Below are 115,343 nucleotides of genomic sequence, written 5' to 3'. Positions count from 1 at the left end.
AGTGCAGCGCCGATGCCCGAAGTGGAGAGTGAACCGCCTCGCGGCCCTCTGAGCATCGTAAGCGTGCGCGCGTCGCGCTCGTTCGATACGATACGGATGCTCTTCTGCCTGCGATTCCATGCGCGCGTCTCGAAGACGCTGCCCGGCGAGCCGTCGGGCGCCTCGGTCCTGAAGAGAATCTCGTCGTCGCGCCAGATAACCTTGCCGCCAGCGTGCATCGCCATTCGATCGCTGGTTGGACGGGTGATTACCCTGTCGATGCTTCCGTCGGGCGCGCGCAGGAAGAAATCGACTTCGGCTTCAATCGTTGAGCGTCTGCGGCTGCGCAGACCGGTCACCGCCTCGTCAAAGCGGACAAGAGGTTGATCCGGCTTCGCCCTAAGCTGTGAATACCACAGCCATTGCCCGTCGGGAGACCAATCATAGGCCAAAATGCCGATCTCGTGTGGAGGAGTTCCGCCGCCCATAGGTACGGAATGGTCTGCCTTGCCGACCGAGACCAACTTGAGGTTTGAAACTACCGTACTGATCTTGCCATCGATCGAGACTCGGTAAAGCTGCAGTCCCTCACCGATATCGATAAGGGCACTCCAGTCCTCGGTGCCTGGGATATTCCGGAACGACCTCGCGATGGCGGCGCTTGCGATACTGCGCTGCGTGCGCGCACCGATATTGACGATCCGGAGCTGCGCCCGCGTCCGCTTTGTTTCCGCGTCGGCGGCTTCCACTGTGTAAATCGCAAAGCGCCCGTCCGCCGAAAGCGCGAGTTCGTTCACCTCTGGCACCAGCAGGATATCCTCAAACGTCCAGGGCCGGCCCTTTCTCTCCCCCGCCGGGGAGGCAGGGGAGAGGGCCGCGGCGGCAAGGAACGCCGCGGCGAACAGGCCGGTCTTATGGCAGTTCAGCATCGCCTCGACCTCACCAATCGCGGCTGATTGTCAGGGCGAGAAAACGCCCGATGGCGGAATAATTCGTCGAATCGAAGGGCGTGTCGTTTGGCGCCGCCACGAGTATTTGCTCCGGCTTCGCATTGAATATGTTGAGGGCGCTAACCGTGAGGTCGGCGACGCCCGCGACCTTGATGCGGCCGGTCAGATCGAAGGTCGCAACTGAAGAAATCTCGATCGGTACTGCGCGGCGTCGGTCCGTAACGCCACCAGTGAAGCTCGAGAAGGCCGCGATCGTAAACCGGTCTCCGCCATAAGTCGCACCGCCGCGCGCGCGAAAATGCGGCGGGTTGAAGATATTCCCCGCGAGGTCAGTGATCGGCAGATCGGGAAGCAGACGCTGTTGGCTGTCTAGCCAAGTCGCCCCGGCGCTGAGGGTCAGTGACCGGCCCCCGCTCAGGGAAGCGCGGTAGCGGATTGCGAGATCTGCACCGCGATATCTCTGCTCGGCGATATTGCGGTCGCGCCCGTCGAGAAGAGCAACGACGTTGGCAGGGTCATAGGGGCCGGTCGTGCCGTTCGCCAGCGGGCCGGCGGCGCCCGCGATCGCGGCATCGAGTTCGGCCGCGGTCGGGTTGAAGGTCACGAGCTGCGAGTAGAGCGGGTCGGTAAGGGCTCCTAGCACCGATCTTAGCGGCGGTGCGACGCGGTCGCGATAGTCGATATTGAAAAGACTCGTTATAATTTCGAGGCGCGATGACGGCCGGAACGTCGCGCTCAGCGTCATATTCTCCGAGCGCTCAGGACCAACCTCCGGATTGGGGCCGCCGATATAAACGAAGGTCGAACCGACCGGAAACTGTGTGCCATAGCCGGTGATCGGCACGAGACTTGCCGAGTATCCGGTATATTGCTGGATGAGCGTCGGCATTTTGAAGGACCGGCCCCAAGAGATACCAAGACTGAACTCCGGCACGGGTGAATAGACCAGCCCCAGCTTTGGCGTCACAATGCTGCCCGAATCCGAATAATCCTCCCAGCGCAAAGCCGCGGTGAAGGAGGCGCGATGGGCGAAGCCGAGGTTCTGATCCGGACTAGCCAGTGGAATGAATAATTCGGCGTAAGCAAATTTATTTTCTCGCGCCGGCGTGATGTTGCGCCCGGAGAATTCGCCGTGAATGCGATTCTGACGCCAACCTCCGCCCGCTGCCAGCCGGACATCGCCCGCGGGCAGGGCGAACAGCGGGCCCTCCGCGCCTGCCTCCATCGCGATATTGCGATTGTCGAAGATCCGGATCAGCTTGGCGGCAACGCCATTGGTGAAATTGTCGGTGACGCCGTACGTCTTGTCAGTGCCGTAGAATCCCGTCAGGCGCGTGTGCCAGTCACTGCCGATGTCGATCTCGATCGTCGGGGCGATCCCGAAGGTCTCGAACTCATTTACAACTCGGGTGCCGCGGGTTTCAACCGGCCGATCGACGAACAGGCCGCGAACCGATGTCATCTCGCCGCGCTTGTATATGAGATCTGCTTTAAGGCGCACGCCCGGGGCGACCCGCTGGTGGGCGCTCAGAAGCACGCTATGGCGCCTCAGAGCGGGATAGAAAGTAGAGGCGGGATTGCTGCTTGACGAAAAACTGCGATCGTTGGCGCGGATCGCGCTGTTGTCGAAATAGTCATAGACAGCGATGAATCCGCCGCTCGACCATTTTGTTCCGCCAAGTAGGCTATGCTGTTGCTGGAAATTGCCACCATCGGTCGAGCCGCCGATCCGCGCGGTCGTCGTGAACCCCTCATAGTCCTTGCGCAGCAGGATATTCACCACACCAGCGACGGCGTCGGCACCGTATATCGCCGACGCGCCGTCGGTGACGATCTCGATGCGCTCGACTGCGGCAACCGGAATCGCGCTCACGTCGATCACACTGTTCGTCCCGCTATAGGCGAAGCGGTTGCCGTTCAGCAGAGTGAGAGTAGCGTTAGGACCGATGCCGCGAAGGTTGAAAGTAGACGCGCCGTTGACGTTCACATTTTCGTTTTGCGTGCCTTGGGCCGAGCCAATCCCCGGGTTCTGGCCACCTCCGAAATTCTGAGGAAGGCTACGCGCTACTTCGCCAAGATCAGCCAGACCGGCGTTCTTGATGTCTTGGTTCGTGATCGTGATGACGGGGGCGGCCGGAGGCGCGCCCTCAATGCGCGTACCCGTTACCACTATGGCTTCCTCGGACCCTTGGCCGGCGGCCGCGCCGGATCCGGATCGCCACCTGATCACCACCGACCCGTTGTCGAACCGGGCTACCAGCGTCGTCCCTTGCAGCAGCCTTTCAATTGCCTCTTTGGCCGTAAAGTTCCCCTGAAGCGGGGGGGCGGAAACACCGTTTATTTCATCCGCCGCGGCATAAAGTTCCCAGTCGGCCGTTGCCGCGACCGTTCTCAACGCATCGCCCAAGTCCTGTGCCGGAATGTCGAATGTGTAATGTTCGGTTTCCTGAGCGGCTAACTCCAGTGGTGACAACACCATGATTGTACCAGCCAGAAGCGCCTGTGCCGTGCGTGATTTCCAAATCTTCATAAAGCCTCCCCGAATTGCCCGCGCCGCGCGCAGTGCCATCGGGAATGCTTCGACAAGCAGGGGGAGACCGACCTTAGGCGGCCGGTAACTTTTTATTGGCTGCGGAGGTAGATGCCGTCCGGACGCCGGTGTATCGTAAGATCAAACAAGTCCGCGATCCGCGTCAGGAACATCTCCGTGTCGCTGATCTTGAAGCGCCCTGCTGCATCTCGCTTGGCAAGCTTTCGATCTGCCACAATAATTGGCACAGATGCGTATCTGTTGGCTTCCGAAATTAGCTGATCCAGCGGGATTGAACGATGCTCGACCCAACCCGACGGCCACTCTGCGGAAGAATTGACGCTGGGTCGCGCGGTGAAATGAACCTGTGGATCGTCAGCCCGATATTGGAGCGCCGTGCGGGTTCGGAGCGATTGCAGCGCTGCGGCGGCGGAGGTCGCGCGCGACGCCGACGCAAGGTCAGCTTTTCCGCTAATCAACTCCACTAGGACTTGGTGATCGTCGCTTAGCGTCACGTCGACGACGCCTTCGTTCGTCGTCACGATGCCTTGGCCAGCCGCGAGGCGGAAAGGGCGCATGTCATTGGCAACTCTTACACGAGCCCGTCCATGCGCTACGCGCACATACCGCGTGTCCGGGGATATCGATACCTCAATCTTGGTGTTGGAATCGAGCGTTGCCGTTGAGCCATCCTCGAGTGCGAAACTGCGAATTTCACCGCGCTGCGTCACCAGTGGTTCCGCAGCATGGGCAGATAGGACGACCTCTGAACCCGGGATTGGAGTTCCACCGGCGCTAATTGTGATCGCGAACACGATAACCGCCGCAACGCCCGCGCCCACCATCATCCAGCGTTTCGAAGAGCGCGTGACGAGTTTTGCGGTGGTTGCCTCGTCCGCTTGCCCCGAAGATTTGAGTATCTCGGCTTGCGAAATCACGCGAGAATAGCGGTCATACGCCTGCTTATGTTGGGGTGATGCCGCCAGCCACCGCTCGAATTGCTCCTGAAGCTGTTTGGTCATTTCGCCGCGCATCTTGATGGCCCATGAAAGAGCATCATCTTTGCTGGGGGTGTCGCCGCCTGATTTCGCGCTCTCGTTGTCATTCATCGATCGGGTCCACCACTTGTGCGATATGTGCCAACGCTTTCATCATATGATATTCAACCGTTGCGATGCTGATTCCCAATCGCTGATGGATCTCGCGATAACTAAGGTCCTCGACGCGGTGCATCAGGAAAACTCGCCTCGTCTTTTCGCTGAGGCCCATAACGGCGCGGTTGTAAAGCCGGAACAGGTCGGCGGCTTCCATGCCGAGCTCTTGCTCCGGCGGACTGGCAAGATCATGTTCTTCCAAAAGCGGAAGAAGGACGATTTTGTTGCGCCGGCTACTGACTGCGCGATTGATCAGCAGGTTTCGAGCAATGCGCTGGAGAAAGGCAGCCGGGTTTGCGAGGCGATTCCGCTGTTCGCTGCCGACGGCACGCAAGAACACTTCCTGCATAAGATCGGGGGCTGCCTCTGGACCGACGTGTCGCCCGAGGTAGCGAAGCAATACGGCGCCATCATCGCGAAAGGCTCGGTCCAATGCGGCGTTCCCCTCGTTGGGGACCCGAGCGGCCGTTGAAATGTTAACCGGCCTGTCCGGTTCTCCAGCCCGATCGGACGTTGAAGGCAGCAGTGCTCGCGTAGAACGGTCGCGACTAAATGAAGAAAATGCCACAGGACTGATCTGAAATGGCAATGCGAGCAGGTGGGTTGCCACCCGCCTACAAGTCGTTTCCCGCTTCGCCGCCGTCAAATCGCCCCGCGGCAATTTTAAGGTCAGGTCACCCATCCGGTGAGGACAAGCGTTCATAATGCGTGACGGAACTTCCACGCGGTTGCTGCCAATCTGCTCGCCGCGCTGTGCCGTAATGCCGATGGCTGATAAAATTGGCAAGCAAAACACCGTAGAAATATGTCTTTCGATACGATCCATCTCTCTCAACGTGAAAATTTCGGCAGCCGCAACAAATCAGGGCGCGTTTGGTTCGCCCAAATCCGATATCATCCTCAAACGGGCTGCGAGGCATGGCTTCATATATTCATGGCACGTAGAATCCTCGTCCATCCATGTGCGCGACCATTCCCTCACCGTACAGCCGATAAAGAGCCTCGCGGACCGCCGTGCTGCTCTTCGTGATAGATAGCATTTTTGCTATTTTTCCTGGATGCAGATGTGTGCCCCGAGGCCAATACCCTTCCATAAGAAGCCTTTTAATTTCACGATAAATGCGTTCGGAAGCGGACGCGGGGCCCGTTGGTTCGGGTGTCTTGTCGTCGGCCATTTGGATCAGCTCCTTCGTGGTGTCATTCCTACTTCCCAAGCCAGTGTTAGTAAAAATCAATCAGTCTATACCGATTCGGGAGCTTGGAGCGCCAATGCATAGCAGATTTGGCGATGGGGGCATAGGATATGACACTTCTATGTTTAGAAAGGTGAGGTAAATTGTGTTCTGGATGCTTCACATAACTTCTACATCGGATTTTCCGGTGATACTGGATTAGATAGATATTATGGAATACGTGTGGATCTTTGTGGATCTTTTGGGAAGTTGCATTGGCAGGGGGATCAGGATCTTTCTGGAAGATTCTTCATGACTTTCGCGCCGCGCTGCTAGACTGGGACGGCGTCGAAAATCCATGTTGAACGACGCAAAGGATGCAAGGAACACAACACCATGCTCTCGCCGCAGCTAGCAGTGCTGCTCCAGATGTGGTGAAGCGAGGGCGAGCGTCGCAAACTGATGCTACCAGCGCCCGACGCCCCGAGATCGGGCCGTTATTGCGGTTTCGTCGCCGATACAGCCAGAATTGTGGTCTCAACGCGGAGCCTCAAGCTCGTGACCGTCGCGCCAAACCGACCCGGCTGGTGGCATCCACCAAATGAGCGACCACGGGCGACAAGTGAAGGGGAAGGGGAAAATAGATATCGCGGCAGCAGATTTGCAAATGTGAAAGAGGAAGCAGCGACCGGACGCCGTCCGCCGATGCCTTCGGATGTCGGCCGCTTCATGACTTCGGGCCGCGACATTGACCCGTAACGGGCCTCTCGGGCAACTGCCGGAACTTGAAAATGATCTACTTCGCTCTGAAAAACCGCCGGCTCATACGTAAGTTGGCGCAGGCGATGCGGCTGATGACGCCGCACGACCGTAAGATATTTCTGGGACATTTCGTTGAAGAGGCGACCTTCATAGAACTTGCGTATCTGCATTCCATCAGCGTTGCTGAAGTGGAAGCGGCGCTGAGTCGTGGACTTGAGATAGTCGCCGATGTCCTGGAGCCCAAGCCGCCATGGTGGCGGCGGTTTTGGTGCCGCTAAGCGAGTTTGCTGCTTGCCAAGCGGCGGCCAGCCGGACAGGGTGAGCCGGATCATGCGTACCGACCTGGACCATCTCCCCGCGAATAAGCAACGTGAATTGGAGCGCGTTGTCCAGATCATTTTCGAGGAATTCGAGGATGCGCTAGCGCTCGCCCAAAAGCAGTGGAAGAAAAAAGGGCGGATCGAAAAAATTATCCTGTATGGCAGCTACGCCCGGGGCGGCTGGGTTGATGAGCCCCATACTGCCAAGGGGTATTTGTCCGACTTTGATTTGCTCATCATCGTCAACGACAAGCGCCTGACGCAACGCGTCGATTATTGGCTCAAGCTTGATGATCGGCTCATTCGCGAACTTGCGATCGACAAGAGTCTGCACACGCCGGTGAATTTCATCGTGCATACGCTGCAAGAGGTGAACGACGGACTCGCGCACGGTCGGTATTTTTTCATGGACGTCGCGAAGGACGGCATCGCGCTCTACAGTTACGACGGCAAGGAACTCCATACTCCAAAGCCCAAGACGCCCGAAGAGGCGCTGGCAATGGCGAAGGAGTATTTTGGGGAATGGATGCCTGCCGCATCGGGCATGCTGGAAACTGCAACCTTTAGTCGCCAGAAAGGGAGGCTAAAAGACGCCGCGTTCCTTACTCATCAAGCTGCCGAACGTCTCTATCATTGCGTGCTTTTGGTCAATACGTTCTACACGCCGCACGTGCACAACCTCGCTTTTCTTCGCACGCAGGCCGAACGGATTGATATGCGGCTGATTGACGCGTGGCCTCGAGAGCGGCGGGAAGATCGGGCGCTGTTTGAAAAGCTAAAAGAAGCCTACGTGAAGGCCCGCTATTCGAAGCACTACCGTATCAGCCAAGAGGAATTGTTTCGACTTAACGAAAATGTCTCTGCCCTGGGGCAGGCCGTGCATGCGGTTTGCCTCGACCGAATTTCGGCGCTGGAAGCGAGGGTGTCCACGTCGAAGTAGCGGGTTGAGTGCTCTCTCGCCATGAGTTGGCCAGCGGCCTTTTAGTCGAAGGTTCCGCAATGCGTGGGCGTCCCCCCTACGAGCGAGCGCGCGAACTCGGACCGTCGACGTCCCGAATGGCGGCCGGCGTGCAGTCGTCTGATCGGCCCGATGGGATGATCGACGCGAGGAATACGCTCACAGCTGTCATGCTACGTCTTTTGCAAGCCTGCCACCTGCAAAAGCGGTGTGTCGTCGCGACCGATCGATCGTCGACCCAGGCATGGTGAGGACTTGGACAATAGTGCGGCGCGTTCTCGCGCCGAAGCTCAAACGGAAGAGAGGGTGCAGGTTGGCCCTGCGAGAAGGATGAAAAACATCTGACGCCGGGGCTGCCGCGAGCTCCGGCATACGGGCTCGTTCAAAATGAGTAAGCCCAATGACGAATTTCTATCCACCGAACGGCGCCATCGATATTGTGATCGAGCCGCGTCCTACCATGCTCGACCCTGTGATCAAAGGCAGCGTCCCGCTGCCGACGGTGACGCGCACCGACATGAGGTTGATGCATTATCTGGCGTCGCTGATGCACAGTTGCACCAGCCGGAATGCGCTGAACATGGCGGGCCTTCTAGCTGACAGCCTGTTTATAGAGACACCCGCCGTCATCGTGCGGGCAACGGCCTGCGCTACGCCGCTGTTCCTCGGCGAGATGGAAGCCGAGGCGATCGCAACCCGGCATCCGGTCGTTCTGCTGCGACATTCGCAGGCGCAGGCCGCGACCGATGTGACGATCGATCTCGTCTTGCCCGACGACGGCGATCTCCGTTGGCTTCAAGGCTATCAGCTGTTCCGCGGCCTCGCAGGCGACAGCTGGCTGGTGCCCTCTGGCGATGGCCCCTCGGTCCGATTGCTGCCCCACAGGCTCTTCCTGACGGAACATGCGACTTACGCAGACGACTGGGATCGGAGGGCCGGCATTGAGCGAGCCAGCGCGCATCTCGATGACCATTTGCATGGAGGCTGGTCATGGAGATGAAAAAACGACCTGCGCCCGATGGCCTCGACTTTGTACCCGTAGAAGGCGGCAGCGATCCAAATCTGGTTTTCGGGGTCGTCCGTCGCCGGATCGGAAAGGGAGCCCTCCAGACCGCTCCGGCTTCCGTGCTCCGGCGTCTCTCGCCGGGGCGCAAGGCCGATGTCGCCGCGCCATGGGAGCCTTCCTGTTACCGCTGGGACGTCCTGCTTCCGCCGATGGCGCACGACGATTGCCTCGATCCCAAACGCCTGTGCGAGAAGTACGAGGAGCAAGCCTGTGAAGGTTTGAAGGATCTGCTCGTCATGATGACGCTCCGCTTTCCCGACGCTGACCGGCTCCATGCCATCTGGGAAGACGTACGATCTTTCGCTCGCGAGCGCCTCTGCCGTGAACGCAATCTTTGCGTCATCGCCGCCTTCCATCTTCCGGTCCAGATCGGCTCGACCAATCCGCCCCACATCCATCTGATGGCGCTCGCCAGAGAGCTCAAAGCATACGGTTTTGCGGACTTCGTCCGGCCGTTTGCAGCCGATGCGGGCAAAGCGATGTTCGCCGCCGAATGGGCCGAGTGGCAAGGACGCAGCGCCCGACCCCGACTGCACGCCGCCGCGCGACCACCGTCGCGGAGGACAAACCTGAAATGAAAAAGGTCCAGCTGTGGCTGGAGCGAATGAAGGAAAGCAGCCGCTGCCCAGCCAGCGCTGCCAACGAATGGATTATATATGTCAAAATACCCCACCGCGACCGAGCGGGCCGAAGAAATGGAAACGCTGATGGCGGCGCTCGCCATCATCCAGGTCGCCGAACTCGATCTCGACGAGAAGCCGCCGATTCTGCCCGTGCAATGCGCGCATTATCTGATTGCTGCCGACGCCGATCTGCTCATCGTTCCCACCAAACCCTCGGCCGCTGGCGATCATCACATTGTCGAGGACATCATGTGCTTGTCGCGCTGCGACGCCCTGCTGGTCCACGTCGCACGCCCGAGCGCGGGCGAGAAGCGAGTGCTCGTAGACATCGGGATCGACGGTCTCGTTCCCGTCTGGTTCCGTGAGTATCGGCCCTGCCTGATCCAACGCGCACTCCACTTCGTGCCCGATCAGGATGCAAGCAAACCCGCATTCAAACTGACAAAGCACGGCCTGGAGCGGGCGGCCGACTTCGACGCCCTGAGCTTTGAGTGGCTCTGACCCGTGCTGAGCTGTGTCGCACTGACGAATATGAAAAGGAAGAAGCTATGCTGGTGGTGAATGTCGAGATCTGGCCTTGGGGCCGTGAAACGCGGAAGCACAAGATTGGGGAGATCACGGCGGGGAATATCGCGGGCGGCCGCATCTCCAGCTATAGCGTTCGCGTTCGACAGACCGGCTACGAGTTGGAAGGCGTACCCGCTATCGACGAAGAATTCCTGCTGCGAGATCACGACCGTGGCGCCGGCGCACTGGCGCTCATTCGTGACGCGCTGCTGATTGCCGTGCCACTTCCCGAAAAATGTTCCGACAGGCCTGATACAGGGGCCGGGTCGATGTCGCCGGAGGGGTAAGGCGATGGACGAGCCCCCCGGTTCCCCGCGCTCTGGTTCCGCCGCCAGTACTGATATCATACGGTTCGCGACAGCTAACCGGCGCCGATTAAGCGGGCCTGGCCTGCGCGCCTTCGTTGCCATCGCCGATCTCTGGGTACTAACCGAGGAGCAGCGCCGGGTGATCCTCGGTTATCCAGCTCGATCGACTTATCAGGGTTGGATCAAGAAGGTTCGCGAGCACCGCGACATCACGCTGCGCGTCGATGTCCTGATGCGGATTTCGGCGGTCCTCGGCGTTTACAAAGGGCTTAGAATTCTCTTCGCCGACGACGATAGAGCTGTCGAATGGCTTCAGAGGCCTCATAAAGCGCGCGTTTTCGGTGGCGCACCGCCGATCGAACTCGTCACCAGCGGTAAGCAGGACGCTGTCCTTGCTGTACGTCGCTTCTTGGATGCCGCCTGTGGTGGCCTCTACATGGCGCCGACGTCGGACGAGCGCGATAGGCCGCCTTATGACGACAGCGAGATCATATTCGACGGCACGAACGATTAAGGGTGCATCCGCTATATTGACCCTCTTCCCCTGACCACATCATACTGAATCGAGACGAAGTTTTCGTATCCGTCCATGCCTGATTGCCGCATTGAGAAGCCGGACCGCCAGAAACGGATCGTCAGTCGCGCCCGCTTTAAGGCGGGCGACACGGGCCAGCTGTTCACAATAGATGGCGTCGGGTTCAGGCTCCATATCCAGCCTGATATCATGGTCAAATCAACAATTGGCTAGTGGATCGAGAATCCTCCTCATCTAAGAAGCGTGAAGATTCAAATGGCAAAAATCCCGCCGAACCGCCGAAAGACAGCATATAAATCTCTTCGCAAGATCGCCGAGAAGCTGGGTGTTCCGTTTATCATTCATCCACCGGTACCGCCGACGAAGGATAGGGAGCAAGGTGAACCTGCCGATCCGAAACGCTGATCGATTTGGACCGTTGTAAGCGCGTGCCGGTGATACGCTCAAAGGTGCGCCGGGAGCACTTCGGACAAGATCTGATTTTCACCTGATGCTCATTGCTTCGCTGTAATTATCGATCGACCCCGTTGCGCTAGCGACCCAGCGCAGCGGCGAAAACTTACACGAGTGCGGCCATCTGGCTGGGTCGATTTTCGTTTGAACCAGAGATCATCCATTCGACCGCCAACGAGCTGGTCAGCCGGAGTTGGCCACACGAACGCGAAGTTCTCGTCTGCCGGGGCTTCTAAGCTTCAAGCGCCCCAGCGACACCCGGATGATCAAAGCACATATTTGCTGAGGTCCGTGTCGCCGACGATCTCGGCAAGCTGGCGTTCGACATAGGCGGCATCGATCTCGAGCGTCGTGCCGCCGACGTCCTCGGCAGTGAAGCTGATTTCCTCGACTAGCCGCTCCATAATCGTTTGCAGCCGGCGCGCACCGATATTCTCGACCTTCTCGTTGACCTCGGCCGCGAGCTTCGCGACGCGCGCGATGGCATCATCCGTGAAGTTCAGCGTCACGCCCTCGGTGCCGAGCAGCGCGACATATTGTTCGGGCAGCCCGGCCTTGGTCTCGCTCAGGATGCGCACGAAATCCTCCTCGGTCAGCGCGCCGAGCTCGACGCGGATCGGCAGGCGCCCCTGGAGTTCGGGCAGCAGGTCGCTCGGCTTGGCGACATGAAAGGCGCCCGAGGCGATGAAAAGGATATGGTCGGTCTTCATCGGACCATATTTGGTCGCGACGGTCGTGCCCTCGATCAGCGGCAGCAGGTCGCGCTGAACGCCCTCGCGGCTCACCGAGCCGCCGCGCACGTCGCTGACCGCGATCTTGTCGATCTCGTCAAGGAAGACGATGCCATTCGCCTCGGCATCGGCGAGCGCGATTCGCGCGACGTCGTCCTGATCGAGACGCTTGTCCTGCTCTTCCTCGATCAGCCGAGTCGCGGCCTCGATCACCTTGAGCTTGCGGCGCTTCTTGGGTGGGCCGCCCATCGCCTTGCCGAGCATGTCGGACAGGTTGATCATGCTCATCTGCCCGGGCTGGCCGGGTAGTTCGAACGGCATGCTCGGGGCGTCCGAAACCTCGATCTCGACTTCGCTGTCGTCGAGATGGCCTTCGCGGATGCGTTGGCGGAAGCTCTGGCGCGTCGCCTCGCTCGCGCCTTTGCCGGTCAGTGCATCGAGCAGGCGCTCCATCGCGGCTTCTTCGGCGGCGGCGCGCACGGCTTCGCGGCGGCGGTCCTTTTCGAGGCGCACGGCTTCCTCGACCAAGTCGCGGGCGATCTGCTCGACGTCGCGGCCGACATAGCCGACCTCGGTGAACTTGGTCGCCTCGACCTTGATGAAGGGCGCGTCGGCGAGTTTGGCCAAGCGGCGCGAAATCTCGGTCTTGCCGCAGCCGGTGGGGCCGATCATCAGGATATTTTTGGGGCTCACCTCGTCGCGGAGGTCGGCCGAAAGCTGCTGGCGGCGCCAGCGATTGCGCAGCGCCACCGCGACCGCGCGCTTGGCGGCGTCCTGACCGATGATATGCGTGTCGAGAGCGGCAACGATCGCCTTGGGAGTCAGATCCTTGTTCATGTGATTATGCCTGAATTTCGATGATTTCTTGGGTGAACTGGTCATTGGTATAGACGCAGATGTCGGCGGCGACCTCCATCGCCTTGCGAACGAGCACCGCGGGGTCCTTCTCATAGTCGACGAGCGCGCGCGCCGCCGAGAGCGCGAAGTTGCCGCCCGATCCGATCGCGGCGATGCCGCCCTTCGGTTCGAGGACGTCGCCGTTGCCGGTGATGACGAGCGTCACCTCCTTGTCGGCGACGATCATCATCGCTTCGAGGTTGCGGAGATATTTGTCGGTGCGCCAGTCCTTGGCGAGCTCGACCGCAGCGCGGAGCAACTGCCCGTTGTGGCGCTCAAGCTTGGCTTCGAGCCGTTCGAACAGGGTGAAGGCGTCGGCGGTCGCGCCGGCGAAGCCGCCGATGACGCCGCCGTCGTGGAGGCGGCGGACCTTGCGGGCGTTGGGCTTCATCACCGTCTGTCCCATCGACACCTGACCGTCGCCGATGATGACGACCTTATCGGCGCTGCGGGCGGAAAGGATGGTGGTTCCGTGCCAGGGCGCGGCACTTTGCGCATGGGGATTGCTCATGCGGTGGGATATGGGCGATGGGTCCGCGCCCCGCAAGGGGACGGGACGGCCGCTCCCGTTAGTGCGAGGGGTTGGCCGCCAGATATTCGACGATCGCCTTGACCTCCTGCGCGCGGTCGTGCGGGATGATCAAGATATCGTGGCCGTGCGTGACGACGATGATGTCGGAAACGCCGACAACGGCCACCCGCTTTCCTTCACAGGCGCGAAGATAGTTATTCGCGGCATCGATCGCGATGACGTCGCCGATGCGTACATTGCCGTTTTCGTCCTTGTCGCCGAGTTCGTGCAGCGCCGCCCAGCCGCCGACGTCGGACCAGCCGGGATCGACCGGCGCGACGACCACCTGTTCGGCGCCCTCCATCACCGCATAGTCGATCGAATCCGACGGGCTGGAAAGAAAGGCGTCGGTTTCGGGATGGATCCGGGGGCCGTCCTCTCGCCCCTTCGCCATCGCGGCCGCGCAGGACGCCGCGATCGCCGGCTGCTGTCTTCCGAGTTCGGCCAGGAACCGATCGGCTCGCATCAGAAAGATACCGGCATTCCAATAATGGCCGCCTTCGGCAAGCATGGCCTCCGCTCTGTCGCGCGGCGGCTTTTCGACAAAGCGACGGACTTCGAAGATGCCCGGAGTCGCGGCGAGCGGCGCACCCGCGGCGATGTAGCCATAGCCGGTTTCAGGATGCGACGGCGCAATGCCAAAGGTTGCGAGCGAGCCGGCTTCGACCGCCGGCATCGCGGCCTCAATGGCGCTCAGGAACGCGGGAACGTCGGTCATGACATGATCCGCGGGCATGACGAGGATCGTCGAGTCGGGATCGTCGGCAAGCGCCGCGCATGCGGCAAGCGCGATCGCAGGGGCGGTGTTGCGCGCGGCGGGCTCGACGACGATGCGGGCGTCGGCGACACCCGCCGCCAGCAGATCGGCCTCGACATGCGCGACGTGCGCCGGGCCGCAGACGATCATCGGCGCGGCGAAGCGGCTCCGGTCGGTCGCGCGGTCGAGCGTTTGCAGGAACATGCTGTCCTTGCCCGTCAGCGGCTGGAACTGTTTCGGCGTGCTACTGGTCGAAACGGGCCAGAGCCGCGTGCCCGAACCCCCCGATAATATGATTGGGATGATCATTTATGGTCTCGATTTTCAGGGGAGGTCAGGCGGGCCAGCACAGCAGCGCGCGCGCCCCCGGGGCGAGCGCAATGCCGTCGGCGCGGTCGGTCGCGACGCATTCGCCGAGTTTCACCTCTTCACCCGATATGCTGCATCCCGGTGACAAGGGGGTGAAGGTGAAGTCGGCGCCATGTTGCGGCAGCAACCCCGCGGCGTCGGATCCCGATAGATGGAGAAGGCGGAAATGCGGCCCGTCGACGAGCAGGCGGTTGTCGTTCGCCGCGACACGCCCGTCGCGCGGATCGGGGCGCGGGGACGTTTCCGATACGGCGAGCCCCGCTTCGAGATGCAGTTCGCGCGGGCGGCCATAATCATAGAGACGATAGGTGCAATCGACATTCTGCTGCACTTCGACGACGGTCAGCCCGGCGCCAATCGCATGAATGGTGCCCGCCTGGTTGTAAACGAAATCGTCGGCGCGTGCGCGGCGCCAGTCGATCATGTCGACGATCGTGCCGTCGAGCGCCGCATCGTGAAGCGCTTCGCGCGTCGTTTCGGTGACTAGCCCGACCCCAAGCTCGGCGTCCGGTTTGGCGTCGAGGACGAGCCAGCACTCCTCCTTGCCGCGCGGATAGCCTGCCGCTTGCGCGGCCACATCGTCGGGGTGAACCTGGATCGACAGGCGTTCGGAAGTGAAGAGGAATTTCACCATGATCTGCGCGTCATCCCCATCGGGATGGACGAACCATATCTCGCCGATGCGGCGGTCATCGAAGTCACCGAAATCGCTGGGAAGATCCGTTCGCCCCCAGGGTTTTTCCACGACAAGCGTTTGAAGGCGTGTGAACATCCGCGGTTCATGTGGCCCCGCGGTTCGATCGTCAAGTCGCCGGAATCAAGCGGCGCGATTAAAGGAGCTGCCTTCTCCTGCCTTTGGCTGGTCGAGCCAGAGGCCTCGGGTGTCATAAACGATTTTGTCGCCACGCTCTTCGAGCGGGATCGATTTGAACAGGTCGTGATCGACCAGGACGATGAGCAGATCGCACGCCGCAAGCGCGGTATCGAGGTCGGTCAACAAAGCGCACGTTCCGGCAAACTCCGTCGGCAGGCTGCGGGCATAGGGCTCGACGATCGCGATCTGCTTGCCGAAGCGGCGCGCGAGCGCGGCGGCGATTTCAACCGCCGGGCTTTCGCGGAAATCGTCGATATTCGGTTTGAAGGCGAGGCCGAGGCACGCGACGCGGGCCTGCGGATGTTGCGAGACGAGCATTTCGGCGGCACCGATGACATGCGCGGTCTTGGCCAGATTGACCTCGCGTGCAGTTCGGATCAGGCGGCTGTGATCGGGGGCGCCATGGACGAGGAACCAGGGATCGACCGCGATGCAATGACCGCCTACGCCGGGCCCCGGCTGGAGAATGTTAACGCGCGGGTGGAGGTTGGCGAGGCGTATCACCTCCCACACGTCGACGCCCATATGTTCGGCCATCATAGACAGCTCGTTGGCAAAGGCGATGTTGACGTCGCGGTAGCTGTTCTCGACGAGCTTCACCATTTCGGCGGCGCGCGCCGAGGTGGTGACACAGGCGCCGCGGACGAACTCGCGATAGAAGGTCATTGCCCGGCGGGCGCAGCGCGGCGTGATACCGCCGATGCAGCGGTCGTTGTCGACGAGCTCGACGAGGATGCGGCCGGGCAGCACGCGCTCGGGGCAATAGGCGACGAAGATGTCAGCGGCGCCGGTGCAGGCGCCCGGAACCTTGAGGTCGGGGCGGAGCTCGGCGAGCAGCGCGGCGACCTTTTCGGTCGTGCCGACGGGCGAGGTCGATTCGAGGATAACGAGGTTGCCCGCCTGAAGCTTCGGCGCGATGGCCCGCGCGGCCGATAGGACATAGGCGATGTCGGGGCGATGCTCGTCGTCATGCGGGGTCGGCACCGCGATGACAAAGACGTCGGCAGGCGCGACCTCGGTCGAGGCAACAAGGTTGCCGCGCGCAACGACGCCCTGGACGAGACCGTCGAGATCGACTTCCTCGATATGGACCTTGCCGTTGTTGACGGTGTCGACGACATGCTGACTGACGTCGACGCCGGTCACGCGGTTGCCCGAACGCGCGATCAGCGCGGCAGTCGGCAGGCCGATATAGCCGAGCCCGAGGACCGTGACCTTCTGTTCGCTATCAATGCGCACGCGCAACAATCTCCGCAATCTGTTTTGCCGCCGTGCCGTCACCAAAGGGATTATGGGCACGGGCCATGGCCGAATAGGCGTCTTTGTCGTCCAAAAGCTTGAGAATTGCGGAAACAATACGCGTTTTGTCGGTTCCGACAAGCCGCGCGGTGCCGGCTTCGATGCCTTCGGGCCGCTCGGTCGTCTCACGCATCACCAGCACCGGCTTGCCGAGCGAGGGCGCTTCCTCCTGCACGCCGCCGCTGTCGGTGAGGACGAGCGTCGAGGCGCCGAGCAGGCGGACGAAATGCAAATAATCGAGCGGATCGATCAGTGCGACATTGGCGAGGCCGCCGAGGATCGGTTCCATCGCGCTGCGCACATGCGGGTTGGGGTGAACCGGGAAGATGACGGCGACATCGGGTCGCGCGGCGATGCCGGCGATGGCGCCGGCGATCGCCTTCATCCCGTCGCCGAAATTTTCGCGCCGATGCGAGGTGACTGCGATAATGCGCTTCCCTGCGAAGCGAGCAAGGAGCGGATCCAGCCCGGCCGCGAGCGACGGTTCTTCGTCGATCCGCGCCGTAGTCGCGAGCAGCGCATCGATCACCGTGTTGCCGGTGACATGAATCTGATTCGCAGGAACATTTTCGGCACGAAGCGCCGCCGCGGCGGTCTCCGTCGGAGCAAAGTGCAGGTCGGCGACGACGCCCGCGACCTTGCGGTTCACCTCTTCGGGCCATGGGTGATAGATATTGCCGCTACGCAAGCCCGCTTCAACATGGCCGACGGGTATCTTGCGGAAATAGGCAGCGAGCGTCGCCGCCATCGTCGTCAGCGTATCGCCATGGACGAGGATACGGTCGGGTTTTTCGCGGTCAAAGGTTTCGCCAAGCCCGATGACGAGCCGGGCCAGCAGCGCATCGAGCGTTTGATTTGGGGTCATGACGTCCAGATCGACGTTGGGAACGATTTGTGCGATCTCAAGTACTTGGTCCAGCATTTCGCGGTGCTGCGCGGTCACGCACACACGCGCGTCGATGCCGGGCGCGGCGCGGAGAGCCTGGACGACCGGGAACATCTTGATCGCTTCCGGCCGGGTGCCGAACACAGTGATGATCCGGGCTGACATTCGCGGCGATGCTCCTTGTCTCTCGAATATTGTAGATCTCGGGATGCGCCATAACCGGCGGTGGGTTGCTTTTCCTTTAATCATTCGACACAGCAGCCTCCATATCGCTGGTGTCACGGCAACCAGAAAGCTAAAGGGGCGTTCCTCGCTTGCAGCGATTTCGATCCGCAGATTTTAGCAGGTTTCAAAGACGGCCATGGGCATTTTTTCCCGATTTCGGAAAAGGGAAGCATCTCCAAAAATTGAGCCCGCGGTGCCGCCCGGACTTCTCGTATATGCCATTGGAGATATCCATGGCCGGGATGACCTGTTTGCCGCTCTGCTCGATCGCGTTGAAGCCGACCGCGAACGGCGGGCGTATGACACATGCATCCTCATCCTGCTCGGCGATCTGGTCGACCGCGGACCGTCATCCGACCAGGTAGTCGAACGGGCCATCACCCTGCCTTCCCGGTTCGACCGCGTTCACCACCTGATCGGCAACCACGAAGAATGCATGCTCGCCGCGCTGACGGGCGACGTTCGCGCGCTGCGTTATTTCTATCGGATTGGCGGCGAGTCGACGATCAGAAGCTATTTGAAAGATGACGAAATGCTCGCACAGTTGCCGTTCGAGGAACTGGCCAAGGCGTTTCCTTCCGCAGTCCCGCAATCCCACGTCGACTATCTGGGGCGCGGCGAGGACATGGTCCAGTATGGCGATTATGTCTTCGTCCATGCCGGCGTCCGGCCGGGAATGCCCCTAGATCGTCAGAAGACTAGCGACCTTCGCTGGATAAGGGACGAATTTCTGAGCGATACCAGCGATCATGGTGTGATGGTGGTTCACGGACATACGATCAGCGACGATGTCGACCGGAGTTGCAACCGCATCGGGATCGATACGGGCGCCTATGCATCAGGGTGTCTCACTGCCATCGTGCTGCAAGGACAGACCCAGAGCTTTCTTTCCACGCGCGACGAGTAGCGGCCGGTTCTTGCGACTTATGCTTGATCTGCGAGGCCCGTCAGGCGGCGGGAACTAGGTGCCTGTTTGCAACTGTAACCGAACTTGAACTCTCGGCTGCGCGTGCCGCGTAGAGCCGTCTTGCGATCACCATCCCATAGATGACCCCGAAACCCGGTGTCGAAATCATATATTGCGAGAAGAAAACGAAGACCATCGTACAAAGCAGGAAGGTCTCATAATGTGAGCGCAGGCCACTGAGCATCCGGTAAAGGATGAAGATCAGCGGGATAAGGCCGAAGAGGCCGAGCTGGAATCCGACGATGAGGATTCCCGACGGAACACCGGCCTCGCTCAGCATGATTAGCCACGGGTTGGCGGCCATGATCGGGCCAATGAGGTCCAGCCACGTCTCTTCAGACATCCCTGCGGGCATGAACCCCTGCATGACAATTTGTTTTGCGCCCACGTAGATGCCGCCAAGTCGCTGGTTGGCGCTGGCATCACTGAGCACGGGATATAGCGGAGCCTGGTAGAAATCCGTCATCAACTGCACAATTCGCAGGTTCTGCGGAAGCAAGTGGGCTTCGACAATAAGCCCGATCATGAAGTAGACAGGAACGACAAGCACGAGGAGCCAGCGCGCCCTGCCGCCAAAGATGACGAGATAGATGAGCGCCCCGAGGCCCAGCGCCAGCGCGGCGCTGGATGAGCGGGCGATGATCAGCGCCGTTACAAGGCAAGCCAGGGAAAGCCAGTTCCGACCGCCCATAAGGACAAGCGCCGCGGCAAGAATGATCATGTGAAAGCCGAAATGTGTCGGTTCCGGCGCAAGCCCCAATGTTCCGCGGCCGGACTCGACGACGACTTCGGCCGCTGCCGAGAATCGGCCGACGAATTGCGACGCAAAGCCTGGGTCGATTACCGTCTGGATGATACCCACCGCCATCCATGTGAGGGTTGCGAACACGATGATCCTGTCGGCGGCTTTTGGGTATTCGATCGCAATCCCGAAACTGGCGAATGCGAACACCACCGGCGACACATAGATCAGGAGATAGCGAAGCTCAGAGAAAGTGGGATTCGTGCCGCTGCTGATGAGAAATCCCATCAACCCTGCGAACGCGAGGGCAATCAATGCGATTGCGTCCCGGGCAGGAAAATAGGCGCGCAGGCGTGCAAATGCGGCGCCCGAGGCAATGATGCTCAACAGAAAGGCGTAGGGCTGCGTATAGGAATCGAGATCAAGGATCTGCGTGTAGGGGAACAGGCAGAACAATAGGGCAAGGCTGTATATGATCAGTCGCATCGTCTAAACTTGTGTCGATCCGTGGTAGAGGGTTTCAGAGACGAATGCGCTTCATCCGGGAAGGGTCGTCAAGCCCGAGAGCCGGTTCCGGCTTTCGTAGCGGCGTCCCTGCCTGTTGGCAACGCAGCTACGAGCAGTGCCAGATAAATGACGCGGCACGCCACAAGCGCCCACATGAATTCCACGAGACCCCATCGGCAAACTGCCACGGCGCATGCAGCAACGAAAACTGCGGTGGCGAAGCAGATAGCGGCGCGCAACATCTGTCGTTCGCGGTCGAGCGCGAGCAGGAGAAACTCGACGAGCCCGTTATTGAGCAGAACACCCGTTACGGCGAGCGGGACGAGAAGATGCGGCGCAATCGCATAGCGCTCGAGACTCTCGGGGAGGAAGCCGGAAGCGATGATCGCCGCAACGGTTCCTATGGCCGCCAGCCAGATCATGATGGAGATACCGACCCACGTCGCAATCAGCCTCGTTGCAGCGCGATGGTCGCCATCCCGCTGAACCAACCGTATCGCCTCGGGACCGCTCCGCTGGGCAAGTGTATTCACGATGAGCGAGGCTCCCGTCAGAAAGAGCGCGAGTATCGCATAGCGAGCGCCTTCCTCGCGCCCCATCGTCGAGGTGACGAACAGCCGGTCGAGGTAGAAGGGAGCCGAAATAAGCGAATAGGTGAGGAAAAGTCGTACGCCGTCGCCGGTCGACCCGGACACCGGCGGCACGGGCACCGGCGGCACGGGCAACCGGGCCGGCGCCGGGGCGCGACCGCGCCGAAAATACAGCCATTCCGAAAGAAGGCAGGCCACAATGGTTGTCGCGATTTCGGTGATCAAAAGAATGGTGAGATCGCCAAAATAGGCTGCCGCCGCCACCGCGACGAACACGCTGCCGCTGCGCAAAATGGTGCCCGCTGCCAAGGTCGCCGAGGTGCCGGACGCCCGCTGCATCGATGCGAGCACCAGGGTGTAGGCGGTGCTGAGTGCAAAGAAGAAGCCAAGTCCCGACAGACGCAGCCAGTCGAGGTCGAGAAGGAGTCCGGCGGCGTAAACTGGAATACCTACCGCGGCGGCGCGCAGCAGCAGGCGGCGCATGATATGGTGCGATTCGCGGAGCAGTTCGCCGCCCTGGCCGGCGCCGACCATTCGCGGAAAATTTTTGATGGTCCCCTCGATGGTGCCAAAACTCAGGATCGAGGAGAGGAATGCGCCAGTCGCCGCAATCGTTGCGTACGTACCGAAATCCTGAACGGGAAGGAATGATGCCGCTACCACCATGCGGAGCATCGTGATGCCTGCCGCACCCAGCATGACGACAAGGAACAGGGCGCTACCCAACCCGGGGCGGAAGGAGGCGGGGACAGCCGATCGGCTCATATGTCAGTCCCCTGGTGCCGGCGTGTCGAGGCGCTTGGCTGGAATACCGACATAAACCCCCGGTTCCGTAATATCGCGGGTCACCAGGGTCAGGGCGCCGATGATGACGGGCCCCTTGATCTTCAAAGGTCCGAGCAGGACGGAATTGGATCCGATCGTCAAATCGCCATCGATGTCGAAAAAATGTTCGGGCTCGGGGCGTCCATCAGAGTAGCGACGGCCGAACACGACGCCGGAACTGAGATGCACCGTGCCGTTGCAACGAATCCCGTTGCCACCAAGGACAACGCCCGTGGAATGCCCGACGATCAGCTGTTTGATGCGCAATGAGGTCGATGTAAGTTCGATGCCATAGAGCGCCAGCATGAGATTGTCGGTCCATACCGACAAGAGTTTCCCAAGTAGCGGCACGCGCGCAACAAATTTCGAAATCCGGATCCAGGCGTCGATTTGCGAGGTCGTCGAATAAAACAGGCGGAGAACGCGCTTCATCAGGTCAGCTGAACACCAAATGTGAGAGCGGGCCGTCGGGGTGCGCTGTGCGGTAAGCGGCACCGATGCGTTCGCGAACCTCCGGCTTCATCACCAGGCGCCCGCCCTTAGTCATGGGCGTGCGCGAGGTGAAGGACAGGAACATCACCAGCCGGGTGGTCGAACACCGGGCGCCCTGATGCATCAGGCGGCCGGGATCATTGAAATAGACGTCTCCTCGCTTGCCGGTCAGCCGGACGCGTTTTTCATCAACGTCGATCGCGAATCGTTCTGCGAGATCCTGATCGGTCATGCGCTCGATTATGAAGGGGTGCCGTTTCACCCGATCGGATTCGGCGAGCTTGAGGAAGGTGAACGGACCGCTTGTGTCGCCGACGTCCGAAAAATACACCATGAAATGTAACTGCCGGCTGTCGCCATAGTCGAAGTGCCATAGCTGGCTGTCCGTCAGGACGTCGCGCGGCTCCGAATAATTGAGCGCGACGTTCCAGAGCCAGGGACGCCCATCAAAATAACCGTTGATCATGGCGGCTGTCTCGGCGTCACCGAGTATCTCGGCAACCACGCCTTCTACAAGCTCGGGGTGGTCCGGCGAAATGTCGACGAACGCCGCACCCTGAGCCTTGCCCGCATATGGGGAAAGGTCGATCTCGGGAATAGTCAGCTGACGGGAAAGCTTCCCGTAGGCATCGATCATGAGCGCGTCGAGCTGCGCATTGGGCTGCGTCGGGGCGATAGACTCCGACAGCCGGCGGGGCAGATCGCGAACGGTATTGAGACCCTTTACAGCGTAGCGCTTCTGCTTGACTCTCCAGCGGAGAAAGCTCGCGACTTCGTGAAGCATGTCGAACTACCTTTAAATCGTCTGACGAGAGCAAAGTTCAGTCGTGCGGTCGGTCGTCATCGGCAAATCGTGCCGCCAGAACCATCGCAACCTCTTCACCCTCACAAATAAAGGCGCGCGGCCTCATGCATTCGATGGTCATACCGCCATTTTCCATCAGGGCAATCATGGCGCTGTTTTTTGCCATCGTACCCGCGGTCACTCGCCGCAGGCCGCCGTCCGTCAGAAGCCAGTCGAGGATTCCTCTCCACGCCGCGCTGCCAAGACCCGTGCCTCGCGCCGCCGTTTCGCCCACCATGATCGAGACGTCGGCGCTCCGGTTCGGATCGTCGAAGCTGACCGAGATATTGCCGATATGGCCGAGCGCCGGATCGACCGCTTCGATCGCCAGGAACAGATCGCGCGATGGCAGCATCGCTTGCAGATAGGCCGTGCAGCTTGCAAGATCATGATGGCGATGCCGCTGTTCGGAATAGCGAACGACAGCGGGATCGTTGAGCCAGCCGACATAGCGATCGGAAAGGTGACCCTCGGTGAAGGGAACCAGGCGGCAGCGGCCGAGATCAAGCGCCGGAAAATCCCTCATGTCCCTACCTCTGACAGTCCGAAAGAATGCGCCCAACCATGTTGGCCGTTGCATTTCCGAGGCCGGCGGGCGTCGCCGCCACCGGCCATCCTTGCCGCTCGTCTCCCCCGGTGAGAAACGCATCGATAGCGTCGCGCGTCGAAACGCTCGGAATCGCTTTGCGTGCGTCGCCGAGCCACTGACGTTCTTCGCTGCGTGGGACGATGGAAAGAACCGGCCGGCCGAGACAGGCAGCTTCGATCAGCAGGATGCTCGTCATGCCGACCACAAGGTCGGCGGCGTTGACGAGCTCCAGGCCAGGTTCGGACTGGCTCACCTGGTCGAAAAGTGCGCTAAAGTCCGCCTCTTCGGCGTCATCCTGTTTCGGGTGCAGCCGAAGTACGCGGTGCACGGGGTAGGGCAGGTGCGACAGGGCCAGGAGAAGCTCTTCTCCCACGATCCGGCTTCGCGCGTCGGAGCCGCTGGTCCCGGCAAGGCTATAGTCATCGTCGCGGCGGAAGGGATTGTCGCCGAGGCCCACCGATAGCTCGGAGACGAACACGACGATCTTCTCATCGTCCGGCACGCCGGGAAAGTGACGTCGACGCTGCTGCGCGCGCTGATCCTCGGACCACCGCTCGCGAATGGCAGCGATTTCGTCGAATCTGGGGTGGCCGCAAATGGCGATCTGGTCGCTTTCGATGCCGAGTGCGCGATAGGCATCCGCGGACGCGCTGTCCGCGACCAACAGCGTATCGGGAGCGTAGCGCAGCGGATCCGTGCCGTGCCCCCTGAACCGGTGTTCGGCATTGGGCGCGGAATCTACGGCAGCGATGGTAGGCACCCCGTTTCGTCGCGATGCGGCAACGAGGTTGAACGCGAAGCTGTCGGGATTTTCGGACGTGCCGAATATGACGGCGGCAGGATTGAAACGGGCAAGCAAGGCTTCGGCGGCAGCATCGTCGAGGGCGTCCGGCGCGGCGATGAGCTTTTCTGTAGGGAAATAGGGCGCGGCAAAGGGCAGGGCGAGCGTAACCGGAATGGCTCCCGCATCGCGTAAGGCCGCCGGCAGCTCGCGCATGAAGAGCGCCGCACCCGGATCTTCGGCAAACAGGAGATAGGTGAGGGTCATGTCGCCTGAGGAGGCGTTTGCCGCGCCTGATCGGCGAGCCGGATCTGGTCGATGACGGCGGTTGATTTCATCGCCGACACGCCGTCGCTCCAGAGATCGGCCGACTGCCCGGAATCGAGGCAATCAGCCAGATTGTCATACATGCGATAGAGTGCCCGGCCGCAGGTGGGTGCGATGCGCGTGGGGCGGTCGACCGCGAGTTCGTTTTCGCCAGTTGCAGCGCGATGTGCTGTCTTGGCAGAAAGGGCAATATCCAGACCTTCCGCCATGATATCGAGTTTGCCGTGCGTCCCGAGCAAGCTCAGCCCGCACTCGCGATAATGGCGGAAACGGAGGGGCTGGAATGCCACTTCGACATCATCTCCGAACCGGAGCTGGAAATGGGGGTTGGAATCGCCCGGGATCGGCCCCTCGATGAAGCCGGGCGACGCCCCGGACAATTGCCAGCCGGTTACCTCGCCAAGTAGCATGCGGGCAAAGTCGACCATATGGGTGCCATTGTTGACGAGGCCGTTGCCATAATAGCAGGTTCCCACCTGTATCTCGCCGATCAATCGATCCAGATCGCCGTCCGCCAGCGCGCGAAAACGTTCGTCCGCGCGGCGCCAAAGATTGACCTGAACGATGATATTGCGAGTGCGGCACTCATCGAGAAAAGCCTCGGCATCGTCCGCCGTCCGGCCCAGTGGTTTCTCGACAATTACCGCCTTGAGGTTGGGGAAGCGATCGATGAGGCCGCGGCGGGCGTCGGGGCCCGTCGCAAGGATGGCGACTTCGATATTGTCGTGCGCGCGATCCAGCTCTCCCGCTTGAGCCGCGATATGCCGCACGCCCCACTCGTCCCTTGCCAGCGCGCGGGCGTCCGGTGCCGGATCGATGACCGCCAGCCAGTCGAAGCGCGGATGGTCGCGAAGCACCTGCGCATGCGACGCATAGGGAAAATGCTGCGCCATTGCGGTGTCGGCCGCATAGCCTTGGGCCATTTTTCCGAACCCGACGAGCACAGTCGGATAGCCTGTGCTCATCGCGCCGTTTTCTCGATGCAATGGGCATTGATTGCGGCAAGATCCGGAGCTTGGGCGACCAAATCGAGGATCGCTCCCGTGCCAAAAAACGGCCCGTGTACTGGCTCGAGCTGCTCGTAGACCCGGCGAATGAATTCGATATCCTCGGGATAATCGAGCTGCAGCCGGAGATCGGGAGCCTGGCCGCTCCTCGGCGCGAGCATATGCAGTATTCGGTAGAGCGAAGGGTTCTCGTAAAAATATAGCGACACATGTTCGCGTACCGCGAGGTCGTCAATCGTCGCGGCGACCTTCTCCAGATCCTTTGTGCGGAAGACCTGGACATCGGTGCCTTGTGGATAGGAGGGTATGCGGACATTGGCCGCGACGTCGCAATCATTCGCAAGGAAGGTCTCGATGGCGAGGTCGACCGTTTCTGGGTCGAGCAGCGGGCAGTCGCCGGTGATTTCCACCACGATGTCCGACCCCATGTATCGGTGCGCATCGACCACCCGCTGGAGCACATCGTCTTCGCTGCCGCGGTAGACGGGGACATTGTAGCTTTGGGCCCAGTCCTGGATGAGGTCGTCGCCCTTTCCGGTGGAGGTGGCAACGACAATATCGTCGATCCGGCGGCATTGTCGAAGCCGGTCGACAAGCCGCGCAAGCGCGGGCTTGCCGTGGATGTCCATCAGCACTTTGCCCGGCAGGCGTGACGAGCCCATCCGGGCTTCGATGCTGGCGACGATCCTCATCCGGCGCGCGACGCAGCGGCGGCGGCAATTTCGTGACGGCGTGCGTGCACCTTGCGTACCGCCATCACCAGCTTGTCCGCCAGGGCGTCGTCCACCCGGTACGCGCACGGTTCGAACAGTATCAGCTCGTGGCGATACATTTGCTCGGCAACGGGGCAGAGCCCCTCATGATAGTGGCGATCGGTCAGCGTAAACGGCCATCCGTCGCGGCCGATGGCTTTGCGCTGCTGGAATGCCGGCAACATATAGAGCGGACGGAGATATCCCGTGCTGTGGGGAAAGCCTTCGGCGGTGAGCGCAGCACTGAAATCCGCGCGGCTCACTCCCAGCACCTCTTCGTCGACACGCATGGCCCAGACATAATATACGTGACGGCACCCCTCGCGCACCATGGGGACGGTCAGGCCTTCAAGATCCCGCAATCCATCGGAAAGATGCTCGGCGAGCCGCTGGCGGCGACCGACTTCATTTTCGACCTTGTCCAGCTGGCAGCGCCCCACGGCCGCCGACAATTCGGTCATGCGATAGTTCTGGCCGATCATGTTCGTCAGGTCGGTGATGCCGGCGGGATCGACTATATTTTCCGCATGGTTACGGATCGCCTGCATGCGCAATGCCAGCGTTCCGTCATGTGTGACGCACATGCCGCCTTCCCCCGTGTGAATATGCTTGTGATAATTCAGGCTGAATATGCCGATGTCCCCGAATGTCCCGGCATATTGCCCATTTTCGGTTGCGAGCGGTCCCTGTGCATTGTCCTCGATCAGGAATATGCCGCGTGCCTTTGCGAGCGCCGCCAGTTCCGAAAGCTGCGCCGCGTGCCCGAACAAATTGACGACGATGATGGCCTTCGTCTTGTCAGTGATCGCCGCTGCGACACTTTCGGGGTCGAGGCAGAAGGTCTCCGGCTCGATGTCTGCGAAGACCGGGATGCCGCCATAAAATAGCGGAGCCATGGCGGTTGCGGACATGGTGTAGGGCGGGACGATCACTTCATCGCCGGGCGAAAGACCGATCGCGCCCATCGCGGCGATGAGGCCGGATGTCGCGGAATTGACCGAGACAACATGCGGCACGTTGAACCTCACGGCCCATTCCTGCTCGAAGGCCTTCACTTCGTCGCCGCCCAGAAATTCGGGGCCCCAGCTTCCGAAAAAGGCCGACAGCGATCCACGGTCGAACGCGCGCATGGCGGCGTCAGCCTCCGCCTTGCCAATCGTTAAATCCGCCGGAAGGGGCTCCGCGATTACGGGTTCGCCGCCTGCGAGGGCAAGCTTCTCATTGAACTGAATATTCGTCATAACATCCTCGGTACCGAAATTCGGAGGGTTTAGCCAAACAGATCCCAGCCCGCGGGCGTTCCCCGGGCGACATCTCGCGTCACATGTTTGCCAAGCAGCTTATCGATGTATTTGGTCGGCAAGCCAAGACCCGGCCGGATCGCGCGAAGGTTTCGGGTCGTGATGACGTCGCCGGCTTTCATGTCCTCCACGATGTAGAGCGAACGGCGAAATACGAGCGATCCCAGCTCTGCTTCGGTGGGGCCATAGCTCACGCGGCCCAGCGCCTGCGATGCCGTTCTTGTCTCCCGAACTAGCGCCGCCAGTTCGTCGGGTTCCATCGAGAATGCGGAATCGACCCCGCCATCCGATCGGTTCAGGGTGATATGCTTCTCGATAGCGACACCGCCAAGCGCAACCGAGGCGACACCGGCGCCAATACCCATGGTGTGGTCGGACAAGCCGACATGGCAATTGAACAGGTCGCGCAGGTGCGGAATCGTGTTGAGATTGGAGGCGGCCGGATCGGCGGGGTAGGAACTTGTGCACTTCAGGAGAATGAGATGCTCGCACCCGTTGGCGCGGGCGGTGCGGACACTCTCGTCAATCTCCGCGACCGTTGCCATGCCGGTGGATATGATGATCGGCTTGCCCGTCCGCGCGACCTTCGCGATGAGCGGCAGGTCGGTGTTCTCGAAAGAGGCAACCTTGTGGCATGCGACGCCCAGATCCTCCAGAAAATCGACGGCCGTCGCGTCGAACGGCGTCGAAAAGCCGATCATGCCAAGTTCGCGGCAGCGGTCGAAGATGGGCTTGTGCCATTCCCACGGCGTGTAGGCCTTTTTGTACAGCGAATAGAGCGAATCCCCTTTCCACAGGCTCTTTTCATCGGCGATGAAGAATTCCCGCTCGGCGAAGTCGATCGTCATCGTGTCGGCTGTGTATGTTTGCAGCTTAAGGGCGTGGGCGCCCGCCTTTGCCGCGGCCTCGACAATCTCCATCGCCCGGTCGAGCGAGTGATTGTGATTGCCCGAGAGTTCCGCGATCACAAGCGGTGGGCCGTAGGTTTCGATCGGAAAATCGCCGATTTTGAACGGATTCATGTGCTTCCCTTACTGTTCTTTCTGTCGAACGCAACGCTGGCGTTCGGAACTAGGATGATGACTGCGTGCCGGGCCTGAGAGGGCAACGATAGTGCGAGAGAAAGCGGGAAAAGCCCGCCGCAGCGAAGGCGCCTGCGGACGCCCTGTTGATCTCCAATATTTCTGCGTCGATCGCCGTGACTGTCGGCCAATGGCTCGCCAGCCAGCGCGAGCCGGCGCGGATCAGCCGCGCGCCTTCGCCGCGTCCTTCGCGACCGGGCACCAGATAGACGGAAATGATCGCCGTATCACCCGTTCGATCGTATCGCAGGACGCCGACCGGATCGCCGTCGCATTCGCCGATCAGCAGGATCCGGTCGGGGCTCGACAGCGTCGAGGCGAACCATTCGCGGTGCGCTTCGAGCGCCACCGGAGACGGATCGCGCGAATGACGGCGCGTGCGATCGTCGTTTCGCCATTCCCAAATTCGATCGCAATCATTGGCCGTCGCCGGGTGCAATTCGATGGCATTGTCGAGCATCGCGCGCGCGACACGCTGCGCTCCCTCGCCGTCGACCAGCCGCGCCGCACGATTGGCCACCATCTCCGCCAGGTGCGGCGCGGCGAAGAGAGTTCGCAGCGCTGCAGCGAGGGTAGCGGCCGAGATCTCCGCATGATCGCCGACCCAGATCGCCGCCCCTTCCCGGGCCAGCGCGAGAGCGCCCGCCCGCTGGTTCTCCGCAATCGTCACGAGGATCGTCGGAAGCGCTAGGCAGCAGCGTTCCCAGGTCGTCGTGCCGGCAGCGCCGATCGCGAGCGATGCTTCTGCCATCAAGGCGGGCATATCGGTTCCGCTGCCGTGAAAATGCGCGTGGCCCCGCGGGCGGCACCATTCGATGATCGCCGCCCGGTGGGGGTTTAGATCGCCGACGACGACGTCGATGCGACGATCGCTCAAATCCGCCTCGACGATGGCGTTCAGCGCGGTAAGCGTGGTGCCCTGCGCATCGACGCCGCCGAAATAGACGAGGACGGCGCCCTCGGGCCGCATCGCGCCAGTCTTCGCGCGCAATTCGGCAAAGCGAGGAGCCAAAAGCGCATAACGCGGGCCCAAAAGCGACCGGCAGCCGGCAGGAACCAAACCGGCGTAGCGGTCGCGGTCGCCCTGGAGGTTTTGATCGAGCAACAGATCGCAATCATGCACGCGGTCGGCGATATCGTCCACGACCAGGATATGGCAGGCTATAGCCCGCATCTCGGACTGCCACCGATGGTCGAGAGCATAATGGTCGACGATGAGCCAGTCGACCGGGCCATCGAGCGCCGCGCGCGTTTCCGCCGCATCTCTGGCCTGAGAAGTGCCCAGCCAGCGGGAATGGGCGAGCTCGTCGTATCCTTCGCCATCCGCGTCCGGCAGGATGGCGCAAGAATAACCCCTCGCTTCGATCAACGACGTCGGTGTGCCGCTGTGGGCGCGGACGACGAACTGGCAGGCATGACCATCGCGCGACAACCGGTCAGCCAAAGTCAGGCACCGGACGATGTGTCCGGTTCCGATCGCTTCGGATCCGTCGACGCGAAAGGCAATGCGCATTCTGATCAGCGAACCTTGAACAGCGGTTCCAGCGGCTTGCAGCGAAGCAAGTCGATCAGGTTCCGCTCATCGATCGCGCCGCGGAGGGTCGCAAATACCTCGTCATAGGCTTTCATCAGAAGGGCGATCTCTGCATCGCGATGTGCATAGGACATGTTGTGCGAGCCAAACGCCAGGACGCCCCGCTCGAACAGCTCCTGCATGAAGAGCGTCTTGAGCTCCCACAGCGTGTACGGTTCGGCGTCCTTAAAATTGACAAAGGACCAGGTTGGATCGCCGCTGACCGAAAGGACGTCTTTCAGGCCGTGGCGGTCGACAAGTTCGCGCGTGCCGTCGATGACCTTTTGACCTTGGTTACGCAGCGTCGCGGCAACGGGCTCGCGCTTCAGCTTCTCCATCGTGGCCTTGGCAGCCGCGAGCGAGAGCGTTTCGCCGCCGAAGGTGAAGGAGAAAAATACTTCCTCCATGAGTTTCATGATGTCGGCGCGACCTGCCAGCGCCGAGACCGGGTAGCCGTTCGCGAGGCCTTTTCCGAAGGTGGCGAGGTCCGGCGTTACGCCGAAAAATTCCTGGGCACCGCCGTTGGAGTAGCGAAAGCCCGTGATCGTTTCGTCAAACACGAGAACCGCTCCGTTTGCGCGCGCGATGTCCTGCACCTGATGAAGGAAGTCCGGTGTCGGGGACGCGACGTTCATCGGCTCGAGAATGACCGCCGCGAACTCGCCGGGATGCGCCTTCATCAGGTGCTGAAGGGACTCCGCATCGTTGAAGGCGAAGCTGTGTGTCAGGTCTCGGGTGGCCTGCGGAACGCCAAGGTTGCGCAGCGTCGAGCCGATGTACCAATCCTGCCAGCCATGATAACCGCATACCGCCACGTGGTCGCGGCCGGTAAAGGCACGCGCGATGCGGATCGCGCCCGCCGTCGCGTCCGACCCGTTCTTGCCGAATCGGACCTTCTCGGCGCAGGGCACCATCTCGACGATCAGTTCGGCGACCTCCATCTCGACAGGATGGGGGAGGGAGAAGATGACGCCATCTTCGAGTTGATCGCGCACGGCGCGCGTAACGTCGGGATCGTTGTAACCCAGCGTTACGGCACAGAGGCTGGAAATGAAGTCCACATATTCATTACCATCCACATCCCAGACATTAGCGCCCTTGCCCTTGGCGATAAAATAGGGGGACGCGCCCAAGGGGTATTGCGTGCGACTTTTCGAGAAAGTCTGGCTGCCGAGAGGAATTGTCTTCTCGGCACGCGCAAGCATCGCCTCTGACTGGCTGAATTCACGCATGGTGGTCGGCTTCCTTCGAATGTTTTGTCGGATGTCGAGTGATGCCCGCTCGTGCCTCGGGATACGAGAAGCTATTCGGGAACGCTGCTATCGGCAGCCAAACTGCGGAGCAACCCCTCGTTTCGTTCGTGCCGATTCGCCGGCGCGATTTTTCCATTGCACTGGGTGAGACGAAAAATGTCGAACATGTCAAAGCGATGTCCGGCCTCCGCCTCCGCAGCTACGATACGCCTTATGACTTCCAGGTCGTCGGGATAGTCGACCGTCCATCGGAGAGCGGATGCATCGACGATGCACTCGTGGTTCGCCAGCTTCAGTCCGGCATCGGCAGAGCGCATCCAGAGTGTCACATGTTCCCGTTCCGGCCCGCTCTTAGCTCCCGCGGCTGCACGGTTGAGCGTCGCGCGGGTAAAGCATTCGATATCGAGGCCATCGGGAAATGTCGGCGGGGCGACGTTGCTGCAATAGTCCGCCCCGGTAGCTTCGCGCAGGTCCAAGACGGCATCTATCACTGTCGGATCGATCAAGGGGCAATCTCCGGTTAGACGAACGATTACGTCGCCGCCAAAGGAATCTGCCGCGGTAATGAAGCGCGACAGCACATCGTCGAGGGAACCGCGCGAGACGTCCGCTCCCGCAGCCTCCATAGCTTCTGCGAGGGCATCGTCGCTGGGTTCTGTGCTGGTCACGACGACCACCTTGTCGATGCGCTGCGACAACAGAACCCGCGAGCGCATATATTCGATCATCGGCTGGCCGCCGAGGTCGGCGAGCACCTTTCCGGGAAAGCGGCTGCTCGACATGCGGGCCTGGATGAAGGCGATGGTCCGGGTCAATTCGCGATACTCCATTGACGGGGATCGATGATCGCCGTGTCGGTGATGGCGAGTTCGGGCGCGTCGCGTGGCGTCGTGCCGTTCCAGGTCGCGATGATCTGTTCCAGATGCGCGCTCCCATCGACGCCGACAGCGCAAAAATCGGCGCCGGGCAAGGCTTTGGCAATGGCGAGGGCGGATTCAAGTGGTGTCAGCCCGAAATCCGAGCACTGCCGGTGCCAGCGGTCCAGTGCGGCTGCGGCTGCCGGCAGGCGTTTCGAACCGGCATCCGGGGTCATCAGCAGTAACCCCTGAAGGAAAACCGAGCGCAGGGTAATTTCGACGGCATCGAAACGACCGCCGAAACCGGTGAGCCGCTGATCGAACGCATTGCCGGGCATCTGGCAAATCTGGACGGGAAAAATTTGGCCGAGCGCATCCAGTTGCTCGGGGCCGTAGGTCGATGCGCCGAGGGCGACCCCTTCCCGCGAGCACCATTGCGCAGCTGTTTCCCACAGGTGCGAACCAGCCGGACCGGCAAGGTCGCGGCTTTCGTGAAACAGAATTCCGCAAAGCTTGTCGCCCAGCCGTTCCCGGCTAAGCTGGAGCGACCTTGTGACGAACGCCGCCGCTTGATCGTTTGTGCAGTCAACCGGAAGGGCGGGGATCTTGGACATGATCGCGAAATCGAGACCGGCGCAAAGCCTTCCCAGTCGCGCTTCGATGTCCCCGTAGGCGGGGGCCGTGTCCAGCCGTCGAATGCCGCCGGCATGCGCTACTTCCAATATCGCTCGCGCCTCGGCGTCACCAACCGCTTCGGAGCGTCCGGCAATGCCATAGGCAACACCGAACTGCACCGTTCCCAGGCACAGCCGGGGCTGCGATCCGGTCACGACAGGGCCGACTTCAGGCAGTCAATGACGCGGTCTTGTTCCTCGTCCGTCATGCGCGGGAAAAGGGGAATGGTGACGGCGCGTCTGTAATAGGCCTCGGCGGCCGGAAAATCGCCCGGCGTGAAGCCCAGCCGCCGATAGTGCGGCTGGAGATGAATAGGGATATAGTGCACGTTCGCGCCGATATCTGCCGACGTCAGAGCGTCGAAAAGCTCGCGCCGTGTCAGCGAGCTTCGCGTCTCGTCGATCTCGATCACATAGAGGTGGTGCGCCGATTGCCGGTCGCTTGCGCGCGCCGGTAGGTGCAACGGCAGATCGGCCAAACGGTCGTCATAGCGCCGGGTGCGTTCATCGCGCTTTTGCCACATCGAGGGCAGGCGCTGGAGCTGCGAAAGGCCGAGCGCAGCCTGTAGATCCGTCATGCGGTAGTTGAAGCCGAGCAGAATCTGTTCGTAGTACCAACCGCCCTCGCTCGGATTCTCCATGATCTCCGGATCCCGGGTAATGCCGTGACTTCGCAGCAACGCCATCTTCTGTGCCAGTTCGGCATTCGCTGTGACCGCGACGCCGCCTTCGCCCGTGGTGACGATCTTGACCGGGTGGAAGCTGAAGATCGCGATATCGGCGTAACGACCGACGGGCTTGCCGTCGAGCGAGGCGCCTACCGCATGCGATGCATCCTGTATCAGCGCGAAGCCATATCGGTCGGCGAGTTTGCGCATGGCGGCCATATCGCAAGGCAAGCCGGTAAAATCGACGGGAACGACGATCTTTGGCAGGGTGCCGGCCTCCTCGGCCGCCTCCAGCTTGTTCGCCAGCGCATCGACGCTCATGTTCCGCGTTTTGGGATCGATGTCGACGAAGTCCACCGTCGCGCCGCAATAGAGGCCGCAGTTGGCCGACGCCGCGAAGCTGATCGGGCTCGTCCACAGGCGGTCGCCGGGACCAAGGTCCAGCGCGAGGCAGGCAATGTGCAAGGCCGCGGTCGCATTGCAGACCGCGACCGCATGCGGTGCGTCGTGCATGTCGGCGATCGCCTGCTCGAAGCGGGCGATCTCGGGTCCCTGGGTCAGGAAAGGCGATCGCAGCACGGCAGCAACCGCGGCGATATCCTCTTCCTCGATGGTCTGGCAGCTATAGGGTATGCGATCCATGCGAAAGCGGCCTCTCTCTATTCCGACACATGTTTGCGAAGGGCCGCGCCGAGGCCCGGCAGGTCGTCGAACCAGGTTCCACCCTTCAGGAAATTGCCTTCAAAGCAGTGTCGGGTCAGAAAATCGGCATACCACCTCGTAATCGCCTCGGGCGACCCGCGAGGCTGATCCAGTATTTTTCGCCAGTCGCCAGGGCTGTCGATGCGAACAACCCCCGGGGCATTTTTGAAATGAACGTCGCCGAACACGCCCACAGCGCATCCGGCAAGCGCCGCTTCAAGCGAAAATGTCGACCCGAGACTGACGACAACCGGATCATCCTTCATCAGCGGGGCGACCCGATAGTCTCCGCGAAGGATGACCACCCGTTTGGACGCACGCAGATCGGCCCACTTCGGCAGCAGAAGCGCACCGGGTTGAGACGGATGCTCCTTCAGTATCAGCTTGTAGCCCAATGGCAGGCTATCGAGAATCTCGCTCGCCATTTCTTCCTGCCGATAGAATCGGCTGAAATATTTGAGAAGCGCTTCGGGCTCATAGTGCAGCGGGAAGATCACGTACCGCACGCCGTCTCGCGACTTGGCCGGATCGGGCGAGTAACGTCCGAAAATGGATCTCGCAAGGCATCGCGCATGGAAGATGTGCGGTGACGGATCCCGGTCAATATAGGCTGCGCTGCGCCGGAAAACTGTCCGATAGACGGCCTTGCCCAATGTGAGGACAAGATCGCGAACCCGCGGTAGCAGACGGTCATAAGGCAGCACATAGGCCGGCTTGGCAAGCCCGGCTGCCCTCAGTTCGATATGCTTTCTGACCAGTTCCGTGCTGTCCGGCAGCATGTCGAGCTGGACGGGCTCGTTTTGCGCCTTGTCGCGAACGAAGAAACAATATCCCGGCAGCCAGGATATCTGGAAATGGAGACACAGTGCACCCGCTGCCGTGAAGCGCTGGTTGAAGATCTCGTTCGCATAGCCGCTGACCGGCTCGTCGACATAATAGACCGGCCGATACCGGGCGAGCACCTTGTCAGCTGCGGCTGCGATCGCCCGGCGGGTAGCGCCGACATCCTCATTGTCCATAAGGCGCAGGAAACGGTCTCGGCTGATCGCCTCCGCGTCATCGATCAATGTCGCGTCGGATGGTCCGTCGCGATCGATGACGATGACGTCGCCGTCAGCATCGTTCGCGCGGACATTAGCGGCCTCGCGCTCACTTATGACGAGATAAACGCGCGCGACGTCTGCAAAGGCCGGCCGCATCTTCGGAAATTCTATCGAAGGAAAGTCCCGCGCGAAAAAAACCGCCGCGCGGGGAAGCTCGGCGCCCGGCATTTAGTCGATGACCTTATTCTCAACGTGCTTGGCAATGAGATCCTTCAGCTCGTCGACCGAGAGGAAGTCGGGATTGTCGCCACTATTATAGGAAAAACCGGGGGCCACGAGCGTGGCGCCATGCTTCTCACAATAGGCATCGACAAGGTTTGGATCACCCGGCGGCAGGATGGCAAAGTAGCTGCCGAGATCCACCGTGTTCGGGCTGTCGGAACTTGTGATCATTTCTTCGTGAATCTTCTCGCCAGGCCGCACGCCGACGAGCTCCTGACGCGCATCGGGGGCGATTGCGGTGGCGACATCGCCAATGCGGTAAGACGGGATCTTCGGGACCAGAATCTCTCCGCCCGTCGCGTTATCAATCGCCCACAGCACCATGTTCACGCCCTCGTCGAGCGAGATGTTGAAGCGCGTCATCGCCGCATCGGTGATGGGGAGGACGCCGGAATCGCGCCGTGCGATGAAGAAGGGGATCACCGAACCGCGGCTACCCATAACGTTGCCGTACCGCACGACACTGAAGCGCAGGTCGCGCCCGCCACGAATATTGTTGGCGGCGATGAAGAGCTTGTCAGAACAGAGTTTGGTTGCGCCATAGAGATTGACCGGTGCCGCAGCCTTGTCCGTCGATAGCGCCACGATCTGCTGAACGTCGGTGTCAAGAGCGGCCTCGATCAGGTTCTGTGCGCCGAGCACGTTCGTCTTGATGCACTCAAACGGATTATATTCAGCCGCTGGAACCTGCTTCAGCGCGGCCGCGTGAACGACGATATCGATCCCTTCAAGGGCCCGGCGCAGGCGATCCTGATCGCGCACGTCCCCGATAAAATACCGCAGGGCGGGGTATTTTGACTCGGGAAAGCTCTGGGCCATCTCGAATTGCTTCAGTTCATCTCTGGAGTAGATGACGAGCCGTTCGATGCCGGGCCAGTCCTTCAGCACTTTCGCGACGAAAGCCTTGCCGAAAGATCCGGTGCCGCCGGTCACGAGCACGGCCTTTCCGTTGAGTCCAGCGTTCATGGAGATTGTAATTCCTTTAAAGTCTGTCGGAAGTTTGTTTATTTCATGCTGCGGAATTCGGCCCGCGAACCCGCGGTCATCACGTCGCGGCGGAAACGCGGCGGAGACGAAAATCGTCGATGGTCAGCTCCACGGGCGGTGCCTCGAAATCGACCGCGACGTCGAGTTCGAGCATCTGCTGCGGACACCCGGCCGGGACGGTAAACAGATATTTGATTTTCCGCCTGTCAGCCGAAAGGAAATTATCGGTCGTCCATATCGTTTCGCTCTTGCCGGACGAGATGCACCGAAGCTGCCACTGCGCAGAGGGCGCCCGTGCCATTTCCGCGACTTCAGCTTCCTGAATCAGCTCATAGGAGCCCGGCTTCAATAGCAGGAACTTGCTCGCCGCGATGCCTCGCGCGCCCGACGAGGCGTAGACCGAAAGCCCGCGATTGCCCGCTTCATTCCTGCTCGTGAAACTCGCCGAGGTCGTCGCGTTGCTGACGGCCTGCCAAGCCGCAAGGCCATATTTGCCATCGGTGCTGTCATTGGTCCAGCGGCCCGCCGCCAGGAGATCGTCGGGAGATTTCGTCATCATCGACACGAGCGGGCGAACCTTGGAATATTCGCCCGCTTCGATGGTCCGCGAAATCAGGTGCGGGACGATATAGGCCGCATCGCGCCGGTCGACCGACTTGCCCGACCGGATAACAACATCGGCAATATGCCCGGCGGACTTGCCGTCGTTGGCGGCAAAGAGAACAAAGTCGAGCATCCATGGCGAACGCTTGACGAGATATGGTGACAGATGCGCCCGGAAATCCTCGCTGGGAAGGACGCCCCCGAGCATGGGAAAGACCTGGGTCTGGCTTTCCGGGGTCACCCGCAGCAACGCATCGAGGTTCTGCAGGACCTGCTTTGGCCGGTTGTGGCGCGCCGCCTCCTCGAACAGGGCGAGCCGGATGCGGCCATCCCGCTTGCTGACCCGTCCTGCGAGTTCCGCAAGCTCCAGTTTACCGGCGGGGCTGACCGTCGCGTCCATGAGGAGGCGAAGGGCAGGGCTGTCGAGCGGGTTCGATCGAAGCGCGTCCTTCGCCGCCGCCGCCGCGGCTTTCGCGGGCACCTTTTTGCCCGAACCCTGCAACTTGTTGAACGCGGCTACGCGCGCTTGCGTTTCTCCTGGCAGCATGGCCGCTACCTGGGGCGAGCGAGCTCGAAGACTGTTACCTGCAGTCGCGATCATGCTGATGCCGGCGAGGGCGACCGCTATCGTTCCATAGGCAATCTTGATGGGGAGCCGCGACATTTCTCTAACGCCCGATCAGCTGTTCGTCTGTTCAGCGGGCTCGCCGCCATAACGATAACCGTAACCATAGCCATAGCCATAGCCCGACAGCGAATTCTGCGGGGCGAGCTTGGTGAGTACGACACCGAAGATGCGCGCGTGCGCTTGATGGAGTCGGCTGAGCGAACCGCGCAACGCGCGAACCGCAACCTGTCCGGCGGCGACAACGAAGACGCTGCCTTCCACCGCGCGCGACAGAAGCGGCACGTCAGCGAGGCCGAGTAGCGGCGGCGCATCGACGACGACGTGGTCATACTGCTCGAGAAGATCACGAATGAGAAGGCTCATGCGATCGGAGCTCAATAGTTCGGCTGCACTCGGCGGGTTGGGGCCGGCGGTCAGAAATTCCAGGCGTTCGACACCGAGATCGGCGCGTTGGACCATTGCCTGCCAATTGTCTTCACCGGCCAGAAGATTGCTGAGTCCCTTCTCATTTTCGATACCTGCAAAGCCGTGCACCGAGGGCGAACGCATATCGGCGTCGATCAGCAGGGTGCGCTTTCCGGTCCGCGCGAGCACGAGGGCGAGCGAGAAGGAGGTCGTGCTCTTGCCTTCGCCGGGTGACGTGCTGGTGACGACGACGCTGCGCGGTACGCCATGGTCTGTCGTAAACGCGAGGTTGGTGCGGACGCTGAGATAGGCCTCCGATATATTGGACTTTGGATCCAAAAGCAGGTCGAGCGGCTCATCATTGAGCTGGTCGGGGATCGCGCCCAGCAACGGAAGTTCAAGCAAACGTCGGACATCCGCCGGTTCACGCAACCCTTCGTCGATCTGCTCGAGCGCCATGACGGCCAGCAGGGCGAGAGCCAAGCCGATAATAAGGGCGATCATCAAGTTCGTGATGAGGCTCGGCGAGGTCGGCGAGGTCGCGACGTCCGCCCGATCGACGACGGCAATATTGTTGGCCGCAACACTGGCTACGCCGATCTCCTTGGTCCGCTGCAGCAAGCTGTCGTAGAGCTGCCGCGTGGCGTCGGCATCGCGCCGATAAATATTGTACTGAATGGAGTCTCTATTCTGTAGCTCAATATCGTCTTTGAGCTTCTCCACATTCGCGCGAATGTTCGCTTCGCGCTTCACTGCTTCGTCATACTCGCCGCGAACGGAACGTACCGACCGTCCCTCCTCGCTCGCAATGGCCGCATCGAGAGCGGCGACCTTTTGCTTGAGCGCCTGCGCAGCCGGATAGCCGGGCTCATAATGCGCGAGAAGTTCAGAATATTCAGCGTTCGCTTCGGCGCGCCGTTGCCGCAGCAAGCCAACCGTCTGATTTTGCGAAGCAAGGGCGCGTGCTTCCGTCGCAGCAGCTTGCTTCGCTATTCGGTCGGCAGTCGCTTTGGCGAGTTCGTTGCTCATATTTTCGAGATCATTAGAAACCAGCGTCTTTTGAATTCCAGAATTGCCATCGGCATCGGTCGACGATGACAGCACCACAATCCCGCTATTCGCCGCAAAAAGCGCGGCGCGTCGTTCCGCATCTTCCAGCTTCTTCGTATATTCCAGCAATCGCCGTTCCAAGAATGCGCGCGCATCTTGCGTTGCGCCAAATCGGCGATCCATGCTGGCCTGAATGAAATTATCCGCCCAAGCATTTGCGATTTTTGCCGAAAGCTCGGGCGATGCGCTCGTATACCGGATATTGACTAGGCGAGAGCGGGCAATCGGAGAGATCTCGATATTCGCTAGGAGTATCTTGGATGCAGCTTGGACACGCGCTCTAACGTCGTCGCTCGGAGCGAAGTCCAGCGAGTGGGCGTCGTAGAATTCCTTGTTGCCGCCCAGATTGAGCTGCCGTGCCACGCGCTCGGCGAGCGATCGAGATTCCAGCAGTGTATATTGCGTCTGGTAGAACTCCGCTTCCTGGGAGCTCTGCGCGGACTCAATGCCTTCCGCATGGGTCGGATTCTTTTGGTCGCGTGTAATCTCGACCTGCACCTCCGAACTATATTGAGGCGTTGCGATGAACGTGGCGAGCACCCCTACGGCGAGCGCGACGATCAAAATCCCTGCGATCACATATTTCCAGCGCAGCGCAATGTTCCAATATTGGAGCACGAGCGGCGGCGCGTTATCGTCCGACGCCTGGGGCATAGCCTCGCTTGAAGCGGAGGTCAGATTTACATCGGTAATGCTGGGCGAAAAAATGGGTTTTGACATGATCCGGGCTTTGTAAAAGGGGGGGGGCGCGAGGCCTTACCGCTGCACGATGGCGATGATGGGATAACTGAGAGTCGATGCTACGCTCAGAATCTGCGCGAACAGTTGGCGGGCATTGCTCTCGCCAACCACAATCACATCGTTGGGGTAGATACGCGGATCTTCGACCGCGCCCCGCCGAATTGCCTTGAGATTATACAGCGCGGCGAGCTTCTGCCCGCCAGACGTGCGGAATATTACGACATCGCTCTGCTTGGCATCCTCGGTCAGCCCTTCAGCCGAAGCAACAGCACGCATCAGCGACATATTGCCATACACCGGATAGCGACCGGGCTTGGCGACTTCGCCATCGACCGTGACAACCTGGGTATGGGTTTCCTTTAGGTTCACCGTCACTTGCGGATCGCGAATATAGGCCGCCCGCAAGCGCTCCTTCAGCATATTCTCTACTTCGCGCGGAGATTTCCCACCGGCGTCTATCACACCGGCGAGCGGGAAGGACAGCTTCCCTTCGCCATCGACTTGAACTTCCTCCCGGCTGAGTTCGTCAGCGGGATAGACCTTGACCGTTAAACGATCGAAGGGGCCGACTAGATAGTCCGTCTGTGAGCCGGTCATGTCCTGAAGCGCCGGGGCCGGCAGGGAGCGAAAATCCGAAATCTGAACCGGCGAGCCGGGAGCCCCGAGCTTCGGTGACTGGCTACAGGCAGACAAGGTCAACGAAGCGATAAGTGCGAGCGTTCGCAGGTGCATTATTGAGGTTCTCCAAAGCGAGGGTTCGCTAGCGGATATTGAATTTCATTGCCAGCCCTCATTGGTCGCCATGAGAAGGCGGAAGGCGGGGTCAACCTTGCGCAGGGCGCCTTTTGCGCGCGCCCGCGAAACCAAGCCAGCAAGCCATGACGACCGCGAGAGCCGTCAGCGACGGAACACGGAGCGGATAATCGACGATGCTCGCGGCTCCTAGGATGGCGAGAACAGTCCAGGCCATTCGCGCCTGATTCTGCTGCCAGCTCGGTTGGGCGAGCGCGGTGCGATCCCTGAGCCGCCAACCGGCAAGCATCAGGCCGAACACGGCAATCACAATGAAGATCGCGCCAATTATGCCCATGGTCAAAAGCAGCTCAACAAGATCATTGTGGGCATGATTAATATAGTTGGGCGTCAACGTATTAATCGGTTCTTTGATCTTGTAGGCCTCCACGAAGGTTCCGGGCCCCGATCCAAGCGGAGCAAATTCCCGGGCAATCTCCAGTGATTCTTGCCATATCGTCCACCGTTGCTCGGTTTCGCTCGTTTCCGACAGGCGGCGCGCTGTACCGCCGTCGGAATCGCTGAACATGAGGGTTGCCGCGCCAATGGACGTAAGCAGGGCGATGGTGGCGGCGGGAACGACCCACTTCTGCCCAAGAAGGTCGAACAGCTTGCCGAACTTGCGCTCGCGGGCCTTGTGCTTTGTTCTTCCCGTCGGAGCGGCCTTCTTGAACGCTGACTTGTAAAGCAGGAAGGGGAAGCTCGCGATCGCGAGGAGGGCGGCGATCAGGCCAGCGCGTGATCCGCTCGCCAATACTGCGATGAGCGTGGCAACGCCAAGAAAGACCGCTACGGCAATTCGGATCTTCGACCAGGTGCGATTCTGGGTAGGCAGCTGTACCGCAACCGCCAGCATCGGTAGCATGCATGCATGGAATACCGCAGCGTGGTTCCTGTTCGCGAACAATCCGACGGGAAGGCCGTCATTCGTGAACCGATAGAACCAAAGTAGTTTGGCGGCAGGCGCAGCAGCCTGAAGGAGCGCCAACATGACCGAGATAGCCCCAACGACGACAATCGGTATAAGCAGCTGCCAGCGTTCCTCATTTTTTAGCCGCAGCATCATCAGCAAGGTCGCAGCAGGAATGGCAAGTGAGAACAGCGCATTGACCGTTCGATACGGCGCAATGCTATAGCTTCGCCAAATGTCGCCAAAGCCTGCTGCCTCGTCAATCGCGGCGATTAGGCTGTGTCCGGGAGCCGCTTGCCAAAGCGAAGGCGGGAGGGGGACAAGATATGCCAATGTAACGAGTATGATGCCGCCCATTGCGAAAAGGGCACGGCGGTGATGGCGCCAGCTTTCCGCGGGCAAAGTCCACAACGCGTAGGCCGCGAGCAAGATTGCCAGCGGACGGATGAAAATGAGTGATTGAACGTCGTCGCGCCCACTCCCGCCGAGAAGCCCCAGTAAAATGAGGAATCCCGACGCAATCCAATAGTCGCTAAAAATCTGCGACGGTGCGATTTTATTGCGAAGCAAGAGCGACTCCTGGTTCCATATTTGCTGCCCAAGGAAGAGCGGCCAGCTAGAGGGGGGGCAGAACACTGTCAAGCCGAGGGGCGGCCGCCGCGCGCTTTCGATCGGGGCGGCGGATGGCCGGGTGGTTCTTGTTTGCGACCGGTGGAGGAGGACGCTGGCTGCCGCGGCCCGGCCCGACGCGCAATTGTCAGGACCCGGGCGCGGTCTCCTCTGTCCATACCGGGTACGGCTCGAGTTCCTTGTAGAGTATCGTAAGTGCAACCCGTTCATAGGATACGGGCTCGAATCCCTCGCCGGCGTGCGAGAGTGGTATCTTTGCCGCAAGACTGAACCAGCCCGTGGCCAGAGGGATGCGGGCATAGTCTTGCTTGAACGACCATAGGCCGCGAAGATGAGCATAGGCCCGGCGATGATTGGCGGCAGGATCGAAGTCGACGATCGCGAGGAAGCCTCCGGGTTTCAGGATCCGGTACGCTTCGCCCATTGCTGGAAGCACCAGTCGCCGGTCGATCAGATATAGGCAGAAGCCGAAAAGCACGACATCGGCGGTCTCGTCCGGCTGGGGCAGACTCTCTGCCGTTCCCTTGACGAGCTTGGCCGCGATATTCATCTCGGAAGCAAGTTGGTTGCCATGAGCGACGGCTTCGGCCGATGGCTCAACGCCGATGCCTTCGCAATCCAAGGCTGCACAAATCTTGAGAAGTTCGGACCCGTTTCCGCAACCGATCTCCGTGACCTGATCGATCGACCTGCCAGCCTTTGCGAGGAAGCTGATCAGATGATTGGTGGCGGGACGATCCTGTGCCGGATTGAGCTTTTCCCGGTTGCGGCTGAAGAAGCTGTCGCCCTCGCTCGCAAGGAATATGTCTCTCTGACTGGGCAACCGTCGGTTCCTTTGATGGGAGGATGAGCATTTTGCGGCGATGGGCCGCTCACTGGCGCGCACCTGCGAATCGTTATGATGCCTTATATGGAAGCTGCGCCACGTTGGAAGGGCCGGTTCAATATGTTGTGCGACCAAAACTGACGCTGGCCCTGCGGATCGCGCTGAGATCCCTTGTTTTTGAGCTGCCGACAGCGTGCTTTGAGTGACGGGCAAATTGAGATATTGGGACCGCCATGCAGGGGCCACGCCACCCAACACGCGCTCAAAGGTTGATTTTATGAAGATCAGTATCGTGACCGTCAGCTACAACGCTGCCGGCACCATCGCCGACACGATGGCATCTGTGCAGGCGCAGAACTACCCCTATGTGGAGCATCTGGTCATCGACGGTGCCTCACGCGATGCTACTCTGGGGATCGTGCAGGAAATGGCTGACGACCGCACTGTCATCGTTTCGGAACCTGATCGCGGCCTATATGACGCCATGAACAAGGGCATCGCGCGCGCGACTGGCGATGTGATCGGCATCCTGAACGCCGATGACTTCTACATGCACGATGCGGTCCTCAGCAACGTGGTGGAAGCCTTTGCTGGCGGGCCGCAGGTAGATGCGATTTTGGGCGATATCGCTTTCCTCAGAGGGGATCCGTCCCAGCGTCGATTGGGACGGCGGTATCGAAGCGACCGGTTCAAGCCGAGCCGCATCGCCTGGGGGTGGATGCCCGCTCATCCCGGGATGTTCATCACGCGCGACGCCTACAATCGCGTTGGTCCCTACAAGACAGACTATAAGATCGGAGGGGACTACGAGTTCGTAGCACGGGCGTTCGGACGCCACAAAATATCATACCGGAGCCTGCGCGAAATACTTGTTTTGATGCGCCCGGGCGGCCTGAGCACCAGCGGCCTGCAGTCGAAGTGGACGATAAATCTGGAATCGGTGCGCGCGTGCCGAGAGAATGGAATTTACTCCAATCTTCCGATGATCATGACGAAATACCCAGCGAAGCTGCTTGAACTGCTGCGTTGAAATCGCTCGAAGTCATTCGGCTTCATTGAAAAAGCCGCAAATCATGCGGATCGCTCGTCAGCCTTAACGGATGCAGTCTGTTCGTGTTTACGGCGCGAGGCCCAGCGTGCGTAGATGATAATCAGGAAATAGGCGGCCATCGTGATCGCGATCAGGGACAGCGTATGGCGCGGCGCGGCCGCGGCAACGAAGCTTGGAAGCGTGGCGGTCATGAGATAAACCACTAGGCCACCGGGCCAGCCGAAAGCGGCAAGCAAATGATGGTGAAGGTGATCGCGGTCGCCTGCAAACGGGGATTTGCCCCGTGCGACACGGACAATTATCAGCCGCAGCATGTCTATTACCGGTAACAGGAAAATGAGCGCGACCTGATCCGAGGACGCGTCGCCTGTTGGTGAGTTTGCGGTAAGCAGCGCCATGAAGCCGATCAACGTGGCCAGGCCATAGCTGCCCCCGTCCCCGAGAAACAACCGTCCCGACAGGTTGAATGAGAGCAGGACAAACAGGACGCCGCTGAGCGCGAGCAGCATTGGCGAGATGCCGGCCGGGAGTTCCACCATCAGAAAATAGACCCACGCGAGCGACAAGCCGATCAGTAGACCGTTTTTGCCATCCGCGAGATTGGCCGCCTGGATCAAGGCAACAATGCAAAGCGCGCTATAGGCGAACCGCCCTACCGGAAGCCCGATCGCACCCGCATCATAGTTCCAGCTGATTTGCTGGAGCACCAGGGAGGGTACGATAAACAGGGTGAGCGAAATTAGTAAGGCGCAGGCTAGCAGGCGAAACGATGCAGGCAGATGGCGGCGATCGTCGACAAGTCCCAATATGGTTAGAAGGGCGGAACAGGCGAGGATCGTCAGCTGCGGGATAATGTCGGATTCGGGACCGAGCAGCACCCACATAGCTACCCATGGGTAGAATCCCGCCAAGAGACAAACGCCTCCCATCAGGGGGGTGGGCCGGTGATGTGACTTTCGCCCGCCCGGAACATCGAGCAGTTTAAGTAGCCGCGCGATCCGATCTGCTCCTAGGCACAGCCAAAGAGTGATTGCGGAGCAGATGGGGGGTAAGAGAGCCGAGTAGGCGCTATAATCAATAGTCAACACGGGACGGCGCCATAGTCGAACAAATCGGACATTGCGAGCCCTGACTCAACAATCTGTCTCATCGCGAAAACGGCCGCGCGACTGGGCAGCGGAACTAGGTCGTAAGGTCGACAAATCATTGGGTGGACCGTATTGGCCGAAGCGGATAAACGCCCCGCCATTCTTCCGGGCAAGGGTCCGGCATGAAATCGAGGAAGCAGAATGACCAAGAAAGCGCTGATCACGGGAATCACAGGCCAAGACGGAGCTTACTTGGCCGAACTTCTGCTGGCCAAGGGTTATCATGTCCACGGCGTGAAGCGGCGCTCGTCGTCGTTCAACACCGGGCGCATTGATCATATTTATCAGGATCCACACGAGAGCGGCGCCAAGCTGCAGCTCCATTATGGCGACATGACTGATTCGACAAACCTGATCCGCATTGTCCAGGAAGTTGCGCCCGATGAAATCTATAATCTAGCGGCTCAGAGCCATGTCCAGGTGAGCTTCGATACCCCCGAATATACGGCCAACGCCGACGCGGTGGGCACACTCCGGCTGCTTGAGGCGATCAAGATACTGGGCCTGACGCAAACGACCCGCTTCTATCAGGCATCGACGTCCGAACTCTATGGCCTGGTGCAGGAAGTGCCGCAGCGCGAGACGACGCCCTTTTATCCGCGTTCGCCTTACGCCGCGGCAAAGCTTTACGCCTATTGGATCACCGTTAATTATCGTGAGGCCTACGACATGTTCGCCTCGAACGGCATCCTGTTCAATCACGAAAGTCCGATCCGCGGCGAAACCTTTGTAACGCGCAAGATCACACGCGCGGTATCCGCGATCCACCTCGGCATTCAGGAAAAGCTGTGGCTCGGCAATCTCGACGCCAAGCGCGACTGGGGTCATGCCCGCGATTATGTCGAGGGAATGTGGCGGATTTTGCAGCACGATCGAGCCGACGATTTCGTGCTTGCGACCGGGCAAACGCAGACCGTCCGGCATTTCGTCGAGCGCGCCTTCGCGCACGTCGATATCATTCTCGAATGGCAGGGCACCGGCGTCGACGAGCGCGGCGTGTGCGCGAAGACCGGCACGGTTCTGGTCGAAGTCGACCCGCGCTATTTCCGCCCGACCGAAGTCGAACTGCTGATCGGGGATCCTGCGAAGGCCAAGGCTGAACTCGGCTGGGTCGCCGAGACGAGCTTTGAACAGCTGGTTACCGACATGATGGAGGCGGACCTCAAGGCTGTCGCGCGCGAAGCCGAGCATCGGCGGGTCGACGAAGAACGGGCGCTAAAGCCGCGTTCGGCCGCTTGACATCATGTCCGCTTTCGAACTGACGGGCCGCCGCGTCTGGGTTGCCGGCCATCGCGGCATGGTGGGCCAGGCGCTCGTGCGCCGGCTGGCGCGCGAGGGATGCGAGCTGATCGAGGCGCCGCGCGAGCGGGTCGACCTGCGCCGGCAGGCCGCAGTCGAAGCGTGGATGGAAGAGGCACGGCCCGACCTCGTCTTGGTCGCCGCGGCAAAAGTCGGGGGCATCCATGCCAACGACACGCGCCCGGCCGAATTCCTCTATGACAATCTGATGATCGAGGCGAACATCATCGAGGCCGCTCGCCATGTCGGCACCTCGAAGCTCGTCTTCCTCGGTTCGTCGTGCATCTATCCCAAGTTCGCGCCGCAGCCGATCACCGAAGATGCGCTGTTGACGGGACCGCTCGAGCCGACGAACGAGTGGTATGCGATCGCCAAAATCGCGGGCATTAAATTGTGCCAAGCCTATCGCCATCAATATGGCCTCGATTTCATTTCGGCGCAGCCGACGAACCTTTACGGCCCGTTCGACAATTTCGACCTGACGTCGAGCCATGTGCTGCCGGCGCTGATCCGCAAGGCGCACGAAGCGAAGCAGGCGGGCGCCCAGGATTTTACCATCTGGGGTAGCGGCAAGCCGCTCCGCGAATTCCTGCATGTCGACGATCTCGCCGACGCGCTGGTTTTCCTGGCGCAAAATTATTCCGCGCCCGAAATCGTCAACATCGGCAGCGGCGCGGAGATTGCGATCGGCGATCTGGCGGAGATGATCGGCCGCGCAGTCGGTTTCGAAGGCGCGATCCTGCGCGATGCGTTGAAGCCCGACGGTACGCCGCGCAAGCGGCTCGACACGTCGAAGCTCGAGGGTCTCGGCTGGCGCGCCTCGATAGACCTCGAGGACGGGATTGCGAGCGTCTATCGCTGGTATCTAGAAAACCGGGCCTGACGTGCAGGCGGCGCCTCAATCGTGGCGCTTGGCAATTTCCCCGACCGGCCGAAAAGTTCAGAATTGTCATTGAAATTGTCGACGCCCGATTACAGATCACCGCGCGAGCTTAGGCTCGCTGCGACATGCTTGTCGATAAGCCAGCAATCCCGGTGGCCAGGATTGGTATCTTTCGCTGTCATCCCGTTTAACCGCTGACGTATCCGACCGACGGTTCCGGTCTAGCGCGACAGAAAAAGCAACTCGGTTACCGGGCGGTTTCATTTTCTCGCCGGCCATGTGAGGCTATTGTTTGCGGCTTGCATTCATGACGTCAACGCTCAACATGGGATTCCGAGGAGGCAAAATGGACTTTGCATTCGACAACAGTTTTCACGTCGAGATGGAAGGCTTTTACGCGCCCGCCGAGGCGACGAAGGCTTCCGCGCCCGAACTCCTGATCTTCAACCATTCGCTGGCTGAACGGCTTGGTATCACAGCCGAGGGAACAACCGACGATCAGCTTGCGCGCATCTTTTCGGGCGAGGAAACGCCCGATGGCGCCAATCCGCTCGCATTCGCCTATGCTGGCCATCAGTTCGGGCATTTTTCGCCACAACTCGGCGACGGCCGCGCGCTGTTGATCGGGGAAGTGATCGCCACCGATGGTGCGCGGTTCGATATACAGCTTAAGGGGTCGGGGCCGACCGCCTTTTCGCGCAGCGGGGACGGACGCGCCGCGATCGGCCCGGTGCTGCGCGAATTCCTCGTGTCGGAAGCGATGGCGGCGATGGGCGTCCCGACAACGCGGGCACTCGCGGCCGTGGCGACGGGTGACCGCGTTCAGCGCGAACGCGCGCACCCCGGCGCGGTGCTGACGCGCGTTGCGAGCAGCCATATCCGTGTCGGTACCTTTCAGTTCTTTGCCGCACATTATGGTGCCGATCACGTTACACAGCTCGCGACCTACAGCATTCGTCGCCATTTCCCCGATCTGGTCGATACCGAAAACCCACCGCTCGCGTTGCTCGACCGGGTTATCGCTCTTCAATGCGAATTGATCGCCCATTGGCTTGGCGTCGGGTTCGTTCATGGTGTGATGAACACCGACAATGTCGCGATCAGCGGCGAAACGATCGATTACGGTCCCTGCGCTTTCATGGATCGTTTCGCCGGCCATACGGTGTTCAGTTCGATCGATGCGAACGGCCGTTACTCCTATGGTCGGCAGCCGCACATCATGCATTGGAACATGGCGCGTTTCGCCGAAGCACTGCTGCCTGCGGTTCATGCCGTCAACCCGGCCGGCGTCGATACGGCGAAGGCGATGGTCGAGGCGATACCGAAACGTTTCAGCGAGGAGTGGCTGAAAAGGATGCGGCAAAAATTGGGCTTCTCCGAAGCCGCCGAGGGCGACGAGGTGCTCATCGACGGGCTGTTTGACGAACTCGAAAAGCATCAGATCGATTTCACGCTCTTTTTCCGGGGGCTGGCGATGATATTGCGCGGCGACGGAACGATGCTTGAAAACCTGTCGGCGGATCCCGAGGCGATGGCGCCTTGGATTTTCGACTGGTGGGAACGGGTCGCCCGTGAAACCGACGCGCCGCTCGACCGCGCCGACGCGATGGACGCAGTCAATCCGCTCTATATTCCGCGCAATCATAAGGTGGAGGCAGCGCTCGCCGGCGCAGAGGCGGGCGATCTGGCTCCGTGGACCGAACTGCTCGACGTGGTGCGCAATCCCTATGTCGAGCGCGCCGAATGGCGGGATTATGCCGGTCCGGCGCCTGCCGATGCGGGGCCCTACACGACCTTCTGCGGAACCTGAGCGCCGCGGCGGTTGAGCGCACCTCGGGCGCTTGCTAGGGGAGGGGGCGACGCCTCGTTCAGGAAGAGAAACTTGCCCGATATTCAAGCGCAGCAGACGGCCGGAAGCACCGCTCCGGTCAAGATCACCGTCGTCGGTACCGGCTATGTCGGCATCTCGAACGCAATATTGCTGGCGCAGCGCAGCCGGGTGATCGCGCTCGACATCGATTCGCGCAAGGTCGAACAGATCAACGCCAAGCAGTCGCCGATCGCCGATCCTGAGATCGAGGAATATCTTGCGAACCGGTCGCTGGATCTCGTCGCGACGACCGATCGTGACGCCGCCTATGATGGCGCTGATTTCGTCATCGTCGCGACCCCGACCGACTATGATCCCGATACCAATTATTTCAACACGCGCACGGTCGAAAGCGTGATCGCCGATGCGCTGGTAAAGGCGCCGGGCGCACTGATTATCGTCAAATCGACGGTGCCGGTCGGTTTTACCGAACGGATGCGTGCCGAGCACAGCAGCGATGCAATCGTCTTTTCGCCCGAATTCCTGCGCGAAGGGCGAGCGCTTTACGACAATCTTTATCCCTCGCGCATCATCGTCGGTGACACGCACCCCCGCGCCGCAGAATTCGCGCGACTGCTGCTCGATGGATCGCTGAAGCCCGATGCGGAGATTTTGCAGACGGGCAATACCGAGGCCGAGGCCATCAAGCTGTTCGCCAACACCTATCTTGCGATGCGCGTAGCCTTCTTCAACGAGCTTGATACCTATGCCGCCTCGCACGCCGTGGATTCGCGCCAGGTGATCGAGGGCGTGTGCCTCGACCCGCGGATCGGGCAATTCTACAATAATCCGTCCTTCGGCTATGGCGGCTATTGCCTGCCCAAGGACACCAAGCAGATGCTGGCCAACTATAAGGATGTCCCCCAGAACCTGATCCAGGCCATCGTGTCCTCGAACACGACGCGCAAGGATTTTATCGCATCGGAAGTCATTAAGCGGGCGCCGCGCGTCGTCGGCATTCACCGGCTCGCGATGAAGGCGGGGTCGGACAATTTTCGCGCCAGCAGCATCCTGGGCGTGATGAAGCGGCTGAAGGCCAAGGGGATCGAGGTGATCGTTTATGAACCGCTGGTTGCGGACGATCGCCTGTTCAATTCGCGCGTTATCCGTGATCTCGAGGCATTCAAGGCCGAAGCCGATGTCATCATCGCGAACCGCGTGACCGACGATCTCGCCGACGTTGCGGACAAGGTTTACAGCCGTGACCTGTTCGGCGCCGACTCCTGACTTTCGCCATCGACGCAACTCGCCGCATCGCCGGGAACTGTCCCATTGTCGGAGAGTTAGCTAGTCAAATGGGGAGAAACGGGTTGCACAGCCATATCTCGCAAGCCACAAGTGTGCATCGGTGGCCAGCAGATGAAAAAATCTGACATTTCGCGTGTATCGTCAGGCCGCCGACCCGTGCGGATGCGGCCGCTATTGATCGGTGCCTGCTCCTTTCTCTGTCTCGCTTGGGCGGGCGCCGCGCAGGCGCAGCAGGTCGAACCGCCGCAGGTCGTCCGGACACTCGACGCGAACAAGGCAGACCCGATCGCGGTGCCGTCGCCGCCTCCGCCCGATGTCGTCCTGCCTGAGGTCGCCCCGATCATCGAGGATGATGAGTTCGAAAAGGCGATTCCGCCGATCAGCGCAGAGGACGATGCGGAACTCGACCGTCCGCTCGAATCGATCGCCGATTTTGAAAAACGTCAGGCTGCCGAGGCGGCGAAACGCCGCAAACCGGCTGGCGAGGGCAGCGCCGATGCGACCGTCGAAACGCAGCCGCCCAAGGTTGACGGCGTACCGGTTCCCGCGCTCGCCGACGGCGATGCGGTGGAGGCGATTGGCGACGCGCCGATCACCGACAGCGAGCTAGCGGCACCGCTGCCTCCGCTCGAAAATTTCGACGTAGAGCCGGTGCAGTTTGCGGAAGCCGAGGATGACAAGGGCAATGTCGAGATCGCCTATTCGGTAAAAGTGAATGGGCTCGACGCAGCCGACGACAGTACCGACGTCGATCTCGCCGACCTGTTCGGCGATTTGTCGGCGCTTTATGACGGCGACGGAAAGGTCGACAATGCGGCGATGATCCGCGCGCGCCTGACCGCAGATGGCGAACTGATGCAGCGCATCCTTGCGTCCGAAGGCTATTATGACGCCGTCGTCGACACGCGCATCGACCGCGGCGAACGCGAGGAAGGGCAGGAGGGTCAGCAAGGCCAGCAAACGCAACAGGGCCGGCGTCGGTCGATCACCGCGGTGATCGATGTAAAACCGGGCAAGCGTTATACGCTGGCTGATATCATCATTAATGCCGGGCCGACCGTTCCGCCGACCCTGATCGCCGACAATTTTCCGCTCGCCGTCGGCGAACCGATCGTTGCACAGCGGATTCAGGGCGCCGAAGCTGCGATCGCGCTCAAGCTGCCACAGGAAGGCTATCCCTTCGCCAAGGTCGGACAGCGCGACATATTGCTCGATGGTGCTACGGGCGACGGCGTCTATACCTTGCCCGTCGATATTGGGAAACGGTCGCGCTTCGGCGGGATCGAAACGACGGGCGACCTTGCTTTCGATGCCGAGCATGTCGCGGTGCTCGCGCGCTTCAAGCGCGGCGACCTCTATGACAGTCGTATGGTCGACGACCTTCGGCAGGCGCTGGTTGCCACCGGCTTGTTCGCCACGGTCGCGGCCGAGCCGCAGCCAACCGGTGAGAACGCGGGCGACGACACCGAATATGTGACGATGCTGGTGACCCAGCAGGCGGGGCCCCCGCGCACTCTGGCCGCCAGCGCCGGCTATGGGACGGGCGAGGGGATCAGGCTTGAAGGTAGCTGGACTCATCGCAACCTGTTCCCGCCCGAAGGTGCGCTGACCTTTCGCGGGGTATTGGGCACGCAGGAACAGGGGATCGGGGCAACGCTTCGCCGTTCGAACGCGGGCCGCCGAGATCGTACCATGGAGCTCGTCACCGAGGTCACGCGCAGCAACTATGATGCGTTTAACGCAATCACGGGCCGCGTCGGCGTGCGCGTCAGCTATGACTCGACGCCGATCTGGCAGAAGAAATTTACCTATGCCTATGGTGCCGAACTGATCGCAACGCGCGAGGATGATTATGATTTCAACCAAGGTGCGCGGTCGTATGATTTCTACACGATCCTCGGCCTGACCGGGCAAGTCGGGATGGACCGGACCGACAGCCTGCTAAACCCGACCAAGGGCTTTCGTATTACATCGCTGATCCAGCCCGAAGGCTCGCTTGCGGGTCGCTTCTCGCCTTATGCGCGGCTGCGGACCGACGTCAGCGGCTATTATCCCGTGACCGACAGCATCGTCGTGGCCGGGCGCGTGCGCGTTGGCTCGATCCTCGGGGCTGCGCGCGAGCGGTTGGCGCCGTCGCGGCGCTTCTATGCCGGCGGCGGCGGGTCGGTGCGTGGATTCGGCTATCAGGAACTTGGGCCGAAGGATCCGAACAACGATCCGATCGGCGGCCGCAGCGTCGCCGAGGCGGCGTTCGAGACGCGCTATCGCTTTGGCAATTTCGGCGTTGTCGGCTTCGTCGACGCCGGGCAAGTTTATCGCTCGTCGGCGCCGACTTTCCAAAATCTGCGCTTCGGTGCCGGGATCGGTGCGCGCTATTACACGAACTTCGGTCCGATGCGCTTCGACATTGCTACCCCGATCGGGCGAAAGCCTGGTGAAGCGCGGGTCAGCGTCTATGTTTCGATAGGGCAGGCCTTTTGATGGCTGACGACGCCGCCTTCGCCGAAGACGAAACCGTGCCCGCAAAGGCATCGCGTTCGTGGCCGCTCACGATATTGCGCTGGATCGGCCTGAGCCTGCTCGGGCTGGTGCTGCTGTTTGCGCTGTTCCTTATCGGGCTCAATAGCGATGCGGGGCGGCGTTTCGTTGTCACCCAGATCGAGAAATATGAATTCGAAAACGGGATGAAGATCGGCATCGGCCGGCTCGACGGGTCGCTTTATGGCCAGATGGTCATCCGCAATCTTACGCTGTCCGATCCGAAGGGCGTTTTCCTTGCGTCGCCCGAGGTCAAGGTCGACTGGCGGCCGATCCGCTATCTCGCGAACCATGTCGACATTCGCTCGGCAACCGCGGCGACGATGACGATGCGCAAGCTGCCCGAGTTCAAAGTCGTTCCCGACACCGGCGAACCGTTGCTGCCCGACCTCGACATCGACGTCGGGCTGTTGCGCGTCGACCGCTTCATCTTTGAGCCCCTCGTTGCGGGTGAGCGGCAGGTTGCCAAATTGAACGGCAAGATCGCGATCGCCGACCGCCGCGCGCAGGTCACGGCCAATGCCGAGACGATTGCCGGTGGGGGCGGGGAGGGCGATGCGTTGAAACTTGTACTCGACGCGGTGCCCGAGGCGAACCGGCTTGCGGTGACGCTCGACATGACGGCGCCCAAGGGCGGCGTGCTCGCGGCAATGGGTGGGTTCAAGGAAACGCTCACCGCGAAGCTCGACGGCCGCGGTGATTGGAAAGCCTGGAACGGCAATCTGACCGCGAACCTCGGCGCTGCGCCGCTCGCGCGCGTCGCGCTGACGGGGCGCGATGGCACTTTTACGGCAAAAGGGAAGGCGCAAGCTTCGCGCCTGATGGCCGCAGGTCCGGTCGTTGAGTTGCTGGGGAGCGAAACGGCGATCGATCTTACGGCACGCCTCAACGACCGTAAGGCCGCGATCGACGGGCGGCTGTCGTCCGACGCGGCACAACTCGGCATCAGCGGCGGAATCGACCTTGGCACCAGTCGCTACGAGGGTCTGAAACTCGCCGCCAATATTCTCCGCCCGAGCGCGATTGCGCCAGCGGTGCGAGCCAATGGACTACGCGCTACAGCGACGCTCGATGGCGCCTTCGCGCTTCCGACGGTCGATTATCAGGCGAATGCCAACAGTCTCGCGGTGAATGACATCATCGTCGAGGGGATCGTGCTTGCGGGCAAGGCGCGCGTGGATGCGGACCAGATCGTCATTCCGGTAGCCGGACGCGCCGCGCGCATCCGCGGCCTCGATACGGTTGCGGGCGGGACGTTGGTCCAGGTGCGGCTCGACGGCGACCTCGCGTACAGCAATGGCCGCATCCTCAGCGACAATCTGCGTCTGCGCTCGCCGCGCATCGACGCCAAGGCAATCATCATCGCCGATCTCAACAAAGGCTTTTACACCGGCGCGATCGACGGGCGGATTAACGATTATCGGATCGAAAGCGTCGGCATTTTCGACATCGATACCGACGCCGATCTGAAGACCGCGCCGCGCGGCGGATTCGAGATCGTCGGCAATGTTCGCGCCCGCTCGACCAAGCTGTTCAATTCGGGCGTGCGCGATTTCCTCGGCGGCAATGCGACGGCTTCTAGCGCTGTGCGTTATGGCACCGACGGCATTATCCGCTTCTCGGGCCTCCGCCTGTCGGCGCCGCGGCTGCGGGTAACGGGCGGGCAGGGAAGTTATGCGCCGAACGGACAGATACGCCTGACCGCACAGGCGCATTCAACCGACTATGGCCCTGTCGGGGTTCAGCTTGCCGGGACGATCACCGACCCGCGCGCGGTTGTAACGGCTGCACGTCCCGGCCTAGGGATCGGGCTCGCCAATCTGGTGGCCAAGATCAACGGCGCACCGAACGGCTACCGGCTCGCGGCGACCGGTGACACCGATTATGGCCCACTGTCCGCTGACGTCGTGCTGCTGACAGCCAAGGGGCCGCTGACGATCGATGTCGAGCGCGGTGACCTGTCGGGGATCGGCTTCAACGGCAGACTGGTAAAGAGCGACGCGGGGCCCTTCGTCGGTCAGCTCAACGCTTCGGGGCAGGGGCTTGGCGGCCTCGTCCGGCTGACCGCCGCCGGAAAATATCAGGCGGCTGCGATCAACGTCCGCGCGAACGACGTCGTGCTCCCCGGCGCGGCGAAGCTCGCTGTCGGGTCGGCGATCGTTGATGCGGACGTTACCCTATACGACACGCCGCATGTAGTTGCCGACATCCAGATCGCCGACACTCAGATCCGCGAATATGACATTGCCGTCGGGCGCGCGAAGATCGACTATCGCGACGGCGCTGGGCGCGCGCAGGCGCTGGTCGAAGGAACGAGCGGTGTCCCGTTCCGCATCGCAGCGAACGCCGATCTTCAACCCAAGCTCTGGCGCGCGTCCGTGAAGGGCCGGGCGACAGGGATCAATTTCCGGACCACGTCGCCCGCACGCATTATTCCGGGCCCCGACGGTTATGAATTGCTACCAACGAACGTCAGTCTGGGGCGCGGCAGCAGCGCTCGTGTCGCCGGCCGCTTCGGCGATGGGATTATGATTCAGAGCCGCCTCGAACGCGTCAATATGGCCATCCTCAATGCCGTCTATCCCGACATGGGGCTGGGCGGCCGCGCAACGGGCAGCCTCGATTTCGAACAGGCGAATTCCGACAGCTTCCCGCGTGCCGACGCGCGACTGACGATCACCGATTTCACGCGTACGACCGCGGCGTCGGTCAGCCAGCCGGTCGATGTCAATTTCGCGGGCAAGCTGCTTGCCGATGGCGGCGAGGCGCGTGCGGTGATGCGCAAGCGCGGCAGCGTGATCGGGCGTCTGCAGGCGTCGCTGCGTCCGCTGGGCGCTGGTGCGGGCACCTGGACCGAACGTTTGATGGCAGCGCCGCTCGGCGGGGGCATCCGCTACAACGGACCCGCCGACACTCTCTATTCCTTCTTTGGCCCGGCGACGCAGCATGTGTCGGGACCGATTGCGGTCGCCGCCGATTTTAGCTGCAGCGTGTCCGATCCATGCCTGGAGGGCGTCGTTCGCGGCAAGGATATGGTCTATGAAAACCAGACCTATGGCACACGGTTGACCAATATGGTTGTGAACGGCCGCTTCACCGGCAACCGGCTCGAGATTGAGCAGCTTACCGCGACGGCTGGCGACGGCACGGTGCAGGCGAAAGGCTTTATCAGCCTCGCGTCGGCCGACGGCTATCCGATGAATATTTCGGCGACGCTCGATAATGCGCGGCTGGCCAAGAGTGAGAATATCGCCGCACGCGCGACGGGTAATCTGACGCTTGAAAAGGTCGCGGGACAGACAGCGCTGCTGTCGGGCAGCCTGCGCCTTCCCGAAACGCGCTATCGCATCATTCGCGAGGGCGCAGCGCAGGTTCCAGTGCTCACCGGGGTTCGGCGCAAGCCGCCTGCGGGGCGCCAGCGGGTCAGCGGCGATGGGCTCGCGGCGGTCGGCGGCAGCCTGTTCGACCTCATCCGCCTCGATATTGCATTGAAAGCCCCTGACGAAATTTATGTCAGCGGCATGGGGCTCGAATCCGAGTGGAAGGCCGATGTGGTGCTGCGCGGTACGACGCAGGATCCACGCGTTACGGGTGAGATCGAACTGGTGCGCGGTACGCTGGGTTTCGCGGGCCGCTCGTTCGAATTGCAGGAAGGTCGGGTGACCTTCCCGACGGGCGAGGCCTTCGATCCCGCGATCCGCCTGCTCGCCAGCGACACGATTGAAACCGTGACGGTCAGCATCAGCGTCACTGGGCGCGCGAGCAATCCGCAGATCGCCTTCTCGAGCGTCCCGGGCTTGCCGCAGGACGAGATCGTCTCGCGCATCCTGTTTGGCGATTCGATCACCACCCTGTCGCCGCTGCAGGCGGTGCAACTCGCATCGTCGCTCAACACGCTCAGCGGCACGGGTGGCGGATTGAGCCCGCTTGGATCGCTTCAATCGGCCACGGGGATCGATCGACTGCGCGTGCTCGGCCCCGACGATACCGTGGGGCGCGGCGCGGCGTTGGCTGCCGGCCAATATATCACCAAGGATATCTATCTGGAGGTGATCACCGACGCGCGCGGCTATACCGCGACGCAGCTCGAGGTTAGCCTGACTCCGGCGCTGTCGCTGCTCAGCCAAGCGGGCGGATCGGGCCAGTCGAACCTCAGCATCCGTTATCGCAAGGATTATTGATGCGCGCCGCCACCCTGCTTGTTCCGCTGTTGCTGCTCGCGGCATGCAAGGACGAGCCGCGTTTCGAGGAACGATACGACAAGGCGGCGAAAGAGATTGAGGCGCGCGCAAAGGCAATGGATGCCGACATCGCCAAGTCCGACACTGCCGCACGGGCGGCATCGGAAGACTTGCAACCAGCCGCCAAGCCGTCTAACCCGCCCACGTCATCTGGGGAGTAGCCAGCCGTCCTTCGGGGCGGGCCACCGTGTCAACATACTCGGCCGAGAGGTCGTGGTGCGGTGGAAGCGGGAGACCGCTTGGGCGAGACCAATGGCATCGACCTTCGTCCGGGCCGGGCGGCGGGTTTGATGTCTATTGGAATCGCGAAGCCGCTCGGCCCCGGAGTTGGTTCATGGAAGCCCTGTTAACCTCGACCGCTGTCGTTGCGCTCGCCGAAATCGGCGACAAGACGCAGTTGCTTGCGATCCTGCTCGCGACGCGGTTCAACCGCCCGGTGCCGATCATCCTCGGCATATTGGTCGCGACGCTCGCCAATCATGCGCTCGCGGCGCTGCTGGGCGCATCGGCCGCGGCCTTCCTCGACAGTCCGGTCTTCCGCTACGCCATCGGGCTTTCCTTTGTCGCGATGGCGGCGTGGACGCTGATCCCCGACAAGTTCGAGGACGATGAGGCACCGAAGCCGCGCTTCGGGGCGTTCCTGACGACGCTCGTCGCCTTCTTCCTCGTCGAGATGGGCGACAAGACGCAGGTCGCGACGATCGCGCTCGGCGCGCAATATCACAACGTTCTTCTGGTTACCGCGGGCACCACGCTCGGCATGATGATCGCCAACGTCCCCGCAATCTTCCTCGGCCACGAACTGCTCAAGCGCGTCGATTTGGCCAAGGTTCGCATGGTCGCCGCGACCCTGTTCCTCGTTATCGGCCTTTGGGTGCTGGTGGAGACTGCGGGTTTGCTCGGTTAGTCGGCATTTCGCGTCGCGAGCATTCGCTCGAAACGCCAGCTCGATGAACACATTGCGTCGAGGTCGCGGTTCGCGCTCCAGCCCAGTTCGCGCGCGGCGCGATCGGGGCTGGCAAAGCAGCTCGCGACATCGCCGTCGCGGCGCGGCGCGATGCGATAGGGGATGCTGACCCCGTTCACGCGCTCGAACGCTTCGACCATGTCGAGCACAGAATAGCCCTGTCCGGTGCCGAGGTTCCAGATCGACAGCGGCTGGTCGACCTTGCCGATCGCATCGAGCGCGGCGACGTGTCCGTCGGCGAGGTCCACGACATGGATATAGTCGCGTACGCCGGTGCCGTCGGGCGTGTCGTAATCATTGCCGAACACCGACAGTTCGGCGAGCCGCCCGGCCGCGACGCGGCTGACGAATGGCATCAGATTGTTGGGGGTGCCGTTCGGATTCTCGCCGATCAGCCCGCTGTCGTGCGCGCCGACCGGATTGAAATAGCGCAGGATCGCGATCCGCCACTCGGGATCGGCGGCGGCGACATCGGCCAGCATTTCCTCGATCATCAGCTTGGTGCGGCCATAAGGATTGGTCGCAGAGGTCGGATGATTTTCGTCGAGCGGCAGATATTGCGGCTGGCCGTAGACAGTGGCGCTCGATGAGAAGACGAGCGTCTTCGTGCCGCAGTCGGCCATCGCTTCCAGCAGCGACAATGTGCCGCGAACATTGTTGTCGTAATATTTCATCGGCTCGGTGACCGATTCGCCGACCGCTTTGAGCCCGGCGAAATGGATCACCGCCTCGATCGCGTGATCGCGGATGACCTTGCGCAGCGCGTCGCCGTCGCGAATGTCGCCGGTAACGAGCGGGACCGCCTGGCCGGTGATCGCTTCGAGCCGCTCCATGACCGAGGGATCGCTGTTCGACAGATTGTCAAAGCATACCACATGATGGCCGGCCGCTACGAGCGGCGCCGCAACATGGCTGCCGATATATCCCGCGCCACCGGTCAGTAGAATATTCATCGCTCGATCATCTCCATTCGCGGTTGGGGTCGTCGCCGCCGGATATTCTATCCGGGGCATCCTGCCAAATCATTGCCTGTCGGTCCTGTGCCGCTTTTCGTGTAACCTTCGCGGCGATATCGGCGAACAGGTCTTCAAACGCCGTCATCCGCGTCCGGATAGGATCGTTGTTGCAATAGCTTCACGCCCGTTCCGCCGTTTTGGTCAGGATAAATGCAATGAGCATCGACGAACCTTCGCTGGCGCGCCTTATGGCGGCATCGCAGCGGGGGGATCGTGCGGCCTATCGGACGTTGCTCGGCGACAGCCGCAAATGGCTCACCCGCTATTTCGCGCGACGGATCGCGCCGCATCACATCGACGATCTGGTCCAGGAGACGCTGGTTTCGATGCACCGCAAACTTGCGACATGGGACAGCGGACGGGCCTTCCTGCCGTGGCTTGCGGCAATTGCCCGCTACCGTTGGATCGACATGCTCCGTCGCCAGCGCGACGAGGCCGAATTGGGTGACAACGACGCGGCGGTCAGCGCCGAGGACGAGGCGGTACATGCCAAGCTGAGTATCGACCAGCTGTTGACCTTGCTGCCGCCGGGACAGGCGCAGGCAATCACCCTGGTAAAGATCGAAGGCGCCTCGATCGCCGAGGCGTCGCAAATTTCCGGCCAGAGCGAGTCGCTGGTCAAGGTGAACATCCATCGCGGGCTAAAGAAGCTCGCCGAATTGATTGAAAGCGAATGACGATGAAGGACGCATCGATCGACGATCTGATCGACGGGCTGGCTGACGATCTGACTCCCGTGCGGCCGCGGCGCGTGATGGGCGGATCGCTATGGGTCGCGGCGGGCTGGCTTGGCGCGGGAGCTGTGCTCGTCTGGCTGTTCGGGATGCGGCCCGACCTCGCAGGGGGCGTGATGCCGCCGCTGTCGATGCTTGCGTTCTGGCTTGTCGCAGCGACCGGGGTGGCTGCGGCGTGGAGTGCGCTGCGCATGGGGCTGCCGGGCGTCGGGCGCGACTATGGCGGCTGGCGCTGGGCCGTCGGCGCGTTGTTGGCACTACCGCTCGCCGCGCTCTTCGTATTCTTTGGTGATGCCCATGCGCATACGGAAGCGGCACGGCGCGGCTTCGATGTGCACTGCCTATTGCAGGGTATCGTATCGGGGCTGGGCGTCGGTGCCGCACTATTCCTTTGGCTTCGGGCCGGCGCGCCGACCTCGCCGACGCGTGCTGGGTGGGTCATCGGAGTTGCGGCGGGCGCAGCAGGTGCGTCGATCATCGCCTTGCTATGTTCGAGCGACGATCTCGTTCATATCACGCTGTGGCACGCGTCGGCGGTTCCGGTTTCGGCGATCGCCGGCCGGTTGATCCTGCCTCGCTTCCTACGCTGGTGAGCGGCACCGATTTTCAAACATCAGTCTCGCTGAGCGTCTTCAGATAAATTCCATAGTCGTTCTTGGCAAAATCTTGGGCACGCATCGCCAGCTTTTCCTGATCGATCCAGCCCATATTATACGCGACTTCATCCGGTGAGCCGACCTGTTGACCCTGGCGCTCCGTCAGCGTGCGGACGAAATTTCCCGCGTCGAGTAGCGATGCATGGGTGCCGGTGTCGAGCCATGCATAGCCACGACCCATCCGCTTGATCGCGAGCGTTTCGTCGCGAAGATAGCTTTCGAGAAGTGTCGTGATTTCAAGCTCCCCCCGGGCGGACGGCTTAACCGAGCGCGCGCGTTCTGGCGCAGTTCCGTCGACGAAATACAGTCCGGCGATGGCATAGTTGGAAGGCGGCACAGCTGGCTTTTCTACAATTGCGCGAACGTTGCCCTGCTCGTCGAAATCGACCACGCCATAGCGTTGGGGGTCGGCCACATGATAACCGAAGATCGTTGCGCCAACCGGACTTGCATCAGCTTCCTGCAGAAGGTCGGGTAAGCCGTGGCCGAAGAAGATGTTGTCGCCCAAGACCATCGCGGAAGGGGCGCCGTTCAGAAACTCTTCGGCTAGGATGAACGCCTGTGCAAGGCCGTCGGGGCTGGGCTGGGTCTTATAGCTGATTGCGATGCCCCATTGGCTTCCGTCGCCCAGGGTACGCTGAAACTGCTCCTGATCCTGCGGTGTGGTGATGATCAGGATATCCCGAATGCCCGCCAGCATCAGCGCGGTCAGTGGATAATAGATCATCGGCTTGTCGTAGATCGGTAGCAGCTGCTTGGAGACGCTGACCGTAATGGGATACAGCCGGGTCCCCGAACCGCCCGCGAGGATGATGCCTTTGCGTGCGGTCATGCTCTTTCTTCCAATTCTTCCAGTACCGAATCCAGCGCAACTCGCCAGTCGGGACGAGCCAGGCCGAAAGCGGCTTTGGTCGTACTGCAATCGAGGCGAGAGTTCGGCGGTCGTTCGGCGGTCGCCGGATAGGCGCTTGCGGGAATGGGCCTGAGTTCCGACGCGCTGCCCGCCCTCGAAAGGATCTCTGACGCGAAATCATACCAGCTCACGTCCGGCGTGCCGCTGTAATGATAGGTTCCGGATTTGGCGGCGTCGGTCGCCAGTTGTCCTGCGATCGAGAGGCAAGCCGCCGCGATCCCCGACGCGGCGGTTGGTCCGCCTGTCTGATCCTCGACTACGCTTATCACGTCGCGGGTTTTGGATAATCGCAACATGGTTTTCAGGAAGTTCGAGCCATGCGAGGAAAAGACCCAGGAAGTACGAAGGATCGCGTAACGGCCTCCCGCCGTTCTTATCGCTTCCTCACCCCAAAGCTTCGTTCTCCCATAAGCGTTTATGGGGCGGGTCGCGTCTTCGGGGGCGGAGGCTTCCGTGCTGGCGCCGTCGAAGACATAGTCCGTCGAAATATGGACGAAGGGAATGTCCATCTCGGCGCATATGCGAGCCATTGCGGCGGGGGCATCCGCATTTATTACCCGGGCCAGCGCCTCTTCTTCTTCGGCTTGGTCAACCGACGTGTAAGCTGCGGCATTGATTACGGCTGCGGGTGCATTGCTGCGAATGGCGGCCGCGCAGGCCGCGGGGTCCGCAAGGTCCGCCTCGGCTCTCCCCAAAGTCGTGATGCCGGCATATTTCCGAAGCTCGGTGCCAACTTGGCCGGTTCGTCCGAAAACGAGGATATTCACGCCGCCCTCCGCCCGGTTCCGAGACGTTTACCCAGGCCTTGACGTTCGAGCATCGGACGCCACCAGCTCTCATTGTCGAGATACCAGCCTATCGTTGTCCTCAGCCCTTCTTCGACGGTGACTGACGGGCGCCAGCCAAGCTCGTCGCGCGCCCGCGATGCGTCGATCGCATAGCGGGCGTCGTGACCGGGGCGGTCGGCGACATAGGTAATGAGATCGGCATAGGGCTTCCCGTTCGCGCGCGGGCGAATATCGTCCAGGATCGCGCATATGGCTTGGACGATATCCAGATTCGAACGTTCATTGTCGCCGCCGATGTTATAGCTGCGCCCGACACGGCCCGCTTCGACCACCCGGAGCAAAGCCTCGGCGTGATCGAGAACAAACAGCCAGTCGCGGACGTTCGATCCATTGCCGTAGATCGGGATCGGACACTCCGAAACGGCGTTAAGGATCACGACCGGGATCAGCTTTTCGGGAAACTGATTGGGGCCATAGTTGTTCGAGCAATTTGTGAGAACGACCGGCAAGCCATAGGTTTCGTGCCACGCCCTTACCAAATGGTCGGAACTGGCTTTCGACGCGGAATAGGGGCTGCGCGGACTATAGGGGGTTTCTTCATGGAAACGGTCGGCGGGATCCGCTGACAGTGAGCCAAAGACTTCATCCGTGCTGATGTGATGAAAGCGGAATTTGTCGGGTTTGCCCGCATCCGACCAATATTTCCGGGCCGCCTCGAGAATATTGAAGGTCCCCACGATATTCGTCTGGATGAAATCGTCCGGACCATCGATGGAACGATCGACATGCGATTCCGCTGCCAGATGCATGACCGCATCCGGACGATGTCGGGTGAAAATTTCGGTGAGCGCCTCGCGATCACGGATGTCCGCATGCTCGAAACTATATAGCGGGCTGTCAGCGACCGTCGCAAGATTTTCGAGGCATGCCGCATAGGTTAGCGCATCGAGGTTCACCACCTCGTAGCCGCGCGATATCGCCAGCCGAACCACTGCTGAACCGATGAACCCCGCTCCGCCTGTGACGAGTATCTTCATGCGCTGCCCTGCCACAAAAAGGGGCTGTCCAGACTGGCGAGCGGACCGGCTTCTGCGTCACGGCCGCTAAGTATGGGAGTGCCGGACAGCGGCCACTCGATCCCAATCTCCGGGTCGTCCCAACGTATCGTTCCTTCGGCCTCTGGAGCGTAATAGTCCGAGCATTTGTATGAAATTTCCGTATCGGCCTCGCGGGTCATAAACCCATGAAGAAAGCCCGCCGGGACAAGGAGTTGTCTGGCGTTCTCGAAGCTGAGTTCGATCCCGAACCATTTGCCGAAAGTCGGGGAGCCTTTGCGGATATCCACCGCGACATCGAATAGTCGCCCGCGACCGCAGCGAACCAGTTTGACCTGCGCGTGAGGGGGCGATTGATAATGGAGACCGCGCACCGTCCCGGCCTGCGCCGAGAATGAGATATTGTCCTGAACAAAGGCAATATCGACCCCGAGCTCGCTAAAGCCCCTTTGATTCCAGACCTCGCTAAAGAAACCCCGGTGATCGCCATGGCGATCCGGAGTGATGACCTTGAGTCCGGGGATGGGTTCGTGGATTTCCATTGTGGTCCATTTGATAATTGGGATTATTGGGTTCCGCGGCCGGAATGAGTTGGTGTTCGCAATTTTCTCACGTTGGCAAACAGAAACGCGCGCACGCAGAGGAATGCTCGCCATGACGGCTATCGGTCGCGCTGCTGGATCGGGCGGACGGCGCAATTATAGTATGGCGATTACAAATCATGAAATGGCTCCGGTGCCAAATTCTACGCGAGCCATTGACACATTCCTACCGTCAAAAACTAGGCCGGTATCTGCCTCGATGATTTGCGGTCGTGATTCTTCACAAGGGAGAAAGGGGGATAGAATCGACGCGCAATCCGAGCGTCACACTCCTCTGTAGTGATCCATATAGCTGAAAGCCTCACGTTAGTTGACTGCACCGGTACGTAAAATGGACGGCGGCTTTCCCCGCCCGACTGTGCTCTGGTCCACCTCGCGCCGCGTCTGCTCGCCTTGCTGATCCAGTGATTGAGACGACTTGGGAACTGGGCATTGCAAATACCAGTAGTTCCGTACAGATCATCTCCGCTCCCGTTGCTGCTTCTGCACACACCAACGGTCGGGGGGCGTCATAACAGTTATGGCGCTCCCTTAAATTTGAAAGCCATCAACTAGTACCGCGCAGCGAGCTGTCATTGTTGCCGGCGTTCTGTATAAGCGCGAAAGCGAAGTCGCTGAAGGTTTGGCAATGGACTTTCGGCTTAGCGCTTCATCCATTCTTCCAAATACCAATTTACGAAAGCCGGAATTCCGACGGTCATGGGCGTTGTCGGAGAAAATCCGAGATCTCGATTTATGTCTTCGATGTCTGCGAAGGTTTGATGAACATCGCCATCCTGCATCGGCAATAGGTTGATCTCGGCTTTTCGATTGCATGCTTTCTCGATCGTTTGAATCATATCTGTTAGTTGCTCGGGACGGTTGTTACCGATATTGTACAACCGATGAGGCGTCGTGAAGCCGCCCGGCTTTTCTCGATTGTCATCTTCAGGAGGATGATCGAGCGCCAGGACGACCCCTTTCACGATATCGTCGATAAAGGTGAAATCTCGAAGCATGTCGCCGTGATTGTAGACGTCGATCGGATGGCCGCGCAGCACCGCTTCGGTGAACTTCCATACAGCCATATCGGGCCTGCCCCATGGGCCATATACGGTGAAAAAGCGCAGTCCAGTCATCGGTATCCGAAAGAGATGCGCGTAGGTTTCGCTCATCAGTTCATCGGCGCGTTTTGTCGCTGCGTAGAGCGAGATCGGCGTGTCAGCGCGATCGGAGACCCTGAAAGGTGTATCCGATCGCATTCCGTAGACCGACGAGGACGAAGCATACACGAGATGCGAAATGGATCCATGGCGCGCCAGCTCAAGAATATTGACGTGTCCCGAAATGTTCGAGTGGATGTAGGCGGCGGGATTGTCGAGCGAGTAGCGCACGCCGGGTTGAGCGCCGAGGTGAACGATGCGATCGATCGTCTTCGTTGAAAGTGCACGAGCGAGCGCGTCAGCGTCGCCGAAATCGACATCGGAAAATGAGAAGGATTCGCCGTGGAGCGCTTTGAGGCGCGCGATGCGTGCGTGCTTGAGGTCGAGCGAATAATATGGCGTGAAATTGTCGATACCGACGACCTTCTCGCCGCGTTCGAGCAAGGCGGCGGCGACATGCATTCCAATGAAGCCGGCTGCACCGGTTATAAGCGTAGTCACATTCACTTCCCATATTTTCGCAATCGGACCACTGCCTTCGGGACGAGCGAAGCCGACAGCCGTTACCGGTCATAGCTGGGCAATGGTAAATTCTCAGGTAAGAGCTGCAACGACTATGCTGCACGTCGCAGTCAGCAGAGATGGCGCGCATCTCACCCAAGTAAAGGATCGTCTTTGGGGAGTGGTGAGCCCTGCTGGGTTCGAACCAGCGACCTACTGATTAAAAGTCAGTTGCTCTACCGACTGAGCTAAGGGCCCATCGCGCTGCCGCCGAAGCGGGCTTGCGAAGTGAGCCGCCGCCCTAGTGCGCCGATGCGGCCCGGTCAACCGGCTTTGGACGCGAAAGGCGCGCGGCAAGTTGACGGACGCTGCGACCGTGCAGGGGATGCTGCCATTCAGGGACGATCGCGCGCAGCGGGCCAAGGACAAAAGCACGCTGTTCGATCGCGGGATGGGGGATCGTGAGCGTTCCGTCCGCCCAGGCGCCGCCCGACCAGAGCAGGATATCGAGATCGAGTGTTCGCGCGCCCCAGCGCTGGCCCATACGGCGGCCGAAGCTCGCTTCGATCGTTTGTAGCCGCTCGAGCATTTCGGGTGGGCTCAGCGACGAGGCGACGAGGGCGACGGCGTTGGCATAGCGGCGGCGCGACGGGCCGATGGGGTCGCTTGCAATGATCGGGCTGGCGTCGACCGCCTCGATATCGTCGCTCTCCAGCGCCGCGAGAGCGGCTAGCAACACTGCGCGCGGGTCGCCGAACCGCACGTGGCGCCGGTTCGAGCCGAGACCGATTGCATAAAGGGGAAGCGGCATTGCGTTGCTCATAAACGTGCGCCTATCGCAGATATGTGGAGATTGACAGCCCATTGCCCGGTACCGAGCCGCCGCGCGATTGCCCGCGCTGCCCGCGGCTCGTCGCATTGCGGCGCGAATGCCAGGCTGAGTATCCCGATTGGTGGAACGCGCCAGTTTATGCATTCGGCGATCCTGACGCGTGGCTCGCATTTGCGGGACTCGCACCGGGCAAGCATGGTGCGAACCGGACCGGCCGGCCATTCACGGGCGATTATGCTGGCGATCTGTTGTTTGCGACGCTCGCCGAATTCGGGTTGAGCAAGGGATGCTATAATGCGCGGATCGACGACGGGTTGATGCTCGACGGCGCAATTATCGTCAACAGCGTCAAATGCCTGCCGCCGCAAAACAAGCCAACGCCAGCGGAAATCGCAAGCTGTCGCCCCTTTTTCGAGACGCAACTGGCGGCCCTGCCGAAGGCTCGTGTAATTATCGCGCTGGGGCGCATCGCACATGATGCTACGCTACGGGCCGCGGGAGCAAGGCTTTCAGCCTTTCCCTTCGACCATGGCGCGGTCCACGCGCTCCCCGATGGACGATATCTGGTCGATAGCTATCACTGCTCGCGCTACAACACGAACACCGGTCGGCTGACGCCAGAAATGTTCTCCGACGTCTTCCCTACCGCGCTGTTCCTCAAGGATCAGACGAGGGGGCCGAATTCCTCCACCAGCCCCCGGTAAAGCGCGCGCTTGAACGGCACGATCAATTTTTCGATCTCGTTCAGTTGGGCCCATTTCCACGCACGAAATTCCTGATGCTTGGTGCGAATGTTGACGTCGCTGTCCTCGCCCATGAAGCGCATCAGGAACCAGTGCTGGCGCTGGCCGCGATATTTGCCGCCCCACATCTTGCCGATGAGATGATCAGGCAGGTCATAGAAATATTCCTCGCGGCTGCGCGCGATGATTTCTACCAATCCGCCATGAATGCCGGTTTCCTCGCCGAGTTCGCGGATCGCCGCTTGCTCGGCGTCCTCGCCGTCGTCGATCCCGCCCTGCGGCATCTGCCAGGCTTCGCTCGACGTATCGAGCCGCTGACCCACGAAGACGCGGCCGTCGCGATTGGCGAGCATGACGCCCGCGCAGGGGCGGTAGGGGAGTTTGCTATGATCGATCATGCCGCCCCGGTAGCTTCGGCGACGATCGCTTTCAATACGGTCAATGCCCCGCGAATATCCTCCTTTGCGCTCGGAATGCCCTGCGACAGATTGATATAGCCGTGGATCGTGCCCGTCGCCTCGCGGTAGGTGGTGGGCACGCCGGCCTCGATCAGCTTTGCGGCATAGGCGCGGCCCTGATCGCGCAGCGGGTCGAGCCCGGCGGTGATCAGCAGCGTTGGCGGCAGGCCCTCGGCGGGGAAATCGAGCGGCGAGGCGCGATAATCGGCGGGGTCGGCGGCATAATGATTGCCGAACCAGGTCATGCTGCCCGTGGTCAGCAGATGGCCTTCGCCGAAATCGCGATAGCTCTGCCAGTCGTCATGCGTCGTGACTGCGGGATAGATCGGATGAATTGCGATCACGGGTTTCGACGCAGGCTTGTCGCGAAGCGCGAGCGCGGTGGCGATCGTCAGATTGCCCCCGGCGCTTTCGCCCGAAAGGACCAGTCCGGTGCAGGGGATGTTGTCGGCAACCCAGCGGGTCGCGGCCTCGCAGTCGACCGGCGCGGCAGGGAAGGGGTGTTCGGGCGCAAGGCGATAATCGACCGCGATTACCGGTATGTCGAGTAGCCGCGCCGCCTCGGCACAATAGGGATCGTGAGTGTCGAGATCGCCGATCACCCAGCCGCCGCCATGATAAAAGACCATGACGGGGCCAGCTTCGCGGTCGGGCCGACTATCATAAATGCGGATCGCGATGTCGCCCGCAGGCCCAGGAATGCTCTTATCCTCGACCTTTGCGATGTCGCCGCGCGGCACGTCGGCAAGCTGCCCCATCATCCGGAACATTTCGCGAGCGCCCTCCGGCGGCATTTCTTCCATCTTCGGACCTTCCTGCGCGTTCAGGAAGGCGAGGAAAGCCGCCACATCGGGGCGCGTGAAATGGGTGGTGCCGTCGGTCATCTGCGTCTCTCCCTGATCGCCATTTTCGTCATGCTATTCGGTATCGGCGGAGCAAATTCAATCCCGAAATGAAACTCACCTATGCTTCACCCTTTGCGGCTCACAATTTTTTCTCAATTGCGGCTTGGCGCGCAGGGGCCTAGGCCAATGTCATAGGTTCGCAAGATTAAGGCAGAAGAGACGATGGCGACAGCGGTAGTGGACCAGGCCGACAAACGGCAGTCCCCCCTTTCGGATGCAGTGGTGGTACGATTTGCCGGCGATAGCGGCGACGGGATGCAGTTGACCGGTGGTCAGTTTACCTTGTCGTCAGCGCTTGCGGGCAACGACTTTGCGACCTTCCCGGATTTTCCCGCCGAAATCCGTGCGCCGCAGGGCACGCTGTTCGGCGTCTCCGCCTTTCAGATCAATTTCGGATCGTCGGCGATCGATACCGCGGGCGACGCACCCGACGTGCTCGTTGCGATGAACCCCGCGGCGCTCAAGACCAATGTCCCGCAACTGAAGCCGGGCGGGCTGATCATCGCAGACGAGGGCGAGTTCAACGACCGCAACCTCGCCAAAGCGAAATATGAGGCGAACCCGCTCGACGACGGCAGTCTCGCAAAGTGGCAGCTTCTCAAGCTCAATATCAGCCAGTTGACGATGGACGCCGTGAAGCCCTTTGGCCTTGGCAACAAGGAAGCCTTGCGCTGCAAGAATATGTGGACGTTGGGGCTTGCGCTCTGGATGTTCGATCGCGATCGGCAGCCGCTAATCGACTGGCTCAACGCGAAATTCGCGAAGGCGCCCGATCTAGCTGCCGCTAACGTCGCCGCGCTTAACGCGGGCCACGCCTATGGTGAAACCGCCGAACTCGCAGGGCCGCTCAAGCAGCATCATGTCGACCCCGCGCCGGTCGCGCCCGGGCTCTATCGCACGCTGACCGGCGCCGAGGGCATCGCGCTCGGCCTTGTCGCGGGCGCGCAGCTTGCCGAACTTCCCATGTTCTTCGGGGGCTATCCGATCACCCCGGCGTCTGCGATCCTGCATCATCTGTCGCGGCTCAAGGAATATGACGTCACGACCTTTCAGGCCGAGGACGAAATCGCGGCCATCTGTTCGGCGATCGGCGCGAGCTATGCGGGTTCGCTTGGCGTCACCAGCTCTTCGGGACCCGGCATCGCACTGAAGGGCGAGGCGATGGGCCTCGCTATCATGACCGAGCTGCCGCTCGTCATCGTCAATTCGCAGCGCGGCGGCCCCTCGACGGGCCTGCCGACCAAGACCGAGCAGTCGGATCTCTATCAAGCGGTCTATGGCCGCAACGGCGACGCGCCGATGCCCGTCATTGCCGCACGATCACCAGGCGATGCGTTCGAATGCGCGATCGAAGCGGTGCGCATCGCGGTGAAATATATGACCCCGGTGATGCTGCTGACCGACGGCTATATTGCCAATGCGGCCGAGCCCTGGGCAGTTCCCGATCTCACGACTTATGAGGCCTTCCCAGTCGAATTCCTGACCGAGGCGCCCGAGGACGGTTTCAAGCCCTATGGCCGCGACGAAAATCTGAAGCGCCCGTGGGTGAAGCCCGGCACGCCGGGCCTCCTGCACCGTATCGGCGGGATCGAGAAGGAACTCGACACCGGGCACATCAACTATGCCCCCGAAAACCATCAGGCGATGACCGATATCCGCAAGGATAAGATCGACGGGATCAAGGTTCCCGACCAGATCGTCGAACTTGGTGCCGAGGGCGGCAAGCTCGCGGTCGTAGGCTGGGGCTCGACTTTCGGGCCGATCCATCAGGCGGTGCGCCGCAAGCGCGCCGAGGGGCTCGACGTCAGCCACGTCCATATCCGCCATATCTGGCCGCTGCCTGCCAATCTCGGCGAGCTGCTCAAGAGCTTTGACCGTGTGATCGTACCCGAAATGAACACCGGCCAGCTCAAGACGGTACTGCGCGACCAATATCTGGTCGACGCCAAGCCCGTGAACAAGGTGTCGGGCCAGCCCTTCACCATCGCAGAAATCGAAGCCGCTATCGAAGGAGCGCTCGCATGAACGAGATGACCACCATCGCGCGCCCGACGACGCTCAAGGATTGGGAAACCGATCAGGAAGTCCGCTGGTGCCCCGGCTGCGGCGACTATGCGATTCTGAAGGCGGTGCAGCGCACGATGCCCGAAATCGGCACCGCGCCCGAAAATACCGTGTTCATCAGCGGCATCGGATGCTCGTCGCGCTTTCCCTATTATATGGAAACCTATGGCTTCCACACGATCCATGGGCGTGCGCCGGCGTTCGCGACGGGGCTGAAACTCGCCAATCCGAACCTCGACGTGTGGATCGTCACCGGCGACGGCGACGGCCTGTCGATCGGTGGCAATCACACGATGCACCTGATCCGCCGCAATCTCGATTGCCAGATCATGCTGTTCAACAACGAGATTTACGGCCTGACCAAGGGGCAATACTCACCGACAAGCCGCGTTGGCACGACCAGCCCGTCGACGCCCTACGGCTCGGTCGACCGCCCGGCGCAGCCCGCAGCCTTCGCTCTCGGAGCTGGCGCGCGTTTCGTCGCGCGCGGTTTCGACGTGTCGAAGGAATTGCCGAATGTGCTAAAGGCGGCGCATGCGCACAAGGGCGCCGCTTTTATCGAGATTTTTCAGAATTGTATCGTCTATAACAAAGACGTGTTCGAGGATTTCGCGGCGCCAAAGGGTGCCGAGGACCGCCAACTTTGGCTCAAGCAGGGCGAACCGATGCTCTATGCCAAGGGCACCAAGGGTATCGCGCTAGACGCCGAGGCGCTGCACCTCAAGAACGTCGATGTCGTCGATGGCGACTGGCAGGCAGCGGGCGTGATCGTGCATGACGTCACCAACCGCAGCGTCGCGCATATGCTCGTCGAAATGCGCTTCGGCGAATTTCCGATGGCTTTGGGCGTCCTCTATGACGACCCGCGGCCGACCTTCGAGGCCGATGTCGTCCGTCAGAACAAGGCGGCTGCCGAGGGTAAGACTGCCGATCTCCAGAGCCTGCTCAAGAAGGGCCAGACCTGGACGGTGACTGAAGGCGGGCCCGAACTCTGATTTTCCGCCGTCATGGATAATCTGACGCATAGCCTCGTCGGCGCGGTTCTGGGCCAGATGGGGCTCAAGCGAAAAACCGGTCTGGCGATGCCGACGTTGATCATCGCGGCAAATCTGCCCGATATCGATGCGGGATGTGCCATTTATGGCATCGAATCGCTCTCGATGCGGCGCGGGGTCACGCACGGGCCGATCGCGCTTCTGCTGCTGCCGATCCTGCTGTGGGCGCTGATGATCGCGTTCGACCGCTGGCAGGAACGACGCGGCAAGCGTCCGGCGGGGCGCCTGCCGATCGACAAGGGCTGGTTGCTCGCGCTCGCCTATATCGGCTGCTTCAGCCATCCTGCGCTCGACTGGCTCAACAATTACGGTATCCGCCTGCTCGAACCGTTCAGCCACCGCTGGTTCTATGGCGACAGCATCTTCATCATCGATCTGTGGATATGGATTGCGCTCGGCGTCTCGGTCTGGCTGTCCCTGCGTGGAGAACGCCGTGGCGCGGCCAACTGGCAGCGCCCGGCTTCGATCGGCTTCACGGCCGTTTGTGCTTATATTCTCGCGAACGGCGCAATCACGGGTGCTGCCGAGCGCATGACGTCGCGCGCGCTGGAGGCTGGGGGACGGAAGGATGCGCTCGTCGTCGCGAGCCCGCCGCCGCTCGCCTTCTGGAAACGCGACATTTTCTGGCGGACCGCCGACCGCTACGGCACCGCGAGCTTTGTTCCCGGCGTCGGCGGTCACGTCGATCTGACCGGCGCACCAACCGGAATGGACGATCCGCGTCTCGCGACATGGGTCAAGGCCGATCCCGCGGCGCGCGCCTTTCTTTTCTGGTCGCGCATGCCGGTGGCGCAAAGGCAAGGCGATGCTATTTTACTTCGCGACCAGCGTTTCATGCATCCGCTTGCGCAGGACCGCTTTCAGGTCCGGCTGACTGCGCCCGACACCGCGAGCTATCCCGAATGACGGCCGCGCGTGACGTCATGGCGTCACGTGTTTCAACCGATTGTCAGCGGCATGCGTTTGAGGCAGGAAGGTGTGAATGAACACGCATGTCAGCCCGCGCCGCGGTAAGGAACTGCTCCGCGCCGACCGTGCCTATCGCTCGGGCGGCGGAATGGCGCGGCTGCTCGCGCTGGCCCCGGGGGCGCTTTTTCACCGGATGCTCGACCGGATCGACGCGGGCCTCGCGCTAGGCACGATCGAGGGCCATCTGCCCGACGGCAGCGTGCGCCTGCTCGGTGGCCGCGGCAAGGGGCCGACGGCGGTGGTCCATCTCCATAGCTGGGCGGCACTGGCGCGGCTCGCGCTTTCGGGTTCGGTGGGCTGGTACCGCGCGTGGGAAGCCGACGAATGGTCGTCGCCGGATCCGGTGCCGCTGTTCGACCTTTTCATGCGCAACGGCGAAACTCTGGGCAACGTAGGGCGAGCGCATGGGCCATGGCGTTGGCTAAACAAGACCATCCACGCTCTCCACCGCAACGACCGGCGCGGGGCAAAGCGGAATATTCATGCCCATTATGATTTGGGCAATGATTTCTATCGCTTGTGGCTCGACCCGAGTATGAACTATTCGAGTGCGCTGTTCACCGATCCCGCTCAGTCGCTGGAGGAAGCGCAGGCGGCGAAGGTCGACGCGATCCTCGACCGGCTCGACCTCAGATCGGGAAGCCGACTGCTAGAGATTGGCTGCGGCTGGGGTGCGCTTGCCGAACGTGCGGTGGAACGTCACGATGTGCTTTACACCGGCATCACCCTTTCGCCAGCGCAAGCCGAAATCGCCGACGCGCGGCTTGCGATGGTCGACCTGTCGGATCGCTCGCGTATCGAGATCTGCGACTATCGCGACGTGCAGGGCCCCTATGACGCGATCGCCAGCGTCGAGATGGTCGAAGCCGTTGGCGAAGCCTATTGGCCCGCCTATCTCGACACGATCGCGCGACTGCTGCGTCCCGGCGGAAAGGCCGCGATCCAGTATATATTGATCAATGATGCGCTGTTCGAACGCTATGCGGCCAGCAGCGACTTTATTCAGGCCTATATCTTCCCGGGCGGTTGCTTGATTTCGGAAAGCCGCTTTCGGGCGCTCGCCGAGGCGCGTGGACTTGCCTGGCGCGATGTTCGCCGGTTCGGCGGCGATTATGCCGAGACGCTGCGCCAGTGGCGCGAGCGTTTCGACGCGGCGGTCGCGGCGGACCAGCTTCCGTCGGGTTTCGACGCCCGTTTCGTGCGGCTTTGGCGTTACTATTTGCAATATTGCGAAGGGGGCTTTCGCGGAGGCGGCATCGACGTCGCGCAAGTCACACTCGAAAAGACAGCCTGAAAAACAGGGGAGGAAACCACATGCGAAGATTTTTGGCGGCGGTGCTGCTGTGCACTGCGGCGGCCGGGTGCAGCGCGCCCACGGCACCTGAGAAAACCAATCAACTGCCAAAGGATCTGAATGTGCTGTTCTGGACCCAGGATCAACGCGACGCCGCTTTCCGTACGATGGAGACGGTTCCCAAGGTGGTGGTCAACACGGTCAAGGCGGGCGGCCCGGTCTATCCGCTACCGCAGGGCGCGCCGCTCGATCTCGGGACCGATGTCGACGCCTATATGGCGAAACAGCGCAATGCGGGCCTGATTATCGTGCAGGACGGCAAAGTCCGGTTCGAGAAATATGCCCTCGGCTATGGCGCCGCTGGGCGCTGGACGAGCTTCTCGGTCGCCAAAAGCTTTACGTCGACGCTCGTCGGCGCCGCGGTGAAGGACGGCTATATCAAGAGCCTCGACGACAAGGTCACCGCCTATATCCCCGGCCTCAAAGGGTCGGCCTATGACGATGTATCGGTGAAGCAGCTGCTCACCATGACCTCCGGGGTCAAATGGAACGAGGATTATACTGACCCCAAGTCGGATGTGGCGCTATTCAACTTGCAGAAGCCGGTTGCCGGTGAGGATATAACGGTCAGCTATATGAAGACCTTGCCACGCGAAGCACCCGCGGGGTCGAAGTGGGTTTACAAGACCGGAGAGACCAATTTGATCGGCGTGCTCGTATCGAGCGCTACGGGCAAAACGCTGTCGGAATATCTTTCCGAAAAGGTCTGGAAGCCCTTCGGCATGGAGCAGGATGCAGTGTGGATGCTCGGCGCGACGGGGCATGAGATCAGCGGCTGCTGCATGTCGGCGAGCCTCAAGGATTATGCGCGCTTTGGTCAGTTCATCCTGAATGGCGGGGTAGCAGGCGGCAAGAAGGTGTTGCCCGACGACTGGCTGCCCGCTGCGACCACCAAGCAGGCCGGCATCGACCTGCCGGGGCGCGGCTATGGCTATCAATGGTGGACCAACGACGACGGCAGCTTCGCCGCGCAGGGCATCTTCGGGCAGGGCATTTTCATCGATCCGAAGCGAAAGCTTGTGATTGCTTCGAATGGGAATTGGCCGACGGCGACCGATCCCGAGGGCGTCGGCGCAGCACGCGAGGCTTTTTACAAGAGCGTGCAGGCGGCTGTGGACAAAGAACCCAGATAATCGTCGCCCCCGCGAAGGCGGGGGCTGTTATCGGCGTTGTGCAAGGTTGTCGTCGCCCCGGCGTTCGCGGGGGCGAAGGACGTCAGTCGACGACAGTTGCCGTCGCGCGTTGGGCCAGCCACACCGCGACAAGCGGGACGGCGACGCCCAGCGCCATGATCCACCAGGTGTCTGCGAGCGTGACAGCGCGATAAAGCGCGGCGCCGATCACGGAGCCCGCGACAATCCAGCCCGGGCCGGTGCCCGCCGAAATGCGCATCGCGAACCAGCCGCCACCAAAAGTGCCGATAAACCAGCCGACGATCAGCGCGATCGTCGATCCGATCGGAATCAGCACTTCGCCGCTATTGGGGTCATAGACATCGGGCGAAATCTCGCTGCCGGCATATTGGGCGAGCCAGATCAGCCCGAACGCGACGACGATGCCGATCACCGCGGCAATCGCCGACCGCAAAATAGTCTTGGTCATTAATGCGCCCTCGCAAACCCTCTTATGCGAGTGTCTTAGCGCAGGAAAACGAAGATGGCGTTAAGCTTTTTCCATGACCTTGGGCAACGCGTGGAAGGTGGTGCTTTCGAACCCTTCGACCATCATCCCGGCGACAAATTCGCCGACCGCTGCGGGGTCCTTGATGCTTTGCGGGTCTTCGCCGGGATAAGCGCGCGCGCGCATCTGCGTCCGCGTGCCGCCGGGATCGAGGATCGCGGTGCGCACGGTCGAGATGTTGCGCATTTCGGCACCATAGCTCGACACCAGGACCTCGAATGCCGCCTTGGACGCGGCATAGGCGCCCCAATAGGCGCGCGGTTCGCGTGCGACGCTGCTCGACAGCGCGATCAGCCGGCCGCTGGCCGCGCGGCGCAGCAGCGGATCGAAATTGGCGATCAGCGCCTGCTGCGCGATCAGGTTCAGCGTCAGCAGCTTGTTGAATTCCTTGCCGTCGATCGCGGCGACGGGGGTAAGCGTGCCGAGCATTGCCGCGTTGAGCACGAGCATGTCGAGCTGCTGCCAGCGCTCGGCGATCGCGCTCGCGAGGCGCGCGATGCTGTCGCCGTCGGTCAGGTCCAGCGGCGCGATCGTCGCGCTGCCGCCAGCTTCGTGGATGCGGTCTTCGAGTTCTTCGAGCCCGCCCGCGGTACGCGCTGTGATCACGACATGCGCCCCGCGCGCGGCGAGCGATTCCGCGATCGCTTCGCCGATGCCGCGGCTCGCCCCAGTGACGAGCGCAACCTGGCCCGCCAGTTCCTTAGACGTCGTATTCATTGTGTCAAACAACCCGTTCGGCAAGCAGGGAAAATTGATCTTCCAGCCCATGCTCATCGAAATCGGTCAGCGTGGTCGGATAGTCGCCGGTAAAGCAGGCGTCGCAATATTGCGGAGCGTCGTCGCTGCGCTTCACTTCGCCCAGCGCCCGGTAAAGGCCGTCGATCGAGATGAATGACAGGCTGTCGGCGTTGATGAAATTCGCCATCTGGCCGACACTCATCTGCGCTGCGAGCAATTTGGCGCGCTCAGGGGTGTCGACGCCATAGAAGCAGCTATGCTGCGTCGGCGGGCTTGCGATGCGCATATGCACTTCGGTCGCGCCCGCGTCGCGCATCATCTGCACGATCTTGAGGCTGGTCGTGCCGCGCACAATCGAATCGTCGATCAACACGATACGTTTGCCCGCGATCAGCGCGCGGTTGGCGTTGTGCTTCAACTTCACGCCCAGGTGGCGGACCTTGTCACCCGGCTGGATGAAGGTGCGTCCGACATAGTGCGAGCGGATGATGCCGAGTTCGAATGGGATGCCCGATTCCTGCGCATAACCGATCGCTGCGGGCGTACCCGAATCGGGGACCGGGATGACGAGGTCTGCTTCGACCGGGTTTTCGCGCGCCAGTTCGGCGCCGATTGCCTTGCGCACCGAATAGACGCTGGTGCCGTCGACGATCGAATCGGGGCGCGAGAAATAGACATATTCGAAGATGCAGGGCCGCGCCGGATGGTCGGCAAAGGGGCGATGCGAGGTTAACTGGCCATCGCGAATGATGACGAGTTCGCCAGGCTCGACCGAACGCACGAATTCGGCGCCGACGACGTCGAGCGCCACGGTTTCCGACGCCAGGATATGCGCATCGCCAAGCTTTCCGATGACGAGCGGGCGGATGCCAAGCGGGTCGCGGCAGCCGATCATGCCCTCTGCGGTCAGGCAGATCAGCGAATAGGCGCCTTCGACCTGCTTCAGCGCATCGATGAACCGATCGAGCAAAGAGCGATAGTTGGACGTCGCGACGAGGTGGATGATGACCTCTGTATCGCTGGTCGACTGAAAGATCGAACCCCGGCGGACGAGTACTTTGCGTAGCGCTGCCGCGTTCGAAATGTTGCCATTGTGAGCCACCGCAAAGCCGCCCGTCGCGAGATCCGCGAACAATGGCTGGACGTTCCGCAGCGCGGTTTCGCCAGTGGTCGAATAGCGGACATGGCCGATCGACGATCCGCCTTGCAACTGGCGCATGATGTCGTCGCGGTCGAAATTGCCCGCGACATGGCCCATCGCGCGGTGGGTGTGGAATTCCTTGCCGTCGAAGGCGGTTATGCCTGCGGCTTCCTGTCCACGGTGTTGCAGGGCGTGGAGGCCCAGCGCGACTACCGCAGCGGCGCTATCGGCGCCATGAATACCAAATACGCCGCACTCCTCGCGGAGCTTGTCGTCGTCAAAAGGATGGGTCGTCAGCATGTCGTTCCAGGGGCAGGGGGGCAGTGACTGCGGCGCATATAGGGACGGCAATCGCAAATGTCGCCCCCCTAATCACGCATTTGTCACATGGCGGGCGAAGCATGGGGTGACAGCGCCGCCAAACCTGCTCTAAAGCGCCATTTATGGATGATCAGCGCGACACGACCGACCGATTTTCTCCGCGCTTCGACGCCGCTGGACTGGTGACGGCGATCGTCACCGACGCCGATACGCATATTCTGCTGATGGTCGCGCACATGAATGCCGAAGCGATCGAGCAGACCCGCGCGACGGGGCAGGCGCATTTCTGGTCGCGGTCGCGGCAGGCTTTGTGGCGGAAGGGCGAAACGTCGGGCAACGGCCTGACCATGGTCGAGATGCGCGTCGATTGCGATCAGGATGCGTTGCTGCTCCGCGTGAAGCCGGCGGGCCCCGCCTGTCACACCGGCCGTCGATCGTGCTTTTATCGCCGTGTCGAGGCCGATGGCAGCCTGACCTTTCTGTCCGACGATGCGCAGGGTTAGCGCTGCGCTCACGTTGGCGGCGCTGTTCCTCACGGGCTGCAATCGGCCAGCGCCGGAGGACGGCGCGAAAGGCGTCGATGCGAACAATCCGCTTGAAGTCGCGGCGCGCCAGCGCGGTGTCGTGCATTCGGACGCCGTCAGCCCGGTCGGAGTGTTCGAGCGCACCCACGATTTGGGCCGCGATGCGATGTGCGTCGTCGCCGACGGCGCGGGAAGCTGGCGCTTTGCGGTCACCGCGGCATTCGGTCCCAGCGTCTCGTGCACCGCGTCCGGAACGATGACGCGCGAGGGCGATGGCTGGCGGATGCGTTTTGCCGGTGTCGACGGCTGCGATGCGCTTGTCCATGAGGAAGAGGATGAATTGCGATTGCCGGGAAGCCTGCCGGCGCAATGCGCGCGCCTGTGCCCAGATCGCGCCTCGCTGTCGGGTTTGCGGCTGCCGCGGGCGAGCTGGTCGGCGGACGATGCGGGGGACTTGCGGATCGCCGATCGGCGCGGCAATATGCAGCGTCCTTGCGGAGGCGGAACTGCCTCGAAATGACCCGCGCCGCCGGTATTGACGTTCACGTCAACGGAAACTAGTTTCATCGGCATGACCGAACAATATGGCCACGCCCATATCGATACGCCCGACCATCTGGGGCGCGAACAATTCAGCATCACCGACTTGTCGACCGAGTTCGGGGTCACCGCCCGCGCGCTGCGTTTCTATGAGGACGAAGGGCTGATCAGCCCTTCGCGCAAAGGTTTGTCGCGTATCTATTCGAAGCGCGATCGCGCGCGGTTGGCGTGGATTCTGCGCGCGAAGCGCACGGGGTTCAGCCTTGCCGACATTCGCGAGATGATCGACCTTTACGACGTCGGCGATGGTCGCAAGACGCAGCGCCAGGTGACGATCGAGAAATGCGAACAGCGTATCGGCTTGCTGCAACGTCAGCGTGACGACATCGACAGCGCTGTCGAGGAATTGTCGCGGTTCATCGATATGGTGAAAAAAGTCGACGCCGGTCGAAAGGTCGACTGAAGCCTCTCCCCAGGCAAGTGTGACATCGCTACCTGCTTTTCAGAAGGATACCCCATGCCCGTCTATCGCGCTCCCGTGCAGGACACTCTCTTCCTCCTCAACGACGTGCTCGGGATCGAGCGCTATGCGAACCTGCCCGGTTTCGCCAATGCGACCCCCGACATGATCGAGGCAGTGCTAACCGAAGCAGGCAAATTCTGTGAGGAAGTGCTGTTCCCGATCAACCAGTCGGGCGACCTCGAAGGATGCACGCGCCACGACGATGGATCGGTGACGACGCCCAAGGGTTTCAAGCAAGCCTATAAGGCCTATTCGGAAGCGGGCTGGGGATTGTTGACCGCGCCTGAGGAATTCGGCGGCCAGGGTCTGCCGCACGTCATCGGCTTTCCGGTCGAGGAATATCGCAACGCCGCCAACCAGGCCTTCGCCATGTATCCGGGGCTGACGCAGGGTGCGACCGCGGCGATCCTCGTCAAGGGTTCGGACGAGCAGAAGGCGACCTATGTCCCCAAGATGATCGCGGGCGAATGGGGCGGGACGATGAACCTGACCGAACCGCATTGCGGGACTGATCTCGGGCTCATCCGCACGCGTGCCGTCCCGAACGGTGACGGCAGCTATGCCGTCACGGGCACGAAAATCTTTATCTCGTCGGGCGAGCATGACCTCACCGACAATATCATTCACCTCGTCCTGGCGAAGACGCCCGACGCGCCCGACAGCGTTAAGGGTATCTCGCTGTTCATCGTACCGAAGTTCATCGTGAATGAAGACGGTTCGCTGGGCGATCGTAACACTCTTTCGTGCGGATCGATCGAGCATAAGATGGGTATCCATGCCAATTCGACCTGCGTCATGAATTATGACGGGGCAAAAGGCTGGATGGTCGGCGAAGAGAATAAGGGCCTGGCCGCGATGTTCGTGATGATGAACGCTGCGCGCCTCGGTGTCGGTATTCAGGGGCTCGGCCAGGCCGACGTCGCATACCAGAATGCGGTCCAGTACGCGAAAGACCGCCGTCAGGGCCGTGCGCTCACTGGCCCGCAGGATCCGCAGGAAAAGGCAGACCCGCTGTTCGTTCATCCCGACGTCCGCCGCATGCTGATGGACGGCAAGGCAACGGTCGAGGGGCTGCGCGCGCTGTGCACCTGGGGTGCGCTGCAGGTCGATCTGGCACATGTCGCCGAGAGCGAGGAAGAGCGTCAGCGCGCCGACGACCTCGTCAGCCTGCTGACGCCCGTGATCAAGGGCTTTGGCACCGACAAGGGCTATGAGGTCGCGACCAATGCGCAGCAGGTGTTCGGCGGCCACGGCTACATCGAAGAGCAGGGCATGAGCCAATATGTCCGCGATGCGCGCATCACGATGATCTATGAAGGCGCGAACGGCGTGCAGGCGATGGACCTTGTCGGTCGCAAGCTCGCGCAGAATGGTGGCCGTGCGATTCAGGCCTTCTTTGCCGTCGTCGACGAGGAATGCGGCCGCGCCAAGGGCAATGAAGCGCTCGCCGACTTCGCGACGCGCCTTGAAAAGGCCAATGGCGAGCTCAAGGCCGCGACGATGTGGTTCATGCAGAACGGCATGACGAACCCGAACAATATCGGTGCCGGCGCCCATCATTATATGCACATCATGGGGATCGTCGCGCTGGGTTCGATGTGGCTGATGATGGCCGAGGCGGCGCAGAAGGCGCTGGCCGAAGGTCGCGGCAACAAGGATTTCCTTGAGGCCAAGCTCGTCACCGCGCGCTATTTCGGCGAACGTTTCCTGCCCGATGCCGGGTCGCTCCGCCGCAAGATCGAGGCGGGCAGCGAGGCGATGATGGCGCTCGCTCCCGAACAGTTCGCCGCAGCCTGAACATTAGGCTTGCAACCATCGCCGCCATGATGCGTGGTGGCGGCGATGGGGACCGTGCTGAAACCGATAGTCGTCGAAGGGCGTAATTGCTGGCGGATCGAACGCGCCGACAAGGCGCGGATGATCGTCGACGCCGCCGACTATTTTGCGCTGCTGGAACGGCTGATGGCCGATGCGCGGCAGCGTATCCTGCTTATTGGCTGGGACTTTGATCCGCGGATTGCGCTGAAGCCCGACAAGGACGGCAAGGGCGAACCGCTTGGCGATTATCTGTTGCGGCTCGCGCATGAAAAGCCCGATCGCGACATCGACATCCTGCGTTGGAATTTCGGCGGGCTGAAGCAATTCGCGATGCCGCGTATCCTGTCGATGGTGGCGCGCTGGAAACTGACGCGCTCGATAAGCTTCCGCCTCGACAGTGCGCACCCCGTCGGATGCAGCCATCACCAGAAGGTTGCGGTGTTCGACGATCATCTGGCGGTGTGCGGTGGCATCGACGTCGGATCGCGTCGCTGGGATACGCGCGAGCATAAGGACGGCGACCCTCACCGCACCGCGCCCGACGGCAAAGCCTATATGCCGTGGCATGACAGCACCATGATCCTCGCCGGACCCGTTGGCAACGCGCTCGCCGACCTGGGTAACGAGCGCTGGCAACGCGCGACCAAAAAGCCGCTGCGCGATCTAAAGGGGGAGGGCGAAAATTGGCCCGACGACCTGGAACCCGATTTCGAAGGCGTCGATGTTGCGATCTCGCGCACCCGCGCCGAATATGACGATGTCGGGGAAATCCGCGAGATCGAGCAGCTTTATCTGGACATGATCGCTGCGGCCGACCGCTTCATCTATTTCGAGAATCAATATTTCACCTCCGGCAAGATCGCCGCCGCGATCGCCGAGCGGTTGAACGAAGACGATCCGCCCGAATTCGTGATGGTGATGCCGAAAACCGCTGACGGCTGGCTGGAGCAGATGGCGATGGATGCCGCGCGCGTGCAACTGGTGCGGGAGATTGCCAAGGCGAAGCATGGCGACCGGCTGAAAGTCTATTATCCGCGCACGAAGCGCGGCGAACCGATCTACGTCCACGCAAAGACCGCGATCGTCGACGACCGGATGATCCGCGTCGGATCGGCCAATATGAACAATCGCTCGATGGGGCTGGACAGCGAGTGCGACGTCACGATCGACGCGGCGCTCCCGGCGAACAAGGGCGTCGAGCCCACAATCGCGCGCCTCCGCACGTCGTTGATCGCCGAGCATCTCGACGTGTCGGAAGAGGAGGTGGCGGCGACCTTCAAGCGCGTCGGATCGCTGATCGACACGGTCGAGGCGCTGCGCGGCAAGGGGCGTTCGCTCGAACTTCTCGACCTTGTGCCCCCGGGGCCGATGGACGAATTCATCGCCGACAATGAACTGCTTGATCCGACGAGCCCCGACGCGATGTTCGAAGGCCTGACCGAACGCGGCCTCAGGAAAAGCTGGCATCGCGGCCGGAACTGGATGAAGCACCACCGGCCATTTGGGCGGAAGAGCCGCTAGCCGATTTATTTTGGGAAAGAGCGGCGGCGCGTTAATCCGCCAGTGAAAGGATGTGCTTCGCCTGTTTCAGGTGGGGCGCGTCGACCATCTTGCCATCGACCTGCAACACGCCTGCGCCGGGATTGGCGGCGAAGGCGTCGACTATTGCTTGCGCGCGCGCCGCTTCGTCGGCTGAAGGCGTGAAAGCGGCGTTGATCGGTTCGACCTGCGACGGATGGATCGCCATCATGCCTGTGAAGCCGTCGCGGCGGGCACGCACGGCATAAGCGGTAAGGCCGGCCACGTCCTTGATAGCCGGAAATACCGTATCGATGGCCGCCGCCCCTGCGGCGTGCGCCGCGAACAGTGTCATCGCGCGCGCGACCTCATAGGGTGAGGTGTAGCTGCCATCGGCTTCGCGGCTCGTCGCCGCGCCGATTGCCGCGGGCAGATCCTCTGCGCCCCAGGTCAGACCAAGCAGGCGGTCCTTCACCTCACGGTAGCTGCCGAGCGTGAAGATGGCCGCAGGGGTTTCGGTCGCGATCGGCAGGATCGGCGGCAGCGAGGCGTCGCGTGCGGATTCGCTGCGCAGGATCGTGTCGAGTTGCGCGATGCTCGGCGCGCCTTCGGCCTTTGGCAGCATGATCGCGTCGGGACGCGCGGCGACGATGGCAGCGACGTCGGCGGCGGTCATATGGCCGTCGAGCGGATTGACGCGAACGAGGGTCACGACCTCGCGCTCACCCGCCAGATAATCGGCCACCGTAGCGCGGGCTGCCTCCTTGTTCGCGGGCGAAACCGAATCCTCAAGGTCGAGGATGATTGCGTCGGCGCCCGACGCCGCCGCCTTGGCAAAGCGCTCGGGGCGGTCGCCGGGAACGAAAAGGAGGGAGCGGAGGCGCATCAGGCGGCTTTCTTCTTGAGCAGGGCGGAGCGTTCGCACTGGCAGACGATCTCATCGCGCTGGTTGATCGCGCGGTGCAGGAAAGTCACGATACCCGCATTCGGCCGCGATTTGGACTCCTTGAGACCAACGACCTCGGATTCGGCGCGAAGCGTGTCGCCGATGAACACCGGTTTCGGCATCACCAGCTTGTCGTAACCGAGGTTCGCGACGAGCGTGCCGAGCGTCGTGTCGCCGACCGACAGCCCGACCATCAGGCTGAAGGTGAAGGTGCCGTTCACAAGGATCTGGCCGAATTCCGACGCCTTCGCGGCCTCGATATCCAGGTGCAGCGGCTGCGGATTGTGGGTCATCGTTGTGAAGAGGAGATTGTCGGTCTCGGTCACCGTGCGGCGGATGTCATGGGTCAGCGTGTCGCCGATCGCCCATTCGTCGAAATATTTGCCTGCCATTATACGTCGTCCTTTTCGATCCGCGCGAGCAATGCCTCGACCTGCACCTGCGCGCCGGCCGTCGCGTTGAGTTCGGCCACGACGCCGTCGAACGGCGCGGTCAGGCTATGCTCCATCTTCATCGCTTCGAGCGTGAGCAGTTTCTGCCCCTTGGTTACCTTGTCGCCCGCAGCAACCTCGACCGCGATGACCTTGCCGGGCATCGGCGACAGGATCGCACCGTCGCCGGCCGCACCGCCAGCGCTGCCTTCGGCCCGCCAAGGGGTCAGTTGCCACACCGATCCGCCCTCGGCGACGAGCATCGCGGGCGACGGCTCCTCCGCACCCGGCCCGTGGAGTTCGACCTCGACGCGCTTGCCGTCAAGCAGGAAGGGGGCGCTGCGGACGTCGGGCGCGTTGAGGCGGAAGCCCGATTGCAGCGCACGCGGTACCATCGCCATCGCGGCGTTGGTCAGCGCCTGTGCCGTCGGGACCGGCTCCTCGGTCATCGCGTCGCCGTCGCGGCCGATCAGCCCGGTATCGACCGTGCCCGCAACGAAATCGGGGTGATCGAGCGCGTTGATGAGGAAGGCCGAATTGGTCTTTACCGGCCAGATCGCGCTGTCCTCCAGCATCTCCGACAGCAATTCGCGCGCTTCCTCGCGGTCCTCGCCCCAGGCGATGACCTTGGCGATCATGGGGTCGTAGAAGGGCGAGACTTCGGCGCCTTCATAGACGCCGGTATCGACGCGGCCGATATGCTCGGGAAGCTGGAACAGTTCGAGCGTGCCAATCGACGGCAGGAAGCCCTTGGTGGGGTCTTCCGCATAAAGCCGCGCTTCCATGGCCCAGCCGTTGATCGCGAGCTCGTTCTGCGCCAGCGGGATCGGCTCGCCCGATGCAACGCGAAGCTGCCATTCGACGAGATCGACGCCCGTAATTTCCTCGGTCACCGGATGCTCGACCTGCAGGCGCGTGTTCATTTCCATGAACCAGATGCGGTCGGCGCGCAGGCCCTCCGACGCGTCGGCGATAAACTCGATCGTCCCCGCGCCGACATAATCGACGGCCTTCGCCGCGCGCACGGCGGCGGCGCACAGCGCTTCGCGCGTTGTTTCGTCCATGCCGGGGGCGGGGGCTTCCTCGATCACTTTCTGGTGGCGGCGCTGCAGCGAGCAGTCGCGCTCGAACAGGTGGACGACATTGCCGTGGCTGTCGCCGAACACCTGCACTTCGATATGGCGCGGGGTCAGGATATATTTCTCGATCAGCACATGGTCGTTGCCGAAAGATGCGGCGGCTTCGCGCTGGCACGAGGCGAGGGCGTCGAGGAAATCGGGGGCGGCGTCGACCTTGCGCATCCCCTTGCCGCCGCCGCCCGCGACTGCCTTGATCAGTACCGGATAGCCGATCTGTGCCGCCTGTTCGGCGAGGAAGTCGGGATCCTGATTCTCGCCCATATAGCCGGGCGTCACCGGCACCCCGGCATCGGCCATCAGTTTCTTGGCGGCATCCTTGAGGCCCATCGCGGTGATCGACGAAGGTTTCGGCCCCACCCAGACGAGCCCGGCATCGGCGACCGCCTGCGCAAATTCGGCGTTTTCGGAGAGGAAGCCGTATCCTGGATGGATCGCCTCGGCACCCGTGGCTTTTGCGGCGGCGATGATCTTGTCGCCGATCAGATAGGATTCACGTGCCGGGGACGGGCCGATATGCACGGCCTCGTCGGCCTCGCGCACATGCAGCGCGTTGGCGTCGGCGTCCGAATAGACGGCGACGGTGCGGATGCCCATCTCGCGCGCGGTGCGGATGATGCGGCAGGCGATTTCGCCGCGATTGGCGATAAGGAGGGACTGGATCATGGATGAGGTTCCGGAAAGCCGTGACGGGTATGGAGCGCTTCAAGCAGCGGCTTGATGTCGTTCACGAACCCGCCATCGGAAAAGACAAGGGCAGGGAGGTTCTGGTTCGCTTCGCCCATCGCCTCGACGACGAGCGGACGCGGGCGCGGCCATGGCACGCGGATGACCTCGAGATGGGTGGTACGCTCGGGAAACATCGCGAGCAGCCCTTCGACGAGGATGCAATCGCGGCAATAAAAGCTCGACCCCGGAAAAGCGGGATCGTCGAACTCGCGATCGAGGATGAACAGGCGGTCGGGTGCGTCGCTCATCGTCGTCACATCCGGAACACGCCGAAGCCGCGGTCCTCGACCGGGGCGTTCAGCGTGGCGGCGAAGGCGAGGCCGAGTACGTCGCGCGTCTGCGCGGGGTCGATGATGCCATCGTCCCAAAGGCGCGCGGTCGCGTGATAGGGGTTGCCCTCATCCTCATATTTCTGGCGGATCGGCGCCTTGAAGGCTTCGGCTTCCTCCGGCGTCCATTTGTCGGCGTCGCGGTGGACGGTCGCCAGCACCGACGCCGCCTGCTCGCCGCCCATCACGCTGATCCGGCTGTTGGGCCAGCTAAACAGGAAACGCGGGGAGTAAGCGCGCCCGCACATGCCGTAATTGCCGGCGCCAAAGCTGCCGCCGATCAACACGGTGATCTTGGGGACCGTCGCCGTGGCCACCGCCGTAACCAGCTTTGCGCCATGCTTGGCGATGCCTTCGGCTTCATATTTACCGCCGACCATGAAACCGCTGATGTTCTGGAGGAAGAGCAGCGGGATGCGCCGTTGCTGCGCCAGTTCGATGAAATGCGCGCCCTTGACCGCGCTTTCGCTGAACAGCACGCCATTGTTCGCGAGGATCGCGACCGGGATGCCCCAGATATGCGCGAAGCCGCAGATGAGCGTGCTGCCGTAGTTCGCCTTGAACTCATGAAACTCGCTGCCGTCGACGATGCGCGCGATGACTTCGTGCACGTCATATGGCGCGCGCACGTCGTCGGGCACGACGCCATAGATCTCCTCGCCGGCATATTTGGGCGGGCGCGGGGCCTTCATCGGCACCTCGAACCCCTTGTCTTCGCCAAGATGGCTGACGATGTCACGGACGATGGTCAGCGCATGCTCGTCATTCTCGGCGAGATGGTCGACGACCCCGGATTTCTTGGCGTGCAGATCGCCGCCGCCCAGATCCTCGGCGCTGATTTCTTCGCCCGTCGCGGCCTTTACCAGCGGGGGGCCGGCGAGGAAGATCGTGCCCTGATTACGCACGATCACGGTCTCGTCCGACATCGCGGGGACATAGGCACCGCCAGCGGTACAGCTTCCCATGACGCAGGCGATCTGCGGGATGCGCTTCGCCGACATATTCGCCTGATTGAAGAAGATGCGCCCGAAATGATCGCGGTCAGGAAACACCTGATCCTGATGCGGCAGGTTCGCGCCGCCGCTGTCGACGAGGTAGATGCAGGGCAGGCGGTTCGCCTCGGCAATCTCCTGCGCGCGCAGATGCTTCTTGACCGTCATCGGATAATAGGTGCCGCCCTTCACCGTCGCGTCGTTGCATAGGATCATGCACTGACGCCCCGACACGCGCCCGATGCCGCAGATCAGGCCGGCGCCCGGAACTTCGCCTTCATAAAGGTCGTTCGCCGCAAGCTGGCCGATTTCGAGGAAGGGCGAGCCGGGATCGAGCAGTCGTTCGACACGCTCGCGGGGGAGCAGCTTGCCGCGGCTCGTGTGGCGTTCGCGCGACTTTTCGTTGCCGCCGAGCGCGGCCTCCGCGACCGCGTCGCGCAACGCATCGGCGAGCGCGCGATTGTGCGTACTGCGGGTGCGATATTCTTCGCTGTCCGCATTGATGTTGGTGCCAAGAACCGGTGCGCTCACTGTAACATCTCTCCTGGAAGTCGGTTCGGAACTAACCCGTCGCTCGTCGATTGAAAAGCGCAGCAGGCCGAAAATGGTTGGTATTGAAACCGGATTTTCCCACGCCTTGGCCGCCTGCCTGTCCGTGACAAAATAAGGTCATTTCTATGAAAAAAGCTGTCTTTGCCGTTCTTCTGTCCTCCGCCGCGATCCTTGCCGGGCCCGTCGCCTGCAGCAGCGGCAAAGACAGTTCCGCCGCTTACACCGTCGGCACCGATATCGGGATCAGCAAGGCAGCGATGGATACGGGCGTGAAGCCCGGCGACGACTTCTACGCCTATGCCAACGGCAATTGGGACAAGGCGAACGAGATTCCCGCCGACCGCTCTTCCATCGGCGCCTTTTACGTCGCGCAGCTCGAAACCGAAAAGCGCAACCGCGAACTGGTCGATGCGATCGTCAAGGGCGATGCGGCGCCCGACACCAATGGGGGCCGGATCGCCGCCTTCTATAAGGCCTTTATCAATGTGAAGGCCATCGATGCCGCCGGCATGAAACCCGTCGCCGCCGACCTGGCGCGCTTCGCCGCGATCACCGACAAGGCTGCGCTGTCGAAGGTGCTGGGCGAACAGCTTCGCGCCGATGTCGATCCGCTCAATGCAACCAATTTCCAGACCGAAAATCTGTTCGGCGTCTTTGTTACACAGGGGCTCGCGACTCCGGGCGAGGTCATTCCCTATCTGCTGCAAGGCGGCCTCGGCATGCCCGAGCGTGAATATTATCTGTCGGCCGACCCCAAGATGGCGACGATCCGTACGGCCTATCAGGCCTATATCGCCAAGCTGCTGACCGCTGCCGGCCAGAGCGACGCCGCCGCCAAGGCGAAGCGCATCTATGACCTTGAGGTCAAGATCGCGAAAGCGCATGCGACGCGCGAACAGAGTGAGGATTTCACCAAGTCCGCCGACGTCTGGGCCAAGGGCGATTTCGCGAAGAAGGCGCCGGGTATCGATTGGCCGGCTTTCTTTGCCGCTGCCAAGCTGGATGGTGCGGGCAAGTTCGGCGCCTATCATGCGGGTGCGATCACCGGTCTGTCGGCGCTTGTCGCGTCCGAACCGCTCGATGCGTGGAAAGACTGGCTCGCCTTTCACCAGATCAACAGCCACAGCGACGTGCTGCCGAGCGCGATCGATAGCGCACATTTCGCCTTTTACGGCACGACGATGGCGGGCACGCCGCAGCAGCGCGGCCGCGAAAAGCGCGCGCTCGACGCGCTCGACGTCTATCTCGGCGATGCGGTGGGCAAGGCTTATGCCGACAAATATTTCCCCGCCTCGGCCAAAGCCGAAGTCGGCGACATGGTGAAGAACATCAAGGCCGCCTTTGCCACGCGGGTGAACACGATCGACTGGATGGCGCCCGCAACGAAGAAAGAAGCAATCAAGAAGGTTGAAACCATTGCCGTGGGCGTGGGCTATCCCGACACGTGGCGCGACTATGGCAGCTACACCGTCGGCGCCGACGCCTATGCGAACGAGGTTGCCGGACAGAAAGCCGAATATGCGCACCAACTCGCCAAGATCGGCAAACCCATGGACAAGGGCGAATGGTGGATGGTCCCGCAGACCGTCAACGCAGTGAACCTGCCGGTGCAGAATGCGCTGAACTTCCCCGCCGCGATCCTGCAGCCGCCCTTCTTCAATGCCAAGGCCGACCCCGCGTATAATTATGGCGCGATCGGCGCGGTGATCGGGCATGAGATCAGCCACAGCTTCGACAACAACGGCGCTGCCTTCGATTCCACGGGCGCGCTTCGCAACTGGTGGACTGCGGCGGATCTGGCGAAGTTCAACGCTGCGGGCGATGCGCTGGCGGCGCAGTTCGACACCTATAAGCCGTTCCCCGACCTTGCGATCAACGGCAAGCTGACGCTGGGCGAGAATATCGCCGACGTCGCGGGGCTTCAGGCGGCCTATGACGCCTATCGCGCGTCGCTCGGCGGCAAGGAAGCGCCGGTGATCGACGGCTTCAGCGGCGATCAGCGCTTCTTCATCGCCTTTGCGCAGACCTGGGCGACCAAGATGCGTGCCGAGGCGCTGCGCGCGCGCGTCGCGACCGACGGCCATGCGCCGGGCATGTACCGCGCGCTGACGGTTCGCAACCTCGACGCATGGTACAAGGCGTTCGACGTCAAGGAAGGCGACAAGCTTTACCTCGCGCCCGACAAGCGCGTCCGCGTCTGGGGATAAAGCATTGGGGCGGGGCGTCATGCTCCGCCCTCATTCTTTGCGGCGGGCTTCTTGCGGATCAGATGGCTGTAGACGCCGACCAGATTGATGCCGAGTAGGGCGACATTCTGCCACCCGATGCCTTCGCTGTCGGGCTGGAGAAAGCCCCATGCGATCAGCGCCAGGCTGCTCGTCACGAAGATCACGAAGGCCCAGCCGTTCCACCGCTCGCCCAGGTTGAGCGATACGAGCAGCGCCGCGAGCGTCGCGGCGGCGGCGCCATAATATTGCAGGGCGGTGAGCAATGTGTCGCTCACGGTCCAGTCGCCCCGAACACAAACTCTAGCTTCAATCCATCGGGATCGGCAAAGAAGACGGCGTAATAGGTCGGTCCATAACGCGGATAATCCGCGGGCGGATCGAGGATCTCCGCACCGATGCTGCGCAACAAATCATGAAGCGCGTCGACGTCGTCGCGGCTGTCGGCGGTCCATGCGAGATGGTGGAGCCCCGGCGAATAACGATCGTGCGTGCGGTTTGCGCCATCGCCGCGCGCTTCGATAATGCCGATCGAGTGAAAGGGCTCGCCCGCGTGGTCCCAGTCGCTGCCATGATCATAATCGGCCGAACGGCGGTAGCCGAGGAAGCCGAGCACCGCGCCGTAGAAGACCCGCGAGCGGCTCTTGTCCGTGACGGTCAGGTCGATGTGATGGACAAGTCCGCGCATGTTCAGGCCAACGCGCCGATCAGCGCGAAGATGCCGGCGCCGCTGAGGGCCGGCCAGGCAATGTGCCGACCCCTGGTGTAAACGGCGTTGGCCAGCCCCGTCGCCAGCCAGCCGCTGCCGATGGCTATCAGCAACCCGTTGGGTGTTCCCGGCCATGCGACCGCCGCAGCCGAAATCAGCATCAGCACGGACGTTGCATGCCAGGCAAAGCGGATGATGCGTCGCGTCAGCGGATCGGCAAGCGGCCCAGCGCGCAGCAACGGCACGATCAGGCGCCGATAGCCCGGCACCGAATGAACCCCGGCCGTCGTCACCATGAAGGCGGCCGACAGCCAGAGCCAGATCACGCGCCGGCGCCGATCAGTTCGCGGCCGATCAACATCCGGCGGATTTCATTGGTGCCAGCGCCGATGTCGAGCAGCTTGGCGTCGCGCCAATAGCGTTCGACCGGCCAGTCCTTGGTATAGCCCGCGCCGCCCAGCGCCTGGATCGCTTCGCCCGCGACCTTCACCGCATTCTCGCTGGCGAGCAGGATCGCGCCCGCGGCGTCGAAGCGCGTCGTCTGCCCTGCGTCGCATGCCTTGGCGACGTTATAGACGTACGAACGCGCCGACTGGAGCATGACATACATGTCCGCGACCTTCGCCTGCATGAGCTGGAACGAACCGATGGGCTTCCCGAACTGCTTACGCTCGCGGACATAGGGGATGACCGTGTCGAGGCACGCCTGCATGATGCCGAGCTGGAGCCCGGCGAGCACGACGCGTTCATAATCGAGCCCCGACATCAGCACGCCGACGCCGCCATTCTCTGGGCCCATCACCTGTTCCTCGGACACTTCGCAATCGGTGAAGACCAGTTCCGCCGTCGGCGATCCGCGCATGCCGACCTTGTCGATCTTTTGCCCGATGCTGAACCCCGGCATGTCCTTTTCGATCAGGAAGGCGGTGATCCCGCGCGATCCGGCCTCGGGGCTGGTCTTTGCATAGACGACCAGCGTGTCGGCGTGCGTCGCGTTGGTGATCCAGAATTTGGTGCCGTTGAGAACATAGCCGCTACCTTTGCGCTCGGCCTTCAGCTTCATCGACACGACGTCGCTGCCCGCACCCGCCTCGGACATGGCGAGGCTGCCGACATGCTCGCCGCTGATCAGCTTGGGCAGATATTTCGCCTTTTGCGCGGCGTTGCCCCAGCGGCGGATCTGGTTGACGCAGAGGTTCGAGTGCGCGCCATAGGAGAGGCCGATGGCGCCCGATGCGCGCGACACTTCCTCGACGGCGATGACATGTTCGAGATAGCCGAGGCCCAGCCCGCCATATTCTTCCTCGACGGTGATGCCGTGCAGGCCAAGCTCGCCCATCTGCGTCCACAATTCGTCGCGCGGAAACCAGTCTTCGGCGTCAGCCTTGGCCGCAAGCGGCGCGATCTGTTCGTCGGCGAAGCGGGCAGTGGTTTCGCGGATCATGTCGGCGGTTTCGCCGAGTGCGAAGTCGAAATCGGGGGTGGCGCGCATGGATTACCTATCGATCTGGGCGGGACAGGGGCGCGATAGTGCATCAAAATATGTTCATAGGGAAATTGAAACGATCACAGATTTAGCATAAGTAAAATCTATGATTAAGCGCACCCATATCCGCCAGTTTCTCGCCGTCGTCGATGCGGGCAGCTTCACTCAGGCGGCGCTGCGCATCCGCGTCACCCAGCCGGCGCTCTCGACCGGCATCGCCGAACTTGAAAAGCTGGTCGGCACGTCATTGTTCATCCGTAATCGCCGCCAGATCAGGTTGACCGAGGCCGGGGGGCGCTTCCTGCCGATCGCGCGCGATCTCGAACGCGGCTTTCGGACTGCCGACAGCTTCGGGCGCGAGAGCGACGGCCAGGCGAGCGAGCTCAAGCTCGGGGTGATCCGCTCGGCCCCCGCTGAACTGCTACAGGCAATCGCCACCGCGCTGCGGCCGGGTTTCGCGATCGAGCTGATCGAGAATAGCGACTCCGAACTCCGCGCGGCGCTTGGCAGCGGCCGCGTCAACATGGTGCTTGTGCCGCTGCGGGCGGGCGAGCGCGGCGACCATGTGCTGCCGCTCTATGAAGAGCCGCTGGCGATGTTCATCGCGTCGGATCACCCGCTCGCGGGACGCATCGAAGTCGGGCCCGAGGAGCTCGCAGCCGAAACGATGATTGCGCGCCGGTCGTGCGAATTCCTCGACGCGGGGAGCCGCTTCTTTACGCGGCACGGGGTTCGCCCGCGCTTCGCGTTGCGTAGCGAAAGCGACGAGCGTTGCCTGCGTATGGTTGCGGCGGGGATCGGGATCACCACCGCGCCCGTTTCGCTCGCGATCGACGGCATCGTTCCCTTGAAGGTCGCAGGCTATGATTTTCGCCGCGAACTCGGCCTGATCACCGATCCAGCCTGGCGTACGCTCCCCGAAATTGCACCGCGGCTGGCGCACGCGCTCGAAACGATCGGCGCGATAGCGGCCGAGTGGCGGCAGATGAAAGTCGACATCGCTGCATGATCGGAGGCCTCACAAGTCTGGCTTGCACCCTCAAAAGGCCATACAGTTTGCGCGCCGCCAATGGGGGAGGCAAGGGCGAGGCATGACCGATACGCTGACCCATCTCGACCGGCTCGAGGCCGAGAGCATTCATATCATGCGCGAAGTGATGGCCGACGCCGCGAAGCCTGTAATGCTGTATAGCGTGGGCAAGGATAGCGCCGTGATGCTGCATCTCGCGCGCAAAGCCTTTTATCCTTCGCCGCCGCCGTTCCCGCTACTTCATGTCGACACGACATGGAAATTCCGGGCGATGTACGAACTGCGCGATCGCATGGCGGCCGAAAGCGGCATGGAACTGATCGTCTATCAGAACCCCGAAGCGAAGGAACGGGGGATCAATCCCTTCGATCACGGCCCGCTCCACACCGACATGTGGAAGACCGAAGGCCTCAAACAGGCACTCGACCTCCATGGCTTCGACGTCGCTTTCGGCGGCGCCCGGCGCGACGAGGAAAAGAGCCGTGCGAAGGAACGCATCTTTTCCTTCCGTACCGCGAGCCATGGCTGGGATCCGAAGAAGCAGCGTCCCGAGCTCTGGAACCTCTATAATGCGCGCAAGGCGAAGGGCGAAAGCATCCGCGTCTTCCCGATCTCGAACTGGACCGAACTCGACATCTGGCAGTATATTGCGCGCGAGAATATTCCGATCGTGCCGCTCTATTTCGCTGCGCCGCGTCCGACTGTGACACGCGACGGCCTGTTGCTCATGGTCGACGACGATCGCTTTCCGTTGCTGCCCGGCGAAACGCCCGTGGAGCGTTCTGTCCGCTTCCGCACGCTCGGCTGCTACCCGCTGACCGGCGCGGTCGAGAGCGAAGCGAAAACGCTCTCGGAAGTCATCCAGGAAATGCTGCTGACGACGACCAGCGAACGGCAAGGCCGCATCATCGACAAGGATGGCGGCGATGCGTCGATGGAGAAGAAGAAGCAGGAGGGGTATTTCTGATGACTGACCCCATCTATGTGACCGACGCGCTGATCGCCGAGGATATCGACGCCTATCTGGCGGGTCACGAGAAGAAGTCGCTGCTGCGCTTCATCACCTGTGGCTCGGTCGATGACGGGAAATCGACCCTGATCGGCCGCCTGCTCTATGACTCGAAGATGATATTCGAGGATCAACTCGCCGCGCTGGAAGCCGATAGCAAGCGCGTCGGTACACAGGGGCAGGAGATCGACTTCGCGTTGCTCGTCGACGGCCTCGCCGCCGAGCGCGAGCAGGGGATCACGATCGACGTCGCCTATCGCTTTTTCACGACCGAGAAGCGCAAGTTCATCGTCGCCGACACGCCGGGGCACGAGCAATATACGCGCAACATGGTCACCGGCGCCTCGACCGCCGACCTTGCCGTCATCCTGATCGACGCACGCAAGGGTGTGCTGACTCAGACGCGCCGGCACAGCTTCCTGGCGCATCTGATCGGCATCAAGCATATCGTGCTGGCGGTGAACAAGATGGACCTTGTCGGTTACGACAAGGCCGTGTTCGACCGGATCACGCTGGCGTACCGGGCGTTCGCGAGCGAGATCGGCATCACCAATTTCACCGCGATCCCGATCTCGGGCTTCAAGGGCGACAATATCACCGCGCTGTCGGAAAACACCCCTTGGTTCAAGGGCCCGGCGCTGATCGAACATCTCGAAACTGTTGAGATCGGCGCAGCCGCTGACGAGGCAAAGCCGTTCCGTTTGCCGGCACAATGGGTCAACCGCCCGAACCTCGATTTCCGCGGTTTCTCGGGCCAGCTTGCGAGTGGCAAGGTCAAGCCGGGGGATGCTGTGCGCATCTTGCCCAGCGGCAAGACAACGACCGTCGACCGCATCGTCACGCTCGATGGCGACCTTGGGGAAGCTGTTGCGGGCCAGTCGGTGACGTTGACGCTTGCAGACGAGGTCGACTGCTCGCGCGGCGATGTCATCGCGGCTGCCGACAATCCGCCCGAGGCGGCCGACCAGTTCGAGGCGACGCTCGTCTGGATGGCGGACGAGGCGATGATTCCGGGCCGCGCCTATTGGCTGAAGCTCGCGACGCAGAGCGTTTCGGCGACCATCCAGGCGCCGAAATATGAGATCAACGTCAACACACTCGATCATCTTGCGGCAAAGACGCTCGAACTCAATGGTATCGGCGTCGTCGAACTTTCGACCGACAAGCCGATCACTTTCGAGGCCTATTCGGACAATCGGACGCTTGGCGGCTTCATCCTGATCGACAAGCTGACCAATGCGACCGTGGCCGCGGGAATGCTGCACTTCAGCCTGCGCCGTGCGCAGAATGTGCATTGGCAGGCGACCGATATCGACCGCGACATGCGCGCGAACCTCAAGAATCAGCGCCCGGCGCTGCTGTGGTTCACCGGATTGTCGGGCTCGGGCAAATCGACGATCGCCAACCTGGTCGAAAAGAAGCTGCACCGGATGAACCGGCACAGCTTCCTGCTCGACGGCGATAATGTCCGCCACGGGCTCAACCGCGATCTCGGCTTTACCGAGGCCGACCGGATCGAGAATATCCGCCGCGTCGGCGAGGTCGCGAAACTGATGAGCGACGCGGGGCTTATCGTCATTACCGCTTTCATCTCGCCCTTCCGCGCCGAACGCGAAATGGTGCGCGGCATGCTGCCTGAGGGCGAGTTCATCGAAGTGTTCATCGACACCCCGCTCGCCGAGGCGGAGAAGCGCGACGTGAAGGGCCTCTATAAAAAGGCGCGCGCCGGGCAACTCAAGAATTTCACCGGCATCGATAGCCCCTATGAAGCGCCCGAGACGCCCGAAATTCGTATCGACACGACCGCGATGACGCCCGAAGAGGCGGCGGACCTGATCATCGATCGCTTGTTGGGATAGATATGGCTGCGGGGGAAACGGACGAACAACTGGCCGAACGGCTTGCAACCGCCGCGGGGGCGATCCTGATGGATTTGCGTGCGCATGGCGGCCTTGAAGGCAAGGCGTTGGGGAAGGCCGGTGACGAGCAGGCCAACGCGATGCTGTGCCGCGAGATTCGCGCGGCCCGGCCCGCCGATGCGCTCCTCTCCGAAGAAGAGAAGGACAATATCGCGCGCTGCGGGCAGAGCCGCGTCTGGATCGTCGACCCACTCGACGGCACGCGCGAATATGGCGAGGGCAGGGACGATTGGGCGGTGCATGTCGCGCTTGCGGTCGATGGCGTCGCGACGGTCGGCGCGGTTGCGCTGCCGGGGCTGGGCATCACATTGACGTCTGGAACACCGGCACCGCTCCAGCCAGCGAACCAGCCGCTCCGGATGCTCGTCAGCCGCACGCGCCCCGCCGCCGAAGCCGTCTTCGTTGCCGAGAAGCTGTGCGCCGAACTGGTCGCGATGGGGTCGGCCGGAGCCAAGGCGATGGCGGTAGTGCGGGGGGAGGCGGATATCTATCTTCACACCGGCGGCCAATATGAATGGGACAATTGCGCCCCGGTCGCGGTGGCGCAGGCGGCGGGTCTGCACGTGAGCCGCGTCGACGGATCGCCGATCCGATACAATAATCCCGACACCTATCTGCCCGACCTGCTGATCTGCCGGAAGGAACTTGCGGGTGAGGTGCTGCGGTACGCTGCGGAATACCGGCGCGCTTAACCGTGTTCGACCGATTGCGGACCTATCTTTCTTCGTCACCCGGACTTGATCCGGGGTCCCGCTATTTCGTGAAGCGTGCCAGTGCCTTCAATAAGCGGGATCCCGGGTCAAGCCCGGGATGACGGAAGGGGGTGACTGAACGTCCATTCACCACGCCAAATTGGACATCGGCACCGAGACGCGGCGGATGGTTAGTGATTGCCAGCCGCCTCTGCGCCGCCTAATTCGTTGCATCGAGAAACCGAAAAGCGACGGGAGATGCGCGATGACCGACCTGCCTGACACCAACCTTACCATGTTGACGCTCGTGAAGCCCGAAGGGCAGCTCGAGGTGTCGCTCGAGCGCCGCCCGATGCCGACCCCGAAGCCGCATGAGGTGCTGGTGAAGGTGCTTGCCGCGCCGATCAATCCGTCGGACCTTGGCCTGCTGTTCGGCGGCGCCGACATGTCGACCGCGCGCGCTGCGACCAAGGACGGCCAACCGCTGATCGCCGCAGATGTTCCTCCCGCCGGTATGCGCGCGATGAGCGGGCGTGTCGGCGACGCACTGGCGATCGGCAACGAGGGCTGCGGCACTGTCGTTGCGGCGGGGGACACGCCCGAAGCACAGGCGCTGCTTGGCAAGACCGTCGCGCTGCTCGGTGGGGAAATGTACGCCGAATATCGCTGCCTGCCGGTGCAGATGGTGATGCCGCTGCCCGACGGCACCGATCCCGCCGATGGCGCGTCCTGCTTCGTCAATCCGCTCACCAGCCTCGCGTTCACCGAAACGATGCGGATGGAGAATCACAGCGCGATCGTCCACACCGCTGCCGCGTCGAACCTTGGCCAGATGCTCGTCAAGATTTGCGCCAAGGATAATATTCCCCTCGTCAACATCGTGCGCAGCGACGCGCAGGTTGAGATACTGAAGGGAATCGGCGCGAAATATGTCGTCAACAGCAGCGCCGACGATTTCATGGAGCGGCTGGTCGATGCGATTGTCGAGACTGGCGCGACGCTGGGCTTCGATGCGACCGGCGGCGGCAAGCTTGCGGGGCAGGTCCTGACCGCGATGGAGGCGGCTGCGGTCAAGCGCATGACGACCTATAGCCGTTATGGTTCGGACACGTTCAAGCAGGTCTATATCTATGGCGCGCTCGACCTGTCGCCGACGACCTTTTCTGCGCGCAGTTTCGGCCTGACCTGGGCGCTTGGCGGCTTCCTGCTGACGCCGTTCATGGCGAAGGCGGGGATGGAGACCGTGGGGCGGATGCGCAAGCGCGTCGTCGACGAACTGACGACGACCTTCAAGAGCCATTACAGCCATGAAATTTCGCTGACCGAGGCGCTGAATGTCGATACGGCGCAGGCATATAATGCGAAGCGGACCGGCGAGAAATATCTGATCAAGCCGCACGGCTGATACGAGGTCCGGTAAGGGCCGATTACGGACCCATCCTTCTTCGTCACCCCGGACTTGATCCGGGGTCCCGCTTGAGGTCCAGGTCGGTCGATGCGACAGAAAAGCGGGATCCCGGGTCAAGCCCGGGATGACGAGGGTGGGGGACTGAGCGTCCGCTCCTCACCCCAAAGCTGTCGCGCATGACCTCGATCAGCGCTTCATGCACTGGCGCACATCGTCGCGTTTATATTCGCTGCAATTCCAAAGCGCCTTTTCGAACCCCGCCTTGTCGTCGCGGAGGTATGAGAAGGTCATTGCCGCACGCTGTGTATCGCTCATCGCGTCGCTGTCGGGTTTCAGGGTCGGGTTGGTCCAGCCCATGAACTTGCAATAGGGCTTGTCGCCGCAGAGCCGCAGCGCCGTCGTGACGAAACTTTCGGGCGCTGCCTTGCGGTCGAGCTGGGTGTAGATGGTGTCGCGGCCCGCGCTTTCGCCCGCGCCAGCGACGACGCGTGCTTCGCCGACGGCGGCATTGGCATCGACGCCGGTTGCCATATCGGTCGGCAACCCCAGCGCGATCGCGTGCAGCGGCGAAATCGCCGCGAGCTTCGCGACCGGCCCGTCGCTACCCGACACCGCACCACGAAACGCGCCCGGCGTGCCCCAATAGCCCGGCCAGCGGAAAAACAGGTGCGTGTCGACGATCGCAATCTTTTCGAGGCTATCGCTCCAATAGGGGCGCACCCAGTCGGTATGATAATGGGTGGCAAGGCCGACGGGAGGATACGTCCCGCCCGACAGCATCATGTCGGCATTGTTCCGCGCGCGTTGCCACGCCGCGTCCGAATAGCGACGGTTCAATGCTCCGTCGCAGGTGAAGGTGAACTGGCACCCCGTCGTGCGTTCCGACCCCTGGAAAACGACGCCGCAGATCGACTTGGGGAACGCCGGATGGCGCGCGCGATTGATGACGACCTGGCCGACCGCCTGCTGCCCCTTCGCGTCGTCGCCCGCCTCGTACAGCATCGCTGCGGCAAGGCAGTCGCGGGCCCGCTCTTTCGCGTCGCCGCCGCCTGCATAGACGAAGGGGCGCGCCGCGACGAAGCCCTTGGTGATCAGCGCAACTTCGGCGTTTTGTGCCCGCGCGTCGTCTTCGGTGACCGGCGCGAGTTCCATGGGCTGGACTTCGGGCACGATGTCGGCAGGCGGTGCGACGGGTTGCCGATGCGCCGCATGCCTCGCGGGCCCGGATGAATGACTCGCAACAAGCACCGCTATCACCGCCGCGACCGCGATCAGGACGAACAGCCAGCCCGTCCAGTCGCGCCGCAAGGGCAACGCCGGTTGATCGTCTTGCAGGTGCACGGGCTGTCCTCAGATCTCCGGAAGGAAATCAGGAACCGACAGATAGCGCTCGCCCGTGTCATAGTTAAAGCCGAGCACGCGGCTGCCCGGCGGCAGTTCGGCAAGCTTCTGTGCAATGGCGGCGAGGGTGGCGCCCGACGAGATGCCGACGAGCATGCCCTCTTCGGTCGCTGCGCGCCGCGCGTAATCCTTTGCCGCGCCGGCATCGACCTTGATCACGCCGTCGAGCAGGTCGGTGTGGAGGTTGCGCGGGATGAAGCCGGCGCCAATGCCCTGGATCGGGTGCGGCGCGGGCTGGCCGCCCGAAATTACCGGCGACGCTTCGGGTTCGACCGCATAGACCTTTAGGTTCGGCCAATGCTGTTTCAGAAACTGCGCAGTGCCGGTGATATGGCCGCCGGTACCGACGCCCGTGATAAGCACGTCGATCGGGCTGTCCTTGAAGTCGGCCAGGATTTCGGGACCCGTCGTGCGGACATGGACGTCGATATTGGCTTCATTCTCGAACTGCTGCGGCATCCATGCGCCGGGGGTCGTTTCGACCAGTTCGATGGCGCGCTCGATCGCGCCCTTCATGCCCTTTTCACGCGGCGTCAGGTCGAAGGTTGCGCCATAGGCCAGCATCAACCGGCGACGTTCGACCGACATGCTTTCGGGCATGACGAGCACAAGCTTATAGCCCTTGACCGCGGCAGCCATCGCGAGGCCGATGCCGGTGTTACCCGACGTCGGCTCGACGATAGTGCCGCCGGCCTTCAGGCTGCCGTCCTTTTCGGCCGCCTCGATCATCGCAAGACCGATTCGATCCTTGATCGACCCACCGGGGTTGCTGCGTTCCGACTTTACCCAGACTTCGGCGTCGGGGAACAGTTTTGCCACGCGAATGTGCGGCGTATTCCCGATGGTATCGAGGATCGAATTGGCTTTCATGATCGGTGCGCTCTTTCTTTGAACTCGAAACGCGGGTCGCGGCGGACGCGATTTGGCCAGTCGCCGGCGCGGAGCCAGCGGGCCTCGTCCGCCAGCACCGGCGTCGGCTGAGGTTGTAACGAGGCGAGCAGATACTGTCCATAAGGCCAGTCCCCGATCCCCGAGTCTGCATTGATATGACCGAAGGGGCCGGCGTTGACGAACCGCGCATCCCAGTGCCGCGACAGGCGCCAGACATGTGCAGTCTTCGCATAGGGATCATCGTCGCTGGCAACGACGATCATCGGCACCTGCGACGACAGCGCGGGCGAGTCGGTGAAGCTTTCGACCCGGCTATCGCGGCGGAGCTGTGATAGGTCGGGTGGTGCGACGAGCAACGCGCCGGCGATGCGGTCGCGGGCGACGCTGCTCGCGGCGGCAAACCAGTGCGCAAAGGCATGGCAGCCGAGGCTGTGCGCGGCAATGAGGACGGGCTCATGCTCGGCGTCGATCGCTTGGGCGATTCGGTCGACCCATTGGTCTTTCAGGGGTTCGTCCCAGCTTCCGAGCTCGACCCGTTCGCAATCGGCAAAGCTGCGTTCCCACAGGCTTTGCCAGTGCGTGGGGCCGCTGTTGTAGAGGCCCGGAATGGTCAGGATTTTATGGCGGATATTCGAATTGTGCATGGCGGTCACTCCGTCGGGGGAGAGAGGGGAACCGCGGTGACGGGTGACACCTAAATAACTCAACCAAATGAATTGACAATAGCTTTCGGGCAGAATGTTTGCTGGGCGCGGCAAATGGTTTCGGCGCTAGTCGGTCGTTTGCCTGAACTGCGGTTCGAAGGTTTTGGCCCACCGCAGTTCGGGGAAGATCCAGGCCCAGAGCGCGGTCACGCCGACCGCTGCAGCGCCGCCGACGACGACGGCGCTGACCGGGCCGAGCGCGGCCGCCATGGCACCGGCGCGCATCTCGCCAAGCTCGTTCGAGGCCGAAATCGCGAGCCCCGACGCGGCGCTGACGCGGCCGCGCATTTGATCGGGGGTGTTGAGTTGGATCAGCGTACCGCGCACGAAGACCGAGAACATGTCGGCCGCGCCCATGATCACGAGCACGCCGAGCGACAGGATCAGGTTGGTCGAGAGTCCGAACACGACCGTTCCGACCCCGAACGCCGCGACTGCCCACAGCATCTTCACACCGACGTTGCGCTCGATCGGTCGGATCGCCAGGCCGACGGCTACGCCGACCGACCCGAACGCGACCGCGGCACGCATCAATCCCGCGCCCTCTGGTCCGGCGTGCAATATGTCGCGGGCAAAGACAGGGAACATCGCGGTCGCGCCTGCGAGCAGGACCGCGAACAGATCGAGCGTGATCGTCCCCAGCAGGAATCGCTCGACCCACACGAAGCGCAAGCCGTCGACCATCTCGCGCAGCGGATGGCGGCGGACTTCGGCGGGCGGGGGCAGGACGGGCCGCACACGGCTGAGTGTGAAAGCCGACGCGGCGAGGAGAAGCGCGGAGAAAACATACACCGCGCCTGGATGCGCAGCATAGATGAGACCGCCCGCAGCGGGGCCGATCACCGATGCGGATTGCCAGGCGATGCTGCTCATCGCGATGGCGCGCGGCAGGACGGCGGACGGAACAATATTGGGCGCGATCGCGCTCATTGCCGGGCCGGAAAAAACACGAGCGACCCCGTGCAGCGCGGCGAGGCTGAAGAGCAGGGGCAGAGTGAGCCCGTCCACCCAGGTGAACCAGCCGAGCGTGGCGGCGATGAGGAGGTCGATCAGGTTCGAAAAGATCGCGACGCGCCGCCGTTCGAACCGGTCGGCGGCCCAGCCCGCGACGGGCGTCAGGATGGCAAGCGGTACGAACTGAAAGAGCCCGAGCAGGCCGAGCTGGAACGACGCTTCCTTGATCGACATGCCATAGTCGGTCCGGGCGGTGTCATAGAGCTGGTAACCGATCACCACGACCATCGCGATGGTCGCCATCACCGCGGTAAAGCGTGCTACCCAAAAATAGCGGAAGTCGGGAAAGCTGAGCGGTGAGGGGGCTTTTGGCGTCGCGTCCGGCATGACCGGTTCTTCGCCTTCGGGTGGTGGGATCGTTGCCATCGCCGTCCGCCCTATCGTCCTTTTCGTTGCTGTCCAGTCAACCTTACGTATGCCGTTCGTCGATTAGGGGATGCCATTGGTAGGACGCAGTGGCAGAAACGCGCCATCGATTGAGGGAGACTATCGAATGACAAGCAAATTTGCCCGCTTTTGCGGCGCGGCGATGGCCGCGACGCTGCTGGTCCTGACCGCTTGCAACGCGTCGGACAACAAGTCAGCGACCGCGTCGGGCGCGAAGAACTGGACCGAATTCCGCGACAATTTCCTGAAGGGCTATTTCCCCCTAAATCCTAATTTCGCGGTCTATCAGGGCAAGCATGAGTTCGACGGTCAGCTTCCCGACTGGTCGCCGGAGGGGCTTGAGAAGCAGGCCGCCTATCTGGAAAAGGCCATCGCGGATGCCAAGGCCTTTGACGGCGAGATGACCGACGCCGAAAAGTTCGAGCGCGACTATCTGGTCCATGTTGCGCAGGGCCAGCTCTTCTTCCTTCGCGATACCGATTTCGCGCAGAAGAACCCGGCCTTCTATACCGGCGCCCTGGACCCCAATGTCTATATCGCGCGGCCCTATGCCGATGCGACGACGCGGATGAAGGCGTTCATCGCCTATGCCGAAAAGGTCCCCGCCGCCGCGGCGCAGATCAAGGCCAATCTGAAGCTGCCGCTGCCTGCGACCTTCGTCAAATATGGCACCGCGGGCTTCGGTGGCTTTGCCGATTATTACAAGGGCGATGCCAAGGCAGCCTTCGCCTCGGTCAAGGATGAGGCGCTGCAGAAGCAGTTCGACGAAGCCGCTGCGAAGGCGGGTGCGGCAATGACCGACCTTGCCAAATATGTCGGATCGCAGCCGGGCACGCCCGACGGCTATGCGCTTGGGGCGGCGAAATTCTCGAAGATGATCCTGACCAACGAGGGCGTCGATACGTCGCTCGACGAACTGGAGCGGATTGGCCAGGCCGACCTCAAGCGCAACCAGGATGCGCTGAAAGCCGCCTGTGCGACTTACGCCGCCGGCATGACGATTGCCGACTGCATGAAGAAGATGAATTCGGACAAACCCGCCGACGGCCCGGTCGCAGAGGCTCGCCGCCAGTTGCCGACGCTCCGCGCGTTCCTGATCGAAAAGGACATTGTGACGATCCCGGGCACCGAACAGGCGCAGGTCGAGGAGTCGCCGCCGTACAACCGGCAGAACAGCGCCTATATCGACATTCCGGGGCCGTATGAAAAAGGCCTGCCGTCGGTCTATTATATCTCACCGCCCGACCCGACGTGGGACAAGCAAACGCAAGCCGACTTCGTACCGGGGCGCAAGGATTTGCTCTTCACCTCGGTCCATGAAGTGTGGCCGGGCCACTTCCTGAACTTCCTCCACTCGAACCGTGCCGAAAGCATCTTTGGCAAGCTGTTCGTCGGCTATGCCTTTGCGGAGGGCTGGGCCCATTATACCGAGGAAATGATGTGGGATGCGGGACTGGGCGAGGGCGATCCCGAAACGCATATCGGCCAGTTGTCGAACGCCTTGCTGCGCGATTGCCGCTATCTTTCGGCCATCGGGCTCCACACCAAAGGCATGACCGTTGCCGACAGCGAAAAGCTGTTCAAGGAGCAATGCTATCAGGACGAAGGCAATGCTCGGCAACAGGCTGCACGCGGTACCTATGATCCCGCCTATCTGAACTACACGATGGGCAAGCTGATGATCCGCAAGCTTCGCGAGGACTGGACGAAGGGCGACAAGACGAAGTGGAAGGCATTCCACGACGAGTTCCTGTCATATGGCGGTCCGCCGATCCCCATGGTCCGTGCGGCGATGATGAAGGAAGAGACAGCGAAAGCCGTCTTCTAAAGGCGCCGAGGGGCGGCTTGCCATCAATCGTGGCTGCCGCCCCGCGCTATTGGCGCGCCGTTTAGTCTGACGGTGCGCGGAGGCGCGCGACGAAAAATCCGTCAAGGCCGCCTGCTTCGCCGAGCATGTCAGGGAGCGTGCGGACCAGGCCGTTACCGTCGGCGGCAATCGCCTCGGGAAGCTCTTCGGCGCGGGCGGGATCGACCGTCCATCCGGCGTGACGATCGAGGAAGGTCGACACCTGATCCTCGCCCTCTGCCTGCTCGAGCGAACAGGTCGCATAGACCAGCGTTCCGCCCGGTTTGACCCACCGCGCTGCGCGTGCGAGCAGTTCGGTTTGAAGCGCCGCCATTTCCTCTATCTGCCGGGATTCGATGCGGTGGAGCACGTCGGGATGGCGGCGGAAGATGCCGGTGGCCGAGCAGGGGGCATCGAGCAGCACCGCATCGGCCTGACCCTCGGGCGCCCACGAACGGATATCGCCCTGGACGATTTCGGCGGACAGCCCCGTGCGTTCCATATTGGCGCGTAGCCGTTCGAGCCGCTTGGCGCTCGAATCGACGGCAACCACGTTCCAGCCGGCCGCGGCAAGCTGCATCGTCTTGCCGCCCGGCGCTGCGCAAAGGTCGAGCACGGTCCGCCCCTCGCCGACGCCGAGCAGACGGGCGGGAATGCTTGCCGCCAGATCCTGCACCCACCAGCCGCCCTCGCCATAGCCGGGCATCGTTTCGACGGCCTGACCGCGGGGCAGGCGGCGATGGCGCGGTGCGAGCGAAATAGCGTCGGGCCATTCGTCGGAGCCGGGTTCGGCGGCGAAGCTGAGGTCGATCGGCGGCGGTGCGCTCCACGCCGCTTCGGCCGCCTCGACCATTGCGAGATTCCATTGCTCGGCCCAGCGTTCGGCGGTTGGCAGGGGAAGCGTGGCGCGGCCAGGCAGTTCCCATTCTTCCTGCTGCGCGCGCGAGAGGATCGCGTGGACGAGCCTTCGCGGTCCACCATCGACGAGCGGCAGCGCCGTCGACACGACCGCATGACCAGGGGTCTTGAGGATCAGAAGCTGCGTCAGCGCAATCCGCAGGACCGCGCGCGATTTGACGTCGTCAGGGAGAATCTGCGCCGTCGCGCCGTCGATCAGCGCGTCGAGGTCGACCATCCAGCGCAGCGTTTCAGACACGATCGCCACGGCGAAGGCGCGGTCGGCACCGGTCAGCCCCTGGGTCGCGGCATGCATGGCGACATCCAGCGGGTCGCCCCGTCGCAGGATTGCGTCGATGAGCCGTAGCGCGGCGCGGCGCGTCGCGGTGCCAGCGGGATCGGCTCCGCCGGACGAACGCGCGCGCCGGGGCGGGCGGCGATCAGCCATGACAAGTGAAGGCGTGGTTGGCGTGACGCATGAAAAATCCTATAAGGCGGGTATCATGACCGACAGCAGCCAAAATGGGACCATCGGCGGAACGCCGCGCGCTGTAAAGCGCCCCGCGAATGTAAAAGCCCCCGAAGGCTGGGCGAACAGCCCTTTGCCGACGCCGGCGCCGATCCGGGAGGACAAGGCCGAGGACCAGCCGGGCGGGCGCAATCCGGTGCGCTACGGCGATTGGGAGTTGAAGGGCGTCGCGGTCGATTTCTGAGGGCCTCGCCCCCGCGCGAGCCGCTATATAGATATTGGCCCATTTGGCCGCCGCTGCGCGATGCAACGGCGGCCAAATTCATGGGATTCAGACGGTCGGAAGTTCGGTGTTGAGGGGCATCTTGCCGCTCTTCACCTGTTCGGCGAAGATTTCGCGCATCAACTGCAGCGAGAAGAGGTGCGCGAAGATCAGGCCGAGAATGCCGTTCTGCATCAGCTTGCGCAGCACGTCGCCGCGCAGTTCGCGCAGCTTGTTCTCGTCGACCATCTGGAAACCGCGATAGACGTAGGGCTTGTCATTGCCTTCCTGCTGGATGGCGACTTCACCGTCCATAAGGAGGTCGGCCTTCTTCAGCTCTTCCATGAACATGCCGGTGCGCTGACCGGCTTCTTCGAAATTCTTGCAGAATTCGAGCACTGCCTGAACCTGTTCCGACGGCTGACCGTCGATAAAGAGGGCGTCGCCCTCGTCGAACTTGCCGAGCGCGCCCGACGTCGGGTCGAAGCACAGCGACAAATCTTCCGAATCGGGCTGAAGACGCGCGAGAAGGAAGGGGTAACGGCGGATATAGGCCGGGACATAAACCGGATTGTTGAGTTTGCCCGCATCGTCGACGAAGGTGTTGACGCCCTCGTTCAGGCCCATCAGCGCGAGCGGAACCGGATTTTCACCCGCCGAGAAGACGATCGGAAAAAAGCGGCATGCCGACACGAATTCGTCCGACGTCAGCGGGATGGCGTGCTGGCCCACGAGGAATTCGGCGCTTTCGAGAGGGCGGGCGTGGAAATCGGCATGCTCGACGCTCGAAAGCGGAACGAGGTCGTTGTAGAACAGCGGCAGATTGGCAGGTGCGGGCGCGGTGGCCATGTTTGAACTCCGGTAAAGGTCCCGAAGCTCGGGACGAAAAGGATAAAGCGCCTTATTGACCCGCGTCGTGCGGCGCAAGAGGGCGATGACGGGGGGCGATCTGCGGCCCGCCTTGCTGCGCGATGATCAGGCGACGAGTTTGCCGGGATTAAGGAGGCCCGCCGGATCGATCCCGGCCTTGATCCCGCGCAGCGCGGACAGGCGCGCCGGGCTGTCCAGTTCGGCCAGGATATCGCGCTTCATCTGGCCGATGCCATGTTCGGCCGAGATCGAGCCCCCGAGTTCGAGGACGTGCGAATAGACTAGCCGGCTGACTGCGGCGCCATGTTCGGCAAGCCAGGTCGCGCCGTCGACGCCGATGGGCGGCTGGACATGATGATGGACATTGCCGTCGCCAAGATGCCCGAACGACAGGGCGCGCACGCCGGGAAAGGCCGCGGCCAGTCGTGCCGGATCCTCGGCGATGAAAGCTGGCATCAGGTCGACGGGCACGCTGATGTCATGCTGCAACGCCGGTCCTTCGGCGCGCTCGGCTTCGGAGATGGAATCGCGCAGACGCCAGAAATCCTCGCTCTCGCGATCGCTCTTGGCAATCACGACATCGCGGATCAGCCCGGTGTCGAGCGCCGCCGCGAGTTGCGCTTCAAGGGCTTCGCCCAAGGCCCGCTCGTCTTCCCCCGCGAGTTCGAGCAGGACATACCATGGCTGCGCGGCAGCAAGCGGCGCGCGCGTCTGGGGGATATGGCGCAGCACCGCGTCGAGACAGCTATGCGGGATCAGCTCAAACCCCTCCAGCTCGCGCCCGATCGCCGCATCGACGCGGCGCAGCAGCAGCAGCGCGCTTTCGGGCGAATCGATCCCGATCCACGCCGTCCGCCGCGCGGCAGCCGCGGGGACGAGGCGCAGCGACGCGGCGGTCACAATGCCCAGCGTTCCTTCGGCGCCGCAGAGCAGGTGCCGCAGGTCATAGCCGCGATTGTCCTTTTTGAGCGGGGCCAGGCCGTCGAAGATACTGCCGTCGGGCAGAACCGCTTCGACACCAAGCGTCAGCGCGCGCATCGATCCGTGACGCAGTACCTGCGTGCCGCCGGCGTTGGTCGACACCAGCCCGCCGATCGTCGCCGAGCCCTTTCCGCCAAGAGTGAGCGGGAAGCGGAGCCGGTGCGCCAGGACTGCGTTATGGAAATTCTCCAGAATTACGCCCGCTTCGGCGATGGCGAGCTGCGCCGCTTCGTCGATGTGGCGTATCCGGTTCATGCGCCGCAGACTGAGCAGCAACTGGTCGCCGCTGGCGTCGGGGGTGGCGCCGCCGACCATACCGCTGTTGCCGCCCTGGGGAACCAGCGCGACCTTCGCCTCGGCGCACAGGCGCACGATGGCGGCGACTTCGCCAGTGGTCGCGGGCGACAGCATTGCGGCGGCGCGGCCATGATATTTGCCGCGCCAGTCGGTGAGCCAGGGCGCCATCGCATCGGGATCGACGCTATAGCCCTTTGGGCCGAGCAGCGTTGCGAAGGCGTCGAGCAGCGATGCAGATGGCGGGCGCGTCATGCCGGTCCACTCCGGAAATTCCCCGGTCCATAAGCTGGCGCGGGTTGGCAACAGTTCATTTGATGTTCAATCATCCTTGTTAAAAGGGGCGATGGACGAATAGTGTCATTTCGTCCAGCGGGATGGACGCGGGAGCCACGGGTGAGCGAAATCTTCGGTCATGATGCCAAAGGAGCGGCGGCGGAGCTGTGCTGACGGCGGCATTCCTGTGGTTCGTGGCCGCTGCGCCCGCGGCAGACGCGGCAGTGCCTGTCGGCGCGCCGGAGCCTTTGGTCGCGATTTCCCCGCCGACTGCCGATCAGGCGTCTTCCTTTTGGCAGGTGGTGATCGAGCAGCAGCTTATCATTCGCGTCCCGGCCCAGCGTTCGCAGCTCAACAATTTCGCCGCGGGACCCTCGATGTCCAAGCGCGCGACCGAAATGCCGATCGTCTGGAAAGAGAAAAAAGCGCCCAAATGCGTTGCCATGCGTAACATATTGGGGATGCAGGCGGTGCAGCGCGACAGCATCGACATCATCACGCGGCAGAAGCAGCGGCTGCGAGCGCAGCTCAACCGTGGTTGCCGCGCACTCGACTTCTATGCCGGTTTCTACATGCAGGGCAGCAAGGACGGAAAGCTCTGCGAGGATCGCGATCAAATCCACGCGCGGACCGGCGCAAAGTGCGAGATCGACAAATTCCGCTTGATGGTTCCGGTCCGCGAAGACGATTAATTGGGTCTATAGCGGCCTTTCCTTGACTTTTCCTCGCCATTTGCCCAATGGCCGCGGCAACGTCCGCCTGCGTGGGAGGCAGGACGCCAATTCTTTTTCCGGACATGATGATCTTATGAAATTTGCCGACATCGGCCTTTCCGACGAACTTTTGCGCGCGATCGACGAGTCGGGCTATAATGAAGCGACCCCGATCCAGGCGGGAGTCATCCCGTCGGTGCTGATGATGCGCGACATCATCGGCATCGCCCAGACGGGCACCGGCAAGACCGCGTCGTTCGTGCTGCCGATGATCGACATCCTCGCCCACGGCCGCGCCCGCGCGCTGATGCCGCGATCGCTGATCCTTGCACCGACGCGTGAGCTTGCTGCGCAGGTCGCTGAAAACTTTGAAAAATACGGCAAGTATCACAAGCTCTCGATGGCGCTGCTGATTGGCGGCGTCCAGATGGGCGATCAGGTGAAAGCGCTTGAAAAGGGTGTCGACGTGCTGATCGCGACGCCCGGCCGCCTGATGGACCTGTTCGAACGCGGCAAGATCCTGCTGACCGGTTGCAACCTGCTGGTGATCGACGAAGCCGACCGCATGCTCGACATGGGGTTCATTCCGGACATCGAGAATATCTGCACCAAGCTGCCGGCGACTCGGCAGACCTTGCTCTTCTCGGCAACGATGCCGCCGCCGATCAAGAAGCTGGCCGACAAATTCCTGTCGAACCCGAAGACGATCGAAGTCGCGCGCCCGGCGAGCCGGAACGAGAATATCGAGCAATTCCTGGTCAAGACATCGGAACGCAGCAAGCGCGACACGCTACGCGATCTGCTCGAAGCCGAAGATATCGTGACCGCGATCATCTTCTGCAATCGCAAGACCACGGTGCGCGAGCTGGCGAAATCGCTTCAGCGTCATCGCTACAAGGCGGGCGAGATTCATGGCGACATGGACCAATCGAGCCGTATCGCCGAACTCGACCGGTTCAAGGCGGGTACGATCAACATATTGGTCGCATCGGACGTCGCGGCGCGCGGTCTCGACGTCAAGGGCGTCAGTCACGTCTTCAACTTCGATGCACCCTGGCATCCCGACGATTATGTCCACCGCATTGGCCGTACCGGCCGTGCGGGCGCCAAGGGACGGGCGTTCACGCTGGTCACGCCGTCGGATGACGAGGCGATCGACAATATCCAGAAGCTGACCGGCTACAAGATTCCGATCCATAGCGGCGGCGCGGCGGTGGCGGATGTTGCCAAGCCCGATCGCGAAGAGGAAGAAGCCGAACCGCGGCGCGCCCGTTCGGCGCGCGGTGGACGCGGCAAAGCTGCAGCGAAGCCCGAAAAGGCGCCCGCCCGTCCAGCTCCGGCCGCCGAAGCGCAGCCGCGCGAAGACCGGAAGCCGCGCAATGATCGCAAGCCAGCACCGGCGCGGCAAGACGATCTGGACGGTCCCGACGACGGCTGGAACGGCCCGATGCCAGGATTTCTGTCCGTCGGTTTCGGTAACTGACGCCGAGCGGAAAGGACGTGCCGGTCAGAGTTTGACCAGCATCTTTCCCATATTGCCGCCAGAGAACAGGCCTAGGAAGGCGTCGGGCGCCGACGCCAGGCCATCGTGCACCGTTTCGCGCATCGTCACCGCCCCGCTCGCGATGAGCCCGCCCATATCGGCATAGAATTCCTCCATGCACTCGATGAACTGGTCGGTGTAGATAAAGCCTTCCATCCGGATCCGGGCCGGAATCGAGCGGATGATATATTTCATCTCTTGCGGCTTCGCATCATTGTAGACGTCGATCATGCCGCAGATCGCAAAGCGCGCAAAATCATTCGCCGTCGCAAAAGCTGCGTCGAGATGCTCGCCGCCGACATTGTCGAAATAGACGTCGATGCCGGGCTTTCCGAGGCGTTCGAGCGCAGCGGCGAGTTGGGGGAGGACGGGCCCGGCCTTGTAATCGATCGCCGCATCGGCGCCGAGATCGAGGACCCACGCGCATTTGTCCGCGCCGCCCGCAGAGCCGATAACAGTCATTTCGCGCGCCTTGGCGATTTGCACTACCGCCGAACCGACCGCGCCCGCGGCGGCGGAGACGAAGATCGTATCGCCGGGTTTGGCTGCGGCGACGCGGAGCAGACCGATCCATGCCGTCCCGCCGGTCAGCCCCATATTGTGCAGGAAGGTTTGCGGGGTCAGCCCGGCCGCGAGCATGTCGGCGGGCAGCTTGTTCGGCATCATATCCAGACCGATGACGCCGCCGTCGCGCCAACCGCCCATATGGAGGATCAGGTCGCCCGGCGCGAAGCCCTCCATCGCGCTTTCGACGACCTCGCCAATCGCACCGCCGGTCATTGGCTGATCGAGCTGGAAACTTGCGGCGTAGCTTTTGGCGTCGTTCATCCGCCCGCGCATATACGGGTCGACCGACAGCCAGAGATTGCGGATACGAAGCTGGTCCTTTTCGAGCGGCCCGTCGGGCGCCTCCCGCAACGCGAAATTGTCGATCGTCGGCAGCGCGTGCGGACGACTGGTCAAATGCCATGCCTTAGCCATCGGAAACCCCCATTCCCAATTTCGCCGGCGCGGGTGGCGGTCGTCAGAAAAGCCGTTGCCACCGCCAATCGGCGTCGTTAAGACCCTGCCGGTCGCGGGGCCGTAGCTCAGATGGGAGAGCGCTGCAATCGCACTGCAGAGGTCAGGGGTTCGATTCCCCTCGGCTCCACCAGCGACCCTTCCGACCAATCAGCCTGCAAAATCGCGAATTGACATAGATCGAGGCGTAAGCGTTCGCGCCGATGAAGCCGTCATGCGTGGCTATGACATTCAGTCCCGCTCCGATATTTCATTGCTCGGAATAATTATCGATCGCGGAGAAAATGCGGGTCAACTGCTCGCGTTCGGAGGAATCGATATCGGGACGCCAGATTTCAAAAAGCAGGATCGTGCGATCAGCATTGCCGCGATTCCAAGCTTCATGTTCGAAACTGTCGTCGAAAATCAATAGCTCGCCCTCACGCCAGTTGCGCGTTTCAGGTCCTACACGCAGCGCGCATTCATCGGGCACGATTAGCGGCAGATGACATATCAGGCGGGTGTTGAGCATGCCATAATGTGGCTGGATGTGCGTCCCGGGGGTGAGGCGAGAAAATAGCGCGAGCGGCGCACGGCCCGGGATTATCGGCTGCGGCGCCAGCGCGAGAGCCGCGAGCGTGCCGGGACAAAGCAGCTCCATTCCATCGGCAACCGCGCCGTCCTTCCACAGCCAAGCTGCCCCCCAGTCGGGCTTGTCGAGCAATGGATTGTTCGGCGGCGGGCGATCGGGGCTGGCCGTAACATAAGGGCCAAAGCGGTCCGATGCATTGTCGATCAGCGCCCGCAGCTCGTTCCTGATCGTATCTGTGGCTGCCTCCAAGGCGGGAACCCACTCGAAATCCGCCCGATCGAAAAACGGGCGCTGGGCCAGACCCGGAAAATAGAACATGCTGGGTTGCTGCAGATAGATCTGCTGATCGCCCGCAAGAATGCGGAGTGCCTCCGCTACCCGCGGCGTTGCGGTCCTGGCGTCGATTCCAGCGTCGTGCAATTGCCCGAAAAGATGGTCGGTGAAGGCACGTTCTGATGTCGTCAGGAATTGCTCGGCGCGATCGAGCCCCGCGCGAAGCGACATCGGGACGCTACCTGCATTGGCTGCGGTCCCCAACGCGAGACGGTAGAAGGTGGCGGCTGCGCGGTCATCCTGTAAACGGCGCTGAAGTTCCGCCATGGCGAGAATGGCTGCGATATTTCCGCGGTCGATGCGAATTGCGGTCGTCAGTGCGGCACCCTCGGCCGCTGTGTCGCCGCGGCGCTGTGCGTCGCGTAGTTGGTCTAGCCATGTCGTCTGCTGCGTCATGGCTCAGCCATAACGCAGCATCGGACCTTTGCAAGCGACGCCCTTTTGTGCGTCAGCCGGCGGGAGGAGCGGCGGGGTCGACGGCGTCAGGCTTTTCGCGCATCTGCCGGCGGACGGCGACCATGAACCGGCTGCGCCAGAAAGCGGCGATCAGGGCGAGGATAAGCGCCCACGGGAGCAACGCGGCGGCGAGCGTTAGGACGAAGCTAAGCGCAGTGCTGCCGCTGCGCATCAGCGTTTCGCCGGCGCTGGCGAAGGGATTTGCATGGCCGATGCCGGGAAGGCCGCCGTCGCTCGCATAATTGAACGCGACGCTGGTCCATGCGATGCGCGCTTCGCCGCTGCGGCGGGCCTGGCGTTCGTTGCCGATCTCCCCGCGCAATTGGTTGATCTGTGCCAGCAATTCAGCGCGCTCCCGCTTGTCGAGGCCGCCCGCCTTGAGCCGTTCTTCCAGTCGCGCGATTTCGGCTTCGGATCCCGCGCTGCGCTGTTGCGAGGCGAGGATTTCGGTGCCGACATCTTCGCCCGCGACGCTGGCATCGGCGAGCACGCCCTCAGCCTTTTCGACGCTGGCAATCGCATTGGCGCCGAACTTGCGCGCGATGCCGGGATCGAGCTTGAACTGCGTCTGCGCCTCGACGAGCTTCTCGTCGGTTAGCTGATAGCGGACGTCGACGATGCGGCAGCGCTGGGTGCCCAGCGTCTCGCAGGCGGCGGCATGTTCTTCCTGAACTTTGGAAATGCGGTCGTCCGCGAGGCGAAAGGTATAGGCATAGTCGAACGCAACGCCGGGAGCGGCTTCGATGCCGATCCGGGGGGTGGCAGCGGCGTCGGCCGCTTCTTCGGCCAGGGCAGGGGACTCGCTATTGGTGGAGTTTGAAATGCTCGCATCTTCGGCCGATTTTTCCGAGCAGCCGATCAAGGCGAGCGCCATCGCGCCCGCTAAGAGCTTATTTCGCATGCAGATTCTCCCAAAACGCGACTCGTTGGCCGCATGGGATGGCATATCATAACTAAAGTGGTAGACAATAAGAAATCAGGCGAGCTTGACGAAGCTGTCGAGCACCCGCTTGCCGCCGGCCTGATCGAACTCGACCTCCAGCTTGTTGCCGTCGATATCGATGATTTCGCCGTATCCGAATTTCTCATGGAAAACGCGCATTCCGATCGCGAGGTCCGATCGGGCCTTCGCGCCGACCGAGGCAGCAGGACTGCGCTCGGAAGGAGCGGGCGCGCGGGTTATCGTCGACGATTGCGCCGTCGCGCGCTGCCATGCCGGGCCGCGCGTCATCGTGCGCGCGGGCTGGCGCTCTGCGACATGCGCGAAGGGATCGCCCTGCGCCGACCAGTTGGCGCGCCACAGGCTCTGACCGCCGCCGAAGCTGTTCTCGCTGTCGACATGTTCGGGCGGGATTTCGGCGATGAAGCGGCTGGGGATGCTGCTGACCCACTGGCCATAGATACGGCGGTTGGCGGCGTGATAGATGCTCGCGCGCTGCCGCGCCCGCGTGATCGCGACATAGGCGAGGCGGCGTTCCTCTTCGAGGCTCTGCGTCCCGCCTTCGTCCATC

The 115,343-nt window shown here is 61.9% G+C and carries 106 protein-coding genes, 2 tRNA genes and 1 riboswitch (2 of these 109 cut by a window edge); of the genes, 40 read left to right on the top strand and 68 right to left on the bottom strand.

Annotated features, from left to right (window positions below; all coding sequences use genetic code 11):
* The 6 genes from SC1_RS11050 to SC1_RS21855 form a co-directional block, all read right to left on the bottom strand.
* A protein-coding gene (locus SC1_RS11050; RefSeq protein ID WP_062181417.1) for a prolyl oligopeptidase family serine peptidase crosses the window boundary here: on the bottom strand, positions 1-908 show its beginning. 1,273 nt of this gene lie to the left of the window's left edge; 908 of the gene's 2,181 nt are visible here — the first part of the coding sequence; its start codon is at positions 906-908; its stop codon lies off the left edge, out of view.
* A 10-nt stretch (positions 909-918) separates the two neighbouring features.
* Positions 919-3,459: a TonB-dependent receptor domain-containing protein gene (locus tag SC1_RS11045; RefSeq protein WP_083435795.1), complete on the bottom strand. Its 2,541-nt coding sequence runs from the start codon at positions 3,457-3,459 to the stop codon at positions 919-921.
* A 92-nt stretch (positions 3,460-3,551) separates the two neighbouring features.
* Positions 3,552-4,568, bottom strand: coding sequence for a FecR domain-containing protein (locus tag SC1_RS11040; protein ID WP_083435794.1), 1,017 nt, complete (start codon positions 4,566-4,568; stop codon positions 3,552-3,554).
* Positions 4,561-5,439 carry an RNA polymerase sigma factor gene (locus tag SC1_RS21595; RefSeq protein ID WP_238586657.1) on the bottom strand — a complete coding sequence of 293 codons (879 nt, stop codon included), beginning with the start codon at positions 5,437-5,439 and terminating at the stop codon, positions 4,561-4,563. Before SC1_RS21595 ends, SC1_RS11040 begins: the two co-directional genes overlap by 8 nt.
* Before the next feature lie 106 nt (positions 5,440-5,545).
* Positions 5,546-5,788: a GntR family transcriptional regulator gene (locus SC1_RS21590; RefSeq protein WP_152682369.1), complete on the bottom strand. Its 243-nt coding sequence runs from the start codon at positions 5,786-5,788 to the stop codon at positions 5,546-5,548.
* A gap of 494 nt (positions 5,789-6,282) precedes the next feature.
* Positions 6,283-6,879 carry a hypothetical protein gene (locus tag SC1_RS21855; RefSeq protein ID WP_152682368.1) on the bottom strand — a complete coding sequence of 199 codons (597 nt, stop codon included), beginning with the start codon at positions 6,877-6,879 and terminating at the stop codon, positions 6,283-6,285.
* Here SC1_RS21855 and SC1_RS11025 point away from each other — a divergent pair.
* The 6 genes from SC1_RS11025 (at position 6,878) to SC1_RS11000 (ending at position 10,903) form a co-directional block, all read left to right on the top strand.
* Positions 6,878-7,807, top strand: coding sequence for a nucleotidyltransferase and HEPN domain-containing protein (locus SC1_RS11025; protein ID WP_062181405.1), 930 nt, complete (start codon positions 6,878-6,880; stop codon positions 7,805-7,807). The two genes, SC1_RS21855 and SC1_RS11025, sit on opposite strands and share 2 nt — an antisense overlap.
* 418 nt (positions 7,808-8,225) lie before the next feature.
* Positions 8,226-8,825: a hypothetical protein gene (locus SC1_RS11020; protein ID WP_062181402.1), complete on the top strand. Its 600-nt coding sequence runs from the start codon at positions 8,226-8,228 to the stop codon at positions 8,823-8,825.
* Positions 8,816-9,469: a hypothetical protein gene (locus SC1_RS11015; protein WP_062181400.1), complete on the top strand. Its 654-nt coding sequence runs from the start codon at positions 8,816-8,818 to the stop codon at positions 9,467-9,469. The genes SC1_RS11020 and SC1_RS11015 overlap by 10 nt, the downstream gene beginning before the upstream one ends.
* Positions 9,470-9,598: 129 nt before the next feature.
* Entirely contained in the window at positions 9,599-10,015 is a 417-nt protein-coding gene (locus SC1_RS11010) for a hypothetical protein (RefSeq protein ID WP_152682367.1), read from the top strand.
* Positions 10,016-10,062: 47 nt separating this feature from the next.
* Positions 10,063-10,368 carry a hypothetical protein gene (locus tag SC1_RS11005; protein WP_062181393.1) on the top strand — a complete coding sequence of 102 codons (306 nt, stop codon included), beginning with the start codon at positions 10,063-10,065 and terminating at the stop codon, positions 10,366-10,368.
* 4 nt (positions 10,369-10,372) lie between these two features.
* Complete coding sequence (locus tag SC1_RS11000) at positions 10,373-10,903, top strand: MbcA/ParS/Xre antitoxin family protein (protein ID WP_062181390.1); 531 nt, start codon at positions 10,373-10,375, stop codon at positions 10,901-10,903.
* A gap of 740 nt (positions 10,904-11,643) precedes the next feature.
* Here the strand turns inward: SC1_RS11000 and hslU are convergent.
* From hslU to wecB, 6 genes are read right to left on the bottom strand one after another with little or no spacing between them, the layout of a single operon-like run.
* Entirely contained in the window at positions 11,644-12,945 is a 1,302-nt protein-coding gene (gene hslU / locus SC1_RS10995; protein ID WP_062181386.1) for an ATP-dependent protease ATPase subunit HslU, read from the bottom strand.
* 4 nt (positions 12,946-12,949) lie between these two features.
* Positions 12,950-13,516, bottom strand: coding sequence for an ATP-dependent protease subunit HslV (hslV, locus tag SC1_RS10990; RefSeq protein ID WP_062181382.1), 567 nt, complete (start codon positions 13,514-13,516; stop codon positions 12,950-12,952).
* Between the two features lie 58 nt (positions 13,517-13,574).
* On the bottom strand, positions 13,575-14,642 hold the full coding sequence (locus SC1_RS10985; RefSeq protein ID WP_062181379.1) for a mannose-1-phosphate guanylyltransferase/mannose-6-phosphate isomerase: 1,068 nt from the start codon (positions 14,640-14,642) through the stop codon (positions 13,575-13,577).
* Positions 14,643-14,667: 25 nt separating this feature from the next.
* Entirely contained in the window at positions 14,668-15,474 is an 807-nt protein-coding gene (locus SC1_RS10980) for a class I mannose-6-phosphate isomerase (protein WP_062181376.1), read from the bottom strand.
* 45 nt (positions 15,475-15,519) lie between these two features.
* The gene (gene wecC, locus SC1_RS10975; RefSeq protein WP_062183977.1) at positions 15,520-16,815 is read right to left on the bottom strand and encodes a UDP-N-acetyl-D-mannosamine dehydrogenase; all 1,296 of its coding nucleotides are present in this window, start codon (positions 16,813-16,815) and stop codon (positions 15,520-15,522) included.
* On the bottom strand, positions 16,805-17,926 hold the full coding sequence (wecB, locus tag SC1_RS10970) for a non-hydrolyzing UDP-N-acetylglucosamine 2-epimerase (RefSeq protein ID WP_062181373.1): 1,122 nt from the start codon (positions 17,924-17,926) through the stop codon (positions 16,805-16,807). Before wecB ends, wecC begins: the two co-directional genes overlap by 11 nt.
* A 196-nt stretch (positions 17,927-18,122) precedes the next feature.
* Here wecB and SC1_RS10965 point away from each other — a divergent pair, with 196 nt between their 5' ends.
* Positions 18,123-18,893, top strand: a complete 771-nt coding sequence (locus SC1_RS10965; protein ID WP_062181370.1) for a metallophosphoesterase family protein — start codon at positions 18,123-18,125, stop codon at positions 18,891-18,893.
* A 40-nt stretch (positions 18,894-18,933) separates the two neighbouring features.
* On the opposite strand, the gene SC1_RS10960 is transcribed toward SC1_RS10965, so the two are convergent.
* From SC1_RS10960 to SC1_RS10855, 22 genes are all read right to left on the bottom strand, one after another.
* Positions 18,934-20,181: a hypothetical protein gene (locus SC1_RS10960; RefSeq protein ID WP_152682366.1), complete on the bottom strand. Its 1,248-nt coding sequence runs from the start codon at positions 20,179-20,181 to the stop codon at positions 18,934-18,936.
* Positions 20,182-20,249: 68 nt separating this feature from the next.
* Complete coding sequence (locus SC1_RS10955) at positions 20,250-21,491, bottom strand: hypothetical protein (protein WP_193749153.1); 1,242 nt, start codon at positions 21,489-21,491, stop codon at positions 20,250-20,252.
* Positions 21,492-21,560: 69 nt separating this feature from the next.
* The gene (locus tag SC1_RS10950) at positions 21,561-22,049 is read right to left on the bottom strand and encodes a hypothetical protein (RefSeq protein ID WP_062181361.1); all 489 of its coding nucleotides are present in this window, start codon (positions 22,047-22,049) and stop codon (positions 21,561-21,563) included.
* Positions 22,050-22,053: 4 nt separating this feature from the next.
* Positions 22,054-22,893, bottom strand: coding sequence for a hypothetical protein (locus tag SC1_RS10945; RefSeq protein ID WP_062181360.1), 840 nt, complete (start codon positions 22,891-22,893; stop codon positions 22,054-22,056).
* A gap of 37 nt (positions 22,894-22,930) precedes the next feature.
* Positions 22,931-23,479, bottom strand: a complete 549-nt coding sequence (locus tag SC1_RS10940; RefSeq protein WP_062181357.1) for a GNAT family N-acetyltransferase — start codon at positions 23,477-23,479, stop codon at positions 22,931-22,933.
* A gap of 4 nt (positions 23,480-23,483) precedes the next feature.
* Positions 23,484-24,590 carry a hypothetical protein gene (locus tag SC1_RS21850; protein ID WP_062181354.1) on the bottom strand — a complete coding sequence of 369 codons (1,107 nt, stop codon included), beginning with the start codon at positions 24,588-24,590 and terminating at the stop codon, positions 23,484-23,486.
* Positions 24,587-25,615 (bottom strand): Gfo/Idh/MocA family protein, encoded by a 1,029-nt coding sequence (locus SC1_RS10930; RefSeq protein WP_062181351.1) that lies wholly within the window; start codon positions 25,613-25,615, stop codon positions 24,587-24,589. Before SC1_RS10930 ends, SC1_RS21850 begins: the two co-directional genes overlap by 4 nt.
* On the bottom strand, positions 25,612-26,349 hold the full coding sequence (locus tag SC1_RS10925; RefSeq protein ID WP_062181349.1) for a cytidylyltransferase domain-containing protein: 738 nt from the start codon (positions 26,347-26,349) through the stop codon (positions 25,612-25,614). Before SC1_RS10925 ends, SC1_RS10930 begins: the two co-directional genes overlap by 4 nt.
* Entirely contained in the window at positions 26,346-27,650 is a 1,305-nt protein-coding gene (locus SC1_RS10920; protein WP_062181347.1) for a DegT/DnrJ/EryC1/StrS aminotransferase family protein, read from the bottom strand. Before SC1_RS10920 ends, SC1_RS10925 begins: the two co-directional genes overlap by 4 nt.
* 29 nt (positions 27,651-27,679) lie before the next feature.
* On the bottom strand, positions 27,680-28,732 hold the full coding sequence (pseI, locus tag SC1_RS10915) for a pseudaminic acid synthase (RefSeq protein ID WP_062181345.1): 1,053 nt from the start codon (positions 28,730-28,732) through the stop codon (positions 27,680-27,682).
* A 49-nt stretch (positions 28,733-28,781) separates the two neighbouring features.
* Entirely contained in the window at positions 28,782-30,305 is a 1,524-nt protein-coding gene (gene pseG, locus SC1_RS10910; RefSeq protein WP_062181344.1) for a UDP-2,4-diacetamido-2,4,6-trideoxy-beta-L-altropyranose hydrolase, read from the bottom strand.
* 5 nt (positions 30,306-30,310) lie between these two features.
* Complete coding sequence (locus SC1_RS10905; RefSeq protein ID WP_062181342.1) at positions 30,311-31,597, bottom strand: aminotransferase class III-fold pyridoxal phosphate-dependent enzyme; 1,287 nt, start codon at positions 31,595-31,597, stop codon at positions 30,311-30,313.
* A gap of 71 nt (positions 31,598-31,668) precedes the next feature.
* Entirely contained in the window at positions 31,669-32,433 is a 765-nt protein-coding gene (locus SC1_RS10900) for a cytidylyltransferase domain-containing protein (protein ID WP_238586656.1), read from the bottom strand.
* Positions 32,430-33,305 (bottom strand): aldo/keto reductase, encoded by an 876-nt coding sequence (locus SC1_RS10895; protein WP_062181338.1) that lies wholly within the window; start codon positions 33,303-33,305, stop codon positions 32,430-32,432. The genes SC1_RS10900 and SC1_RS10895 overlap by 4 nt, the downstream gene beginning before the upstream one ends.
* Entirely contained in the window at positions 33,302-34,459 is a 1,158-nt protein-coding gene (gene pseC / locus SC1_RS10890) for a UDP-4-amino-4,6-dideoxy-N-acetyl-beta-L-altrosamine transaminase (RefSeq protein ID WP_062181335.1), read from the bottom strand. The genes SC1_RS10895 and pseC overlap by 4 nt, the downstream gene beginning before the upstream one ends.
* A 17-nt stretch (positions 34,460-34,476) precedes the next feature.
* A complete protein-coding gene (locus SC1_RS10885; protein ID WP_152682363.1) occupies positions 34,477-35,718 on the bottom strand; it encodes a hypothetical protein in 1,242 nt (413 codons plus the stop codon).
* Between the two features lie 72 nt (positions 35,719-35,790).
* A complete protein-coding gene (pseB, locus tag SC1_RS10880) occupies positions 35,791-36,810 on the bottom strand; it encodes a UDP-N-acetylglucosamine 4,6-dehydratase (inverting) (protein ID WP_062181319.1) in 1,020 nt (339 codons plus the stop codon).
* Positions 36,811-36,889: 79 nt separating this feature from the next.
* On the bottom strand, positions 36,890-38,098 hold the full coding sequence (locus SC1_RS10875) for a hypothetical protein (protein ID WP_062181315.1): 1,209 nt from the start codon (positions 38,096-38,098) through the stop codon (positions 36,890-36,892).
* 15 nt (positions 38,099-38,113) lie between these two features.
* Positions 38,114-40,297 carry a polysaccharide biosynthesis tyrosine autokinase gene (locus tag SC1_RS10870; RefSeq protein ID WP_238586655.1) on the bottom strand — a complete coding sequence of 728 codons (2,184 nt, stop codon included), beginning with the start codon at positions 40,295-40,297 and terminating at the stop codon, positions 38,114-38,116.
* Positions 40,298-40,333: 36 nt separating this feature from the next.
* Positions 40,334-41,050 (bottom strand): polysaccharide biosynthesis/export family protein, encoded by a 717-nt coding sequence (locus SC1_RS10865; protein WP_062181310.1) that lies wholly within the window; start codon positions 41,048-41,050, stop codon positions 40,334-40,336.
* A gap of 91 nt (positions 41,051-41,141) precedes the next feature.
* Positions 41,142-42,590 (bottom strand): O-antigen ligase, encoded by a 1,449-nt coding sequence (locus tag SC1_RS10860; RefSeq protein ID WP_062181307.1) that lies wholly within the window; start codon positions 42,588-42,590, stop codon positions 41,142-41,144.
* Between the two features lie 187 nt (positions 42,591-42,777).
* A complete protein-coding gene (locus SC1_RS10855; protein WP_193749152.1) occupies positions 42,778-43,536 on the bottom strand; it encodes a class I SAM-dependent methyltransferase in 759 nt (252 codons plus the stop codon).
* Positions 43,537-43,753: 217 nt separating this feature from the next.
* On the opposite strand from SC1_RS10855, the gene SC1_RS10850 reads away from it, so the two are divergent.
* Positions 43,754-44,506, top strand: coding sequence for a glycosyltransferase family 2 protein (locus SC1_RS10850; protein WP_062181301.1), 753 nt, complete (start codon positions 43,754-43,756; stop codon positions 44,504-44,506).
* Positions 44,507-44,547: 41 nt separating this feature from the next.
* On the opposite strand, the gene SC1_RS10845 is transcribed toward SC1_RS10850, so the two are convergent.
* Entirely contained in the window at positions 44,548-45,438 is an 891-nt protein-coding gene (locus tag SC1_RS10845) for an MraY family glycosyltransferase (protein WP_193749151.1), read from the bottom strand.
* A gap of 378 nt (positions 45,439-45,816) precedes the next feature.
* Between SC1_RS10845 and gmd the strand changes: the two genes are divergently transcribed.
* The 8 genes from gmd (at position 45,817) to SC1_RS10805 (ending at position 58,661) form a co-directional block, all read left to right on the top strand.
* Positions 45,817-46,914, top strand: a complete 1,098-nt coding sequence (gmd, locus tag SC1_RS10840) for a GDP-mannose 4,6-dehydratase (RefSeq protein WP_062181298.1) — start codon at positions 45,817-45,819, stop codon at positions 46,912-46,914.
* A gap of 4 nt (positions 46,915-46,918) precedes the next feature.
* Positions 46,919-47,857, top strand: coding sequence for a GDP-L-fucose synthase (locus SC1_RS10835; RefSeq protein WP_062181295.1), 939 nt, complete (start codon positions 46,919-46,921; stop codon positions 47,855-47,857).
* A 346-nt stretch (positions 47,858-48,203) separates the two neighbouring features.
* Positions 48,204-49,667: a YdiU family protein gene (locus SC1_RS10830; RefSeq protein ID WP_062183974.1), complete on the top strand. Its 1,464-nt coding sequence runs from the start codon at positions 48,204-48,206 to the stop codon at positions 49,665-49,667.
* Between the two features lie 72 nt (positions 49,668-49,739).
* Positions 49,740-50,954: a nucleotide sugar dehydrogenase gene (locus tag SC1_RS10825; protein ID WP_370568738.1), complete on the top strand. Its 1,215-nt coding sequence runs from the start codon at positions 49,740-49,742 to the stop codon at positions 50,952-50,954.
* 132 nt (positions 50,955-51,086) lie between these two features.
* Entirely contained in the window at positions 51,087-53,456 is a 2,370-nt protein-coding gene (locus SC1_RS10820) for an autotransporter assembly complex family protein (RefSeq protein ID WP_062181293.1), read from the top strand.
* On the top strand, positions 53,456-57,694 hold the full coding sequence (locus SC1_RS10815; protein WP_062181290.1) for a translocation/assembly module TamB domain-containing protein: 4,239 nt from the start codon (positions 53,456-53,458) through the stop codon (positions 57,692-57,694). Before SC1_RS10820 ends, SC1_RS10815 begins: the two co-directional genes overlap by 1 nt.
* Positions 57,694-57,915 carry a hypothetical protein gene (locus SC1_RS10810; protein ID WP_062181288.1) on the top strand — a complete coding sequence of 74 codons (222 nt, stop codon included), beginning with the start codon at positions 57,694-57,696 and terminating at the stop codon, positions 57,913-57,915. The genes SC1_RS10815 and SC1_RS10810 overlap by 1 nt, the downstream gene beginning before the upstream one ends.
* Positions 57,894-58,070, top strand: a riboswitch (yybP-ykoY riboswitch). (Overlaps the previous gene by 22 nt.)
* An 18-nt stretch (positions 58,071-58,088) precedes the next feature.
* Entirely contained in the window at positions 58,089-58,661 is a 573-nt protein-coding gene (locus tag SC1_RS10805; RefSeq protein ID WP_062181286.1) for a TMEM165/GDT1 family protein, read from the top strand.
* Here SC1_RS10805 and galE read toward each other — a convergent pair.
* Positions 58,658-59,674 carry a UDP-glucose 4-epimerase GalE gene (gene galE / locus SC1_RS10800; RefSeq protein WP_062181283.1) on the bottom strand — a complete coding sequence of 339 codons (1,017 nt, stop codon included), beginning with the start codon at positions 59,672-59,674 and terminating at the stop codon, positions 58,658-58,660. The two genes, SC1_RS10805 and galE, sit on opposite strands and share 4 nt — an antisense overlap.
* Before the next feature lie 218 nt (positions 59,675-59,892).
* On the opposite strand from galE, the gene SC1_RS10795 reads away from it, so the two are divergent.
* Both SC1_RS10795 and SC1_RS10790 read left to right on the top strand, forming a co-directional pair.
* The gene (locus SC1_RS10795) at positions 59,893-60,414 is read left to right on the top strand and encodes a sigma-70 family RNA polymerase sigma factor (RefSeq protein ID WP_062181280.1); all 522 of its coding nucleotides are present in this window, start codon (positions 59,893-59,895) and stop codon (positions 60,412-60,414) included.
* Positions 60,411-61,064: an NrsF family protein gene (locus tag SC1_RS10790; protein ID WP_062181277.1), complete on the top strand. Its 654-nt coding sequence runs from the start codon at positions 60,411-60,413 to the stop codon at positions 61,062-61,064. Before SC1_RS10795 ends, SC1_RS10790 begins: the two co-directional genes overlap by 4 nt.
* A gap of 13 nt (positions 61,065-61,077) precedes the next feature.
* On the opposite strand, the gene rfbA is transcribed toward SC1_RS10790, so the two are convergent.
* The 7 genes from rfbA to folK form a co-directional block, all read right to left on the bottom strand.
* Positions 61,078-61,959 (bottom strand): glucose-1-phosphate thymidylyltransferase RfbA, encoded by an 882-nt coding sequence (gene rfbA / locus SC1_RS10785; protein WP_062181274.1) that lies wholly within the window; start codon positions 61,957-61,959, stop codon positions 61,078-61,080.
* Positions 61,956-62,807, bottom strand: a complete 852-nt coding sequence (rfbD, locus tag SC1_RS10780) for a dTDP-4-dehydrorhamnose reductase (protein ID WP_062181271.1) — start codon at positions 62,805-62,807, stop codon at positions 61,956-61,958. The genes rfbA and rfbD overlap by 4 nt, the downstream gene beginning before the upstream one ends.
* Positions 62,804-63,865 (bottom strand): dTDP-glucose 4,6-dehydratase, encoded by a 1,062-nt coding sequence (gene rfbB, locus SC1_RS10775; protein ID WP_062181268.1) that lies wholly within the window; start codon positions 63,863-63,865, stop codon positions 62,804-62,806. Before rfbB ends, rfbD begins: the two co-directional genes overlap by 4 nt.
* The gene (rfbC, locus tag SC1_RS10770) at positions 63,862-64,425 is read right to left on the bottom strand and encodes a dTDP-4-dehydrorhamnose 3,5-epimerase (RefSeq protein ID WP_062181265.1); all 564 of its coding nucleotides are present in this window, start codon (positions 64,423-64,425) and stop codon (positions 63,862-63,864) included. Before rfbC ends, rfbB begins: the two co-directional genes overlap by 4 nt.
* A gap of 701 nt (positions 64,426-65,126) precedes the next feature.
* On the bottom strand, positions 65,127-66,128 hold the full coding sequence (locus SC1_RS10765; RefSeq protein ID WP_062183968.1) for an NAD-dependent epimerase/dehydratase family protein: 1,002 nt from the start codon (positions 66,126-66,128) through the stop codon (positions 65,127-65,129).
* Positions 66,129-66,310: 182 nt separating this feature from the next.
* Positions 66,311-66,386, bottom strand: a tRNA-Lys gene (locus SC1_RS10760).
* 43 nt (positions 66,387-66,429) lie between these two features.
* A complete protein-coding gene (folK, locus tag SC1_RS10755; protein ID WP_152682361.1) occupies positions 66,430-66,951 on the bottom strand; it encodes a 2-amino-4-hydroxy-6-hydroxymethyldihydropteridine diphosphokinase in 522 nt (173 codons plus the stop codon).
* 23 nt (positions 66,952-66,974) lie between these two features.
* On the opposite strand from folK, the gene SC1_RS10750 reads away from it, so the two are divergent.
* Positions 66,975-67,664, top strand: coding sequence for a uracil-DNA glycosylase (locus SC1_RS10750; RefSeq protein ID WP_062181262.1), 690 nt, complete (start codon positions 66,975-66,977; stop codon positions 67,662-67,664).
* Here SC1_RS10750 and SC1_RS10745 read toward each other — a convergent pair.
* The gene (locus SC1_RS10745; protein WP_062181260.1) at positions 67,625-68,101 is read right to left on the bottom strand and encodes an RNA pyrophosphohydrolase; all 477 of its coding nucleotides are present in this window, start codon (positions 68,099-68,101) and stop codon (positions 67,625-67,627) included. The two genes, SC1_RS10750 and SC1_RS10745, sit on opposite strands and share 40 nt — an antisense overlap.
* Positions 68,098-69,045, bottom strand: a complete 948-nt coding sequence (locus SC1_RS10740; RefSeq protein WP_062181257.1) for an alpha/beta hydrolase — start codon at positions 69,043-69,045, stop codon at positions 68,098-68,100. Before SC1_RS10740 ends, SC1_RS10745 begins: the two co-directional genes overlap by 4 nt.
* 183 nt (positions 69,046-69,228) lie before the next feature.
* On the opposite strand from SC1_RS10740, the gene SC1_RS10735 reads away from it, so the two are divergent.
* The 5 genes from SC1_RS10735 (at position 69,229) to SC1_RS10715 (ending at position 75,641) form a co-directional block, all read left to right on the top strand.
* A complete protein-coding gene (locus tag SC1_RS10735) occupies positions 69,229-71,091 on the top strand; it encodes a 2-oxoacid:acceptor oxidoreductase subunit alpha (RefSeq protein ID WP_062181245.1) in 1,863 nt (620 codons plus the stop codon).
* Positions 71,088-72,125, top strand: coding sequence for a 2-oxoacid:ferredoxin oxidoreductase subunit beta (locus SC1_RS10730; protein ID WP_062181242.1), 1,038 nt, complete (start codon positions 71,088-71,090; stop codon positions 72,123-72,125). The genes SC1_RS10735 and SC1_RS10730 overlap by 4 nt, the downstream gene beginning before the upstream one ends.
* 12 nt (positions 72,126-72,137) lie before the next feature.
* Complete coding sequence (locus tag SC1_RS10725; RefSeq protein WP_062181239.1) at positions 72,138-73,091, top strand: metal-dependent hydrolase; 954 nt, start codon at positions 72,138-72,140, stop codon at positions 73,089-73,091.
* 76 nt (positions 73,092-73,167) lie between these two features.
* Positions 73,168-74,448: a cyclopropane-fatty-acyl-phospholipid synthase family protein gene (locus SC1_RS10720; RefSeq protein WP_062181236.1), complete on the top strand. Its 1,281-nt coding sequence runs from the start codon at positions 73,168-73,170 to the stop codon at positions 74,446-74,448.
* Positions 74,449-74,468: 20 nt separating this feature from the next.
* Positions 74,469-75,641, top strand: coding sequence for a serine hydrolase (locus tag SC1_RS10715; protein WP_062181233.1), 1,173 nt, complete (start codon positions 74,469-74,471; stop codon positions 75,639-75,641).
* Positions 75,642-75,723: 82 nt separating this feature from the next.
* Here the strand turns inward: SC1_RS10715 and SC1_RS10710 are convergent, their stop codons facing one another.
* The 3 genes from SC1_RS10710 to purF are packed head-to-tail and all read right to left on the bottom strand — an operon-like array spanning position 75,724 to position 78,367.
* Positions 75,724-76,110 (bottom strand): hypothetical protein, encoded by a 387-nt coding sequence (locus tag SC1_RS10710; RefSeq protein WP_062181231.1) that lies wholly within the window; start codon positions 76,108-76,110, stop codon positions 75,724-75,726.
* Positions 76,111-76,170: 60 nt separating this feature from the next.
* Positions 76,171-76,905, bottom strand: a complete 735-nt coding sequence (locus SC1_RS10705; RefSeq protein ID WP_062181228.1) for an SDR family NAD(P)-dependent oxidoreductase — start codon at positions 76,903-76,905, stop codon at positions 76,171-76,173.
* A gap of 4 nt (positions 76,906-76,909) precedes the next feature.
* The gene (gene purF / locus SC1_RS10700; protein ID WP_062181225.1) at positions 76,910-78,367 is read right to left on the bottom strand and encodes an amidophosphoribosyltransferase; all 1,458 of its coding nucleotides are present in this window, start codon (positions 78,365-78,367) and stop codon (positions 76,910-76,912) included.
* 143 nt (positions 78,368-78,510) lie between these two features.
* Between purF and hisI the strand changes: the two genes are divergently transcribed.
* The 5 genes from hisI to SC1_RS10675 are packed head-to-tail and all read left to right on the top strand — an operon-like array spanning position 78,511 to position 83,314.
* Complete coding sequence (hisI, locus tag SC1_RS10695; protein WP_062181222.1) at positions 78,511-78,891, top strand: phosphoribosyl-AMP cyclohydrolase; 381 nt, start codon at positions 78,511-78,513, stop codon at positions 78,889-78,891.
* Positions 78,878-79,432, top strand: a complete 555-nt coding sequence (locus SC1_RS10690) for a hypothetical protein (protein WP_062181219.1) — start codon at positions 78,878-78,880, stop codon at positions 79,430-79,432. The genes hisI and SC1_RS10690 overlap by 14 nt, the downstream gene beginning before the upstream one ends.
* Before the next feature lie 51 nt (positions 79,433-79,483).
* A complete protein-coding gene (locus tag SC1_RS10685) occupies positions 79,484-79,915 on the top strand; it encodes a MerR family DNA-binding transcriptional regulator (protein ID WP_062183962.1) in 432 nt (143 codons plus the stop codon).
* Between the two features lie 54 nt (positions 79,916-79,969).
* Positions 79,970-81,772, top strand: coding sequence for an acyl-CoA dehydrogenase C-terminal domain-containing protein (locus SC1_RS10680; protein WP_062181216.1), 1,803 nt, complete (start codon positions 79,970-79,972; stop codon positions 81,770-81,772).
* A 54-nt stretch (positions 81,773-81,826) separates the two neighbouring features.
* Positions 81,827-83,314: a phospholipase D-like domain-containing protein gene (locus SC1_RS10675; protein ID WP_238586654.1), complete on the top strand. Its 1,488-nt coding sequence runs from the start codon at positions 81,827-81,829 to the stop codon at positions 83,312-83,314.
* Between the two features lie 31 nt (positions 83,315-83,345).
* Here SC1_RS10675 and SC1_RS10670 read toward each other — a convergent pair whose 3' ends face one another.
* The 5 genes from SC1_RS10670 to SC1_RS10650 are packed head-to-tail and all read right to left on the bottom strand — an operon-like array spanning position 83,346 to position 88,405.
* On the bottom strand, positions 83,346-84,197 hold the full coding sequence (locus SC1_RS10670) for a CoA ester lyase (protein ID WP_062181210.1): 852 nt from the start codon (positions 84,195-84,197) through the stop codon (positions 83,346-83,348).
* Positions 84,197-84,649 carry a MaoC family dehydratase gene (locus tag SC1_RS10665; protein ID WP_062181207.1) on the bottom strand — a complete coding sequence of 151 codons (453 nt, stop codon included), beginning with the start codon at positions 84,647-84,649 and terminating at the stop codon, positions 84,197-84,199. Before SC1_RS10665 ends, SC1_RS10670 begins: the two co-directional genes overlap by 1 nt.
* Positions 84,649-86,490 (bottom strand): acetyl/propionyl/methylcrotonyl-CoA carboxylase subunit alpha, encoded by a 1,842-nt coding sequence (locus tag SC1_RS10660; protein ID WP_062181204.1) that lies wholly within the window; start codon positions 86,488-86,490, stop codon positions 84,649-84,651. Before SC1_RS10660 ends, SC1_RS10665 begins: the two co-directional genes overlap by 1 nt.
* Positions 86,487-86,801, bottom strand: coding sequence for a DUF3088 family protein (locus tag SC1_RS10655; protein WP_062183959.1), 315 nt, complete (start codon positions 86,799-86,801; stop codon positions 86,487-86,489). Before SC1_RS10655 ends, SC1_RS10660 begins: the two co-directional genes overlap by 4 nt.
* Before the next feature lie 5 nt (positions 86,802-86,806).
* Complete coding sequence (locus tag SC1_RS10650; protein ID WP_062181201.1) at positions 86,807-88,405, bottom strand: carboxyl transferase domain-containing protein; 1,599 nt, start codon at positions 88,403-88,405, stop codon at positions 86,807-86,809.
* A gap of 146 nt (positions 88,406-88,551) precedes the next feature.
* Between SC1_RS10650 and SC1_RS10645 the strand changes: the two genes are divergently transcribed.
* On the top strand, positions 88,552-90,633 hold the full coding sequence (locus SC1_RS10645; RefSeq protein WP_062181198.1) for a M13 family metallopeptidase: 2,082 nt from the start codon (positions 88,552-88,554) through the stop codon (positions 90,631-90,633).
* 17 nt (positions 90,634-90,650) lie between these two features.
* Here SC1_RS10645 and SC1_RS10640 read toward each other — a convergent pair whose 3' ends face one another.
* From SC1_RS10640 to SC1_RS10625, 4 genes are read right to left on the bottom strand one after another with little or no spacing between them, the layout of a single operon-like run.
* Entirely contained in the window at positions 90,651-90,929 is a 279-nt protein-coding gene (locus SC1_RS10640) for a hypothetical protein (protein ID WP_062181195.1), read from the bottom strand.
* Positions 90,926-91,339: a VOC family protein gene (locus SC1_RS10635; protein ID WP_062181192.1), complete on the bottom strand. Its 414-nt coding sequence runs from the start codon at positions 91,337-91,339 to the stop codon at positions 90,926-90,928. Before SC1_RS10635 ends, SC1_RS10640 begins: the two co-directional genes overlap by 4 nt.
* A gap of 2 nt (positions 91,340-91,341) precedes the next feature.
* Positions 91,342-91,686: a hypothetical protein gene (locus tag SC1_RS10630; protein ID WP_062181189.1), complete on the bottom strand. Its 345-nt coding sequence runs from the start codon at positions 91,684-91,686 to the stop codon at positions 91,342-91,344.
* Positions 91,683-92,852: an isovaleryl-CoA dehydrogenase gene (locus tag SC1_RS10625; RefSeq protein WP_062181186.1), complete on the bottom strand. Its 1,170-nt coding sequence runs from the start codon at positions 92,850-92,852 to the stop codon at positions 91,683-91,685. Before SC1_RS10625 ends, SC1_RS10630 begins: the two co-directional genes overlap by 4 nt.
* Positions 92,853-92,952: 100 nt before the next feature.
* On the opposite strand from SC1_RS10625, the gene SC1_RS10620 reads away from it, so the two are divergent.
* The 5 genes from SC1_RS10620 to SC1_RS10600 all read left to right on the top strand — a co-directional run bounded on the left by SC1_RS10620 (position 92,953) and on the right by SC1_RS10600 (position 98,901).
* The gene (locus SC1_RS10620; RefSeq protein ID WP_062181182.1) at positions 92,953-93,855 is read left to right on the top strand and encodes a LysR family transcriptional regulator; all 903 of its coding nucleotides are present in this window, start codon (positions 92,953-92,955) and stop codon (positions 93,853-93,855) included.
* A gap of 40 nt (positions 93,856-93,895) precedes the next feature.
* Positions 93,896-94,843 (top strand): sulfate adenylyltransferase subunit CysD, encoded by a 948-nt coding sequence (cysD, locus tag SC1_RS10615; RefSeq protein ID WP_274520264.1) that lies wholly within the window; start codon positions 93,896-93,898, stop codon positions 94,841-94,843.
* Positions 94,843-96,744, top strand: a complete 1,902-nt coding sequence (cysN, locus tag SC1_RS10610) for a sulfate adenylyltransferase subunit CysN (protein WP_062181176.1) — start codon at positions 94,843-94,845, stop codon at positions 96,742-96,744. Before cysD ends, cysN begins: the two co-directional genes overlap by 1 nt.
* A gap of 2 nt (positions 96,745-96,746) precedes the next feature.
* Entirely contained in the window at positions 96,747-97,496 is a 750-nt protein-coding gene (locus SC1_RS10605; protein WP_062181173.1) for a 3'(2'),5'-bisphosphate nucleotidase CysQ, read from the top strand.
* A gap of 265 nt (positions 97,497-97,761) precedes the next feature.
* Positions 97,762-98,901: a zinc-binding dehydrogenase gene (locus SC1_RS10600; protein ID WP_062181168.1), complete on the top strand. Its 1,140-nt coding sequence runs from the start codon at positions 97,762-97,764 to the stop codon at positions 98,899-98,901.
* Between the two features lie 189 nt (positions 98,902-99,090).
* Here SC1_RS10600 and SC1_RS10595 read toward each other — a convergent pair whose 3' ends face one another.
* From SC1_RS10595 to SC1_RS10580, 4 genes are all read right to left on the bottom strand, one after another.
* Positions 99,091-100,245, bottom strand: coding sequence for a cell wall hydrolase (locus tag SC1_RS10595; RefSeq protein WP_062181166.1), 1,155 nt, complete (start codon positions 100,243-100,245; stop codon positions 99,091-99,093).
* A gap of 9 nt (positions 100,246-100,254) precedes the next feature.
* Positions 100,255-101,175 (bottom strand): cysteine synthase A, encoded by a 921-nt coding sequence (cysK, locus tag SC1_RS10590; RefSeq protein WP_062181163.1) that lies wholly within the window; start codon positions 101,173-101,175, stop codon positions 100,255-100,257.
* Positions 101,172-101,840, bottom strand: coding sequence for an alpha/beta hydrolase (locus SC1_RS10585; RefSeq protein ID WP_062181159.1), 669 nt, complete (start codon positions 101,838-101,840; stop codon positions 101,172-101,174). Before SC1_RS10585 ends, cysK begins: the two co-directional genes overlap by 4 nt.
* Before the next feature lie 126 nt (positions 101,841-101,966).
* On the bottom strand, positions 101,967-103,280 hold the full coding sequence (locus tag SC1_RS10580) for an MFS transporter (RefSeq protein ID WP_083435787.1): 1,314 nt from the start codon (positions 103,278-103,280) through the stop codon (positions 101,967-101,969).
* A 127-nt stretch (positions 103,281-103,407) separates the two neighbouring features.
* On the opposite strand from SC1_RS10580, the gene SC1_RS10575 reads away from it, so the two are divergent.
* Entirely contained in the window at positions 103,408-105,129 is a 1,722-nt protein-coding gene (locus SC1_RS10575; RefSeq protein ID WP_083435786.1) for a DUF885 domain-containing protein, read from the top strand.
* Between the two features lie 61 nt (positions 105,130-105,190).
* On the opposite strand, the gene SC1_RS10570 is transcribed toward SC1_RS10575, so the two are convergent.
* Positions 105,191-106,492: an RsmB/NOP family class I SAM-dependent RNA methyltransferase gene (locus SC1_RS10570; RefSeq protein ID WP_062181155.1), complete on the bottom strand. Its 1,302-nt coding sequence runs from the start codon at positions 106,490-106,492 to the stop codon at positions 105,191-105,193.
* Here SC1_RS10570 and SC1_RS10565 point away from each other — a divergent pair.
* Positions 106,491-106,757: a DUF1674 domain-containing protein gene (locus SC1_RS10565; RefSeq protein ID WP_238586653.1), complete on the top strand. Its 267-nt coding sequence runs from the start codon at positions 106,491-106,493 to the stop codon at positions 106,755-106,757. The two genes, SC1_RS10570 and SC1_RS10565, sit on opposite strands and share 2 nt — an antisense overlap.
* Before the next feature lie 87 nt (positions 106,758-106,844).
* On the opposite strand, the gene SC1_RS10560 is transcribed toward SC1_RS10565, so the two are convergent.
* Complete coding sequence (locus SC1_RS10560) at positions 106,845-107,624, bottom strand: SapC family protein (RefSeq protein WP_062183946.1); 780 nt, start codon at positions 107,622-107,624, stop codon at positions 106,845-106,847.
* Positions 107,625-107,750: 126 nt separating this feature from the next.
* Entirely contained in the window at positions 107,751-109,175 is a 1,425-nt protein-coding gene (locus SC1_RS10555; RefSeq protein WP_062181152.1) for an FAD-binding oxidoreductase, read from the bottom strand.
* Positions 109,176-109,363: 188 nt separating this feature from the next.
* Between SC1_RS10555 and SC1_RS10550 the strand changes: the two genes are divergently transcribed.
* The gene (locus tag SC1_RS10550) at positions 109,364-109,888 is read left to right on the top strand and encodes a hypothetical protein (RefSeq protein ID WP_062181149.1); all 525 of its coding nucleotides are present in this window, start codon (positions 109,364-109,366) and stop codon (positions 109,886-109,888) included.
* A 115-nt stretch (positions 109,889-110,003) separates the two neighbouring features.
* Positions 110,004-111,392 (top strand): DEAD/DEAH box helicase, encoded by a 1,389-nt coding sequence (locus tag SC1_RS10545; RefSeq protein ID WP_062181136.1) that lies wholly within the window; start codon positions 110,004-110,006, stop codon positions 111,390-111,392.
* Positions 111,393-111,416: 24 nt separating this feature from the next.
* Here SC1_RS10545 and SC1_RS10540 read toward each other — a convergent pair whose 3' ends face one another.
* Complete coding sequence (locus tag SC1_RS10540) at positions 111,417-112,433, bottom strand: NADP-dependent oxidoreductase (RefSeq protein ID WP_083435785.1); 1,017 nt, start codon at positions 112,431-112,433, stop codon at positions 111,417-111,419.
* A gap of 96 nt (positions 112,434-112,529) precedes the next feature.
* On the opposite strand from SC1_RS10540, the gene SC1_RS10535 reads away from it, so the two are divergent.
* Positions 112,530-112,605: transfer RNA gene (locus SC1_RS10535), tRNA-Ala, on the top strand.
* A 117-nt stretch (positions 112,606-112,722) separates the two neighbouring features.
* Here the strand turns inward: SC1_RS10535 and SC1_RS10530 are convergent.
* The 3 genes from SC1_RS10530 to SC1_RS10520 form a co-directional block, all read right to left on the bottom strand.
* On the bottom strand, positions 112,723-113,772 hold the full coding sequence (locus tag SC1_RS10530; protein ID WP_062181133.1) for an aspartyl/asparaginyl beta-hydroxylase domain-containing protein: 1,050 nt from the start codon (positions 113,770-113,772) through the stop codon (positions 112,723-112,725).
* A gap of 52 nt (positions 113,773-113,824) precedes the next feature.
* Positions 113,825-114,733, bottom strand: a complete 909-nt coding sequence (locus tag SC1_RS10525) for a DUF4349 domain-containing protein (protein ID WP_193749150.1) — start codon at positions 114,731-114,733, stop codon at positions 113,825-113,827.
* 75 nt (positions 114,734-114,808) lie between these two features.
* On the bottom strand, positions 114,809-115,343 hold the final stretch of the coding sequence (locus tag SC1_RS10520; RefSeq protein ID WP_238586652.1) for an ATP-dependent helicase. The gene runs 1,778 nt beyond the window's last position; the window shows 535 of its 2,313 coding nt (coding positions 1,779-2,313); the start codon falls outside the window, past its right edge; it ends in the stop codon at positions 114,809-114,811.

The sequence above is a fragment of the Sphingopyxis sp. C-1 genome (assembly GCF_001047015.1).
Taxonomy (GTDB): domain Bacteria; phylum Pseudomonadota; class Alphaproteobacteria; order Sphingomonadales; family Sphingomonadaceae; genus Sphingopyxis.
This window is presented reverse-complemented; position numbering and strand designations above follow the sequence as displayed.

Excerpts from the sequence above, each read along its gene's own strand:
- SC1_RS11045 (WP_083435795.1), bottom strand. The coding sequence starts at position 3,459 with ATGAAGATTTGGAAATCACGCACGGCACAGGCGCTTCTGGCTGGTACA.
- SC1_RS11040 (WP_083435794.1), bottom strand. The coding sequence starts at position 4,568 with ATGAATGACAACGAGAGCGCGAAATCAGGCGGCGACACCCCCAGCAAA.
- SC1_RS21595 (WP_238586657.1), bottom strand. The coding sequence starts at position 5,439 with ATGGATCGTATCGAAAGACATATTTCTACGGTGTTTTGCTTGCCAATT.
- SC1_RS21590 (WP_152682369.1), bottom strand. The coding sequence starts at position 5,788 with ATGGCCGACGACAAGACACCCGAACCAACGGGCCCCGCGTCCGCTTCC.
- SC1_RS11025 (WP_062181405.1), top strand. The coding sequence starts at position 6,878 with ATGCGTACCGACCTGGACCATCTCCCCGCGAATAAGCAACGTGAATTG.
- SC1_RS21855 (WP_152682368.1), bottom strand. The coding sequence starts at position 6,879 with ATGATCCGGCTCACCCTGTCCGGCTGGCCGCCGCTTGGCAAGCAGCAA.
- SC1_RS11020 (WP_062181402.1), top strand. The coding sequence starts at position 8,226 with ATGACGAATTTCTATCCACCGAACGGCGCCATCGATATTGTGATCGAG.
- SC1_RS11015 (WP_062181400.1), top strand. The coding sequence starts at position 8,816 with ATGGAGATGAAAAAACGACCTGCGCCCGATGGCCTCGACTTTGTACCC.
- SC1_RS11010 (WP_152682367.1), top strand. The coding sequence starts at position 9,599 with ATGGCGGCGCTCGCCATCATCCAGGTCGCCGAACTCGATCTCGACGAG.
- SC1_RS11005 (WP_062181393.1), top strand. The coding sequence starts at position 10,063 with ATGCTGGTGGTGAATGTCGAGATCTGGCCTTGGGGCCGTGAAACGCGG.
- SC1_RS11000 (WP_062181390.1), top strand. The coding sequence starts at position 10,373 with ATGGACGAGCCCCCCGGTTCCCCGCGCTCTGGTTCCGCCGCCAGTACT.
- hslU (WP_062181386.1), bottom strand. The coding sequence starts at position 12,945 with ATGAACAAGGATCTGACTCCCAAGGCGATCGTTGCCGCTCTCGACACG.
- hslV (WP_062181382.1), bottom strand. The coding sequence starts at position 13,516 with ATGAGCAATCCCCATGCGCAAAGTGCCGCGCCCTGGCACGGAACCACC.
- SC1_RS10985 (WP_062181379.1), bottom strand. The coding sequence starts at position 14,642 with ATGATCATCCCAATCATATTATCGGGGGGTTCGGGCACGCGGCTCTGG.
- SC1_RS10980 (WP_062181376.1), bottom strand. The coding sequence starts at position 15,474 with ATGTTCACACGCCTTCAAACGCTTGTCGTGGAAAAACCCTGGGGGCGA.
- wecB (WP_062181373.1), bottom strand. The coding sequence starts at position 17,926 with ATGTCAGCCCGGATCATCACTGTGTTCGGCACCCGGCCGGAAGCGATC.
- SC1_RS10965 (WP_062181370.1), top strand. The coding sequence starts at position 18,123 with ATGGGCATTTTTTCCCGATTTCGGAAAAGGGAAGCATCTCCAAAAATT.
- SC1_RS10960 (WP_152682366.1), bottom strand. The coding sequence starts at position 20,181 with ATGCGACTGATCATATACAGCCTTGCCCTATTGTTCTGCCTGTTCCCC.
- SC1_RS10955 (WP_193749153.1), bottom strand. The coding sequence starts at position 21,491 with ATGCTGGGTGCGGCAGGCATCACGATGCTCCGCATGGTGGTAGCGGCA.
- SC1_RS10950 (WP_062181361.1), bottom strand. The coding sequence starts at position 22,049 with ATGAAGCGCGTTCTCCGCCTGTTTTATTCGACGACCTCGCAAATCGAC.
- SC1_RS10945 (WP_062181360.1), bottom strand. The coding sequence starts at position 22,893 with ATGCTTCACGAAGTCGCGAGCTTTCTCCGCTGGAGAGTCAAGCAGAAG.
- SC1_RS10940 (WP_062181357.1), bottom strand. The coding sequence starts at position 23,479 with ATGAGGGATTTTCCGGCGCTTGATCTCGGCCGCTGCCGCCTGGTTCCC.
- SC1_RS21850 (WP_062181354.1), bottom strand. The coding sequence starts at position 24,590 with ATGACCCTCACCTATCTCCTGTTTGCCGAAGATCCGGGTGCGGCGCTC.
- SC1_RS10930 (WP_062181351.1), bottom strand. The coding sequence starts at position 25,615 with ATGAGCACAGGCTATCCGACTGTGCTCGTCGGGTTCGGAAAAATGGCC.
- SC1_RS10925 (WP_062181349.1), bottom strand. The coding sequence starts at position 26,349 with ATGAGGATCGTCGCCAGCATCGAAGCCCGGATGGGCTCGTCACGCCTG.
- SC1_RS10920 (WP_062181347.1), bottom strand. The coding sequence starts at position 27,650 with ATGACGAATATTCAGTTCAATGAGAAGCTTGCCCTCGCAGGCGGCGAA.
- pseI (WP_062181345.1), bottom strand. The coding sequence starts at position 28,732 with ATGAATCCGTTCAAAATCGGCGATTTTCCGATCGAAACCTACGGCCCA.
- pseG (WP_062181344.1), bottom strand. The coding sequence starts at position 30,305 with ATGCGCATTGCCTTTCGCGTCGACGGATCCGAAGCGATCGGAACCGGA.
- SC1_RS10905 (WP_062181342.1), bottom strand. The coding sequence starts at position 31,597 with ATGCGTGAATTCAGCCAGTCAGAGGCGATGCTTGCGCGTGCCGAGAAG.
- pseC (WP_062181335.1), bottom strand. The coding sequence starts at position 34,459 with ATGGATCGCATACCCTATAGCTGCCAGACCATCGAGGAAGAGGATATC.
- SC1_RS10885 (WP_152682363.1), bottom strand. The coding sequence starts at position 35,718 with ATGCGGCCGGCCTTTGCAGACGTCGCGCGCGTTTATCTCGTCATAAGT.
- pseB (WP_062181319.1), bottom strand. The coding sequence starts at position 36,810 with ATGAACGCTGGACTCAACGGAAAGGCCGTGCTCGTGACCGGCGGCACC.
- SC1_RS10875 (WP_062181315.1), bottom strand. The coding sequence starts at position 38,098 with ATGTCGCGGCTCCCCATCAAGATTGCCTATGGAACGATAGCGGTCGCC.
- SC1_RS10870 (WP_238586655.1), bottom strand. The coding sequence starts at position 40,297 with ATGTCAAAACCCATTTTTTCGCCCAGCATTACCGATGTAAATCTGACC.
- SC1_RS10865 (WP_062181310.1), bottom strand. The coding sequence starts at position 41,050 with ATGCACCTGCGAACGCTCGCACTTATCGCTTCGTTGACCTTGTCTGCC.
- SC1_RS10850 (WP_062181301.1), top strand. The coding sequence starts at position 43,754 with ATGAAGATCAGTATCGTGACCGTCAGCTACAACGCTGCCGGCACCATC.
- gmd (WP_062181298.1), top strand. The coding sequence starts at position 45,817 with ATGACCAAGAAAGCGCTGATCACGGGAATCACAGGCCAAGACGGAGCT.
- SC1_RS10835 (WP_062181295.1), top strand. The coding sequence starts at position 46,919 with ATGTCCGCTTTCGAACTGACGGGCCGCCGCGTCTGGGTTGCCGGCCAT.
- SC1_RS10830 (WP_062183974.1), top strand. The coding sequence starts at position 48,204 with ATGGACTTTGCATTCGACAACAGTTTTCACGTCGAGATGGAAGGCTTT.
- SC1_RS10820 (WP_062181293.1), top strand. The coding sequence starts at position 51,087 with ATGAAAAAATCTGACATTTCGCGTGTATCGTCAGGCCGCCGACCCGTG.
- SC1_RS10815 (WP_062181290.1), top strand. The coding sequence starts at position 53,456 with ATGGCTGACGACGCCGCCTTCGCCGAAGACGAAACCGTGCCCGCAAAG.
- SC1_RS10810 (WP_062181288.1), top strand. The coding sequence starts at position 57,694 with ATGCGCGCCGCCACCCTGCTTGTTCCGCTGTTGCTGCTCGCGGCATGC.
- SC1_RS10805 (WP_062181286.1), top strand. The coding sequence starts at position 58,089 with ATGGAAGCCCTGTTAACCTCGACCGCTGTCGTTGCGCTCGCCGAAATC.
- galE (WP_062181283.1), bottom strand. The coding sequence starts at position 59,674 with ATGAATATTCTACTGACCGGTGGCGCGGGATATATCGGCAGCCATGTT.
- SC1_RS10795 (WP_062181280.1), top strand. The coding sequence starts at position 59,893 with ATGAGCATCGACGAACCTTCGCTGGCGCGCCTTATGGCGGCATCGCAG.
- SC1_RS10790 (WP_062181277.1), top strand. The coding sequence starts at position 60,411 with ATGACGATGAAGGACGCATCGATCGACGATCTGATCGACGGGCTGGCT.
- rfbA (WP_062181274.1), bottom strand. The coding sequence starts at position 61,959 with ATGACCGCACGCAAAGGCATCATCCTCGCGGGCGGTTCGGGGACCCGG.
- rfbB (WP_062181268.1), bottom strand. The coding sequence starts at position 63,865 with ATGAAGATACTCGTCACAGGCGGAGCGGGGTTCATCGGTTCAGCAGTG.
- rfbC (WP_062181265.1), bottom strand. The coding sequence starts at position 64,425 with ATGGAAATCCACGAACCCATCCCCGGACTCAAGGTCATCACTCCGGAT.
- folK (WP_152682361.1), bottom strand. The coding sequence starts at position 66,951 with ATGAGCAACGCAATGCCGCTTCCCCTTTATGCAATCGGTCTCGGCTCG.
- SC1_RS10745 (WP_062181260.1), bottom strand. The coding sequence starts at position 68,101 with ATGATCGATCATAGCAAACTCCCCTACCGCCCCTGCGCGGGCGTCATG.
- SC1_RS10740 (WP_062181257.1), bottom strand. The coding sequence starts at position 69,045 with ATGACCGACGGCACCACCCATTTCACGCGCCCCGATGTGGCGGCTTTC.
- SC1_RS10735 (WP_062181245.1), top strand. The coding sequence starts at position 69,229 with ATGGCGACAGCGGTAGTGGACCAGGCCGACAAACGGCAGTCCCCCCTT.
- SC1_RS10730 (WP_062181242.1), top strand. The coding sequence starts at position 71,088 with ATGAACGAGATGACCACCATCGCGCGCCCGACGACGCTCAAGGATTGG.
- SC1_RS10725 (WP_062181239.1), top strand. The coding sequence starts at position 72,138 with ATGGATAATCTGACGCATAGCCTCGTCGGCGCGGTTCTGGGCCAGATG.
- SC1_RS10720 (WP_062181236.1), top strand. The coding sequence starts at position 73,168 with ATGAACACGCATGTCAGCCCGCGCCGCGGTAAGGAACTGCTCCGCGCC.
- SC1_RS10715 (WP_062181233.1), top strand. The coding sequence starts at position 74,469 with ATGCGAAGATTTTTGGCGGCGGTGCTGCTGTGCACTGCGGCGGCCGGG.
- SC1_RS10710 (WP_062181231.1), bottom strand. The coding sequence starts at position 76,110 with ATGACCAAGACTATTTTGCGGTCGGCGATTGCCGCGGTGATCGGCATC.
- SC1_RS10705 (WP_062181228.1), bottom strand. The coding sequence starts at position 76,905 with ATGAATACGACGTCTAAGGAACTGGCGGGCCAGGTTGCGCTCGTCACT.
- purF (WP_062181225.1), bottom strand. The coding sequence starts at position 78,367 with ATGCTGACGACCCATCCTTTTGACGACGACAAGCTCCGCGAGGAGTGC.
- hisI (WP_062181222.1), top strand. The coding sequence starts at position 78,511 with ATGGATGATCAGCGCGACACGACCGACCGATTTTCTCCGCGCTTCGAC.
- SC1_RS10690 (WP_062181219.1), top strand. The coding sequence starts at position 78,878 with ATGCGCAGGGTTAGCGCTGCGCTCACGTTGGCGGCGCTGTTCCTCACG.
- SC1_RS10685 (WP_062183962.1), top strand. The coding sequence starts at position 79,484 with ATGACCGAACAATATGGCCACGCCCATATCGATACGCCCGACCATCTG.
- SC1_RS10680 (WP_062181216.1), top strand. The coding sequence starts at position 79,970 with ATGCCCGTCTATCGCGCTCCCGTGCAGGACACTCTCTTCCTCCTCAAC.
- SC1_RS10670 (WP_062181210.1), bottom strand. The coding sequence starts at position 84,197 with ATGCGCCTCCGCTCCCTCCTTTTCGTTCCCGGCGACCGCCCCGAGCGC.
- SC1_RS10665 (WP_062181207.1), bottom strand. The coding sequence starts at position 84,649 with ATGGCAGGCAAATATTTCGACGAATGGGCGATCGGCGACACGCTGACC.
- SC1_RS10660 (WP_062181204.1), bottom strand. The coding sequence starts at position 86,490 with ATGATCCAGTCCCTCCTTATCGCCAATCGCGGCGAAATCGCCTGCCGC.
- SC1_RS10655 (WP_062183959.1), bottom strand. The coding sequence starts at position 86,801 with ATGAGCGACGCACCCGACCGCCTGTTCATCCTCGATCGCGAGTTCGAC.
- SC1_RS10645 (WP_062181198.1), top strand. The coding sequence starts at position 88,552 with ATGAAAAAAGCTGTCTTTGCCGTTCTTCTGTCCTCCGCCGCGATCCTT.
- SC1_RS10635 (WP_062181192.1), bottom strand. The coding sequence starts at position 91,339 with ATGCGCGGACTTGTCCATCACATCGACCTGACCGTCACGGACAAGAGC.
- SC1_RS10625 (WP_062181186.1), bottom strand. The coding sequence starts at position 92,852 with ATGCGCGCCACCCCCGATTTCGACTTCGCACTCGGCGAAACCGCCGAC.
- SC1_RS10620 (WP_062181182.1), top strand. The coding sequence starts at position 92,953 with ATGATTAAGCGCACCCATATCCGCCAGTTTCTCGCCGTCGTCGATGCG.
- cysN (WP_062181176.1), top strand. The coding sequence starts at position 94,843 with ATGACTGACCCCATCTATGTGACCGACGCGCTGATCGCCGAGGATATC.
- SC1_RS10605 (WP_062181173.1), top strand. The coding sequence starts at position 96,747 with ATGGCTGCGGGGGAAACGGACGAACAACTGGCCGAACGGCTTGCAACC.
- SC1_RS10600 (WP_062181168.1), top strand. The coding sequence starts at position 97,762 with ATGACCGACCTGCCTGACACCAACCTTACCATGTTGACGCTCGTGAAG.
- cysK (WP_062181163.1), bottom strand. The coding sequence starts at position 101,175 with ATGAAAGCCAATTCGATCCTCGATACCATCGGGAATACGCCGCACATT.
- SC1_RS10585 (WP_062181159.1), bottom strand. The coding sequence starts at position 101,840 with ATGCACAATTCGAATATCCGCCATAAAATCCTGACCATTCCGGGCCTC.
- SC1_RS10580 (WP_083435787.1), bottom strand. The coding sequence starts at position 103,280 with ATGGCAACGATCCCACCACCCGAAGGCGAAGAACCGGTCATGCCGGAC.
- SC1_RS10575 (WP_083435786.1), top strand. The coding sequence starts at position 103,408 with ATGACAAGCAAATTTGCCCGCTTTTGCGGCGCGGCGATGGCCGCGACG.
- SC1_RS10565 (WP_238586653.1), top strand. The coding sequence starts at position 106,491 with ATGACAAGTGAAGGCGTGGTTGGCGTGACGCATGAAAAATCCTATAAG.
- SC1_RS10570 (WP_062181155.1), bottom strand. The coding sequence starts at position 106,492 with ATGGCTGATCGCCGCCCGCCCCGGCGCGCGCGTTCGTCCGGCGGAGCC.
- SC1_RS10560 (WP_062183946.1), bottom strand. The coding sequence starts at position 107,624 with ATGGCCACCGCGCCCGCACCTGCCAATCTGCCGCTGTTCTACAACGAC.
- SC1_RS10555 (WP_062181152.1), bottom strand. The coding sequence starts at position 109,175 with ATGACGCGCCCGCCATCTGCATCGCTGCTCGACGCCTTCGCAACGCTG.
- SC1_RS10545 (WP_062181136.1), top strand. The coding sequence starts at position 110,004 with ATGAAATTTGCCGACATCGGCCTTTCCGACGAACTTTTGCGCGCGATC.
- SC1_RS10540 (WP_083435785.1), bottom strand. The coding sequence starts at position 112,433 with ATGGCTAAGGCATGGCATTTGACCAGTCGTCCGCACGCGCTGCCGACG.
- SC1_RS10530 (WP_062181133.1), bottom strand. The coding sequence starts at position 113,772 with ATGACGCAGCAGACGACATGGCTAGACCAACTACGCGACGCACAGCGC.
- SC1_RS10525 (WP_193749150.1), bottom strand. The coding sequence starts at position 114,733 with ATGCGAAATAAGCTCTTAGCGGGCGCGATGGCGCTCGCCTTGATCGGC.